Annotated in this window: 108 protein-coding genes (1 of these 108 only partly in view); 59 read left to right on the top strand and 49 right to left on the bottom strand. The window is 59.9% G+C overall.

What is annotated here, in order from left to right; genetic code table 11:
• The 7 genes from C4S63_RS06880 to gcvPB all read left to right on the top strand — a co-directional run.
• On the top strand, positions 1 to 2631 hold the 3' portion of the coding sequence (locus C4S63_RS06880; RefSeq protein WP_103917124.1) for an Ig-like domain-containing protein. Its footprint begins 588 nt before the window's first position; the window shows 2631 of its 3219 coding nt (coding positions 589-3219); its start codon lies off the left edge, out of view; it ends in the stop codon at positions 2629 to 2631.
• Positions 2632 to 2984: 353 nt separating this feature from the next.
• The gene (locus C4S63_RS06875; RefSeq protein WP_103917123.1) at positions 2985 to 4343 is read left to right on the top strand and encodes an OmpP1/FadL family transporter; all 1359 of its coding nucleotides are present in this window, start codon (positions 2985 to 2987) and stop codon (positions 4341 to 4343) included.
• Positions 4344 to 4357: 14 nt separating this feature from the next.
• Positions 4358 to 7309, top strand: a complete 2952-nt coding sequence (locus C4S63_RS06870) for an Ig-like domain-containing protein (protein ID WP_234999957.1) — start codon at positions 4358 to 4360, stop codon at positions 7307 to 7309.
• 211 nt (positions 7310 to 7520) lie between these two features.
• Complete coding sequence (gcvT, locus tag C4S63_RS06865; protein WP_103917122.1) at positions 7521 to 8600, top strand: glycine cleavage system aminomethyltransferase GcvT; 1080 nt, start codon at positions 7521 to 7523, stop codon at positions 8598 to 8600.
• Positions 8601 to 8850: 250 nt separating this feature from the next.
• Positions 8851 to 9237 (top strand): glycine cleavage system protein GcvH, encoded by a 387-nt coding sequence (gene gcvH, locus C4S63_RS06860; protein ID WP_062815340.1) that lies wholly within the window; start codon positions 8851 to 8853, stop codon positions 9235 to 9237.
• A gap of 165 nt (positions 9238 to 9402) precedes the next feature.
• Positions 9403 to 10761: an aminomethyl-transferring glycine dehydrogenase subunit GcvPA gene (gcvPA, locus tag C4S63_RS06855; RefSeq protein WP_103917121.1), complete on the top strand. Its 1359-nt coding sequence runs from the start codon at positions 9403 to 9405 to the stop codon at positions 10759 to 10761.
• Positions 10758 to 12224 carry an aminomethyl-transferring glycine dehydrogenase subunit GcvPB gene (gene gcvPB / locus C4S63_RS06850; RefSeq protein WP_062815342.1) on the top strand — a complete coding sequence of 489 codons (1467 nt, stop codon included), beginning with the start codon at positions 10758 to 10760 and terminating at the stop codon, positions 12222 to 12224. The genes gcvPA and gcvPB overlap by 4 nt, the downstream gene beginning before the upstream one ends.
• An 83-nt stretch (positions 12225 to 12307) precedes the next feature.
• On the opposite strand, the gene C4S63_RS06845 is transcribed toward gcvPB, so the two are convergent.
• Entirely contained in the window at positions 12308 to 13306 is a 999-nt protein-coding gene (locus tag C4S63_RS06845) for an integron integrase (RefSeq protein ID WP_103917120.1), read from the bottom strand.
• Positions 13307 to 13631: 325 nt separating this feature from the next.
• Here C4S63_RS06845 and C4S63_RS06840 point away from each other — a divergent pair, with 325 nt between their 5' ends.
• From C4S63_RS06840 to C4S63_RS06810, 8 genes are all read left to right on the top strand, one after another.
• A complete protein-coding gene (locus tag C4S63_RS06840; protein WP_103917119.1) occupies positions 13632 to 13823 on the top strand; it encodes a hypothetical protein in 192 nt (63 codons plus the stop codon).
• A 97-nt stretch (positions 13824 to 13920) separates the two neighbouring features.
• Complete coding sequence (locus tag C4S63_RS06835; RefSeq protein WP_103917118.1) at positions 13921 to 14574, top strand: hypothetical protein; 654 nt, start codon at positions 13921 to 13923, stop codon at positions 14572 to 14574.
• Between the two features lie 121 nt (positions 14575 to 14695).
• The gene (locus C4S63_RS06830; RefSeq protein ID WP_103917117.1) at positions 14696 to 14968 is read left to right on the top strand and encodes a transposase; all 273 of its coding nucleotides are present in this window, start codon (positions 14696 to 14698) and stop codon (positions 14966 to 14968) included.
• Entirely contained in the window at positions 14883 to 15065 is a 183-nt protein-coding gene (locus C4S63_RS17430; protein ID WP_146063362.1) for a hypothetical protein, read from the top strand. Before C4S63_RS06830 ends, C4S63_RS17430 begins: the two co-directional genes overlap by 86 nt.
• 11 nt (positions 15066 to 15076) lie before the next feature.
• Positions 15077 to 15655 (top strand): IS3 family transposase, encoded by a 579-nt coding sequence (locus C4S63_RS17630; protein WP_146063368.1) that lies wholly within the window; start codon positions 15077 to 15079, stop codon positions 15653 to 15655.
• On the top strand, positions 15606 to 15920 hold the full coding sequence (locus tag C4S63_RS06820; protein WP_160052730.1) for an integrase core domain-containing protein: 315 nt from the start codon (positions 15606 to 15608) through the stop codon (positions 15918 to 15920). The genes C4S63_RS17630 and C4S63_RS06820 overlap by 50 nt, the downstream gene beginning before the upstream one ends.
• 67 nt (positions 15921 to 15987) lie before the next feature.
• On the top strand, positions 15988 to 16425 hold the full coding sequence (locus C4S63_RS06815) for an HIT family protein (RefSeq protein WP_063508395.1): 438 nt from the start codon (positions 15988 to 15990) through the stop codon (positions 16423 to 16425).
• A gap of 440 nt (positions 16426 to 16865) precedes the next feature.
• Positions 16866 to 18920, top strand: coding sequence for a BCCT family transporter (locus C4S63_RS06810; RefSeq protein WP_062815352.1), 2055 nt, complete (start codon positions 16866 to 16868; stop codon positions 18918 to 18920).
• A 72-nt stretch (positions 18921 to 18992) separates the two neighbouring features.
• Here C4S63_RS06810 and C4S63_RS06805 read toward each other — a convergent pair whose 3' ends face one another.
• Genes C4S63_RS06805 through C4S63_RS06795 form a run of 3 tightly spaced genes read right to left on the bottom strand, consistent with a single transcriptional unit; the run spans position 18993 to position 23360 of the window.
• Positions 18993 to 19295 carry a hypothetical protein gene (locus tag C4S63_RS06805; protein ID WP_062815353.1) on the bottom strand — a complete coding sequence of 101 codons (303 nt, stop codon included), beginning with the start codon at positions 19293 to 19295 and terminating at the stop codon, positions 18993 to 18995.
• 58 nt (positions 19296 to 19353) lie between these two features.
• Complete coding sequence (locus tag C4S63_RS06800; protein WP_103917114.1) at positions 19354 to 21810, bottom strand: YbcC family protein; 2457 nt, start codon at positions 21808 to 21810, stop codon at positions 19354 to 19356.
• Positions 21807 to 23360, bottom strand: coding sequence for an NADH-quinone oxidoreductase subunit L (locus C4S63_RS06795; RefSeq protein WP_234999956.1), 1554 nt, complete (start codon positions 23358 to 23360; stop codon positions 21807 to 21809). Before C4S63_RS06795 ends, C4S63_RS06800 begins: the two co-directional genes overlap by 4 nt.
• Before the next feature lie 106 nt (positions 23361 to 23466).
• Between C4S63_RS06795 and C4S63_RS06790 the strand changes: the two genes are divergently transcribed.
• Positions 23467 to 24357 (top strand): LysR substrate-binding domain-containing protein, encoded by an 891-nt coding sequence (locus C4S63_RS06790; protein ID WP_103917113.1) that lies wholly within the window; start codon positions 23467 to 23469, stop codon positions 24355 to 24357.
• A 37-nt stretch (positions 24358 to 24394) separates the two neighbouring features.
• Here the strand turns inward: C4S63_RS06790 and C4S63_RS06785 are convergent, their stop codons facing one another.
• From C4S63_RS06785 to C4S63_RS06770, 4 genes are read right to left on the bottom strand one after another with little or no spacing between them, the layout of a single operon-like run.
• A complete protein-coding gene (locus C4S63_RS06785; protein ID WP_103917112.1) occupies positions 24395 to 25129 on the bottom strand; it encodes a DUF2894 domain-containing protein in 735 nt (244 codons plus the stop codon).
• Positions 25122 to 25787 carry an OmpA family protein gene (locus C4S63_RS06780; RefSeq protein WP_062815357.1) on the bottom strand — a complete coding sequence of 222 codons (666 nt, stop codon included), beginning with the start codon at positions 25785 to 25787 and terminating at the stop codon, positions 25122 to 25124. Before C4S63_RS06780 ends, C4S63_RS06785 begins: the two co-directional genes overlap by 8 nt.
• Positions 25787 to 28039, bottom strand: coding sequence for a DUF802 domain-containing protein (locus C4S63_RS06775; RefSeq protein WP_103917111.1), 2253 nt, complete (start codon positions 28037 to 28039; stop codon positions 25787 to 25789). The genes C4S63_RS06780 and C4S63_RS06775 overlap by 1 nt, the downstream gene beginning before the upstream one ends.
• A complete protein-coding gene (locus C4S63_RS06770) occupies positions 28036 to 28812 on the bottom strand; it encodes a DUF3348 family protein (protein ID WP_234999955.1) in 777 nt (258 codons plus the stop codon). The genes C4S63_RS06775 and C4S63_RS06770 overlap by 4 nt, the downstream gene beginning before the upstream one ends.
• A 231-nt stretch (positions 28813 to 29043) precedes the next feature.
• Here C4S63_RS06770 and C4S63_RS06765 point away from each other — a divergent pair, with 231 nt between their 5' ends.
• Genes C4S63_RS06765 through C4S63_RS06755 form a run of 3 tightly spaced genes read left to right on the top strand, consistent with a single transcriptional unit; the run spans position 29044 to position 30181 of the window.
• Positions 29044 to 29571: a DinB family protein gene (locus C4S63_RS06765; protein ID WP_200819528.1), complete on the top strand. Its 528-nt coding sequence runs from the start codon at positions 29044 to 29046 to the stop codon at positions 29569 to 29571.
• A gap of 2 nt (positions 29572 to 29573) precedes the next feature.
• Complete coding sequence (locus C4S63_RS06760; RefSeq protein WP_062815361.1) at positions 29574 to 29819, top strand: Rho-binding antiterminator; 246 nt, start codon at positions 29574 to 29576, stop codon at positions 29817 to 29819.
• A complete protein-coding gene (locus tag C4S63_RS06755) occupies positions 29816 to 30181 on the top strand; it encodes a DoxX-like family protein (RefSeq protein WP_103917108.1) in 366 nt (121 codons plus the stop codon). Before C4S63_RS06760 ends, C4S63_RS06755 begins: the two co-directional genes overlap by 4 nt.
• Positions 30182 to 30247: 66 nt before the next feature.
• Here the strand turns inward: C4S63_RS06755 and C4S63_RS06750 are convergent, their stop codons facing one another.
• A complete protein-coding gene (locus C4S63_RS06750; protein WP_103917107.1) occupies positions 30248 to 31810 on the bottom strand; it encodes a phospholipase D family protein in 1563 nt (520 codons plus the stop codon).
• A 20-nt stretch (positions 31811 to 31830) separates the two neighbouring features.
• On the bottom strand, positions 31831 to 32148 hold the full coding sequence (locus tag C4S63_RS06745) for a hypothetical protein (RefSeq protein ID WP_063508405.1): 318 nt from the start codon (positions 32146 to 32148) through the stop codon (positions 31831 to 31833).
• A 201-nt stretch (positions 32149 to 32349) separates the two neighbouring features.
• Here C4S63_RS06745 and C4S63_RS06740 point away from each other — a divergent pair, with 201 nt between their 5' ends.
• Both C4S63_RS06740 and C4S63_RS06735 read left to right on the top strand, forming a co-directional pair.
• Positions 32350 to 32631 carry a hypothetical protein gene (locus tag C4S63_RS06740; protein ID WP_103917106.1) on the top strand — a complete coding sequence of 94 codons (282 nt, stop codon included), beginning with the start codon at positions 32350 to 32352 and terminating at the stop codon, positions 32629 to 32631.
• An 80-nt stretch (positions 32632 to 32711) separates the two neighbouring features.
• A complete protein-coding gene (locus tag C4S63_RS06735; RefSeq protein WP_103917105.1) occupies positions 32712 to 33215 on the top strand; it encodes a GNAT family N-acetyltransferase in 504 nt (167 codons plus the stop codon).
• A 10-nt stretch (positions 33216 to 33225) separates the two neighbouring features.
• Here C4S63_RS06735 and nhaD read toward each other — a convergent pair whose 3' ends face one another.
• A complete protein-coding gene (gene nhaD, locus C4S63_RS06730) occupies positions 33226 to 34461 on the bottom strand; it encodes a sodium:proton antiporter NhaD (RefSeq protein ID WP_063508408.1) in 1236 nt (411 codons plus the stop codon).
• 255 nt (positions 34462 to 34716) lie between these two features.
• On the opposite strand from nhaD, the gene C4S63_RS06725 reads away from it, so the two are divergent.
• The 5 genes from C4S63_RS06725 to C4S63_RS06705 all read left to right on the top strand — a co-directional run bounded on the left by C4S63_RS06725 (position 34717) and on the right by C4S63_RS06705 (position 41324).
• Entirely contained in the window at positions 34717 to 35997 is a 1281-nt protein-coding gene (locus C4S63_RS06725; protein ID WP_103917104.1) for an imelysin family protein, read from the top strand.
• A gap of 120 nt (positions 35998 to 36117) precedes the next feature.
• Positions 36118 to 37518 (top strand): di-heme oxidoredictase family protein, encoded by a 1401-nt coding sequence (locus C4S63_RS06720; protein WP_103917103.1) that lies wholly within the window; start codon positions 36118 to 36120, stop codon positions 37516 to 37518.
• 28 nt (positions 37519 to 37546) lie between these two features.
• Positions 37547 to 38569 (top strand): imelysin family protein, encoded by a 1023-nt coding sequence (locus C4S63_RS06715; RefSeq protein WP_103917102.1) that lies wholly within the window; start codon positions 37547 to 37549, stop codon positions 38567 to 38569.
• A 147-nt stretch (positions 38570 to 38716) separates the two neighbouring features.
• Entirely contained in the window at positions 38717 to 39823 is a 1107-nt protein-coding gene (locus tag C4S63_RS06710) for a DUF1513 domain-containing protein (protein ID WP_103917101.1), read from the top strand.
• A gap of 151 nt (positions 39824 to 39974) precedes the next feature.
• Positions 39975 to 41324 carry an amidohydrolase family protein gene (locus C4S63_RS06705; protein ID WP_234999954.1) on the top strand — a complete coding sequence of 450 codons (1350 nt, stop codon included), beginning with the start codon at positions 39975 to 39977 and terminating at the stop codon, positions 41322 to 41324.
• 60 nt (positions 41325 to 41384) lie between these two features.
• On the opposite strand, the gene C4S63_RS06700 is transcribed toward C4S63_RS06705, so the two are convergent.
• On the bottom strand, positions 41385 to 41777 hold the full coding sequence (locus C4S63_RS06700; protein WP_062815372.1) for a hypothetical protein: 393 nt from the start codon (positions 41775 to 41777) through the stop codon (positions 41385 to 41387).
• Between the two features lie 125 nt (positions 41778 to 41902).
• Complete coding sequence (locus C4S63_RS06695) at positions 41903 to 42313, bottom strand: helix-turn-helix domain-containing protein (RefSeq protein WP_062815373.1); 411 nt, start codon at positions 42311 to 42313, stop codon at positions 41903 to 41905.
• Between the two features lie 187 nt (positions 42314 to 42500).
• Here C4S63_RS06695 and C4S63_RS06690 point away from each other — a divergent pair, with 187 nt between their 5' ends.
• The 9 genes from C4S63_RS06690 (at position 42501) to C4S63_RS06650 (ending at position 48262) form a co-directional block, all read left to right on the top strand.
• Positions 42501 to 43118: a cation transporter gene (locus C4S63_RS06690; RefSeq protein WP_103917100.1), complete on the top strand. Its 618-nt coding sequence runs from the start codon at positions 42501 to 42503 to the stop codon at positions 43116 to 43118.
• A gap of 4 nt (positions 43119 to 43122) precedes the next feature.
• Complete coding sequence (locus C4S63_RS06685; RefSeq protein ID WP_103917099.1) at positions 43123 to 43569, top strand: hypothetical protein; 447 nt, start codon at positions 43123 to 43125, stop codon at positions 43567 to 43569.
• A 6-nt stretch (positions 43570 to 43575) separates the two neighbouring features.
• Positions 43576 to 43800, top strand: coding sequence for a DUF3820 family protein (locus C4S63_RS06680; protein ID WP_062815376.1), 225 nt, complete (start codon positions 43576 to 43578; stop codon positions 43798 to 43800).
• Between the two features lie 53 nt (positions 43801 to 43853).
• Positions 43854 to 44534 (top strand): DUF4336 domain-containing protein, encoded by a 681-nt coding sequence (locus C4S63_RS06675; RefSeq protein ID WP_063508413.1) that lies wholly within the window; start codon positions 43854 to 43856, stop codon positions 44532 to 44534.
• Positions 44535 to 44594: 60 nt separating this feature from the next.
• Positions 44595 to 45506 carry a histone deacetylase gene (locus C4S63_RS06670; RefSeq protein WP_103917098.1) on the top strand — a complete coding sequence of 304 codons (912 nt, stop codon included), beginning with the start codon at positions 44595 to 44597 and terminating at the stop codon, positions 45504 to 45506.
• Between the two features lie 188 nt (positions 45507 to 45694).
• Positions 45695 to 46075: a sirohydrochlorin chelatase gene (locus C4S63_RS06665; protein WP_062815379.1), complete on the top strand. Its 381-nt coding sequence runs from the start codon at positions 45695 to 45697 to the stop codon at positions 46073 to 46075.
• Positions 46076 to 46078: 3 nt separating this feature from the next.
• Positions 46079 to 47329: an RNA polymerase sigma factor gene (locus C4S63_RS06660; protein WP_103917302.1), complete on the top strand. Its 1251-nt coding sequence runs from the start codon at positions 46079 to 46081 to the stop codon at positions 47327 to 47329.
• Between the two features lie 78 nt (positions 47330 to 47407).
• Positions 47408 to 47854 (top strand): nuclear transport factor 2 family protein, encoded by a 447-nt coding sequence (locus C4S63_RS06655; protein ID WP_103917097.1) that lies wholly within the window; start codon positions 47408 to 47410, stop codon positions 47852 to 47854.
• Positions 47855 to 47866: 12 nt separating this feature from the next.
• The gene (locus C4S63_RS06650; protein WP_062815381.1) at positions 47867 to 48262 is read left to right on the top strand and encodes a YciI family protein; all 396 of its coding nucleotides are present in this window, start codon (positions 47867 to 47869) and stop codon (positions 48260 to 48262) included.
• 108 nt (positions 48263 to 48370) lie between these two features.
• Here C4S63_RS06650 and C4S63_RS06645 read toward each other — a convergent pair whose 3' ends face one another.
• Positions 48371 to 49546 (bottom strand): lipid A deacylase LpxR family protein, encoded by a 1176-nt coding sequence (locus C4S63_RS06645; RefSeq protein ID WP_103917096.1) that lies wholly within the window; start codon positions 49544 to 49546, stop codon positions 48371 to 48373.
• A 402-nt stretch (positions 49547 to 49948) separates the two neighbouring features.
• Here C4S63_RS06645 and C4S63_RS06640 point away from each other — a divergent pair, with 402 nt between their 5' ends.
• Positions 49949 to 51115, top strand: a complete 1167-nt coding sequence (locus C4S63_RS06640; RefSeq protein ID WP_062815382.1) for an acetyl-CoA C-acetyltransferase — start codon at positions 49949 to 49951, stop codon at positions 51113 to 51115.
• A 282-nt stretch (positions 51116 to 51397) separates the two neighbouring features.
• Here C4S63_RS06640 and C4S63_RS06635 read toward each other — a convergent pair whose 3' ends face one another.
• The 4 genes from C4S63_RS06635 to C4S63_RS06620 form a co-directional block, all read right to left on the bottom strand.
• Positions 51398 to 52522 carry a HupE/UreJ family protein gene (locus tag C4S63_RS06635; protein ID WP_103917095.1) on the bottom strand — a complete coding sequence of 375 codons (1125 nt, stop codon included), beginning with the start codon at positions 52520 to 52522 and terminating at the stop codon, positions 51398 to 51400.
• Entirely contained in the window at positions 52519 to 53616 is a 1098-nt protein-coding gene (locus C4S63_RS06630) for a lipopolysaccharide assembly protein LapB (protein WP_160052728.1), read from the bottom strand. Before C4S63_RS06630 ends, C4S63_RS06635 begins: the two co-directional genes overlap by 4 nt.
• A 133-nt stretch (positions 53617 to 53749) precedes the next feature.
• Positions 53750 to 53995 carry a hypothetical protein gene (locus C4S63_RS06625; RefSeq protein WP_062815385.1) on the bottom strand — a complete coding sequence of 82 codons (246 nt, stop codon included), beginning with the start codon at positions 53993 to 53995 and terminating at the stop codon, positions 53750 to 53752.
• Positions 53996 to 54006: 11 nt separating this feature from the next.
• Positions 54007 to 55527 (bottom strand): DUF4331 domain-containing protein, encoded by a 1521-nt coding sequence (locus C4S63_RS06620; protein ID WP_234999952.1) that lies wholly within the window; start codon positions 55525 to 55527, stop codon positions 54007 to 54009.
• A gap of 172 nt (positions 55528 to 55699) precedes the next feature.
• On the opposite strand from C4S63_RS06620, the gene C4S63_RS06615 reads away from it, so the two are divergent.
• Positions 55700 to 56245 carry an RNA polymerase sigma factor gene (locus C4S63_RS06615; RefSeq protein WP_103917093.1) on the top strand — a complete coding sequence of 182 codons (546 nt, stop codon included), beginning with the start codon at positions 55700 to 55702 and terminating at the stop codon, positions 56243 to 56245.
• Positions 56242 to 56931, top strand: coding sequence for an anti-sigma factor domain-containing protein (locus C4S63_RS06610; protein ID WP_103917092.1), 690 nt, complete (start codon positions 56242 to 56244; stop codon positions 56929 to 56931). Before C4S63_RS06615 ends, C4S63_RS06610 begins: the two co-directional genes overlap by 4 nt.
• A gap of 22 nt (positions 56932 to 56953) precedes the next feature.
• Here the strand turns inward: C4S63_RS06610 and C4S63_RS06605 are convergent, their stop codons facing one another.
• The gene (locus tag C4S63_RS06605) at positions 56954 to 58870 is read right to left on the bottom strand and encodes an ATP-binding cassette domain-containing protein (protein ID WP_103917091.1); all 1917 of its coding nucleotides are present in this window, start codon (positions 58868 to 58870) and stop codon (positions 56954 to 56956) included.
• Positions 58871 to 58932: 62 nt separating this feature from the next.
• Here C4S63_RS06605 and C4S63_RS06600 point away from each other — a divergent pair, with 62 nt between their 5' ends.
• Positions 58933 to 59397, top strand: a complete 465-nt coding sequence (locus C4S63_RS06600; protein ID WP_103917090.1) for a TIGR02444 family protein — start codon at positions 58933 to 58935, stop codon at positions 59395 to 59397.
• A 330-nt stretch (positions 59398 to 59727) separates the two neighbouring features.
• Entirely contained in the window at positions 59728 to 61002 is a 1275-nt protein-coding gene (gene bioA / locus C4S63_RS06595) for an adenosylmethionine--8-amino-7-oxononanoate transaminase (RefSeq protein ID WP_103917089.1), read from the top strand.
• 250 nt (positions 61003 to 61252) lie between these two features.
• On the opposite strand, the gene C4S63_RS06590 is transcribed toward bioA, so the two are convergent.
• Positions 61253 to 61993, bottom strand: a complete 741-nt coding sequence (locus tag C4S63_RS06590; RefSeq protein ID WP_062815392.1) for a ParA family protein — start codon at positions 61991 to 61993, stop codon at positions 61253 to 61255.
• A 201-nt stretch (positions 61994 to 62194) separates the two neighbouring features.
• Between C4S63_RS06590 and C4S63_RS06585 the strand changes: the two genes are divergently transcribed.
• Both C4S63_RS06585 and C4S63_RS06580 read left to right on the top strand, forming a co-directional pair.
• Entirely contained in the window at positions 62195 to 62536 is a 342-nt protein-coding gene (locus C4S63_RS06585) for a DUF4124 domain-containing protein (RefSeq protein WP_103917088.1), read from the top strand.
• A gap of 16 nt (positions 62537 to 62552) precedes the next feature.
• Positions 62553 to 63275, top strand: coding sequence for an FKBP-type peptidyl-prolyl cis-trans isomerase (locus C4S63_RS06580; protein ID WP_063508422.1), 723 nt, complete (start codon positions 62553 to 62555; stop codon positions 63273 to 63275).
• A 307-nt stretch (positions 63276 to 63582) separates the two neighbouring features.
• Here C4S63_RS06580 and C4S63_RS06575 read toward each other — a convergent pair whose 3' ends face one another.
• The 10 genes from C4S63_RS06575 to C4S63_RS06530 all read right to left on the bottom strand — a co-directional run bounded on the left by C4S63_RS06575 (position 63583) and on the right by C4S63_RS06530 (position 76580).
• A complete protein-coding gene (locus tag C4S63_RS06575; RefSeq protein ID WP_063508423.1) occupies positions 63583 to 64068 on the bottom strand; it encodes an Rsd/AlgQ family anti-sigma factor in 486 nt (161 codons plus the stop codon).
• Between the two features lie 345 nt (positions 64069 to 64413).
• Entirely contained in the window at positions 64414 to 65139 is a 726-nt protein-coding gene (locus tag C4S63_RS06570) for an LrgB family protein (RefSeq protein WP_062815396.1), read from the bottom strand.
• On the bottom strand, positions 65129 to 65500 hold the full coding sequence (locus C4S63_RS06565; protein ID WP_062815397.1) for a CidA/LrgA family protein: 372 nt from the start codon (positions 65498 to 65500) through the stop codon (positions 65129 to 65131). Before C4S63_RS06565 ends, C4S63_RS06570 begins: the two co-directional genes overlap by 11 nt.
• Before the next feature lie 6 nt (positions 65501 to 65506).
• Positions 65507 to 66013: a disulfide bond formation protein B gene (locus tag C4S63_RS06560; RefSeq protein ID WP_062815398.1), complete on the bottom strand. Its 507-nt coding sequence runs from the start codon at positions 66011 to 66013 to the stop codon at positions 65507 to 65509.
• A 178-nt stretch (positions 66014 to 66191) separates the two neighbouring features.
• A complete protein-coding gene (rmf, locus tag C4S63_RS06555) occupies positions 66192 to 66383 on the bottom strand; it encodes a ribosome modulation factor (RefSeq protein ID WP_062815399.1) in 192 nt (63 codons plus the stop codon).
• 340 nt (positions 66384 to 66723) lie between these two features.
• Positions 66724 to 68280 (bottom strand): glutamate--cysteine ligase, encoded by a 1557-nt coding sequence (gshA, locus tag C4S63_RS06550; RefSeq protein ID WP_063508425.1) that lies wholly within the window; start codon positions 68278 to 68280, stop codon positions 66724 to 66726.
• A 97-nt stretch (positions 68281 to 68377) separates the two neighbouring features.
• Positions 68378 to 70723, bottom strand: coding sequence for a Tex family protein (locus C4S63_RS06545; RefSeq protein ID WP_062815401.1), 2346 nt, complete (start codon positions 70721 to 70723; stop codon positions 68378 to 68380).
• A 143-nt stretch (positions 70724 to 70866) separates the two neighbouring features.
• Positions 70867 to 71229: a PleD family two-component system response regulator gene (locus C4S63_RS06540; protein ID WP_035246181.1), complete on the bottom strand. Its 363-nt coding sequence runs from the start codon at positions 71227 to 71229 to the stop codon at positions 70867 to 70869.
• 400 nt (positions 71230 to 71629) lie between these two features.
• A complete protein-coding gene (locus C4S63_RS06535; RefSeq protein WP_103917087.1) occupies positions 71630 to 75241 on the bottom strand; it encodes an efflux RND transporter permease subunit in 3612 nt (1203 codons plus the stop codon).
• Entirely contained in the window at positions 75234 to 76580 is a 1347-nt protein-coding gene (locus C4S63_RS06530; protein WP_103917086.1) for an efflux RND transporter periplasmic adaptor subunit, read from the bottom strand. The genes C4S63_RS06535 and C4S63_RS06530 overlap by 8 nt, the downstream gene beginning before the upstream one ends.
• 218 nt (positions 76581 to 76798) lie before the next feature.
• Here C4S63_RS06530 and ompR point away from each other — a divergent pair, with 218 nt between their 5' ends.
• Both ompR and C4S63_RS06520 read left to right on the top strand, forming a co-directional pair.
• Complete coding sequence (gene ompR, locus C4S63_RS06525; RefSeq protein ID WP_103917085.1) at positions 76799 to 77512, top strand: two-component system response regulator OmpR; 714 nt, start codon at positions 76799 to 76801, stop codon at positions 77510 to 77512.
• Between the two features lie 157 nt (positions 77513 to 77669).
• Entirely contained in the window at positions 77670 to 78986 is a 1317-nt protein-coding gene (locus C4S63_RS06520) for an ATP-binding protein (protein WP_062815404.1), read from the top strand.
• A gap of 503 nt (positions 78987 to 79489) precedes the next feature.
• Here the strand turns inward: C4S63_RS06520 and C4S63_RS06515 are convergent.
• From C4S63_RS06515 to C4S63_RS06500, 4 genes are all read right to left on the bottom strand, one after another.
• Positions 79490 to 81454 carry a CocE/NonD family hydrolase gene (locus tag C4S63_RS06515; protein WP_103917084.1) on the bottom strand — a complete coding sequence of 655 codons (1965 nt, stop codon included), beginning with the start codon at positions 81452 to 81454 and terminating at the stop codon, positions 79490 to 79492.
• Positions 81455 to 81618: 164 nt separating this feature from the next.
• On the bottom strand, positions 81619 to 82734 hold the full coding sequence (locus tag C4S63_RS06510; RefSeq protein ID WP_103917083.1) for a PQQ-dependent sugar dehydrogenase: 1116 nt from the start codon (positions 82732 to 82734) through the stop codon (positions 81619 to 81621).
• 63 nt (positions 82735 to 82797) lie between these two features.
• On the bottom strand, positions 82798 to 83058 hold the full coding sequence (locus C4S63_RS06505; RefSeq protein WP_103917082.1) for a hypothetical protein: 261 nt from the start codon (positions 83056 to 83058) through the stop codon (positions 82798 to 82800).
• A 64-nt stretch (positions 83059 to 83122) separates the two neighbouring features.
• On the bottom strand, positions 83123 to 83878 hold the full coding sequence (locus C4S63_RS06500) for an SDR family oxidoreductase (protein ID WP_103917081.1): 756 nt from the start codon (positions 83876 to 83878) through the stop codon (positions 83123 to 83125).
• A 109-nt stretch (positions 83879 to 83987) separates the two neighbouring features.
• Here C4S63_RS06500 and C4S63_RS06495 point away from each other — a divergent pair, with 109 nt between their 5' ends.
• A complete protein-coding gene (locus C4S63_RS06495) occupies positions 83988 to 84896 on the top strand; it encodes a LysR family transcriptional regulator (protein ID WP_103917080.1) in 909 nt (302 codons plus the stop codon).
• Between the two features lie 21 nt (positions 84897 to 84917).
• Here C4S63_RS06495 and C4S63_RS06490 read toward each other — a convergent pair whose 3' ends face one another.
• From C4S63_RS06490 to yrfG, 8 genes are all read right to left on the bottom strand, one after another.
• Complete coding sequence (locus tag C4S63_RS06490; protein WP_103917079.1) at positions 84918 to 86123, bottom strand: lytic murein transglycosylase; 1206 nt, start codon at positions 86121 to 86123, stop codon at positions 84918 to 84920.
• Positions 86124 to 86219: 96 nt separating this feature from the next.
• Positions 86220 to 86618 carry a 3D domain-containing protein gene (locus tag C4S63_RS06485; RefSeq protein ID WP_103917078.1) on the bottom strand — a complete coding sequence of 133 codons (399 nt, stop codon included), beginning with the start codon at positions 86616 to 86618 and terminating at the stop codon, positions 86220 to 86222.
• A gap of 67 nt (positions 86619 to 86685) precedes the next feature.
• Positions 86686 to 87594 (bottom strand): YihY/virulence factor BrkB family protein, encoded by a 909-nt coding sequence (locus tag C4S63_RS06480; RefSeq protein ID WP_062815413.1) that lies wholly within the window; start codon positions 87592 to 87594, stop codon positions 86686 to 86688.
• Between the two features lie 244 nt (positions 87595 to 87838).
• Positions 87839 to 89131, bottom strand: coding sequence for an NAD(P)/FAD-dependent oxidoreductase (locus tag C4S63_RS06475; RefSeq protein ID WP_062815414.1), 1293 nt, complete (start codon positions 89129 to 89131; stop codon positions 87839 to 87841).
• Positions 89132 to 89438: 307 nt separating this feature from the next.
• On the bottom strand, positions 89439 to 90983 hold the full coding sequence (locus C4S63_RS06470) for a phosphoenolpyruvate carboxykinase (protein WP_062815415.1): 1545 nt from the start codon (positions 90981 to 90983) through the stop codon (positions 89439 to 89441).
• A gap of 374 nt (positions 90984 to 91357) precedes the next feature.
• On the bottom strand, positions 91358 to 92215 hold the full coding sequence (hslO, locus tag C4S63_RS06465) for an Hsp33 family molecular chaperone HslO (RefSeq protein ID WP_103917077.1): 858 nt from the start codon (positions 92213 to 92215) through the stop codon (positions 91358 to 91360).
• Positions 92216 to 92279: 64 nt separating this feature from the next.
• Complete coding sequence (locus tag C4S63_RS06460) at positions 92280 to 92669, bottom strand: RNA-binding S4 domain-containing protein (RefSeq protein WP_103917076.1); 390 nt, start codon at positions 92667 to 92669, stop codon at positions 92280 to 92282.
• 10 nt (positions 92670 to 92679) lie between these two features.
• Complete coding sequence (gene yrfG, locus C4S63_RS06455; protein ID WP_062815418.1) at positions 92680 to 93333, bottom strand: GMP/IMP nucleotidase; 654 nt, start codon at positions 93331 to 93333, stop codon at positions 92680 to 92682.
• A 72-nt stretch (positions 93334 to 93405) separates the two neighbouring features.
• On the opposite strand from yrfG, the gene nudE reads away from it, so the two are divergent.
• The 3 genes from nudE (at position 93406) to C4S63_RS06440 (ending at position 96097) form a co-directional block, all read left to right on the top strand.
• On the top strand, positions 93406 to 93951 hold the full coding sequence (nudE, locus tag C4S63_RS06450; protein WP_103917300.1) for an ADP compounds hydrolase NudE: 546 nt from the start codon (positions 93406 to 93408) through the stop codon (positions 93949 to 93951).
• Positions 93952 to 94154: 203 nt separating this feature from the next.
• Complete coding sequence (gene cysQ / locus C4S63_RS06445) at positions 94155 to 94970, top strand: 3'(2'),5'-bisphosphate nucleotidase CysQ (RefSeq protein ID WP_062815419.1); 816 nt, start codon at positions 94155 to 94157, stop codon at positions 94968 to 94970.
• Positions 94971 to 95212: 242 nt separating this feature from the next.
• A complete protein-coding gene (locus tag C4S63_RS06440) occupies positions 95213 to 96097 on the top strand; it encodes an alpha/beta hydrolase (RefSeq protein ID WP_103917074.1) in 885 nt (294 codons plus the stop codon).
• Between the two features lie 159 nt (positions 96098 to 96256).
• Here the strand turns inward: C4S63_RS06440 and C4S63_RS06435 are convergent, their stop codons facing one another.
• Positions 96257 to 96499, bottom strand: coding sequence for a hypothetical protein (locus tag C4S63_RS06435; RefSeq protein ID WP_146063361.1), 243 nt, complete (start codon positions 96497 to 96499; stop codon positions 96257 to 96259).
• A 437-nt stretch (positions 96500 to 96936) separates the two neighbouring features.
• Here C4S63_RS06435 and C4S63_RS06430 point away from each other — a divergent pair, with 437 nt between their 5' ends.
• Positions 96937 to 98436, top strand: a complete 1500-nt coding sequence (locus C4S63_RS06430) for an NAD(P)/FAD-dependent oxidoreductase (protein ID WP_103917072.1) — start codon at positions 96937 to 96939, stop codon at positions 98434 to 98436.
• Between the two features lie 145 nt (positions 98437 to 98581).
• Here C4S63_RS06430 and C4S63_RS06425 read toward each other — a convergent pair whose 3' ends face one another.
• The 3 genes from C4S63_RS06425 to C4S63_RS06415 form a co-directional block, all read right to left on the bottom strand.
• Positions 98582 to 99547, bottom strand: a complete 966-nt coding sequence (locus C4S63_RS06425; protein ID WP_062815423.1) for a nitronate monooxygenase family protein — start codon at positions 99545 to 99547, stop codon at positions 98582 to 98584.
• Positions 99548 to 99666: 119 nt separating this feature from the next.
• Positions 99667 to 100149, bottom strand: a complete 483-nt coding sequence (locus C4S63_RS06420) for a DUF4282 domain-containing protein (protein WP_062815424.1) — start codon at positions 100147 to 100149, stop codon at positions 99667 to 99669.
• A 102-nt stretch (positions 100150 to 100251) separates the two neighbouring features.
• Positions 100252 to 100719 carry a DUF4282 domain-containing protein gene (locus tag C4S63_RS06415; RefSeq protein ID WP_062815425.1) on the bottom strand — a complete coding sequence of 156 codons (468 nt, stop codon included), beginning with the start codon at positions 100717 to 100719 and terminating at the stop codon, positions 100252 to 100254.
• Between the two features lie 510 nt (positions 100720 to 101229).
• On the opposite strand from C4S63_RS06415, the gene C4S63_RS06410 reads away from it, so the two are divergent.
• Genes C4S63_RS06410 through C4S63_RS06400 form a run of 3 tightly spaced genes read left to right on the top strand, consistent with a single transcriptional unit; the run spans position 101230 to position 104564 of the window.
• Positions 101230 to 102159 (top strand): metal-dependent hydrolase, encoded by a 930-nt coding sequence (locus C4S63_RS06410; RefSeq protein WP_063509548.1) that lies wholly within the window; start codon positions 101230 to 101232, stop codon positions 102157 to 102159.
• 39 nt (positions 102160 to 102198) lie between these two features.
• On the top strand, positions 102199 to 103038 hold the full coding sequence (locus tag C4S63_RS06405; RefSeq protein WP_197461837.1) for an SDR family oxidoreductase: 840 nt from the start codon (positions 102199 to 102201) through the stop codon (positions 103036 to 103038).
• 14 nt (positions 103039 to 103052) lie between these two features.
• Positions 103053 to 104564: an NAD(P)/FAD-dependent oxidoreductase gene (locus C4S63_RS06400; protein ID WP_063509547.1), complete on the top strand. Its 1512-nt coding sequence runs from the start codon at positions 103053 to 103055 to the stop codon at positions 104562 to 104564.
• Between the two features lie 86 nt (positions 104565 to 104650).
• Here the strand turns inward: C4S63_RS06400 and C4S63_RS06395 are convergent, their stop codons facing one another.
• Positions 104651 to 105262, bottom strand: a complete 612-nt coding sequence (locus tag C4S63_RS06395) for a TetR/AcrR family transcriptional regulator (RefSeq protein ID WP_103917071.1) — start codon at positions 105260 to 105262, stop codon at positions 104651 to 104653.
• A gap of 147 nt (positions 105263 to 105409) precedes the next feature.
• On the opposite strand from C4S63_RS06395, the gene C4S63_RS06390 reads away from it, so the two are divergent.
• The 3 genes from C4S63_RS06390 (at position 105410) to C4S63_RS06380 (ending at position 110110) form a co-directional block, all read left to right on the top strand.
• On the top strand, positions 105410 to 106342 hold the full coding sequence (locus C4S63_RS06390; RefSeq protein WP_063509545.1) for a ferritin-like domain-containing protein: 933 nt from the start codon (positions 105410 to 105412) through the stop codon (positions 106340 to 106342).
• Positions 106343 to 106420: 78 nt separating this feature from the next.
• A complete protein-coding gene (locus C4S63_RS06385) occupies positions 106421 to 107989 on the top strand; it encodes an NAD(P)/FAD-dependent oxidoreductase (RefSeq protein ID WP_200819512.1) in 1569 nt (522 codons plus the stop codon).
• Positions 107990 to 108181: 192 nt separating this feature from the next.
• Positions 108182 to 110110 carry a choice-of-anchor I family protein gene (locus tag C4S63_RS06380; protein WP_103917070.1) on the top strand — a complete coding sequence of 643 codons (1929 nt, stop codon included), beginning with the start codon at positions 108182 to 108184 and terminating at the stop codon, positions 110108 to 110110.
• A 166-nt stretch (positions 110111 to 110276) separates the two neighbouring features.
• Here the strand turns inward: C4S63_RS06380 and C4S63_RS06375 are convergent, their stop codons facing one another.
• Entirely contained in the window at positions 110277 to 110576 is a 300-nt protein-coding gene (locus C4S63_RS06375) for a DUF1244 domain-containing protein (protein ID WP_062815432.1), read from the bottom strand.
• A gap of 118 nt (positions 110577 to 110694) precedes the next feature.
• On the opposite strand from C4S63_RS06375, the gene C4S63_RS06370 reads away from it, so the two are divergent.
• The 4 genes from C4S63_RS06370 (at position 110695) to C4S63_RS17270 (ending at position 113764) form a co-directional block, all read left to right on the top strand.
• Entirely contained in the window at positions 110695 to 111468 is a 774-nt protein-coding gene (locus C4S63_RS06370) for a hypothetical protein (RefSeq protein ID WP_103917069.1), read from the top strand.
• A gap of 81 nt (positions 111469 to 111549) precedes the next feature.
• Positions 111550 to 111957 carry a thioesterase family protein gene (locus tag C4S63_RS06365; RefSeq protein ID WP_103917068.1) on the top strand — a complete coding sequence of 136 codons (408 nt, stop codon included), beginning with the start codon at positions 111550 to 111552 and terminating at the stop codon, positions 111955 to 111957.
• Between the two features lie 108 nt (positions 111958 to 112065).
• The gene (gene hemH / locus C4S63_RS06360; protein ID WP_103917067.1) at positions 112066 to 113151 is read left to right on the top strand and encodes a ferrochelatase; all 1086 of its coding nucleotides are present in this window, start codon (positions 112066 to 112068) and stop codon (positions 113149 to 113151) included.
• Positions 113152 to 113404: 253 nt separating this feature from the next.
• Positions 113405 to 113764, top strand: a complete 360-nt coding sequence (locus C4S63_RS17270; RefSeq protein ID WP_146063360.1) for a hypothetical protein — start codon at positions 113405 to 113407, stop codon at positions 113762 to 113764.
• Positions 113765 to 113798: 34 nt separating this feature from the next.
• Here the strand turns inward: C4S63_RS17270 and C4S63_RS06355 are convergent.
• The coding region (locus C4S63_RS06355) for an integrase core domain-containing protein (protein WP_146063359.1) at positions 113799 to 114099 on the bottom strand (301 nt) is incomplete at its 5' end.

Here is a 114099-nt window from a genome sequence, read left to right as displayed (position 1 = left end):
CTGGTACCCGCGCAATTGCTGGTAGGGCGCACCGCCATTACCGTGGACCCCCAGGAAGACATGACCCCCGGTCAGACCTATGAGCTGGGCGTCAGTGGTGTGATGAGCCAGTCCGGTGAAACCATTGCGGCCTTTACCCATTCCACCGTGCCCCAGGACACCACCTCGCCGACTACCGGTGAGCGGGCAGTACTGGTCACCAATGCGCCCCCGGCGGATGATTCCCTGGGGTGTCTGGATGAAGGGGTGATCACCTCTGACCTGACCGGCCAGCCGATCAACTGCGTACCGGTGATCGGCACCCTGCTGCAGGACAAGACCGTGTCCAAGCAGTCCGGTGACGTGTATGCCGAGCTTGCCTTTGCACCCAATTTCCCGGAAGTGACCCCGCTGCGAGTGAAGAAGGGAGGCATTCTTACCGGTGATGCGCTGGAAGTGTTTATCGGTGGTGAAGTGCCGGTGGGCTTTGATTCCGGGGAAGTGACCGTACAGATCATTTCCGATGCTACCGGTTACCTGTTTCCCAACCCCAATGCCGAAAGCGATGATGCGCCCAAGCAGCTGCGGCTGATGATGGATGTGGCTACCTCCACCTCCGACGCCCGCGCCAATGGGGCGTTTACCCAGAACCTGATGCATCTGGAGCTGGTGGGCACCGGCCTGATTGAAGATGGCCAGCTCAATACCGATGCCATCACCGTGGTAGAGCCGCGCGTGTTGGGTGTGGAAAACAGCTACGGCGTGCTCAGCTTCCGTATGGAGTCTTATCTGGATCAGGAAAATGCGCCGGTCCAGCCGATCGATTCCGTGAATCCCATCGTTCCCGTTCTGAATGGGGATAACGGCCCGGAATTGTCCTGGCAGCCGGGTAATGTGGCAGACCGCATGGAACCGGGTGAGCCCATTGTTATTCACTTCAGCGAAGCTCTGGAGCCGCAAAGCATCAACGCGGGCACTTCGCTGATGCTCAGCAAAGGTGGCGTTGCCGAGCCCTTCAGTTGGGAACTCAGCGGTAATGCGCTGGTGATTACCCCGGATAGCCCGGTGGAATACGGCGTGGAATATGTGGTGACCACCACACCGGAAATCACCGACCTGGCCGGTAACCCGCTACAGATGCTCGACTCTCTGGAAGGCGACAACTCCCTGGACTTCACCCTGCCGGAATACGTGGTGGATGACGGTGGCGACGATGTTCGCCGTGGGCCGTTCGCGTCCACCGTTTACCCGGGCTTCCCTTGCGCCAGCAGCACTGCCAGCCAGGGCGAAATTGACGCCGGCACTCAAGGCGTGTGTGTGTCTTCCAGTCCGGAAGCGGATCAGGTTGTGATTGACCAGCTGCCCATCGTTGGGTTGCCGGCCAACCGCCCGGTCAAGGTGCGTTTCTCCCAGAACATGGACCCGAGCACCCTGGTGCTTGGCGATACCGTGTTGGTACAAGCGGACGACAACGGCACCTGGGTTGATGTGGAGGGTGAGCTCACAGTAGAAACCCGTGGCTTCACCTTTACACCCAATCAGCCCTGGGATGACACCGGTGACACCCTGTACCGTTATGTGATGGCCGGAAATGGTGGCGGTACCGGTTGTGCCGGCATCTGCTCCGCCGACGGGCTTCCCCTGCAAACGGCTCCGTTGCTCGGTGGCGGTTTGAAAGACGGTGGCCCTGACATGGAGATTCTGTTCCGGGGTGAAACCGCTGTAGATACCATCTTCCAGGAGCTGGGTAACCTGCCCAGTGCTGATGTGAACAACAACTTCCAGATCGACAGCAACGAACCGGTGTTGACCGGGGATACCATTGATCCGGCCAATACACCGGCCAATGCCACCATGATTGTGCCTCGCGGTACCGGTGGGGAAGGGTTGGTGGCTTACGCCAATACCGGTTGCGGTTTTGACAACGTAGCCAGTGGTGAGCCCACCCAGTGTGACGGTGACAAGATCATTTACATCACCGGGTTGCTGAATACGGAAATTCTGGATTTCGATGCCGAAAACCAGGGTGTCCCCGTGGTGATCTATCCTACTGCCGTGGCCTTGACCAACCTGGATGCGACGGCGGTTATTGGTCTGCGACTGACCTCGGATGATGAAACCGGTGGATTGCTCGGTATTATCCCGGTGGTCGGTGACCTGCTTCAGGGTGTTGTGGATGGGCTGCTGGGTGCCACTGGCATCGATAACCTCATTGAGGCGGTCGGGCTGGACAACATCGGCCTGGCACCTGTGCCCACCGCCACCGGCCCCAACATCTTGCGGGTGCGCTACGAGCCGGAAGATCCCAATGATCCGAACAGCCCGCGCACCGTGCCGCCGGTAGGCCTTATCGTGGATACCCCGGATGGCCTGGTGTTCCGTATCCAGTTCGACCTGCTGTTCGATGCCCCGGCACTGAGCCTGCCGCTGGGTCTGGAGCACAATGTGAAGAGCCTGCCCATCGACAATGTACAACTGGAAGGGCCGCTGGACTTCCTGCCCGATGGGCGCCTGTTCATCGGTCTGCAAAGCCAGGAAGCCCTGGATGTGGACCTGGAGATCACCCTGGCCGGTTTCGATGGTGGCAAGGTGTTGCTGCAGATTCCGCCGGGCGGCATCAACCTCAGCTACCAGAGCGCATCCATTCAGTGATTTCTCTCCAGTAGTTCCTTGAAATATGCCCCGGCTTGTCCGGGGCTTTTTTTGTTTTCCCTGAAGCAGATATCCTCGACCCGTTGGCGCCTTGCTGGCAAGGCGAAGCCCGGACGACCCCGATATCCTGATCTGTGCCCTGGCCGCTGCCGACTTTTTGGCACATTCGTGCCGGACGTGGCGCCCCTTTCTCCTGCCAAGTGCATCACTGTTTTCAACAATTTTACGTATATCTGTCGCGGATTACGCCGATTACCGCTTTCTTCCTATGTGAATGCCTGTGTACTCCTGACTAGGGTGTCATCCCCCTGTCGCCACCCCCGCGACACAGAAAAAGAAATCAGGAGTGCACAATGTCTGTTTCATTCAAGGGACGCGCTGCCGTCGTTGCCGGCGGTTTGCTGATGCAGTCTGTTGCCATGGGCAGCATGGGTAACATCGGTACCACCTACGGCGTGTTGCCTTTCGATCTGGCCACCGCTCAGGCCCTGAGCCTGTTCAACAGCCAGACCTCAGCCACCTATTACAACCCGGCCTATCTGGCCAAGGATTCGCGCGGCGAACTCACCGCCGGTTTCATGCACGCGGACCATGAGCTGCGCGCCAACAGCCTGGGCGGCGCGGATGCGCCGGTACGGAACGGTGATGTGATTCAGGACTCTCCCTCCCAGCATGTGCTGATCGGCATGAAGACCGATCTGACCTCGCTGACCCAATACGATCATCCGCTCTATCTGGGCCTGATGCTGGGCGTGGAAAAATACGGTGAGGAAATGCTCGCCTTCGAATCCCAGACCTCCCAGGAAGGGCAGTACTTCGAGTATGGCCGTCAGCCCCTGTTTCTGAATCTGGGCGGTGCCACCCAGCTGTGGCGGGGGATCGACGTGGGTGCCACCGCCCGGATTACCCTGCATGCCGAAGCCGACCTGGCCGCCACCACGGACCTGGCCGGTAACACCCGCTATGAAAAACTGGAAGTGTCCGCCAAGCCCGCTATCCGGCCGATCTTCGGCATCAACATGGATTGGGGCGAGACCTTCTGCGCCGAAGGCGACGACTGCTGGTTCAATGGTCTGGAAACCGCGCTGGCCTATCGCGGCTATTCCAATACCAAGACGGAAGTGAACGCCAATGCGGTGATCCCCGGGGTAATTTCCAGCCCGGGCCTGATGCTGGCCATCAACACCCTGGATTCCTACCAGCCCAATATCCTCAGCGGCGGCATGCACTACCAGGCCGGTCGCTGGCGCACCGGCGTCAGTGTGGAATGGCAGGAGTGGTCCGCCCTGGAAGAGGAGTTCGAGCGCGACACCATCAAGGACCAGACCGTTAACGGTGACGTGGGCCAGCTTCGCTTCAAGGATGTGGTGATCCCGCGAGTAGGCACGGAATACCGCCTCAACGATACCTTTACCCTGCGGGGCGGGCTGGCGTTCAGCGAGTCGCCGCTGGATTCCGATGCTTCCGTGGACGTGAACTATCTGGATACCGACAAGTGGATTGTGGGCCTGGGCGCCTCCGCTGAATTCAAGGAGCCGTGGTTGCTGGCTTACCCGGTGCGTCTGGATGTGGGCTACCAATACCAGAAGCTGGAAGCCCGGGAGTTCGATATCTATGACACCCAGTCCGCCGCCTTTCCGCAGCCCAGCGAACGGGTGGAAGCGGACGGTGACGTCCATGTCTTCAGTGGTTCCCTGACCCTGAAATTCTGAGTGCGGAGGCAAGCATGATGTTGCGCATATTTTCCCTGATTGCCGCCGCGTCCCTGTTGGCCGCCTGCGGCGGCGGTGGCAGTGAGCAAACGGTGGATTACAGTGCCCGCAAAAAAGGGCAGGTGTACTACAGCTATCCCGCAGACGCACAGACCGGCGTGTCGGTCCATGCGCCGGTGGTGGTGCAGTTTTCCGAGCCGCCGGCTCTGGACGATCAGGATGTGAGCCTGATCGGGCCGGACGGTCCGGTGGATGTGGTGCTGTCCCGGGCTGACCAGGAGCGGTCCCTGGTGATTACCCCCCAGGTGCCGTTGGCGTTCAACAGTGACTACCGGCTGGAACTGACAGGCATGACTCTGGCCGGCTTCAGTGACGGCGAGCTGGCCTTTACCACCGCCAGTGCCGGCAAGGGGCCGGCCAGCGAGCAGCAGCAGGCCCAGGCGTTTTCGGTCACGCGGGTTGCGCCATCCGGTGATCAGGCACAACCGCTGATGGATTTTTCCACCCTGCACCTGCAGTTTAGTCAGCCGCTGGATGCGGCCACCGTGGATTACGGCACCACCGTGAGACTGGAAGCAAGTGGTGGCGCCCTGGTTGAGGCCACGGCCCTGGTTGGCGGTAACCGTCTCAGCGTGGACCCGGCCGCCGACCTGCAACCGGGCCAGCCCTATACACTGGTGCTGGATGCTGCCCTGAGTAGCCGTTTTGGCACTGCCCTGAGCGGCGACACCGAGTTTGCCGTGAACCCGCAGGACTCCGAGCCCCGCGAAACCCTGGCCCTGGAAGCCATGGCGGCCGATCCGGTCAAAGGCTGCAACGAGGATGGTGTGACGCTGTCGCCGCTGTCCGGTGCGCCGATCAACTGTGTCCCGCTGATTGCCCGCCTGCTGGGTAACACCACGGTATCGAAACTGTCCGGTGATGTGTTTGCCGACCTGGCGTTTATCCCCAACTTTCCGGATGCCTCGCCGCTGCGAATTCGCAAGGGATCGCTGCTGTCCGGTGAGCCGCTGGAGGTATTGATCGGCGGCCAGCTGCCCGCCGGGTTTGATTCCGGCGAGGTGACCGTCAGCTTCCTGTCCGATGCCACCGGCTACCTGCTGCCGGCCCCTTACAGCGAACAGCCGGAAGCGCCACGCCGCATCATGCTGACTCTGGACCTGGCTTTTTCCACTGCCGACTCCCGGGCCAATGGCGCTTTTACCCAGAGTCTGGTGCAGGTGGAACTGGTGGGCCGCGCCATCGTGGAAGAAGGGCGCATGATCATCGACGCCCTGGGTGTGGTGGAGCCGGAAGTGCTCGGTATCGAAACCGCCTTTGGCGTGCTCAGCTTCCACATGGAGTCCTACCAGGATCAGGAAAACGCCCCCGAGCCACCGGTGGATATCACCGGCCCCAGTCTGCAAAGCTGGCAACCCGGTGATTATGCCGACCGTTTCCGTCCCGGCGATCCGATCGTGCTCAACCTGAGCGAGACCCCGGACCAGGACAGCATTGAAGCCGGCGTCAGCGTGACGCTCACCGACCAGGGTGCGCCGGTGCCGTTCCAGTGGGTCCTGGATGGGGCCTCGCTGATTCTCACCCCGGAACAGCCATTGGCATTCGGCACCGAGTATCAGGTAACGCTCACCGACGGCGTGGAAGACCTGTACGGTAACCCGGCCACACCGGAAACCCTGCTGTTCAGCATGCCCGACTACAGCCCGGATGCGCCGCGAACCCCTTATGCCGCCACCGTGTACCCGGGTTTTGCCTGCGCGGTGAACCCGCCGAGCCGGGATTTGGGCAACGGTATCCAGGGTCAGTGCGCCAGCGCTTTCCAGAATCAGGCCGGCGATCTGTTGCCAGTGGTCGAGATGCCCGCCAACCGCCCCATTGAGGTCCAGTTTTCCCAGGATATGGATACCACCAGCATGGTGCTCGGTGAGGCCTGCGGGGAGGGTAGTGTCCGGGTGGAGAAGATTGATGCCAGCGGCAATTGTCTGGAAGCGGTGCCGGCTTATCTGTCGCGCAATAGCCGCAGCCTGACGGTGATGCCCGCGCAGCCCTGGGAAAAGGGCGTCTTGTACCAGTACGTCCTCGGCTCCCACGCCAGCACCGGCTGCGGCCAGGGGGTGATCTGCTCATTGGCCGGTATGCCTTTGCAGACCGCCCAGTTGCTGGCCCCGGCCGCCAATGAGGGCGGTCCGGACATGGCCATCGCCTTCACCGGCGCCCCGGCCACGGGCAATGTGTTCCTGCCGCTGCGCAACCTGCCCAAGGCGGATGTGAATGCCAACTTCGAGTTGGACGCGGATGAACAGAAAGCGGTGGAAGACCCGCCGGGCAGCGGCGAGTACCCCACGCCCACCAATGCGGCCTCCCTGTTTGTCACCGACACTGGCGGCCTGGCCACCGGCGCCAACGTGGGCTGCCCACTGAACCAGAGCTGTCCCGAAGAAAAGTTCACCTACCTGAACGGTGGCATCAACGTGGATATCCTCGGCTGGAACGAGGACGAGCAGGCAGTGGAAGTGCTGCTCTACCCGCCGGTGCTGATGACCACCAACAGCAGTGTCTATGCGCAGATTCTCGGCCTGGTGGAGCCGGAAGTGCCCACCGAGCCGCTGGTGATGCGGGCCCGCTATGCGGATGACGGCAATGGTAATCGTACCGAGCCGGTGCGCGGCTATATCCGTCACGACGGCAATTCACTGACCTTCGAGACCACCCTGGACCTGTTTCTGGATGCCCCGGAAATGGAAGCGCCGCTGGGGCTGCCGCACAACCTGCACAGCCTGGAGCTCAACGATCTGCAGCTGAGAGGCCCGTTGACGTTCCTGCCCGACGGGCGCCTGGTGATCGGTCTGCTCAGCCTCAATGCCCAGAACATTGATGTCAGCATTGGCGGCGGCGCGGCCACCATCGACCTGCAGATTCCTGCTGGCGGTGTCAACCTGACCTACCAGAGCGGGTCCATCAAGTAACCGCCGTCCCCGCAGTCGAATGGCTGCTCCCACATTTCAGCCCGGTGCTGGACTGTGGGAGCGGTCGTCTGCTATGCCCTGCGGGTGCGGCCGCTTTTTCTCTCCGAATCAGATCAGACATCCGGCCAATCCGGCCCTGTCCATGCCGCCAGCCTATGCCCCCCGGCCTCGGGCCGATATAATTGCCCCTCATTTGAATAGTGGTGTTTATATGGGTCATCGCACAGCTCTGTACGACGCGCACCTGGCGGCCGGCGGCAAGATGGTCGACTTTGGCGGCTGGGACATGCCGATCAACTATGGCTCCCAGATCGAGGAGCACCACGCGGTGCGCCAGCACGCCGGCGTATTCGACGTTTCCCATATGACCGTGGTGGATATTGCCGGGGCCGGTGCGCGGGACTTTCTGCGCCACCTGCTGGCCAACGACGTGGACCGCGTCACCCCGGGCCGTGCCCTGTACAGTGCCATGCTCAATGACAGCGGCGGCGTCATCGATGACCTGATCGCCTACAAGCGGGACAATGACTACCGTCTGGTGGTAAATTGCGCCACCCGCGAGACCGACCTGGCGTGGATGGAAAAACACGCGGGCGGATTTGCCGTGGATATCCGCGAGCGGGCGGGCCTGGCCATGCTTGCCATCCAGGGCCCCCAGGCCCGCAGCCTGGTGGCCGGTCTGCTCAGCGGTGCCCGTGCCGAGGCCGTGAATACCCTGAAAGTCTTCGGGTTTGCCGAAGATGGCGAGTGGATGATCGCCCGCACCGGCTATACCGGGGAAGACGGCGTGGAAATCATGCTGCCCGGCAATGATGCCGTCACACTGTGGGGGCAGTTGCTGGACGCGGGTGTTGCACCCATCGGCCTGGGCGCCCGGGATACCCTGCGTCTGGAAGCCGGCATGAACCTGTACGGCAACGACATGGACGAGAGCATCACCCCGTGGGAAGCCAACATGGGGTGGACCCTGGTCCTCAATGACCGGGATTTCGTCGGTCGCCAGCCGCTGCTCAACCAGCAACAAAATGGCCACGGAGAGCTCGTTGGCCTGGTGCTGGAAGGCAAGGGCGTACTGCGTGCCCACCAGCAGGTGTTGTTGCCCAATGGCGAGCAAGGCGAAATTACCAGCGGTACGTTTTCACCCACCCTGGGCAAATCCATCGCCCTGGCCCGGCTGCCCGCTGGTGCCACCGGCAAGGTGGACGTGGAAATCCGTAACAAGCGCCAGCCTGCCCAGGTGGTCAAACCGCCTTTCGTGCGCAACGGCCAGGCGGTTTACAAAGCGCTTTAACGTGCACGCTATTCGCTGCCATGCATCACGCGTGCGGCGAAACCGTGTTGCAGCAGCGCGGAAATGCCGAAGGCAACAAGCGGCGGTGCCGCTCAAGATGAAAAGGTGACAAGACAGGCTGTAGGAGCGTCGCTGGCCGCGCGATTCAATGCGTTGACTATCGCGCCGCCAGCGACGCTCCTACGGAACAACTTTCAGCGTGCAGGCGTAAAGCGTGCCGCAAGCAAGCGACTCTCAACAGGAGACAACAATGAGCGAGATTCCAGCCGAGCTGCGTTATGCCGCCAGCCACGAATGGGCCAAGAACGACGACGGCGTGGTCACTGTCGGCATCACCGAGCACGCCCAGGACGCCATGGGCGACCTGGTGTATGTAGAGCTGCCGGAAGTGGGCCAGGTCGTGGCCGCCGGTGACGAAGCCGGTGTGGTGGAGTCCGTGAAGGCCGCCTCCGACATCTACGCGCCCGTGGCCGGTGAGGTCATCGAGATCAACGAGGCACTGGAAGACGAGCCGGAACTGGTCAACAACGCCCCCTATGAAGGCGGCTGGCTGTTCAAGATCCAGATGAGCGAAGAAACCGATCTGGACAACCTGCTCACCGCCGACCAGTACCAGGCGCAGATCGAGAGCGAATAATCGCGTAGCGATTATTCGCAGCGGCAAGCTACAAGCCACAAGCTGCAAGCTAAACCCCAAAACAGGTTTTCCTTGCAGCTTGAAGCTTGCAGCTTGTAGCTAGTCTTCACCGCCAGTTAAGCGCTGTGGACTCAAAGCCAACACCCAACCTATCCAGGTACCCCAATGCCGTATATCCCCCATACCCCCGATGACGTGCGCGCCATGCTCGACGCCATCGGCGCCGACAGCATCGAAGACCTGTTCGATGAAATCCCCGCGCACCTGAAAGCCGCCGGCAAGCTCGACGCTCTGCCCGACGGCCTCAGTGAAATGGAAGTGACCCGGCTGATGAGCGAGCGCGCGGCCATGGACGCCGGTGCGGTGAGTTTTATCGGTGCCGGTGCCTACCAGCACCACATCCCGGCGGCGGTATGGGAGATTGCTACTCGCGGTGAGTTCTACACCGCCTACACGCCTTACCAGGCGGAAGCGAGCCAGGGCACCCTGCAGGTGATCTATGAATTCCAGACCCTGATGACGCGGCTCACCGCCATGGACGTGAGCAACGCCTCCGTCTACGACGGCGCCTCCGGTCTGGCTGAAGCGGTGTTGATGAGCTTGCGCGCCAACCGCAAGAGCAAGTCCCGCAAGGTGCTGGTACCGGCGGCTCTGAATCCGCGCTACACCAGCGCCACCAAGGCCATCGTGGAAAACCAGGATGTGGCCCTGGAAACCGTGCCCTTCTGCCAGGAAAAAGGGCAGACCCTGATCGATGCCCTCAAGCCCCACGAAGGCGAAGACTTTGCCGCACTGGTGATCAGTCAGCCCAACTATTTCGGCAGCCTGGAAGAGGTGGATGCACTCACCGACTGGGCCCATGCCAACGGCATGCTGGTGATAGCGGTGGTGAATCCCACTGCCATGGCGTTGATTACGCCGCCCGGCGAATGGGGCGAGCAGGGTGCCGATATCGTGGTTGGCGAGGGCCAGCCCCTGGGCGTGCCGCTGTCCTCCGGTGGTCCCTACTTCGGCTTCATGTGCTGCAAACAGAAGCACGTGCGCCAGATGCCGGGCCGCATCATCGGCCGCACCGTGGACATGGAAGGCAAGCAGGGCTTTACCCTGACCCTGCAGGCCCGCGAACAGCACATCCGCCGTTCCAAGGCCACCAGTAACATCTGTACCAACCAGGGCCTGGCCATGACCGCCGCCACCATCTACACCTCCCTGTTGGGACCGGACGGCCTCACTAACGTGGCCGCCCACTGCCACGCCAATACCCAGGCGCTGGCCGACAAGCTCACCGCCATCGACGGTGTGGAACGCGCCTTTACCGCGCCCACCTTCCACGAAGTGGTGCTCACCCTGCCGAAACCGGCGGGCGAAGTGCTGGCGGCCCTGGCCGAGAAGGACGTGCTGGGTGGCGTCAGCCTGGCGAAAGACTATGGCATGAGCAACGCCATCCTGGTGAACGCCACCGAAGTCCATAGTGAAGGCGATCTTGATTTGTTTGCCGTTGCTCTTAAGGAGGTGCTGGCATGAGCGAGACACAACTGATTTTCCAACTGTCTCACCCGGGTCGTAGTGCCACCTCCCAGGCGCCCAAAGCCCTCAGCGACGATAAGCTGTCGGCGATTCCCGCGCACCTGCGTCGCAAGCAGAAGCCGGGCCTGCCGGAAGTGTCGGAAATGCAGGTGGTGCGTCACTACACCAACCTGTCCAGCAAGAACTTCGCCATCGACAAGCAGTTCTATCCGCTGGGCTCCTGCACCATGAAGTACAACCCCCGCGGTGCCAACCGGGCCGCCATGCTGCCGGGCTTCCTCAACCGTCACCCGCTGGCGCCGGAAAGCCACAGCCAGGGTTTCCTCAGCTGCATGTTCGAGCTGCAAAACTTCCTCAAGGAAGTGACCGGCATGAAGGGCGTGTCTCTCGCCCCCATGGCCGGCGCCCAGGGCGAATTCGCCGGCGTGGCCATGATCCGCGCCTACCACGATGCCCGCGGTGATGAAGGCCGTACCGAGATCCTGATCCCGGAAGCCGCCCACGGCACCAACCCGGCCACCGCGGTCATGTGTGGCTACAAGGTGCGCGAAGTGCCCGTCGGCAAAGATGGCGACGTGGACCTGGAAGCGTTGAAAGCCGCCTGCGGTCCGCAGACTGCCGGTCTGATGATGACCAACCCCAGCACCTGCGGCGTATTCGAGCGGCAGATCGAAGCCATCTCCAAAGCCGTCCACGAAGCCGGCGGCCTGCTCTACTACGATGGCGCCAACCTGAATGCCATCCTCGGCAAGGTGCGTCCCGGTGACATGGGTTTCGACGTGATCCACATGAACCTGCACAAGACCTTCGCCACTCCCCACGGTGGGGGCGGTCCCGGTGCCGGCCCGGTGGGTGTGTCCGAGCGCCTGCTGCCCTACCTGCCCACCCCCATGGCGGGCCAGCGCGATGACGGCAGCTACCACTGGATCGACACCGATACCCTGGATACCAGCATCGGCCACCTGAGTGCCTTCATGGGCAACGCCGGTGTGCTGCTGCGCGCCTACTTCTACGCCCGTTCCCTGGGCCGCGAAGGCATGATCCGCGTGGGTGAGTTTTCCACCCTGGCGGCCAACTACCTGCTCAAGCGACTGGAGGCCGTGGGCTGCACCGCCGCCTACCCGGATCGCCGCGCCAGCCACGAGTTCATTCTCACTTTTGCCAAAGAAGCGAAAGAGCTGGGTGTCACCGCCATGGATATCGCCAAGCGTCTGCTGGACTACAACCAGCACGCGCCGACCACCTACTTCCCGCTGCTGGTGCCGGAGTGCTTCCTGATCGAGCCCACCGAAACCGAAAGCAAGGAAGCCCTGGACGCGTTCGTGGATGCCATGGCCGCCATCCTGGAAGAAGCGCGCACCGAACCGGATAGGGTCAAGGAAGCGCCCTTCACCCAACCGGTGCGTCGCCTGGATGACGTAAAGGCAGCCAGAGAACTGGACCTGACCTGGACAGACTGATTTCGGGTCACAACAACCGTAGGAGCCATGCTCGCATGGCGAACAAGAGCCCGGCGAATGCCGGGTTCTTTTTTATTCCCCTCTCACCCCCGATCCAACGGACTGATCACCCCCAGCCCACCCCGATTCATCACATGCAGATAGCGCTCGGTAGTGGATACATCGCTGTGCCCCAGTAGCTCCTGCACTGTGCGGATGTCATAGCCGTTCTCCAGTAGCCTTGTTGCAAACGAATGTCTGAAAGTGTGTGGGCCGCAGAGTTTAACAATCCCGGCTTCCTGGGCGGCATTCTTTATCTGTCTGCGAATAGTGTCGGGGTGATGGTGGTGGCGGCGAATAATCCCAGTCTGTGGGTCTCGGGCAGGTTCGCGGGACGGGAAGATGAATTGCCAGCCCAATTGCGAGCCTTCACCGGAATACTTTCTCGCCAGCGCATAGGGCATCCAGGCAGGGCCAACCCCATTCTCCCTGTCCTGTTTGTAATAACTGGTGGCCAAGTCGATCTGGATCTTCAGGCGGTCATATAACTGGCTGAAAAGTACGGTGACGCGATCCTTGTTTCCCTTTCCTTCGCGCACAATGAGCTGGCCCTGGCCGAAATCAATATCCTTGATTCTCAGTCTCAAGGCTTCAGAAACCCGTAATCCGGAACCATACATAAGCTCTGCCATCAGCTTGAATGGATCGGTTAACTGCTCAATGATGGACCGTGCCTCCTCATCAGTAAAAACAACGGGAGGCCTGCGATACTTGCGTGATTGGCGAAAGTTCAAGGCCGGGAAATCAATTTTGAGGAATTTGCGATAGAAGCAGTTCAATGCATTCAGGGCAATCTTCTGCGTGGCCGGGCTGCAATGCCGCTGTGCAGCGAGATAAGTCAGGAGGGCTTGTATTTCCGGCGCGCTCATTTCGCGGGGGTGCCTGCGGCCATGGTAACGGATATAGGTAATGACCCAATGAACATAAGTCCGTTCAGTTTGATAACGATAATGGTTGGTGCGTAGCCAAGCGCGAAACTGGTCAAGCAGCCTTACCGGATTGTCTGGAATGGAAACTGGAATATCTCTGGTTCTGTTATTCATGACGCTCTCCTGTCTCGTAGCAGGCTGCGGTCAGACGAGGCCGTGCTCAACAGAAAGGGGCGTAAATGCCTGTAGGAGATGTCTTAAAGTTTGCTAAATCGTTGATATTTGGTTCGGCTTGCGACTTAAATATGCTTGGAATCTCCGGAAATAGGCCGCTTGTTCGAGTTTTGTCAAACAGGAAGGGTTCTCATTTTTTCATTAAGGCCCTGAGAGTTATGGATTTTTCGGCATTTTATCGCGTAGTCTGTCAAGAATTATGTCGAAAAAAGATATGTCGAACCGTTCGACTGAATACGCTGTTAGCTACTAAAAGGAGAGAAGAATGTCAGAAATGGAATTGAGCAAGGAAGAAAGCGTCTATCTCGCATACAGAGATGGCGGCGGCGAATCAATTCTTCCTGCGCACTGCGAAGAGCTTGGAATATCTGTTGAAGAAGGCAAGGAGATGATCCGTAGGCAGTATGCTCTCCGCCAAGAAAATGGAACACTCCAGCCATACGACAAAACAATATAAATTTAGGCTTTGAGCTAACAAAGCCAGGCAGGGCGACGCCAAAATGCGGCGCGCCTGCTGGCGGCGTTAGGCATCCGAGTTACCCACAAGGATAGTTATGAGTTTTAAATTTAATTTTTCTGGCCTAGAGGCTATATATAATGAGTCTCTTCGTCGCTCCGAGCCAACTCTAGCTTTTGAAATGGTTCATGGTCGCGGCCGATTTGTATTTATGATGTTCTTTTCAAAAGAAGATAAAGAGTCCAAAGACAGGCTGTTTGTGCAATTAAGGAACACCCAAGTTTTTCTTGAGCTGAAAGCTTATGGGAGCCATATAAATGGTGACTTCATTATCTATTTTAAAGAACAAGACAAAGAAGCAATCATCAACGAATTAATGCTGGTCGGAGGTGGCAGAGAATTCAGCTTTGAGAGATTTTTGGAAGAGTTAAATCGTCAAATACCAGTTAAACTTCCGCTTCAGAGTAAGCTAGATAAAATCAGAGAGGTTTGGCCTCAAGTAGCGCCGAATTTGGTTAATGTTGTGGATGAAGCAGATAAAACAAATCTTATTGGAATTAAGAAACTTCCTGAAGGCAAAAAGCCAAAAGATAAGACTCTCAGAAAGCTTTATATACATACAAACGGAAGTGCTGAGGTAATATCGAATCTGATAGATGCGCTGAAGGCTGCACGCGTCACCTTGGCTTGGACAAATAGAGATGTTGATGAAATATCTTTTGCAGAGCTCATGGCAAGAATCAATGCCTAACAAATCAATCAACTACGCGCCCATGGCGCCGGACAGCTTACACTGCGCTTCGCTCCGTTTCAGCTGCTGATCTGTAGCCACTTTTGTGGACAGAGTTTTCTGTTCATAAGAGAGGTGCAGTGTGGGGCAGACAAGAAAGAGAAATTACGACCGTTATAGCCTGGCTTATAAACTCCAAGCCGTTAAATTAGCGAATCACCCTGACGTTAGATCCAAGGATGTGGCAGAGTCTCTGGGTATCCACCCGGTCATGCTTTATCGCTGGCAGACTGGAGCACCGACGAGGGGAGCTCAGGGGGAACAAGCACATGAAATCGTCACCGCCATCCCCGGAACGTCGCGCCAAGAGAGCGGATCCTGCAAAAGAAGCAGAGGAGAAGCTGGCGGCGGCTGAAAAACGCATCAAAAAGCTTGAGCGCGAGCTTGAGAACCGTAACGACGAGATTGATTTACTAAAAAAGGCCGAGCGGTTCTTCCAGCGGAAAAAGTAAGGCTCTACGAGCTGGTTGAGAAGAACCGCCAAGGCCGGGATGTGCGTCGTTTATGTCAGCTTCTTGGCGTGTCGAGGAGTGGCTATTATGCCTGGCGTTCACGGTCTGAGAGTGAGCGAAGCCAGTATGATGGAAAGCTGAAAGAGGCCATGGTCGAGCTGCATCAGGGGTTTCGGCGAGCCTATGGCGCCAGACGACTTCATCAGCAACTCCGTAAAAACGGCTTCATCTGCAGTGTCCGTCGGGTATCCCGGTTGATGAAAGAGGCCGGGATCCATGCTTCCAGCAAAGGGTTGTACGTCTGGAATCCGGGAAGACATGAGTTCTACAGTTCAGCGGGGAATGTGCTGGGGGCGGAGGAATCCGCTGATTGTGAGGGCAAGCACTGGGCCGGAGACTTTACCTATATCCGAACGGGCTCTGGTTGGCTTTATCACGCGATAGTCGTGGATCTGTATAGCCGCAGAGTTGTGGGCTGGTCATTCAGCCGTAAGCGAAACAGTGAGCTGACCAAGAGTGCGCTACGAATGGCGCTGTCACGTGAGCAAGCCTCGCTTGGGTTGTGTGTTTCACTCGGATCAGGGCATTGAATACGCGGCTCATGAATATCGTGATCTGGTGGCTGCTGCAGGAATGCGCAGAAGCATGAGCCGAAAGGCAACGCCCTTGGATAATGCGATGGTGGAGTCGTTCTTCCATACGCTAAAGACGGAATTGGTTCATCTGCGTAAGTTTGACAATGATATTGAAGCGGTTGCCGGGATTGTTGAGTTTATCGAATTCTATAATCGGGAGCGGCTTCACTCTGGGATTGGGTACCAAAGTCCGGCAAGCTATGTGCGGGCGTGTGCCTAAAGTGTCCACGAAAGTGGTAGCAGATAACGCGCTTGCTGCAAGCGTTATATTTCTCTGAGGTAGTCAAATGAGCCACTGCCCATTTTGCCAAATAATCGAAGGTAATCTTGAGGCCAGCGTTATCTACGAAGATGATGTCTGTTTAGCGATAGTGCCTTTGCATGCACCCTATCCCGAATCGGCGGTTGTGTTTCCAAAGGAGCACATTGACCACTTCACCGACTTACCCAAAGATCTTGCAAATCACGTTATGGGTGTCGGCTTTGAGATCGGTCAAAAGATAATGAGTATGTACAGTCCTGGTCGTGTTGGCATGGGAGTTCACGGCTATGGGGTTGCGCACGCCCATTTCAATGTGTTCCCGCAAAACCACCCTTACGATGTCGTATTCAGAAAAATGGCTTACGTCAAAGAAGGCGAAGTAAGGTTTGGTTTCAAGAATCTGCCCGTTCCATCAAGAGAAAAAATGGACGAAATTGCGGCCACACTCAAGATCGAAAAATAACGGTTTTTGGGGCCCGTTACTGCCTGGGTGTCCACCTTTTTCCCCTGCCTTGGCCCTGATAAACAACAGCCTCGATGCTACTGAAAAATTCACTTCATACCGCGGTCATTTCCTGCGCTCACCTTTCCGGATCAGACTTCGTCTGTCCTGCGCTTCGCTTTTGACGCGGAAGTTTCTGTCTGGATGCCGCATGGCTTCTCCGGTGAAGATGCCGGATTGAGCTCGACTTGCTGTTGTCCTCCCTGCCTTTTCTGGTACGTTGTTATCAGTGCAACCGTCGGCAATGTGAAAATTTCATGAATGCCATTCCTGGTCCGGGGCAGTGCTAACAGGATTTAAAAATTACTGGCGTTCATTTTTGTTAGCATTGGGCGGTTACTTTTTTTGGAGGGGCCTTGCCGGTCTTTCTGTAGCTAACCCTGTCATCAAGGATGAGTATTATGACGGACAAAAGCACGCTACGTTCCTCTACCATTCTGTTTCCGGTTTTCATTCCCGCCGTTGTGGTGTCCTTTCTTCTCATTGTGGGAACCATCAGTGACCCGGAACGGGCAGGTGAGGCCTTTAGCGCGGCGCAAGCGTGGATTACGGCCAATTTCGGCTGGTTCTATATGTTGGCGGTGGCGCTGTTTCTGATTTTTATTGTCGGCGTGGCCATGACCCGCTGGGGCAATATCAAACTGGGACCAGATCACGGTGAAGCGGAATATTCGTTCCCGGAATGGTTCGCCATGTTGTTCTCGGCAGGCTATGGCATTGCGCTGCTGTTCTTCGGGGTGGCAGAGCCGGTGCTGCATTATGCGGAACCGCCGGCGGGTGCTGCGCAGACCGTGGATGCGGCCAAGCAGGCCATGCAGATTGCCTTCTTCCACTGGGGGTTTCATATCTGGGCGATTTACGGCCTGGTGGGCCTGGTGATGGCGTACTTCGCGTTTCGTCATGGTTTGCCCCTGTCCATGCGCTCGGCGTTCTACCCGCTCATTGGGGAGCGTATTTACGGACCTATCGGTCATGCCATCGATGTGTTCGCGATTCTCGGCACCATGTTCGGTATTGCGACTACCCTGGGTTTGTCCGCGGCGCAGATCAATGCGGGGCTGAATTATCTGTGGGGTGTGCCGGTGGCCACCTGGGTGCAGATCACGGCGATTGCCATTGTCACCGCCCTGGCCACTGTCTCTGTGGTAGCGGGCATGGACAAGGGCGTGAAGCGCCTGTCCATTCTGAATATGGTGCTGGCCGTGGCGTTGATGGCTTTTGTCTTCGTGGTGGGCCCGACGATTCATATTCTGGAAAGTTTCCTGCAGAACACCGGCAGCTACCTGAGTGGCATTGTCGAGCGGACCTTCAATCTGCAGGCCTACACCCACAGCGACTGGATCGGTAACTGGACCCTGTTTATCTTCGGCTGGACCATCGCCTGGGCGCCCTTTGTGGGGCTGTTTATTGCCAAGATCAGCCGTGGCCGCACCATCCGCGAGTTTGTGGTGGGGGTGATGCTGGTGCCGTCCCTGTTTACCTTCCTGTGGTTCTCCGTGTTCGGGGATACGGCGTTGAACATGATCATGAATGAAGGGGTGACTACCCTGGTCGGCGATGTGCAGACCGACAAGGCGGTGGCGCTGTTCAAGCTGTTTGATGAGTTGCCGCTGTCCACCTTGATTTCCTTCCTGGCGGTCCTGTTGATTGTCACCTTCTTCGTGACGTCATCCGACTCCGGTTCGCTGGTGGTGGATTCCCTGGCCTCCGGTGGCGTGCTCAATACCCCGGCCTGGCAGCGGGTCTTCTGGGCGGTGCTGGAAGGGACCATTGCGTCGGTGTTGTTGCTGGCTGGTGGTTTGCAGGCGTTGCAGACCATGACCATTGCCAGCGCCTTGCCCTTTGCCATCATCATTATCCTGGCTGCCGTGGGCATGTGGCGGGCGCTGGTGATTGAAGGGCATCGCGAAACCAGCTTGCAAATGCACATGGCCACGCGCCGTCACCTGACCGGTTCCCAGTGGCGCCATCGTCTGAAAGGCATGATGGACTTCCCTGGCCGCGACAATGTGGAAGGTTTCATTCGCGGTAAAGCCATGCAAAGCATGGAAAAGGTGGTCAAGGAAATGAAAGAAGCGGGTTGGGATGCCCGGGTGCTGTTTGATGACAACCTGATTCGCGCGGAACTGCAGGTAAACCGTGAAGGCCATGTGGGCTTTGTCTATGACATCCGCCTGGTCAGCCAGCCGGTGCCCGGCTTCGTGACCGCCGGTGGCGCGTCCACGGTGATGAAAGAGGAAAACTACTACCGGGCAGAGGTATTCCTGCGTCGAGGTGGTCGCTCCTATGATGTGTTCGGCTATGACGAGGATGACATCATTCGCGACATCCTGGACCAGTTCGAAAACTACCTGCACTTCCTGGATCTCACCCCCGGCAAGTTGCCCTGGGAAATGGGGGAGCACGATGACCTGCTCCATCCGCCGGAGGATGATGAGGGAAAAACGGAAAAGTAGGGCGGCTGGCCGGCTGTCTCACTTAACACGGTGCCCCGGTTGGGGCACCGTTCTTGCCTGACAAGGCAGGCATCATGAGGCTGCGGCATTCTCCAGCATTGTGATGTCGATGCTGCAATGGATGGCAAGCCGTGCGCCCTTGGCTTCGGATTCTTCGATCAGGGCGGCCAGCGCTTCCTTGGTCTGCATCAACTCCTCAATGCGCCTGGAAACCACGGGATTATCAGCGCCCAGGCGTTCGTTTCCGCTCCATCTCTCCAGTTGATGAAACTGGATTTTGTTGTTTATCAACGCCATCAGGATGGTCTTGGCATCATCGGCGGAGAACTCGCCGCTGATGAGTTTATGACTGGACTGTGGGGTGTGGCTCGACATGATTCTCTCTCCCGTTGGTCAAGGCATTGAATGATCGCGTTACGCTGGATAGCCGGGATTACCAGGCTATCCAGCGGTTCTGTTGGTACTGCTCTACCTGTTCACCCTGGACGCGGAACAGATAAAGCCATTGGTGGTTGACCAGCTGGCGCACGACTTCGTGTTTCTCGATCACCTGGGCAATCATTTCCCGGGGGGCCTCGATGAACACGCTCAGCCGCACAGGGGTGTGCTGCCAGTGTTCGCCGTCATGCACGGACTGGATTGGCAGGCCGATGCGCAGGTCACCGCCGTTGCCTTCAAAGACGCCCAGTTTCCCGCCCACCACGTTGTGCAGGGTCTTGTTGCCGCTGCCGAAGCGCAGGTTGTCGACGGTGGAGGCGAAGTACTGCATGTTGATCCAGTTCGCCACCACCATGGGGGCGGTCATGATCTGCTCAAGCCGTTCTCCGTCCGGGTCACTGCGGTAATCGTAGTCATGCAGAAAGCTGCGACCCTGCAGGTCCAGGCCCCGTGTCCGTGACCGTGGCGCGATCATCATGGCGGCGTTGTTGGCCAGGGCCCACTCCGGCCGGGTCTGTGACCAGTCATTGGCCCGGTGACGCAGTGCCCGGGACAGGGCATCGGGCTTGTCCTGCAGGTGGGCCAGGCCCAGTCTCGTGGCTTTTTCGGCACTGGCGCCGCTTTGTGCCCGGCGCAGGTGCTGCTGGATGGACGCCAGGGCGTCGCGGTGGCTTTCCGGTAGCCGGGCCAGATCAAACAGGGTGACTTCCTCGGTGAGGGTGTTGTGCAGGCCGGCCAGGAAATGGGTGCTGTCGGGAATCGCAATGCCCGCATCCTGCATCCGTTCCCGCACGGCCGGATCGTTGAGCAGGTTGGCCAATGTCCGCGCATTCACATCGCCGCTTTGCCCACAGCAGGCGCCGCAATCCAGTGCCGCCTGATGCGGGTTGTTACGGGTCTGGCTGCCATGGCCGAGCAGCAGCACCAGGGGGGCAAAGCCGGAGGTCAGCCCCATGCCGGTGAGGATCCGGCAGGCGAGTTCGGCCTGCTGCTGCGTATCGCCCGCGGTGGCGCTGTCCAGCCGGGGGCTGAGTGCATCAGCGTCCTTGCTGGACAGACCGTTCCGGGTCTCCGCCACCAAGGGGGCCTGGCTGGGCAGGGTCTGCTTGATCAGCTTGAACAGGTAGCCCAGCCCCAGCGATTCCACCAGCACAAAGCCGGACAGGGGCATGGCCTTGAAGCGGCTCCAGCTGTGGTGGTTGCGCAGGTGGGATTGCCGCTTGCGGGTGATGGCCTGGTCCCGGCTGTCGCTGCCGCTGGTGTCGGTGACGGTCATGGCCGGGCTCAGCAAGCCGGGTAACTGGGGCCGCTGCAGATCAGTACCCAGAGGCTCATAGCGGATGGGCAGGCCGAAAAAGCCGGCAAAACCCAGGGTGTGAATATGCGGGGACTGGGCCTCCAGGTGACGCCGGAACACTTCCGAGCGCACATCAATGCAGAACGCCGCCTGCACCTGGGGCAAGGCAGGGTCCGTGTTGCCATGATGCGCGGTCAGATTGCGAATCAGGGAGCGCTGGTAATGGATTTCCTGGGCCCGTTGCCAGATCAGTGTGGCGGGGACCGTGTCTACCTGGCGCAGATGGGCAGACCAGGCGCCTTGCCACTGTGTCCACGGGGCGTCCGGGGCGCGGCTGCCCCCATCGATCAGGCACTCCCAGCTGAGCCGGATGGCGAGGAGATGGACCAGGGTGTCGTCTTCCTCGCCGGCCAGTTGCGCCTCCCAATTCCGGTACGCGCACCAGGCGGCCCAACCGCTGATCCGCGCCAGCACGGCCTGCAGGTAGTGGCAGATATCCTCGCGGGGAATCCCCAGCTGCCGGATGGCCTGACGAATTTGCTCCCGGGGTTGTGTGGCCAGCTGGCTGGCCCTTGCCGACAGTTGCGGCGCCTTCATCAGCATGGCGATGCCGTGATCCGTGCCCACGGAGTTGCGCCATTGCGGGTAGAGCGGCGCCGACTGGCTGGGGCGCCACTGTGACTGATGGTGATCGAAGTAGGCGGCACAGAACTGGGAGATCTGGTGGGTGATGGTGTCACACCAGGCCGGTTCGGACTGCAGATCCCGGTGTTTGTCCAGGGTATCCGACAGCAAGGGGGCCGGCGTCAGCGGCGCGGCCGGGGTCTCCAGGGCGTCCAGCAGCGCCTCAACAGATTCGCCCGGCGCCAGTTCATCCCGGGCCTGCGCCAGGGCGTCAGCATCAATGTCACCGGCCTGCCAGGCGTCCCGGTAGTCGCTGGCATCCAGGGCCATGGGGCTGCCGGCCAGCCGGGCCAGTTGCGTGGCGGTTTGCATAAAGGACAGATCCCGGTGCCCCCAGTACGGATTCACGGCGATCATCCGGTCCAGCGGCCAGGTAGGAGCGATCCGCGATACGGTGGTCTGGATGGCGGCCTCGATTTCTGCCTCAAGGCCATCATCGTGAACCTGATCTGCCAGGGCCTGTGTGCTCATGCCGGTTCTCCGTTGTCTGAGGCAAAACGATGGACCCGGGTCTGGGCCTGGGCCGGTTTCAGCTTGACGGGCCAGACCTGAAAGGTGACCCGGGTGAAGAGTTCATCCAGATAAAAGCCGTGGTACGCCCAGGGATAGAGGGTAGTGGCGAGCTTGCCGTCGGGGTATTTCTGCAGCCAGAACTGCAGCCCGTAAAGGCCGGAGAAGCACAGGATAATGGCCACGGTTTGCAGCAGACCGACCGGACTGCTGTGAGGCGCAATGGCCGCAAACAGCACATGCCAGCCCAGGTAAAGCTGGGTGAGAAACAGCACCATGAAGGCGCCGCGGGCCATCAGGCCGGCACGCCACCCCTGCTCGCCGCTGAGCAGCGGGCCCAGCCCCAGGGCGACGATGACCAGCGCGGCAACCGGCACCGACAGCGCCGGGAAAACGCTCTGCCAGCCCCACAGCGATGCGCCAACCAGGGCACCACTGAGCAAGCCGGAGGTCAGGTAATGACCGGGCCAGCCACGGTCGGCCCCACCGGTGAAGTACGCCTGTTGCCGAACCATGGCCACGGTTTCGCCAGCGCTGAGGAAGGCATGGGCCTTGTACAGGGAGTGGGCCAGCAGATGCAGCAGGGCCAGCTCATACAGGCCCAAACCGATTTCCAGCAGCATGAAACCCATCTGGGCACAGGTCGACCAGGCCAGCCGTACCTTGATGCTGACACGGGTCATCATCACCAGGCTGGCCAGCACGGCGGTGGTAGTACCGGCCAGGACCAGAATCCCTTGTGCAATGACCGCCTGATTAAGCAGGTCGGCCAGGCGGATCAGGATGAAGCCGCCGATATTGACGATACCGGCATGCAACAGGGCAGAGACCGGTGTGGGCGCCTCCATGACCTGGATCAGCCAGCCGTGCAGCGGCAGCTGTGCGGTTTTCAGGATTACCGCCAGCACGATCATCACGGCAGCCAACTGCAGTGAAAGGGGCAGGGCAGCCTGTGTCGCCAGAAACTGGCGCAGTTCATCGAGCTGCAGTGTGCCGCTGGCGTGATAAATCAGCGCCAGAGCCGCGAACAGGCAGAGTTCGGCAAGACGGCTGACCAGGAATTTCTTGTGGGCCACGATCTGGGCCGTTTTGCGTTCGCGGTAGTGGGTCAGCAGGAAATGCATCCCGATACTGGTGCCGGACCAGGCCAGGGTGATCACCAGCAGGTGCTGGCTAGCCAACAGCACACCGACACAGGCGATGGTGAACAACATGGCGCGGATGAAACGCTGCTGCTGGCGTTCCCCTGTCAGGTAGCGGCACGAAAAATGGATGATGACCCAGCCCAGCAATGCCACCAGCGTGGCCGTGACCAGCCCGAGCGTATCGATGCCAGGGCTCCCCTCGAGACTCCCGAAAACGGCAATGATGGCGCCGCCAACACAGGCCAGCAGGCCCAGGCGTCCGGTGCTACGGGCGATGGCCCAATGGTGTCGGGATTGCGCCAATACCAGCAGCCAGCCGAGCGTATAAACGGCAGGAAGTAGCCATGCATTCATGTAAGCCAGCACGCTGGAACTCCTTTGCTAGATGGGCGACGGGCGAATCTTGTGCAAAGGCAGATGTTTTGTAAAATAGATAATTCATCTTGAATTGTTCACATTTAGAGAATGGTTAATGAGAGACCTGAACTTCCACCACCTCTACTACTTCTGGATGGTGGCCAAAGAGGGGCACCTGACGCGGGTGGCGAAGCAACTGCATGTCTCCCAGTCCGCCCTGTCCTCGCAGATTCGACAGTTGCAGGACCAGCTGGGCCATGAGCTGTTCACCCGGGAAGGCCGGGTACTCAAGCTCACCGAAATCGGCCATGTGGTGCTGGAATATGCGGAAAGTATCTTCAACCTGGGCAGTGAGCTGCTGTCGCTCACGGAAAGTGGCGATTTTCTGCAACTGCGCAGGCTCCGTGTGGGGTCCGTGGCGACCCTGTCGCGGAATTTCCAGGAAAACTTCCTGCGCCCCATCATCAGTGAGCCGGAAATCCGGCTGGAGATACGCTCTGCGACCCTGGAAGAACTGCTTGAGCTGCTCCGCATACACAAGCTTGATGTGATTCTCTCTAACCGCGCCGTGGTGTCGGATTCGTCGGCAACCCTGCAGTGTCAGAAAATCGCGGAACAACGGGTCTGTATTGTCGGCCCGCCCGGTGAGGCGGCAAGGAAGTTCCAGTTCCCGCAGGATCTGGCCTCAGCCAGATTGTTATTGCCGGGCCCGAGTAGCGAAATCAGAAGCCAGTTCGATCTGCTGATGGGGCAGCTGGGGGTCAAGGTGGATGTGGGGGCCGAGGTGGATGATATGGCGATGTTGCGGCTGCTGGCGCGGGATTCCGGGGCGCTTGCCCTGGTGCCGGAAGTGGTGGTGCAGGATGAGCTGCATAGCGGCACCCTGGAAACCTACTGGGTGCTGGAGGATATCGTGGAGCATTTCTATGCGATCACGGCCGAGCGCCATTTTGAGTTGCTGCCCTTGAAAGCCTTGCTGGAAAAATCCCGTGGCGATGTCGCCTGACCGTGTTCGCTGCAAGTGTCCCGTGGCCGGCGATAACTCAAGTCGAACGCCGCTGCTTGGCCAGTTTCTCCAGCCACATCAGCGTGTCCACCTGGGTGACCAGATGATCCAGGTAGGCCGGGGAAAGGTCGCGCAGGGTTTCCAGGGCGCGGCTGACCAGGCGATGGGAATTGAGCGGGCCGGCGTCGCTGGGGGTCTGGTGAATGGCCTGCTCGATGCGCTGACGCTTCCGCTGGCTGTGCTGTTTGGCGCGCACCTGGCGCAGGGCTTTCAGTTCCCGGGGGCGGCCGTCCGTCACCGGTGCGCTGGGCGTTTCCACCCCGTGGCTGGCCAGCACGCGCTGTTCCTGCTGTCGTAACAGGGCAATGACCGGGTCGCTATCCGGCTCTTCCTCTTGGGCGTCCTGGCTGCTTGTATAGCTTTCCTGCAGGGCAGTGAAAGCCGATGGGGCCTGTGAGGTTTGACGGCTGCGAAGATGCCGCAGCAGGGCTTTCAGATCGCCTTGTTCCCGCAGAGCCGCAAAGCTGTCGGTCAGCCCATGCTCTGCCAGCTGCGCATCAAGCTGTGCCCCTTCTCGCTGAAAGTCCGCCTGAAAACCTGTCAGTGACGCGCGCAACCGCGCAAGCGGCGAGGGGCTCACCCGTGCCAGTTTCGTCAGGCGTTCGCTCTGGGCTTCCAGGTAGCGGAAGCGGGCCGGGGCATAGCGGTGGGCGCCCTGTTCGCGCAGGGCCGCCAGCTGTTGGTGAATGGCACTGAGTGCGGTATCAGCCATTGCTGTCGGTTCCCTGTGCCTGTTGCTGGGCGGTCCGGGCCGCGGCGCCCTGGCGGGGCACGGTGGTCAACTCCACGCGACGGTTCTGGGCCCGGGTGGTATCGCTGTCGTTGGGCACCACCGGCTGGTGGGGGCCGAAGGCGGCGGCGAACACCTGATCGGCGGGCATACCCTGGTTGATCAGGGTGCGCGTGACCGTGAGTGCCCGCTGGGCGGACAGGCCCCAGTTATCCTGGTAACGGCGGTTGCCACGCTGGATCGGCAGGTCATCGGTGAAGCCGCTGACCATCAACAATTCATCGTGCTGATCCAGAAAGACCTGCAACGGTTTGGCCAGATCGCGCAGCAACTCCTCCCCCTCGGGTTGGAGCTGGTCCGAGTTGAGCTGGAACAGCACGCTGCCACTGATGCCGATACGGCCGTCGCGGAAGGTGACCCGGCCACTGGCCAGGGGATCGGCCAGGGCCTCTTCCAGGGCCTGGCGGCGCTGCTCCTCGGCCACCCGCCGGGCCTTTTCCTCTTCCAGGGACTGGCTCAGTTCCAGCTGGATACCGATGACCCACACCAGCACCAGCACCAGAATGCCCACCAGGGCGGCCATCAGATCGGAAAAGATGGCCCAGACTGGCGAGCTGTCGCTGTCGTGAAGATCGTCCATCAGTTGACCTCGCTGGCCGGGCGTTCTTCGCTCTGGGCCACATTCTTGCCGGCGCCGTTGAGTGTGCCCAGGGCATCAATCACTTCCTTCTGGGACGCCATGCTCAGCTCAATCACCTCACGGGCCTGCTCCACGTAGTAGTTGAGCTGTTCATCGGCGCGGGTGGAAGACTGCTCCAGGCGGCTTTCCACCTGTTGCAGGTTATCCAGCAGCTTGTCGTTGGCCTCGCTGAATACCTGCACGGCGGTGGCAAAGGCATCACTGAGGCTGGCCACCTCGGCGGCGCTGCCGGACACATCACCGGCCACCTGGTCGAGCTGTTCGCTCTGGGCGCTGACCTGCTGGGCGAAGGTGTCGCTGACCTGGGTGAGGGTGTCGCTGGCGGCGGTGATCAGGGTTTCGATGGCCTCGCGCTGGGCGCCGGCGGCATCGCGCTGGCTGCTGAGCAGGGTGTCCAGCTCGGCCATGATGCGGCGGCGCTCTTCCAGCAGCTCGTTGTCCCGTTCGCTACTGCGGGTCATCTCTTCGCGCAGGCGGCTGATCACTTCTGCGGCGGCCTTCGGGGTCTCCGAGGCGGTCTCGATCAGTCGGGTCATGGGCGCTTCCAGGGCGGTGCCCAGGCGACCCAGGTGTTCGCTGACGGTGCCTTCCAGTTGTGCCAGACGCTCGCTGGCGGCCTCACTACGGCCCGCTTCCGCATCCCGCAAGGCAACAAGCTCCTCGCGCACGGTGGCCACCAGGGTATCAATACCGGATTTCTGGCCGTCCAGCAGGCCGGCGGCGCTGGTCTGGAACTGCTGGTTGTGCTCGCTCAGGGCGTTGCGCAGTTCGCTGACCAGGGTGGCGCCGGATGCCTGCTGGGCGTCGATGCCGTCGCGCCACTGGGCGGCGGCTTGCTCGCTGACCGCCCGGAACTGGCCGGTGATGGCGGTGAGCTGTTCTTCGCTGGTGCGGGCCAGTTGCTGCTGGGTGTCGCGCACTTCCTGCAGCAGGCTGTGGCCGGTGTCTTTCTGCTCAGCCAGGCCTTGCTGCCATTGTTGCAGGGCTTGCTCACTGGCACTGCGGAACTGCTCGGCAATGGCCGCCAGTTGCTGCTCGCTGGCGTTACCCAGCTCTGACTGGGTGCTGCGAACCTGTTCCAGCAGCTGGCTGCTGTTGTCACGGAACTGATCGTGGTGGGCGGCCAGGGAGGTGCTGATGTCGCTGACCAGGCGGGCGCTGGTCTGCTGATGCTGATCGAGCCCCTGCTGCCAGTGTTGGGCAGCGGCTTCGGTGGTCTCGCGGAAGCGTTCGGTGAGGGTGGCGAGCTGCTTCTCGGTGATCGCGTTGAGCCGTTCGTGGGTGCCCTGTACCTGCTGGCTGAGGCCGGCCAGGGATTGCTCCATGATCGGCTGGATGTTTTCCACCGCCATGCGGCTGCTTTCCGCCAGGGTTTCCTTGAGGGACTGGCTGACCGACTCCGCCAGGGTGCGGTACTGGTCGGTGAGGGTGTGATGAAAATCCTGCTGGTTACGGGTCAGGGAGTCGCTGAGCTGTTCGCCCATCTGTTCCATGCGCCCGGTGAGCCCCTGCAGGGCGCTGACCAGTTCCGGGAATATGCGTGACTGGTCCTGCAGGGCGCTATAGGCGGACTGGCGCTGGTGATCCAGGGAGAAGGCATGCAGCTCCAGATCCACCCGGTCGTCCAGCTTGCGGGACACGGTCATGCGGTCGCGGCGGCACAGGGCGGCGCTGAGACCGAGCATGGCGGAGGCGGCCACACCGGCAATGGAGGTGCCGAAGGCCAGACTGAGCCCGGCGATGGGGGCGGCCAGGGCACTGCGGATGGCGGTCAGTTCGCTGCTGCCGTCCAGGGCGGTGGCGGCCCCTTGCAGGGTGACGATCATGCCCACGAAGGTACCCAGCAGCCCGAGCATGACCAGCAGGCCGGTCAGGTAGGGGGTGAGCTGGGGGCCGGGCAGTGGCGCCGGGTGGCCGTCGATGCGACGCTGCACCGCGTGGCGCAGGCTGCCGGGCAGGGCCTTTAGCCAATGGTTCAGGCCGTCGCGGCTGTCGGGCAGATCCTCCAGTTGCCGGTCCAGGGTGGCGGTGGTGCGGCGAAAGCGCAGCAGCTCGGCAAAGCCCAGGGTGTAGGCGGCGGCGATGATCAGGGTCACGGTCAGGGCCACCGGGTTACTCAGAAAGGTGGCGGCGATCCAGACCACGGCGATGGCGCCGAGCAGAAAGGGGACAGCAAAAAGAAAGCGTCTCATACGGTCTTGCTTACCTCGTTATTGATGGACTGGGTGTCCGTCGCGTCAGCGGCGAGGGCATCCAGCAGGCCGAGTACCGGTTCCTGGCGGGCATCCAGCTCGGCGAGTAACAACAGTTGCAGTTCGCGCCGGAACTGGCCCAGCCAGCCTTGCGGGCTGAGCCAGTCCTGGGCGGTGTGAAAGGGATCACGGGTATCCCACAGGGTGCGATAACGTTTTTCCAGGAAGCCGGGCAGGGCGCCAAAACAGTGACGGACATAGCCGGCCATACTTTGTTCAAACACCGCGTCCAGTTCCGCCAGCCGGGCCATGGCTTCACTGTGACTGCCAAGCAGCCGGCGGGCCCGCTGGCGCAGGTTGCTGAGCCCGGCGATCATCTGCCGTTGGTGGGCCTGGTAGAAGCGTTCGTAGGCGCCGAAGGTGGGGCGCTTGTCGGCCGGGGCATCGTCTCTGAGCGGTGGCAGCGGAATCACCGAGGCGGCCTTTTCCCCGGCGAAACTGCGGCTCAGATGGGCCAGCAGGGTGTCGCGGGTTTTCAGCAGGTCCGCCTGCAGTCGCTCGGTGGCGTCCGGTCTGGCGTCGAACGGGCCCTTGGGGCGGTACTGGTTGGCCCCGTCCAGGGCGATGGCATCGGACAGATCGAACAGTCGCCCCAGACGCTCGGCAAAATCCCCATGGCTGGCCCGGGCGGCCTTGCGGTCCAGCTGGGTCAGCAGCGCCACCAGGCGGCTGCCGGCGGGACCGGATTGGGAGGATGTGTGCGTCCTATGCATACTCTTGGTTATCCATGCTGCAGGGTATACGCGAGCGAGCCGGCCATTCTAATCGGGAAAGGGCGGGGATGATAATGCGTCTGTCGGTTGCGCGCTGCTGGCGACAGTGGGGGCAGGGTGGTGAAATGGGTTCAGAAGGCGTTGACGGTGTTTCTGGAAACCGGGTCCGGGATTGAGCGGACTCGGGCTGGTAGTGGGTGGCGTAATGGAGGGAGCGAGATTGTGAGCGAGATGGGGAATCTGACCTTGATGGCGGACTATAACCGCTGGATGAACGAGCAGCTCTATGCCCTGGCAGCGCCCTTGGGTGAGGTGGCATTACGTGAGGATCGCGGTGCCTTTTTCGGCTCCCTGTTCGCGACGTTCAGCCACATTCTGGTGGCGGATATCATCTGGCTGAAGCGGTTTGCCCGGCATCCGGGGTGTGGTGCTGGCCTGGCATCGCTGGATAGGGTTGCCTGGCCGGAGGCCCTGGACGCTCAGCCCTGTGCGGATTTTGCGGCGCTCCGGGAGCGACGCGCGGAACTGGATGCGCTGATTGCCGGCTGGGTGCCGGGGCTGACCCCGGCGGACCTGGATCAGGCGCTGGCCTACACGAATATGAAGGGGGAGCCGGGGCATCGCCGTTTTGGCAGCCTGCTGCTGCATTTTTTCAATCACCAGACGCATCACCGGGGGCAGATCACCACGCTGCTGAGCCAGGCCGGGGTAGCGGTCGGGGTGACGGATCTGCTGGTGCGGATCCCGGATCAGGATTAGCCATGCTGCATTGCGATGATCACGATTACCTGGAAATTGCCTGTACGTTTCGTCTGCCGGTCAGGCTGGTATTGAAGGAAGGTGGCAGCCTGGAGGGTGTTGCCCGGGATACCGGTTATACCCCTGACAGGCAGGAGTGTCTGTTGCTGGAGGTGGACGGTGAGCGTCAGCCTGTGATCATGGCGCAGATCAAAACGCTGATTGCCCTGCAGGATAATCCGCATTTTTCTGTGGTGGAGCTGGGATGACCCTGTCGCTTTGCCGGTTTGCCCTGGCATTCATCTGGATCTATCAGGGCATTGTTCCAAAATGGCTGGGGCCTCACGACGATGAGCTGGCCATTAACCAGGTGTTGGGTGCCAGCCACGAACAGGCGGTGTGGATTGCCTATGGCGGCGGGGCACTGGAGGTAGGGTTGGGTCTGGCAATACTGGTGTGGTGGCGCCGCCGCTGGCCGTATCAGTTGTCGGCACTGGGTATCGGCCTGTTGTCCGTGTTCGTATTGTGGCTGGCGCCGCAGTTTCTGTTGGCAGCGTTCAATGCGGCGACGGTGAATGCGGCGATTCTGGCGTTGTCGATGATCGCGCTGGTGGAACTAAGACGCTCTTGAAAAAGGCGTGTCTGGTTGTGGAAAGGAGGCAGAAGGCCGTCGCTGATTCTGCGGCCTTTCGCCCACCTAAATCTGCGACTCGATGGGTAGCAGTGACAGCAACCAGACGCGAAAGCGTTGCCAGCCGGAGGTTTCCGGATCGCGGTCCAGGGTGATGGGGGTGCCGTCATCGGTGGCCTGCCATTGCAGCTGCTGTTCTTCATCCAGCGACAGTTGCCAGGCGGAGTCGCTGGCCACCCAGCGATCAAACAGGTCGCTGAGTTGCTGATTGAGAGACGGGCTCTCAATCAGCAGACCCACCTCGGTATTCTGTATCAGCGAGCGGCCATCCAGATTCACCGAGCCAATGAAGCTGCGGTCATCATCAATCACCAGTGTCTTGGCATGAAGGCTGGCGCGGGACTCACCATGAAACCAGCGCATGCGCTGGGGCTGGCCGGCTTCCGCGCGCAATTCCCACAGTTTCACACCATGTTCCAGTAACGGCCGCCGATAGCGGGAATAGCCGCTGTGCACGATGGCCACATCCGTGGTGCTGAGGGAGTTGGTCAGGATGCGCACGTCCACCCCGTCCGCTTCCTTGTCGGCAAACAGGGCCACCCCCCGTTTGCCCGGCACAAAATAGGCCGAGCTGATCAGCAGGCGGTCACTGGCGCTGTTGAGGATTCGCTTGAGGTCGTTCAGCAGGTACTGGTCGCGGGGGATGTCGGCTTGCGGAAGCACTTTTTCCGGAGGATCGGCATACAAGGTCGCCAGCCCCCAATCCAGCGGGATCTGACCGGCAATCAGTTGCCGGCCCAGGCTGGAGCCGCGCAGGGCATCGACAAACTCGCTGTCCTGCTGCTCCGCCAGAAAACCGCGCAGAAATGCCCGCAGCGCCTCCAGTGACATGTCCGCGTCGTCCGCATCCAGCACCCGGTCCACGGTCAGGGTGGCCCGGCTGTTCCAGTAGTCATCGAAACTTTGGGTGCCATCGCGAACGATGGGGCCGGCGGCGAGGACATCCACGTCCTGAAAATCCACCAGGGTGTTGGAAAAATATTCATCGGCCAGGTTGCGCCCGCCGGCAATCATCACCAGCGAGTCGGCCAGCATCAGCTTGTTGTGCATGCGGTGATTGGAGCGGCTGAAGGTGGCGGCCATTTCCATCAACCGCAGTGGGCCCTGTCGTGTCTTGACCGGGTTGAACAGGCGGATCTCGATGTTGGGGTGGCTATGCAGTATCGCAACCAGGGGGTTGTCCACCCGCGTGCCCAGATCATCGACCAGTAATCGCACCCTCACTCCCCGGTCCGCCGCTTCCAGTAACCGGCTGATGATGATTTTCCCGGTGGTGTCGTTACTGAAAATGTAATACTGCAAATCCAGTGAGGTCTGGGCCTGCTCGATCATGGCGACGCGGGCCACAAAGGCAGAGAGGCCATCATCGAGCAGATAGAAACCGGATTGCGCATCGCTCTCCCGGTCTTTCAACGCTGCCTGTCCGGCGTCTGTCAGCGGGGTGTGGGCCGGTGGGGCCAGGGAATAGCTGGCCGTGCGCTCGCCGGGATCAAAACTGGCGCAGCCCTGGGCGAAGAGGACACTGACAATCAGGGCTGCCCAAAAGGGAACGGGGTTACCATGGAACATGCGCGTGGCCCTGTTGCTTGCTAGTCGTCTTGATCGTTCTTGTCATCCATGTTCCGGGATGCTGTGCGGGCATCTTCCAGGGCAGCAAACTGTTCCGAAATCAGTGAGCCTACTTCCTGATTGACCTTGCGGATGGTGTCGTACACCAGGCCGATGGTCTTGCGTTGTTTTTCTTTCAGGCTGCCGGCCTGTTCTTCAAACAGGCCCAGTTTTTCCAGCGCGTCAAAGGGGAGCCCGGCGATGTGTTGGTGCACCTCTTCCACGGTGGTAGCGCCGTCCTCGATGGCTTCCTGAATCATGTCCTTGAGCAGTTCTGCTCGTTCAACGGTTTTCTTCATTTCCTGAGTGACCTGTTGATGAAATCATTCATTGCAATGTAACGGAAACCCCCGGCTACAGCCACAATTGCGGGTTGTGACTGACCGATTGTCAGACGTAATAAACGGTTACAGGGCATTGCCTTGACCACCGTCGAGAAATGGGGCCAATCTGGACACGGATTCATCGCAATCATGCAGAGACTTCCAAGGAGCCACACCATGGAAAATGCCAAGCAGATGCTTGCCGACATCAAGGGCAAGCTGGATGAACTGGAAACGGAGCTGGAGCAATTGGAGGCTCGGGGCGTGGGCGCCAACGGCGATGCGGGTATCGAAGCGGAACGTCACCAGTTGGCGTTGCAGGATGTGCTCACGGATTTGCAGCAGCGCATTGATGAGTACCATGAGCTGGCGGACATGGATGCTGATGGCCAGGGCAACTGGCAGCAGCTGGACCGTGATCTGAAGGATCTGAATAACGATCTGTATGGCGCCAACTGACTGTCGACCAGGCGCATCCGCCATGTTGGCTCTGTCATGACCAGGGTGGCGCCACTTTTCTTACTTGCCCGGTGTTTGCCATGACCGGGCTGAGTCTCCGGGCGGAAACCCCGGCGGATATTCCTGCCATTACCGCGTTGATCAACGCGGCCTTTGCCAATGTGACCCACAGTGATCAGCGCGAAGCCCAGATCGTTGATCTGCTACGCCAAGAGGATGCCCTGGTGGTGTCGTTGGTCGCCGAGCGCGATGGCGACCTCCTGGGTCATGTGGCGGCATCCCCGGTGACACTGTCCGACGGTAGCCGTCGCTGGTTCGGCATTGGCCCGGTGTCGGTTCTGCCGGACTGTCAGGGAGAAGGAATCGGCTCGGCACTGATGCAGGCGGCCATCGCGGCGTTGCGAGAGCAGGAGGCCGCCGGTTGTGTGTTACTGGGGGACCCGTCCTGGTATCTGCGCTTCGGCTTTGTGGCCACACCGTTGCTGCGCCTGCCCGGGGTACCGGCGGAATATTTCCAGGCGTTGCTGCTGGACGGGGACTGGCCGGATGCCCGGGTGCATTACGATCCGGCGTTTGCCGGCTGATTTCACGGGGTTACCTGACCAGCAGTTGTCCCAGCCCCAGCACGGCAATGAAACCGATGCTGTAGGCCACCAGCAAATACAGGAAATAGCGCAGATAGCTGACAAAGGTCAGTGCTTCCACCTTGCTCATGGCGATCACCCCGGCGGCGGAGCCGATGATCAGCAGAGAGCCGCCCACGCCCACCGAGTAGGTCAGCGACAACCATTCCGGCAAGGTCATCTCGATACCGGAATTAAGCAGTGCTGCGGTGAGCGGCACGTTATCGAACAGGGCGGAGGCGATTCCCACCAGGAAGTTGGCGGCCACCGGCGGCATAAGATCATACAGGGCCGGGAAGTAGGCCAGCATGCCCAGTTCCTTGAGCATGCCCACCAGCAGCAAGACCCCGAGAAAGAACAGCAGGGTGTCAAATTCGATCTTGCGGATATATTCCAGTACCGGTTCATCCTTGTTCAGGAACTGCACCACCAGGAACATCAGCGACAGACCAAACAGGAAGCACAGTACCGGCGGAATGCCGAAGGCCACATTGGCGCCAATGGTGCCGAGGATGGTGGCAAAGAACAGCACGGCAATGACCTTGTCACCCCGGTCGATTGTGCTTTCCTGTTTCTGAATCACGACCTCACCGTTGAGCCCCAGTGACAGCATGCCGGCCAGCACGGCCACAGCGCCGGCCGCGGGCAGGCTGAGCAGTAGCAGATCGGGGATTTCCACCTTGTCGGCCAGGAAGATCATCAGTGTAGTGACATCCCCGGTGATCAGGGCGGTGCCCCCGGCATTCACGGAGAACACCACCAGCACCACATAGCGCAGCAGCTTTTCCGCCGGTAGCTTCAGGTTCATCAATACCGCAATACACACCAGGGTGGCGGTGATGTTGTCGGCCAGGGACGAAAACAGGAAAGCGAACAGGCCGGTGAGCAGCATCAACTTGCGTTCACTGATATGGGTAGGCAGCAGACGGTTGACGATACTGTCGATGATGCCCTTGCCGGACAGATAGGCCACAAAGGTCATGGCGGCCATCAGGAACAGCCACAGGGTGGCAATATCCAGCAGATTCTCGTCCAGCCTTTCCATCAGGGCTTCGTGGCTCAGGTGTGCTGGCGGAGCGATGAAAAACAGTAACCAGGCCAGGGAGCCGAAGAATAATGTGGTCTTGGCCTTGTCGATGTGGACCATGTCTTCGACGACAATGGACAGAAAACCCAGTGCAACCAAAATCAGTAAAACGGTGCTCATGACGGCTATCTCGCAGGACAGGAGGTGGCGGGCGGCGGTATTCTAGGTCTTTTGTGAACCGGGTTCATCATCCAATTCCGTGTTTATCCACTGTGAACGCATCCGGGATGCAAAAAAATCCCCATGAAATGGCAAATTTGCGCCTTGCCCCTTTAAATTAATGAGAATAGTTCGCATTATTGTGGGCTGATAGTTTCGGGCGCCCCTGTGACGGGTGTCTTTTCACTTGCCGTTTCACGATTTTAGAGGAATTCCATGCTGTCCCGTGTCTCTATCGGGGGCCTGTTGCTGGCCTCTCTGCTGCTCTCTGCCTGCAGTGATGAACCTGCTGCCACTTCGACACCGGCTTACGACGAGGCCCGTGCCCGGCTGGTGATCGACCACTACGCCGACATGGCGCTGGCGGCCTACAGCGATGCGCTGAGCGAGGCCCGCGAACTGCGCGAGCACATCGATACCCTGCTGGCGCAGCCCAGTGAAGAGACCCTGGCCGCTGCCCGTCAGGCCTGGCGTGATGCCCGGGTGCCCTATATGCAGACCGAGGTATTCCGGTTTGGCAATTCGGTGGTGGACGAATGGGAGGGCCAGGTAAACGCCTGGCCGCTGGATGAAGGCCTGATCGATTACGTGGCCGACGATTACCAGGCGGTGATGGGTAACCCGGGTGCCCGCGCCAATATCATTGCCAGCCAGTCGTTGAAAATCGGCGAACAGCAAATGGACCTGAGTGAACTGACCCCGGAGCTGCTCGCCAGTCTGAATGAGCTGGGTGGTTCGGAAGCCAACGTGGCCACCGGCTATCATGCCATCGAGTTTTTGCTCTGGGGGCAGGACTTGAATGGCACCGGCCCGGGTGCGGGTGAGCGTCCTGCCACGGATTTTGCCACCGGCGACAGTGCCACCGGCGGACACAACGCCCGTCGTCGTCAGTATCTTGAGGTGGTTACCGATCTGTTGATTGCGGATCTGGAAGCCATGGTGGCTGAGTGGCAACCGGAACAGGATAACTACCGGGCCGAATTGGCGGCGGGCAGTGTGGAAGACGGTCTGCGCAAGATGCTGTTCGGCATGGGCAGCCTGTCCCTGGGTGAGTTGGCCGGCGAACGCATGAAGGTGGCATTGGCCGCCCATTCGCCGGAAGACGAACATGATTGTTTCAGCGACAACACCCACTTCTCCCATTTTTACAACGGCAAGGGGATCGAGAATGTCTACCTGGGTGAGTATCAGCGGGTGAACGGCGAGACCCTCAGTGGCCCGTCGCTGAGTGAGCTGGTTGCCGCCAGTGAGCCCCAATTGGACCAGGCATTGAAGACGGACCTGGATGCCAGTGAAGCGGCCTTGCAGACGCTGGTGGACAGTGCCGCCAAGGGTGTCCACTTTGATCAGTTGATCGCCCCGGGCAATGCCGAAGGTGCCGCCACCGTTAACCATGCCATCGATGCCCTGGTGGTACAGACCGCCAGTATCGAGAAAGCGGCTCTGGTACTGGATATCCAGGCCCTGAACCCGGACACCGCAAACCACAGTTTCTGAAAACGATTCTTTTTCGGATCTGGTAACATAGCGCCGCCTCCGGGCGGCGCCGTGGAACCCAATGGGTCGTTGCGTCGTTACCGAAGTCCCGCACTATCCAGATAGAAGGATGCCTGTAACTTGCGATATCTCTTGCTGACCCTGGCCCTGGCCACCCTGCTGGCTGGCTGCGATCAGGGCCCGACGTTCACGGAAGCGGAGCCCGGTGAGCACCTGTCTGCCGGTGAAGGCACGGTGACCAAGACGGACCAGAATGCGTTTTCCCTGCCATTGGCCAACCTGCCGCCGTCCCGTCGGCTGGATTTCAGTGTCGGCAACAGTTTTTTCCGTAATCCCTGGGTGATCGCGCCGGCTTCCACGGATGCCCGGGATGGGCTGGGCCCCCTGTTCAATACCAATGCCTGCCAGAATTGCCACATCAAGGATGGCCGTGGTCACCCGCCGGCAGCCGACGCCAAACAGGCGGTATCCATGCTGGTCAGGCTGTCGGTGCCCGCCGCTGCTGATGACGATTTGACCCGCAGTGGTCTGGTACCTGAGCCCAACTATGGTGGCCAGTTCCAGGATGCGGCGATCCCCGGTGTGGAGCCGGAAGGACGGGTGCGGGTCACCTACGAATTCGAGACGGTCACCTTTGCCGATGGCCACCAGGTGGAACTGCGCAAGCCGCGTCTGAACTTTTCTAACCTGGCTTATGGCGACATGCATCCTGCTACTCTCTTTTCGGCACGGATTGCACCACCCGTGATCGGGCTCGGATTTCTGGAGGCGATACCGGAAGCGGATCTGTTGGCCTATGCCGATCCCGATGACGAGGATGGCGATGGCATCAGTGGTCGCGCCAATCGGGTGTGGGATCGCGCTGCGGGTGCCACGGCCATGGGCCGCTTCGGCTGGAAAGCCGGTCAGCCCAGCCTGCGTCAGCAGAATGCGGAAGCCTTTGCCAACGATATGGGGCTGAACAGCCATCTGGTGCCCACGGATTCCTGCGCTCCCAGCCAGGCCGACTGTCTGGCCATGCCTAACGGCGGAGAGGTAGAGGTCAGCGACAGCATCATGGACAGCGTGCTGTTCTATACCCGCAATCTGGCCGTACCGGCCCGCCGCAATGTGGATGACCCCCAGGTCCTCAAAGGCAAGTCGTTATTCCACCAGGCCAATTGCCAGGGCTGCCATGTGCCCAGCTTCACCACCGGCAACGATGCCGCGGAACCGGAGTTGGCCAACCAGACTGTCCGCCCCTATACCGATCTGTTGCTCCACGACATGGGGCCGGGTCTGGCGGATGGCCGTCCTGAGTTCCTGGCTAACGGTCAGGAGTGGCGCACACCGCCGCTGTGGGGCATTGGTCTCACTGAAGCGGTGAATGGCCATACCCAGTTCCTTCACGATGGTCGTGCCCGCAATCTGATGGAAGCGATTCTCTGGCACGATGGCGAGGCCGCCGCTTCCCGGGACAAGGTGCTTACCTTCAATGCCGAGCAGCGTGCGGCCCTGCTGGCCTTCCTGAATTCCCTGTAGCCCATTCGCTGTGATGCCGAGGTTTCCCATGCAACGCCTTATTCTGCTGATCACCACCCTGGCGCTGGCCGCCTGCAGCGATCCCCGTCAGGAGGTCACGGCGCAGCTGGCGGACCAGGTGTTGCTGCCGGCGCACCAGCAATGGCTCCGCAGCAATGAGGTGTTGCTGGAAACGACCCGGGCTGGCTGTGCCGGCGAACTGGCGCTGGCAGAGATCAAGCAAGCTTTCCACCAGACCCAGTCCGCCTGGTCCCATCTGCAACCGTTGATGGTGGGCCCGTTGTCCGAAGGCAATCGCAGCTGGCAAGTCCAGTTCTGGCCGGACAAGCGCAATATGGTGGCCCGCCAGACCGAGTCCCTGCTGGATGAAGCGCCAGAGCTGGATCAGCAACAGCTGGATGACGCCAGTGTGGTAGTGCAGGGGCTTACCGCTTTCGAATATGTGCTCTTCGATGAGCAGGTTGCTATCCGCGAGCGTCGGGATCGCTACTGCCCGTTGCTTGTGGGCATTGCTCGCCATCAGCAGGCCCTGTCTGCGGAAGTGGTTACCCTGTGGCAGCAGCCGGAGGGAATGCTTGAGCAGCTTACGACGTTCCCCAATGGGCGCTATGCCAATGCGGATGAGGCGCTGGGTGGCATCCTCCGTGTGCAGATTACGGCGGTGGATACCCTGAAGAAGAAGCTGGGGACACCGATGGGGCGGCTCAACCGCGGGGTGCCGCAGCCCTACCAGGCGGAAGCCTGGCGCAGCCGTCGTTCCACAGAGAACCTGATTGCCTCTCTGGAAGGGGCACAAGCGGTGTGGGAACGGGTCCGCTCCCTGGTCGGGGATGCGCAGCTGGTGGCTGACATTGATGAGGCCTACCAGCGGGTTCACGATCAACTGGATGCCCTGCCGGCGCCCCTGATGGAGATCGTGCAGGACCCGGACAGCCAGGCGCAGCTGCAGTCGCTGTATCAGGATCTGGATACGCTGGAAACGCTGCAGCAAAGTGACCTGGCCCGGGACTTGGGTATTCAGCTCGGTTTCAATGCCAACGACGGCGATTGAAAGCAGGAGCGAGTTGAAAGTTCAACGTTAAAAGGCGCGGGATAGCCGTTTTGACCATTAAAGGTCGTGCCCGCGATTCACTGCGTGCGTGACTTCGCTGCGCCGGATTCCTTCAGCGGGGTTTGGCTAGCTTTGTGGAGAGACGTTATGCCACTGACACGACGACAGTTGCTGGGCTCCGGTGCGGCAGTGGCTGCTGTGGCCGCCCTCGGTGGCTGGACGCTCTGGTCCGGACGCGGTCAATCACCGCTGCTGTTGTCTGCCCGTAATGATGCGGCCGGAAAACATTACGCGGTGGGTTACTTTCTCGATGGCCAGCGGGCCTTCGCCACGCCTGTCGCAGAGCGCTGCCACGACATCTGTCGGCACCCCTTGCTGCCCCTTGCCCTGTTTGTTGGCCGCCGCCCGTCTCGGGAAAGTTATCTGGTGGACCTGCGTGACGGTACTCTGCTACAGACCCTTCGCAGTCAGCCGGACCGCCACTTCTACGGCCATGGAGTGTTCCACCACAGGGGGCAGTGGCTCTACACCACGGAGAACGATACGGCCGAGCCGGGGCGGGGAGTGCTGGGGCGTTATCGTCTGGAAAACGGCAAGCAGCTGATCCATGACGGCGAGGTCTCCACCCATGGCGTTGGCCCGCATCAGCTGGCCTGGCTGCCGGACGGTGAATCCCTGGTCATCGGCAATGGCGGTATACGGACGGAAGGGGGCAGCCGTGAGGAAATGAACCTGGACGCCATGGCGCCGAGTCTGGTGATCATGGACCGCCACGGTGAAAGGCTCAGCAAGGAAACCCTGCCGCAACAGCAGAACAGTATTCGCCATCTGGCCGTGGCCAGTGACGGCACCGTGATTACCGGTCAGCAGTACCATGGCCCGGCCTGGGACAGTGTGCCGCTGTTGGCCATCAAGCGTCCCGGTCAGCCCTACCAGCCGTTTCCGGTCAGCAACCGCCAATTGGCAATGATGAAACAGTATACCGCCAGCATTGCCATCCATAGCGAGAAGCGACTGGTTGCCATGACGGCGCCGCGGGGCAATCGTTTCTTTATCTGGGATCTGGATTCCGCCGCCACCGTGGTGGATGTCCCCATGGCTGACTGCGCAGGCGTGGGTGCGGTTCCTGAGGGGTTTGCGGTCACATCAGGACAAGGAAAATGCCGTTTCTTCAAATGCCAGGCCGGGGGAACGGATAGTGAATGGTTGGATTTGCCTGCAGCATGGTGGGATAACCATATGGTTATTGGGTAGTGTTTGAGCGAGGTGTCTATTGCCGAAGCAGGGCAATCGCTGTGCCACTGCTGTCTTTAAAATCTTTGGGATCTTTTGTAATTATGATAGACGCGTCTTGTCGCGCCATGCTTTAGTTTCAGCTCTAATCACATTTTCTGGGAATGGCATCGTGATACAAAAGATTTTTTTGATTGCCTGCATCGGGTGCGTAGTGCTGATCGCTTCTGTCACCTCTGCAGAGACCTCTGTTGAGGAGCGCTCATTAGTATTCCGGAACGTCAAGATTTTCAATGGTGAAGATCTTTCGCTTTCAGAGCTTTCAGATGTGCTGATCACCGGCAATCAGATAAGCCGGATATCGTCATCAACCATAGATGTTGATGATGATATCCGAGTCATTGACGGTAAAGGCAACACCCTGATGCCCGGGCTGATAGATGCTCACTTCCACATGATGCTTGCTGCTGCCCCCTTGAGTGTCGCACTTGCTGGCCCGGAAGGTTATCTAAACCTGCTTGCCGCTCAGGAGGCAGAAAAGACACTGATGAGAGGCTTCACCAGTGTGCGTGATCTTGCTGGTCCGGTTTTCAGTATCAAGCGTGCTATTGATGAAGAGCTTATTGTCGGGCCAAGAATCTGGCCATCCGGCGCGATGATTTCCCAGACGGGAGGCCATGGTGATTACCGTCATACCAATGAATTGCCTCGGTCATCCGATGGCCATTTGCATTATTCTGAACAGGTTGGCGGAGCTGCTATTGCGGATGGCCCTGATGAGGTGATTCGTCGTGTCCGGGAGCAGCTGATGCTCGGGGCTTCACAAATCAAGCTGGCCGCCGGTGGTGGGGTGTCTTCCAATTACGATCCCATTGATGTTTCTCAGTATACAGAGGAAGAGTTCAGCGCAGCGGTGGCTGCCGCTGAAAACTGGGGCACCTACGTGACCGTTCATGCCTACACGCCAAGAGCGGTTCAAACAGCGATCCGTGCTGGCGTGAAGGTGATTGACCACGGTCAGCTGATTGATGAAGAAACCGCAAAGTTGATGGCAAAAAAAGATATTTGGTTGAGTCTCCAGCCCTTTCTGGATGATGAGGATATCACCGCATTTCCTGATGGTTCTGAGAACCGTGAAAAGCAATTGTTGATGACTCGTGGAACGGACACGGCCTATGCCCTGGCAAAAAAATATAAAATCAAAACAGCTTGGGGGACGGATACTCTTTTTGATGCCAAGCTTAATGAGCGGCAGGGGGCTCAGCTTGCCAAAATGGTTCGTTGGTACAAGCCAGGAGAAGTGCTGAAAATGGCTACCAGCACCAATGCAGACCTGCTTGCGCTATCGGGAAAAAGAGCTCCGTATCAGGGTAGGTTGGGCGTGGTCAAGGAAGGCGCATTGGCAGATTTGATTCTGGTCGATGGAAACCCTCTTGAAAATATTGATTTGGTTGCTGATCCCGAGAAAAATTTTCTGGTGATAATGAAGGACGGGAAAATCTACAAAAACATTGCCCAGTAATTTTCTGTGCTGATAGAGAGCAGGGAGCATGCTGCCCGAACGGCATGCTCCCTGAGCGTATCAGTCGTGCCAGTTGGATACCTTGCCGGAGCAGACCCAGTCCTTGGAGCCTTTTTCCACCCCGATCCAGTTATAGCTGTAGCGGCCATTGGCGTTACTGGTGGACCAGCTCTTGGTGTTACCCGCTGAAATACCGGACGCGCCGCAGTCTTCCGAGCCGTTATTGCGCTCATTGCAGAAGCGGGCATAAATCCGGTTGTTGCAGGTATTGCGGAAGGTAACGGTGAAGCGGCCTTCGGTGTACTGGCTCCATTTGGTGTCATGCACCACCATGCAGGGGCCGCCCCGGCTGTTACGGCCATCCCAGCAGGTGTCTTCATCCAGGCTGGAGTAGTAGTCCGCAATGGCAAACTGTGAGGCGAGCAGTGTGGCAATGCCAAGAGTCCATTTCATGATCTTCCCCTTTTCTGTCCATCATTTGATCCCGGCGTGTCGTTACCGGGCGTCATCGTTCCCCCTTCATTGTAGAAACTGGCCAGAAATGGGCTTCCCCCATATGGGGTAAACGTGAAAAAACGTCAGTGGTCGCCCCGGCATTCCTGGTGATCGCTGAGCACCTCGATGACCCGGCATTCCCCTGCATGCCCCTGCTCGCACTCGTCAATCATTCGATCCAGTTCGTTACGTAATGCGGTGAGAGAGAGGATGCGGGCCTGCACGGCGGCCCGGTGACGGCGGGCGATGCTGTCCGCGTGGCCATGCTGCTCGCTCATGGCCAGCAGTTCGCGAATATCATCCAGGGTAAAACCCAGTTCCCGGCTGTGGCGGATGAATTGCAGTCGTTCCCGGTGTTTGCGGTGATAGCGGCGCTGTCCACCTTCGCTGCGGGCAGGTTCAGGCATCAGGCCGATCTTTTCGTAATAGCGGATGGTTTCCACCTTGCAGCCAGTGGCCTGGCTCAGGGTGCCGATGGAAAAAAGCGTACTCATTCTGCCTCCGGGGCTTGAACCTGTAGTCACTACAGCTTTTTTAATGATGGCATGACCGACGGGATTCAAGGAAATCCCGGTGAGGAAAAGGCAATACAGGCGCTTGCGGGTCTGCGATGGGTTTTCTGGAGGCCTGGTCCAGGCCATGCCGATTGTGAATTTGCGTGAACTGATGGAGACATGAGTCATGGGTTGTTGTGATACCGATATCCGTTCCACCCCGGCACCGGCCTATCGCCGGGTGTTATGGGTGGTGCTGCTGATCAATGCGGTGATGTTTGTGGTGGAGGCGACCTCCGGGGTGCTGGCGGATTCCCGTGCCCTGCAGGCGGATGCCCTGGATTTTCTGGGAGATACGGCCACCTACGGGCTGACCCTGTGGGCGCTGGGACAGTCCCTGGCCTGGCGGCTGCGGGCAGCCCGTATCAAGGGCGTTTCCCTGCTGATCATGGGGCTGGTGGTACTGGCGAACAGTGTCTGGGCCTTGCTCCAGGGGAATGCGCCCCAGGGCCAGATGATGATGGGGGTCGCCGGGTTGGCACTGACCGCCAACGTGGTCAGCGCCTTGCTGCTGATGCGTTACCGGCAGGGGGATGCCAATATTCGCTCGGTTTGGCTGTGCTCTCGTAACGATGCCATCGCCAACCTGGCGGTACTGCTCTCCGGGGCGTGGGTAGTTTGGCAGGGCAGTCGCTGGCCGGACCTGCTGGTGGCATTGGCCATTGCCGGACTGTTTACCCACAGTGCCGTCTCCATTTTGCGTCAGGCGAACCAGGAGCGGGAACCGGATCACTGCGGGAGTTGATGCCATGATTCAACTGACATTTACCAGTGATCTACCCGTGGACCGAAGCCGCCTGTGGCAGGCAGTCACCGCCATGGACGGTATCAACGATGAAATGCGCCCCTGGTTGAGCATGGGCGCGCCGCCGGGGGTTCGGGATCTTCAAGCGGTGGCGCTGACACCGGGCAAGCCCCTGTTCCGCAGCCCGTTGAAGCTGTTCGGTCTGTTGCCGGTGGGCCACTCCGAGTTGACCCTGTTGTCGCTGACACCGCAGGAAGGCTTCGTGGAAGCGTCCCCCATGACCGGTATGCGCAGCTGGCGCCACCATCGCCGCTTGGCGGACAGTGACACGGGCTGTACGCTGCAGGACATTCTGGAATTTGAACCGCGGATGTTCCCGCGTATCACGGGCGCGCTGGTGGCATTTTTCTTTCGCCACCGTCACCGCCGCCTGCGTCGTCGTTATCGCTGAGTCGCTATGGATTTCAAACAGGAAGACCTGAAAGCCCTGATCGAACGCACCATGCCGTTCGGAAAATACCAGGGCCGGGTGCTGATCGATCTGCCCGAACCCTATCTGCTGTGGTTCGCCGACAAGGGATTTCCCAATGGCGAGCTGGGCCGGCTGATGGCACTGGCGCTGATGCTGAAGATGGATGGCACCGAGAAGTTGCTGGAGCCGTTACGACAAAGCCATGGATAGCGCCGCCTTTCGTCATTAGTCTTGGTACTTCAGAGAGACGCAAGGAACCTATCATGAGCCAGCTGCAACCGCTTTCCGATACCCTCTGGCACGTCGCCATCCCCCATGCCTTCATGGGCCTCCATGTGGGGACTCGCATGACCGTCGTGAAGCTGTCCAGCGGCGGGTTGCTGTTGCACTCGCCGGTGCCGGTGGACGAGGATCTGGCGGCAGAGCTGGCGGCGTTGGGGGAGGTGACACATATCGTTTGCCCCAATCTGTTCCATCATGTGTTTGCCGCTGAGGTAAAGCAGCGTTACCCGAAAGCGCTTCTGCATGGCCCGGCCAAACTGGCCGGCAAGCGCAAGGATCTGAAGCTGGACGCGGTGCTCTCGGAAACCCCGCACCCGGATTGGGGAGAGGATTTCGAGCTGGTCTTTATTGAAGGCTCCATGCTGCAGGAGACGGTGTTTTACCATTCCGCCAGCCGTACCCTGATCGCCGCCGACCTGATCGAAAACTTCCGCCAGTGTGACCATGGCTTCACCCGCTGGTATCTGAAACTGGGCGGCCTGTGGCAAAAGCCGGGTTGGCATCCGGTCCTGCGGTTGGTCTACCTGAACCGTCGCAAGGCCCGCGCCAGTATCACCCGTATCCTGGAATGGCCCTTTGAAAAGCTCAGCCTGGCCCATGGCGAGGTGATTACCGAAAATGCCCGCAACCAGGCCCGCCATGGGCTGGAGTGGTTGTTCTAGGGGTCGGAGTCAGTCCGGCCCGCCACCATTCCTGTCCTCCTGTTTAACCTGGGATTGTCTGTGCTGCCCCTCGTTTATCACCCCAACTACAGCTTTCCCTTTCCCGGCGAACACCGTTTCCCCATGGAAAAATTCGGTCTGCTGCACGGGCATTTGCGGGCGGCGGGAATTGCCCGTGGCGACAATGAATATCGCCCGGGAAGAGCCAAGGAGGCCCTGCTTGGCCAGGCCCATTGTCCCCGATATGTGTCGGATATCGTTGCCGGTACCCTGGACCCGAAAGCCCAGCGACGCCTGGGGCTGCCGTGGAGTGAGGGGCTGGTAAAACGCACCTGCATTGCCCCCATGGGCACCCTGCTTACCGCCCAGCTGGCCCTGAAACAGGGATTGGCCTGTCATCTGGCGGGGGGTACCCATCATGCCCATTACGATTTCGGTTCCGGTTTCTGCATCTTCAATGACTTGGCTTTTGCGGCGAAGCAACTCCTGGCCAGTGGGGCAGTGGAGCGACTGCTGATTTTCGATTGCGATGTCCATCAGGGTGATGGCACCGCCGCCATGCTTGCCGATGAGCCACGAGCGTTTACCTGTTCCATCCATTGCGAAAAAAACTTTCCGGTGCGCAAGCAGAAAAGCGATCTGGATGTGGGATTGCCGTTGGGCATGAGTGACCGGGATTATCTGGACACGGTGTTCGAAACGCTGGAATCCCTGCTGGACACGGTGCGTCCGCAACTGGTGCTGTATGATGCCGGGGTGGATATTTTCGAGCATGACCCGCTGGGACGACTGTGTATTTCCGAGCAGGGTATCGCCGACCGTGATCGCGGTGTGATCGAGCGCTGCCGCCGCCGGGAAATCCCGGTGGCCACGGTGATCGGTGGCGGCTACGATGATGACCGGGTCGCGCTGGCACGGCGGCACGCCATCGTCGTCGAAGCCAGCTACGAGTTCGCGACAAGGTCGTTGTAGAAGCGTCGCTGGCGGTACGATAAAACACGTAAATCAAAGGCGATTTCACCACCGAGCGCACAGAGATCACTGAGGAAAAGAATCGGTATTCTCGGTGTGCTCTGTGCCCCCTGAGGTGACAACGTTTTTATCCAGGTCAGGAATCGCGCCGCCAGCGACGCTCCTACGCAAGCGTTCGGAGAGTATCAATGTCCAAAGCCCTATTGATCATGGCCCATGGCAGCCGCAGCGACACGGCCAACGACGAATTCCGTGCCCTGGTGGAAGCCGTGGCGGAATCCGCCCCTGGGGCGGGCGAGGAATATGTGGCGGTGCTGCCCTGTTTTCTCGAGCTGGCCCAGCCCTCGCTGGTGGAGGCGATTCAGCAGCTGGAGCATCAGCCAGTGACCCATGTGCAGCTGTATCCCTTGTTCTTCAACAAGGGCAAACACGTGGGCAAGGATATTCCGGCCCAGGTTGAAGATGCCCGCGAGCGTTTTCCGGCTCTCACCATTGAGTTGCTGGACTACTTCGGCAACGCCGATGGGCTGGCGTCGCTGGTGTTGGAGCACATTGCCTCACAGGACTGAATGATGACGGTCAGGGATGACACCGAACAACGCATTCAACATATTTTCACCACAGAGTCCCGGCGGGTGCTGGCCACCCTGATTCGTCTTCTGGGGGACTTTGATCTGGCCGAAGATGCCTTGCAGGAGGCCTTTATCGCCGCCCTGCGGCAATGGCCCGGTGAAGGGGTGCCGGACAATCCCCGCGCCTGGCTGGTCTCTGCCGGTCGTTTCAAGGCCATCGATCAGCTACGTCGCCGGGCCCGCCATGACCAGATTCTCCACGAACAGGCCGAGCAGCTGGCCGCCCGGGCCGTGGTGGAGCTGGAGGTGGAAAATCTGGCCATCGACGATGACCGGCTTCGCCTGATTTTTACCTGCTGCCACCCGGGGCTCGCCCGGGACGCCCAGGTGGCGCTGACCCTGCGCGAAGTCTGTGGCCTGACCACGGAAGAAATTGCCCGCGCTTTTCTGAAAAAAGCCCCCACCGTGGCCCAGCGTATCGTGCGCGCCAAGGCCAAGATTCGCGATGCCAGGATCCCCTATGAAGTGCCCGAAGGCGACGAACTTTATGAGCGTCTGCAATCGGTGTTGCAGGTGATCTATCTGGTTTTCAACGAGGGATATCTGGCTTCGTCAGGGGATCAGGTGTTGCGCCACGACCTCAGTGAAGAGGCGATTCGTCTGGCTGAACTGGTGCTGTCCCTGCTACCCAGCCCGGAACCGGAATGCCAGGGCTTGCTGGCATTGATGCTGTTGCATCACGCTCGCCGTGCCACGCGTACCACGGCACAGGGAGAGCTGGTATTGCTGGAGCATCAGGATCGCAGCCTGTGGGACCGGGCAGAAATTGCCCGGGCGGATGAATTGGTTCGCCATGCCCTGCAGTCGCAACGTTTTGGCCCCTACACCCTGCAGGCGGCCATTGCCGCTGTTCATGCCCATGCGCCCAGTAGTGAGGCCACCGATTGGGCCGAGATCGTGGGGCTGTATGACCTGTTACTGACCATGATGCCGAGCCCCATCGTGGCACTGAATCGGGCGGTGGCGGTGGCCATGCGTGATGGCCCCGAGATCGGGTTGCAGGCGCTGGCCCCGTTGATGGAGGACGCCACCCTGCACGATTACCACCTGGCCCACGCCGCCCGGGCGGACATGCACCGTCGACTGGGCCAGCGGGAGTTGGCCCGTAGCGCCTACCAGGCAGCCCTGGAACGGGCCTCGCAGCCCGCGGAACAACGCTTTCTGCGCCAGCGGTTGGTCGAGCTGGGATGAAAAAAATCCACAGCCCTGTCGAAACCGTGTCATCCCTTTCGATTCCTTGATAAGACAACCGTAATCAAGGAGAAAACCATGAGCACTGAACGCACTATTAAAGAGCTGACCCGCCGTTGGCTGAAGGCGGCGGCCAGCAATGATGTGGAGGCCGTGATGGCCCTTTACCACCCTGCTATCCGCTCCTTCGACGCCATTCTGGCGCTGCAGGTAGAAGGGGCACCTGCCTATCGGGAGCACTGGAAAAAATGCATGGCATCCTGCCCTGCCGACCCTTTTTTCGAGATGTATGACTACAAAGTGGAAACGGCCGATTCCCTGGCGGTCAGTCACAGCCTGACCCATTGCGGCGCTACGGTGGAAGGAGAGCAGCAAGGAGGCTGGATGCGTGTGACTCAGGTCTGGGAACGGGACGGGGATCAGTGGCAGATTTTGCATGAGCATTTTTCCTGCCCTTTCAACCCGGAAGATATGTCCCTGATTATGGACTGGCAGCCAGAGCACACGCCGGTACGCTTCAGCTAGGGAGAGAACACGATGAAATATCTATGTCTGGTGTATTACAACGAAGCGGCCATGCAGGAGCGTGGTGATGATCACTGGCGGGCGCTGAACAAGGAGTGCCAGGCCTACAGTGGCGGGCTCACGGAGTCCGGTGTAATGTTGGACGGTTCCGCCCTGCAACCGGTCTCCACGGCCACCACGGTGAGATTGCGGGACGGCCAGGTCAGTGTTACCGACGGCCCCTTTGCGGAAACCAAGGAACAGCTTGCCGGCTTCTATCTGATCGAGGCCAATGATCTCAATGATGCCATTCGTGTGGCCAGCCGTATTCCGCCGGCCCGCTATGGCAGCATCGAAGTGCGACCGGTGCGGGATATTTACGGGGAATCCTCCGATCAGGTCCCCTACGCGGAAGCATTGAAATCCTAGCCCCTCGTGGGAGCTTTGCCTGCAAAGCGACGCGATGGTATTACCTCCATAGCGGCTTTTCGCTTTGCCAGCAAAGCTCCAACAGTGGGAGGGTGCGCTGAACCGGGCCTAGAACGTTTTGGCAAACACCAGTCCGCCCCACAGCACATTCCGGTCGCCCACGCCCTCCTTCAATTCAGAGGTGTGGCCCCGCAGTACATAGCTGAGCCGGTAGCCATCATTGAAGGCCCAGGTGTAGCCCAGCCAGGCTTCGGCCACGCCATGGTTGACCTCGTCACTGTCGTAGCTCACTTCGCTGTCGCGGAACTGGCCCTGCAGAAAGGCGTTATAGGCCCGGCCCACCAGGGCGATGCCGCCCCACAGATAATGTTCATGATTCTGGCTCATGGCGGTGGCGTTGTTGCGCTCCCCGTAATGGGCCAGTTCCGGACTGGTCTGCCACCAGGGAGAATGCAGGCGTCCGGCGCGGAAGCTCAGGCTCCAGCGTGCTTCGGTGAGGTAGCCCACCGAGCCTTCTACGGTGCTCTTCACTTCCAGCCGGTCGGATGACACGGGCAGGATCTTCTGTCGGGCCACCGCATAGCGGAAGGTGGGTTCGCCGCCATCACTGACCTGATGCTCCCAGCCTTCCGCCCGGTCGCTGCCAATCACCTTGTGTACCCCATTCTGGATGTCGCCGGCCAGATCCAGCCCCATGGCACCCACTGTCAGGGTACTGTGCCAGGCCACTTGCCTGGCCGGGTTCACCTGTACCCGGCTGCTGGAAAGATACATCAGGCTGGCGTAGGGGCGGTCGTCATACAACGGGCGCTTGGCCTCCTTGTCTTCCGGGGTGAAACCAAAGATGCCGGCTTCAAAGCTGTGTCCCCGGATCTGGCCCCCGGCGATACCGTCCACGCCGGTGAGTCTGTCGATCCAGGTCAGCGGCGTATTCAGGGACAGGGCGAAATCACGGGCCTGGCGACCGGTAGCGGCCACACTGATCCCGTAGGTGTAGTCCTGATCGCGACTGCCGGGGACCAGCAAGTCGTTGTCCAGGGTCAGGGACCAGCTGTCGATGGTCCGCTCCTGTTGCGGATCGGGACGAGGCCGACGTGGGCGCTGTTCCTCGAACGCAGGGTCACCGGCCCGGGCCAGTTGCACGCTGTCAGTGCTGGCAGCCATGCCGGTACCCGGTGTCGCCACGCCGCCCAGCAGGGCAACCAGCAGCGCTGTGATCGCTGATTTGCCCCGTTGGCGCAGCCGCGGCGTGGCAAAACCTGTCAGTCTCTCTGCATCGTTCATGGCGTCATGTCCACCTGGGGGCGTGCCGTGCACACCCGGTTTAGGTTTGCTGCGCGTACAGTAGGCCCGGCACGCGCAATAGCGGTATTGCGTTGCTGGGCAGTTGTTGCCTGTTTCTACAGAGAGTTGTTGTTATGCCAGCGATGACGGCGCAGCGAATGTGGCCGTCTGAATCATGGTGACAAGGATGGGCTGGAACAGTTTGATGAAACAGTGGGACTGGCTGGGCGATTTAATCGATTTTTTCGAACTTTACAGTGGTTATGGCGACCCCGCCTTGAGGCGGCGGTGACCGAATGCCTGACCGGCACGTTGTTTTTCGTCATTGAGCCTGTCGTATTCCCGCGAGTAGCCTCGGTAATATAAGGCTTGATCCGTTAACGACATGCGAGGAGTGACAAGGTGGCAGAGGCATATATCGTAGCGGCGGTGCGTACCGCCGGTGGCAAGAAAAATGGTCGGCTGAGCAAGGTGCACCCGGCGGATATGGGTGGCCGGGTCATTGATGCGGTGGTGAATCGTATCGGTGTGGCACCTGAGAAGGTGGACGACGTGATCTTCGGTTGCGTGAGCCAGATCGGTCCGCAGACCTTCAATGTGGCGCGGACTTCCATCCTCAGTTCCTGCCTGCCGGAATCCGTCCCCGGTGTCACCATCGACCGCCAGTGCGGTTCCTCACAACAGGCGATTCACTTCGCCGCCCAGGCGGTCATGAGTGGCACCCAGGATCTGGTGATTGCCGGTGGTGTGGAATCCATGAGTCAGGTGCCCATCGGTGCGCCGGTCACTGCGGTCAAGGAAATGGGCAACCCGTTCACCGGTGAAATCAGCAAGCGTTATCCCGGTGAGACGTTCAGCCAGTTCATCGGCGCCGAGCGCATGGCGGAGAAATACGGGGTAAGCAAGGCCGAGCTGGACCAGTTCGCCTACGATTCGCACAAGCGCGGTGCCGCGGCCACGGAAGCGGGCCGGTTCAATGACGAAATCATTCCGGTGCCGATTACCCTGGAAGATGGCAGTAGTGATGAGCACATCGTGGACGAAGGGATCCGCTGGGAAGCGGAACTGGATGCCATCAAGGCGCTGCAGCCGCTGCAGGAAGGGGGCCATATCAGCGCCGCCAATGCCAGCCAGATTACCGATGGCGCGTCGGCGGTGATGATTGCCAGCGAAAAGGCGGTGAAGGAATACGGCCTGACGCCTCTCGCGCGTATCCATGCCATGGCGGTGGTGGGCTCCGATCCGACCATGGTGCTGGAAGGCCCGATTCCGGCCACCGAGAAAGTGCTCAAGCAGGCCGGCATGACCATTGGCGACATCGATCTGTATGAAGTGAACGAGGCCTTCGGTTCCGTGCCCCTGGCCTGGATGAAGGCGGTAGGCGCCGACTACGACAAGCTCAACGTCAACGGTGGCGCCCAGGCCCTGGGCCATCCGCTGGGTGCCACCGGCACCAAGTTGATGGGGACCCTGGTCTACGAACTCAAGCGTCGCGGTGGCAAGTACGGTCTGTTGGCTATCTGCGAAGGCCTGGGTACAGCTAATGCCACCATCATCGAAGTGCTGTAAGAGCAGTTTCAAGTTGAAAGTGGAAACGCGAGGTTAGTGCTCGCCAGCGATGAAAGGTTGGGTGCCGCGCGGCGGCGTTGTTCGACCTGAAAAAAGCCGCCCCGGGAAACCGGGGCGGCTTTTTTATGGCCGCAAACAACCACTGTTTGCAAGGAAGTAGGGTGCACTGAGCCTAAGGCGAACTGCACCATCAAACGCCGGGCCGGTGCAGTTCGCCTTAGGCTCAGTGCACCCTACGCAATCTGTGGCAACGGTCAGAGGGCGCCCGGCATGTCTGTCATGTCAGGCGCCGCTGAGCCTTTCCGCCAGCCACACTCCGGCCAGGATTATGATGGCCACCGATCCCACCGGTACAAAGACCCGTCGATAGGCCACTGTTTCCCGGACCAGATAGGCCGCTGGCACAAACAGCAGCACGATGGCTACCTGGCCCAGTTCCACGCCGAGATTGAAGCCCAATAACGGCAGGAAAATCCCGCTGTCAGTGAGGCCCAGATCAGCCAGTACCGAGGCAAAGCCCAGACCATGAATCAGCCCGAACACGAAAGCCATCACCCAGCGTTTGGGAAACAACTGGGGTACCAGATTCGCCGCTGCACCCAGCGCTACGGTGATGGCGATGGCGGACTCCACCAGCCAGGTGGGCAGCGTGATTATGCCCAGTGTTGCCAGAGCCAGGGTCAGCGAGTGGGTCACGGTAAAGGCGGTAACAATCGCCAGCGTCTGTGTGAGCGCGCCGGTGATAGTGGGTGCCGGCTGCCAGCCGCCCCGCTGCCATAGCAGCACCGCCGGGAACAACAGCGTCAGCAGGAACAGGATATGGTCATAGCCGATCAGGATATGGTGCACACCCTGGCGGATGAACCCCTGGAACGCCTGCCATTGTGCCCCGGCATCCGTGGACATCAGCTGGTTGCGGTGCTGGTTGCTGAACACGGCGGTGAGCGTGGTATCTCCCTGTTCCAGCCGTAACAGGCCATGGTGGCTGGGGTCTCGATCAAACAGGAACTGATAGCCCACGGCCAATTGCTCCGGCGGCCCCTGGCAATCGCCGCGCCAGTGCAGGGCGGCGTAGGTGCCATCCACGTGGTCGATGGCCTGCAGCCGGGTCAGGTTGAGGGCACAGGCGTGTCGCTGCTCGCCATGCAGTGCCTCGATGGTAAGGGTGGGGAGCACGGTAGCGTCCAGGTTGCGCTGCTGGCGGCGCAGTTCCCCCCAGGTGATGGTGCCATCACCGTTTTGATCCAGGGGCAGCACCAGCTGCAGGTCGCGCAGGGCGATATCCCAGCGCCCCTCTATCAGGGCGTTGCCGGCATTGCTGTTGATCACCAGATAGCTGTCGCTGGGTTTGTGGGCGAATGCCTGCCCGGCCAGCAAGAGCAGGAAAAGCAAAGACAGGGATTTCATTCACTGGCTCCCTTGGCAGGTTGAGTGAGTTGGGCATCGTCAACCTGGTATCGGTCTACAAAGGCCTGTAACTGGCTCAAGGTTGCCTGATCGTCGGCGGCCATGGCGCTGGCGTGCAGCAGTCGCAGGTCAGCCAGTTCCCGTTGCTGCTGCCAGTTTTCCCGGGCCAGGGTGAGGGCGCCTTGCGGATCGGACTCTACTTCAAGCAGGAAGCGGGCGTGCTCGCGCAGGTGGCGCTGGCGACCGGTGTCCTGGTCGGCGGCCATGTGTGCCCGGTAGTCCTGCCGCCAGGCCTGGGCCTGAGGGTGCTCAAGGCGTTGCCCGGCAATGGCCAGCCTCAGCAAGGCGCCTTCCCTGTCCTGCCAGTTGGTGAGATCGCGGATGACCGCCTGTGCCTGGTTGCTGGCCAGCCACAGGTCACTTTGCAGGTAGCGTAGATAGGGATCATCCGGGGCCTGTTGCAAGGCGTCACGCAGGTGCTCGGTGGCCAGTTCGAGACGGCCCTGTTGCAGCGCTATTTCCGCGCTCAGGGTGTTCAGCCATTGGGCGGATTTTCCCTGTGGCGCGGCCGGGCTGGATGCCAGGGCCTGCAGGGTGCGATAGGCTTGCTCCCGCTGGCCCGTGATGGCCTGGACGCTGGCCTGACAGAGCAAAACGGTGGTGGGCGGCAGCGTACGGGATGCTGCCTGGCAAGCCTGCCGGGCCTCATCGAGCCGGCCTTGTACCCGGTCAATATTGGCCAGCATCAGCCACGCTTGTCCCTGGTTGGGTGACTGCTCCAGCAGTCGTGTCAGGCGATGACGGGCGCGGGCAAATTGATGACGTTGCTGTTCGATACGGGCCATCAGCAGGTTGGCTGCCGGTGACGACATGTCCTGACTGAATGGAGCCAGCGTGGCCTCGGCGTAACCGAGAAAGCGGGGATCGCCTTGGGCACTGGCATAGTCAATCTGTGAGCGGGCCAGTGCCAGCGCTGCTGACAGGTCGCTGGGTGGAGAAGGCGCCTGCAGCGTTGCCGGAACCTGGGGAAGGCGGGCGAGAACCACATGGTCCCCGCCCGGTGTGTAGGGGGCGGCGCTTGCGAGGGCCGCCATGCAAAACAAAAAGAGAGTCACCGCAACCGACAAAAGACGCCATATTTTGGCGCCTTTGTCAGTCCCGGAGAAGCTCTCTGAAACGTGCGGGTGAAAAGCCTCCACTACCGCATCGCGGTAGTGGAGGCTGGTCTCATTTCTCCGCTGCCAATACATCGTCATAGGCGTTCGGGTTATTCAGATCACGAAAAATGAAGCGGGTATCATTGATGGGAACCGGATCCCGGGTATCCCCGCTAGTGGCTAGCTGAGCTTTCACAAAGGCGGTGTAGTTGATCGCCACCGGCGCCTGCTGGCGGGGACGGTCATTGTCACTGCCAAAGCACCCGCTCAGCACCAATGCACTCAGGCTGATGATGGTAGCCAGTAGATATCGCATGATGTCCTCCTTCACTCTGCTGCGGCAACGTTATCGGCGCCGGGCAGTGGGGTGTTCAGGTAGGGGAAACGGGTCAGGTAGTCCGCCGCGTTGGGCAGGGCACCGTCGTTGACGATAGCGCCACCGTTGACCTGCATTTCCTGAGTACCACAGGAGCCTATTTCGCCACCCGCAGCTTCACCGTTCACGTCGGCGCCACACAGGAAGCCTTCAGCCGCGGTGAGGGCGATATCTACCACATCATCAATCGGGCGTCGGCCATTGGGGAAGCCGGCAAAGTCGCCACCTGCAACACCCAGATCATTCTGGCCACCTGCTGCCGTTGCCGGGATCCCGGTGTTCAGGCGCAGCATTTCGCTGGCGGTAACGGTGGGCAATTGAGTGACGCCGGGCACACCGGTAAGGAAGACAGTGACCAGGTCATTACGGGGCGTTTCCGGCGCCGGTACACCGAACAGGATTTCTACCAGCGCAGGCAGGCTGGGGTTGGTGACATAGGTAGCAAACTGACCATCATCCTTGGGTTCACTGCTGTTGAAACGGTCCTTGTCGGGCAGGCCGATGACCACTTCATTGACCAGCGGAGAGCCAAGACGGGACACCTGGGTAAAGGCGCCGCCTTTCACTGCCGGGCCTTTGGCGTTACTGCTGCCGGTGGTCTCGGAACCCTGCGGTGCCGGGTTGATGACCGTTGCCTGGCGGACGCTGGCGGTGGTCCAGCCGCCGATGACAGTATTCTCACCAGTGAGGCAGTCAGCCGGAACTTCCAGTGCCAGGCTGGTGATGTTCTTGTCGGCAATGATGTTTCTGCGCGAGTCCCGTGCACCCAGCGGATTCAACGCCACCAGGTCGAAGACCTCACCCAGATTGACGACAAAACCTTCCTGGCGCTGTCCGGCAAATACGCGGCCGGGCATGGGGCAGTCAGGGATAGTCACGTCGTAGATAAAGTTATCTGCGTAGGCTTCGTAGTCATCAATGGATTTGGTGCCGATGTTGTCCAGCGGTTTGGCAAAGCTGCTGTCACCACTGCCGGCCTTGGTCAGGTTTTGTACGTTGCCGGTACGACGGTCGCCGGTCACCATTTCTACGGTGAAGCTTTCCAGGACATTCTGGGCATCGTTGTTTTGGCCGGTTACGGCACCGATATTAATCAATGGTACCGGGACAGAGGTACCGCCTACATCGACCGCCAGGTCGCGGCGTTCGGTGTTGAACTGGAAACGGAAGGTAATGTTTTCTTCCGCGTTGCCATCGTTGTCGATGTGAATTTCATAGATGGCATCATCGTCCAGAGAAAAATAATTGGGGCCACCGTAGGCATCCTGCAGGGGTAGGTAGTTGGCGATCAGAGTGACATAACCCTCTCGGCCGGATTCATAACTGTTGAACATGTAGAAATCCGTACCGTCGACTTTGGGCATACCGGTGATAAATGGCGCTTCTCGGTGGCTGGATGCCATCGTGCCGGCACTGGCCAGCAGAGTGGCGGCAGCACAGGCCGCAGGAAGCAGGGTAAGGCGGGATAGCATGACGAATCTCCTTTCTTGTCGGTGTGAGAGTAGTACGCGTCAGGAAAGGAACTGGATGCAGAATTTCTTTTTCTTTTTTTTGTGCATCCAAATCGGTTTTTTTCACGTATTAACGACAACGCATCTGTCATTAGTGAGGAACGACTTATGGTAATACAGGGGGTGCCTAGTCATGGCGAAAGCAGACGACGGACTAGTACGCGCACTGGCTCGCATCGCTCAGGGCGACCGTCAGGCTTTTGCTGGTTTTTATCAGAAAACTCATCGCGCCGTATTTGGCATGTGTTTGCACTTGCTGCGTGATCGTGATGAGGCCTGTGACGTGCTCCAGGAAACCTATATCCAGGTCTGGCACCACGCCGGCGAATACCATTGTGATCGCGGCAGCGTGCAGACCTGGATGATGTCCATAGGCCGTTATCGCTGTCTTGATGCCTTGCGTCGTCGTCGCCACGAAGCGGATTACGATAGCGTAAGTGACCGTCAGGAAAGCAACACCCTGGGCCCGATGGATAATGTTGGCAATCTGCTTGATCGTCAACGACTCAATCACTGCCTGAAAGATCTGGATGAACGGTATCGTTCCAGTATCGAGATGGCCTACTTTCGTGGTTTCACTCATCAGGAGCTGGCGGTCGCCATGGGTGAGCCGCTGGGAACCACAAAAAGCTGGATTCGTCGCGGGCTGGATGTATTGCGCCGGTGTCTGGACACATGAAGCCGGATAATTACGAACGGAATCATGCGCTGGCCGCAGAATATGTGGTTGGTACGCTGCAGGGTGCCGCCAGGCGACGTTTCGAGCGCTGGATGATGGTCTCTGCCCGGGTGCGCCGTCAGGTGTGGTACTGGGAGCGACGGCTGCAACCTTTCAATGAATCCTTGCCGGAAGAGGTTGCTCCGAGGGCCGTGTGGAACAGCATCGAGCAACGACTCTTTCCAGCCACGGCACCGGTGGCTGCGCGGTGGTGGCAGACCCTGACCGCCTGGCGCTGGAGCACGGGTATCGCCGTTCTGGGCGTTTTTGCCTTGCTGCTGTGGACGCCATCACCGCCAGTAGTGACGCATTATGTGGGTGTGGTGCAGAGTCAGCAGGCCGAGCCCCTGTGGCTGGTGAACGCCTCTGGGGATCAGCGCTTGAGCGTGAAGGCCATGCCGCCGGTTCAGCCGGCGGACGATGGCAGGGATTACCAGTTGTGGTTGCTTCCGGAATCCGGTGCGCCGATATCACTGGCATTGCTGCCCACGGGTGGTGCCCGGTTGCAGATGAATCTCAGCGATCAGCAGGTGCGCCAGTTGTTACAATCTCGCTCTCTGGCGATCAGCCTGGAACCGGCGGGTGGTTCACCGACCGGCCAGCCCACCGGTCCGGTGGTGTATCAGACTCGTCTGGTGCAGCTGTAACGCGCAAACGGAAGTGGGCGCATCAGACGGTGAGTTCACTTTCGGCTTGCTCCAGCGACTCCATCGCTTCCAGTAACTGTTCTTCCAGCTCGTCGTGCTGTTTTTTCAGGCGTGCCTGATCGCCAAGCAATGCATTCATTTCGTTTTTACGGCTGTCGTCAGTGTACAGGCTGTCGTCGCCCAGGGCGGTTTCGATCTTGGCCAGCTCCTGGTCACATTGGCTGAGCTGTTTCTCCAGTTTTTCCACTTGCCGCTTGAGGGGGCGTAACTGTTCCCGTTGCTGGGCGGCCTGCTGGCGGCGGGCTTTTGCATCCAGGCCATCGCCGGCTTTTTCTTCCTTGACGGGTTTGCCGTCACGGCGGTTCTGCTGCAGCCAGCGGCCGTAGTCATCCAGGTCACCCTCGAATCGGGTCACCGAGCCATTGGCCACCAGCCAGAACTCATCCACGGTGGTTTCCAGCAGGTGCCGGTCGTGGGATACCATCACCACTGCCCCTTCAAAGGCCTGCAGGGCCATATTCAGGGCCTCTCGCATGTCCAGGTCCAGGTGGTTGGCGGGTTCATCCAGAATCAGCAGCGCCGGTTTTTCCTGCACGATCATGGCCAGTGCCAGGCGCGATTTCTCCCCCCCGGAAAAACGTCCCACCGGGGCAAACACATCATCACCGTGAAAGCCGAACCGGCCCAGCTCGCTGCGCAAGGCGGATTCACTCCATTTGGGATGGAAACGTGACAGCATCTGGTAGGGCGTATCGCTGTGATCCAGCCGGTCCACCTGTTGCTGGTGGAAGTAGCCAACCGCCAGGTCGTTGTCCTTGTCGAATCGGCCCGCCAGGGGCGCCAGCTCGCCTACCAGGGTGCGGATCAGGGTGGATTTACCGGCGCCGTTGGGCCCCAGCAAACCCAGTCGCGATTCCGGTCGCAAGCTCAGGCAGACATTGTCGAGAATGGCCACTTCTCCCTGCTCGCTACGGTAACCGCAGCGCACCGCATCCAGATTTTCCATGGGGTTGGGCAGTTTGTCGGGCTTGTGGAAATCGAAACTGAACCCGGAATCCACATGGGCCGGGCCGATCAGTTCCAGTCGTTCCAGTGCCTTGACCCGGCTTTGCGCCTGCTTGGCCTTGGACGCCTTGGCTTTGAAGCGGGCGATGAACTTCTGCATGTGGGCCACCTGGGCCTGCTGCTTTTCATGCATCTTCTGTTGCAGGGACAGCTGTTCGGCGCGCTGACGTTCAAAATCCGAATAGCCGCCGCTGTAGTGCTTCAGCTGTTTGTGTTCGATATGCAGGACCTGGTTGACGGTGGCATCCAGGAAGGCGCGGTCGTGGGAGATCACCAGCAGCGCCCCGGGTTGCTGCACCAGGTAGCTTTGCAACCAGAGGATGGCATCCAGATCCAGGTGGTTGGTGGGCTCATCGAGCAGCAGCAGGTCCGCATCGCTCATCAATACCTGGGCCAGGTTCAGGCGCATGCGCCAGCCCCCGGAAAAACTGGCCACTGGCTGCTGTTGCTGCGCTTCGCTGAAACCGAGCCCGGCCAGCAGGGTGGCGGCCCGGGCCGGCTGTTGCCAGGCGTGCAAGGCTTCCAGTTCGCCATGGGCATGGGCGATGGCGTGGTTGTCACCGGCGGCTTCCGCGTCTGCCAGTGCTTTCTCTGCCCGGCGCAGGGCGCGATGGCCGTCGAGCACATAGTCGATGGCCGGCTGTTCCAGTGCGGGTACTTCCTGGGCCATCATGGCCAGGCGCCAGTCTGCGGGCAGGCTCAGGTTGCCGCCGTCGCTCTCCAGTTCGCCCATGATAAGCTTGAACAGCGAACTCTTGCCGGTGCCGTTGCGGCCCACCAGCCCGACGCGCCAGCCCTTGTGCAGGACCACGCTGGCGTCTTCCAGCAACAGGTCGGGGCCGCGGCGAAGGTTGATGTGTTCCAGAGAGAGCATGGATAGATCCGGGATTGATGAGAACCGGCGCAGTGTAAGCCAGCAAAGGTAACGGGGGAACCGTGGACGACTTCATAAAGCAGGATCTGTGGCGCTATGCCCTGGGGCGATGGCAGGACAAGGATTTTGAGCGTGTCTGCCTGCACCTGCAGGACGAATATCAGGTGCCGGTGGCCCTGTTGCTGTCCGGCCTGTGGCTGGCAGAATCAGGCAAGCAGCCGGATGCAGGAGTAGGGCGCCGAATGGCGGAGCTGGCCGGGCAATTCGAAGCCGATTATCTGCGCCCACTGCGGGCCGTTCGCCGCAAGGCTGGCGACGATGCGCGGCTGCCAGAATTCAAGCGGCAGCTGCAGCAGGTGGAGCTGGAAGGGGAGCGCTGGCTGCTGACAACCCTGCCGACCCTCTGCGACAACCTGTTGCCCGCCGGCAAGCCGGTGGATGCCATGGCCTGGTTGTTGGTGCTGGTGCCGGAAACGGCGCAGTGTGAGGGGGTGCAGGGCGCTCTCAACGATCTGGTAGCGCTCTAGGCATTGCGACGAAGCCGCTGTAGGAACGGAGCGTAGCGGAGTAACGCACGTTGTGCAGTGCGGCCCGCAGGGTGAGCGTAGCGAATACACCTCTTGAGGTGCGAATCCGAGCCTTGGCGAGGAAACGGTATCGCAGCTACTCCCATCCCTTTCCAGAAAAGCCTGTTGAGCCCTGACATTCCTGATCGGCCTCCGGCCGATTCCGCGTTGACACGCGGTTCGCCCCTCAAGAGGAGCTCCTACGGTGCCACCACCTCGCGCTCTCGCGCTTTGAACTTTTAACGTCCTCCTGCCATCCTTCATTCCCCTTGTGTTTCACCGGACTGTCCCATGACCACCGACCTGGCCTTCGACCGCGACCATCTCTGGCACCCCTATACGTCCACCTCAAAACCCTTGCCCACCTTTGCGGTGGCCAGTGCCAAAGGGGTGCGCTTGACGCTGGAAGACGGGCGCGAGCTGGTGGATGGCATGTCGTCCTGGTGGGCGGCGGTGCATGGCTATAACCATCCGGTGCTCAACCGGGCTGCCAAGGAGCAGATCGACCGCATGGCCCATGTGATGTTCGGTGGGCTGACCCATGAACCGGCGGTGGAGCTGGGCAAGAAACTGGTTGCATTGACGCCGGACCCGTTGGAGAAGGTGTTTCTGGCTGACAGCGGCTCAGTCTCCGTGGAGGTGGCCATCAAGATGGCCCTGCAGTACTGGCTCAGCCAGGGACACAGCGGCAAGGATAAATTACTGGCCCTGCGCAATGGCTATCACGGCGATACCTTCGGGGCCATGGCCGCCTGTGACCCGGTCAACGGCATGCATTCGCTGTTCAGCGGGGTGCTCGCCAAACATTATTTTGCCGAGGCGCCGCAATGCCCCTACGACAGTGATTTTGATACCGATGATCTCAATTCCATCCAGCAGATGCTGGCGGATCATCATCAGGAGATCGCCGCCGTGATTCTGGAGCCGGTGGTACAGGGGGCCGGTGGCATGCGCATGTATCACCCCACCTACCTGAAGGCGGTGCGCGCCCTCTGTGATCAGTATGGGGTGCTGCTGATCTTTGATGAAATTGCCACCGGCTTTGGTCGCACCGGCAAGCTGTTTGCGCTGGAGCATGCGGATGTGTGCCCGGACATTCTCTGCCTGGGCAAGGCTATCACCGGTGGCTACATGACCCTGGCGGCGACCCTGTGTACCGATCAGGTGGCGGCCGGTATTTGCGATGGCGAGGCCGGTGTCTTGATGCACGGGCCCACCTTCATGGGCAATCCGCTGGCCTGTGCGGTGGCCAATGCCAGCATTCAGCTGCTGCTGGATTCCGGCTGGCAGGAAAAAGTGGTGGCCATCGAAGCGCAGCTAAAGGCGGAGTTGCTGCCACTCAAGGACCTGCCTGCGGTGGAGGATACCCGGGTGTTGGGCGCCATCGGCGTGATGGAAATGAAGGAACCGGTGGCCATGGAACAGGTGCAGGCCCGCTTTGTGGAGCAGGGCGTATGGATCCGTCCGTTCGGCAAACTGGTCTACATCATGCCGCCGTTCGTGATCGAGCCGGCGGACCTGAGCAAGCTCACCGCGGCGATGCTGGACCTGGCCGAAGCTACGTAGCCACTGTAGGAGCTATGCTTGCATGGCGAACCTCGCGCAGCGAGGCGACAGAGCGTAACATTTTTCGACATTCTTGCTGGAGGCTGCCGATCTGCGCCGTCCTGACCGCCCCGGATCAAGCACAGTGAGCGATTTCCGCGCTACCGCGCGGTTCGCCATGCAAGCATAGCTCCTACAGTCTGCATTGTTGCGTTCGTGGCTGGCAGGGGGCTTTGCTTTGCAGCTCGAAGCGGATCGCTCGCCGCTGCTTTTACCGAAACCCCGGCATGGTCTGTATCAGGTGGCGTTGTACTTCCAGCCATTCGCCAATGCGGCGCCAATGCTGCTGGTCGTCCAGGTGGCGGGAAACAGCAGCGTCGAGGACGCCCTCGCCATTGCTCATGGCCTGAACATAAAGCTGGGTGTCACGCAGGGTCACCAGATAAGGAATCTTCAGGCTGGCGAGAAACTGGCGCAGGGATTCGTACATGCGGGTACGGGTGCGTGAGCGATTGGCAATCACGGCCAGTCGACGCGGCCGCCGCCGGTAGCTGGGAGCAAGCATCACGGTTTGCAGAAAACGGGTGGTGGCGCGAATATCGATGGGGCTGGGCAGCACGGGAACCAATACCACCTGGGACAGGCGCAGCAGGTGATCAAGATGATGAGGGTCCAGGCCAGCGGGTGAGTCAATGATGGTCACCGGCGCCGCCTGGTCCAGCTTCTGCTGCAGTCGCCCCAAGGAAACCGGCTCGCCGGCGGGCCAGGATAAACCGTGAATCGTGGTGTTCTGGCGTAATTTCAGCCATTGCAGCGATGATTGCTGTGGGTCCATATCCAGCAGGGAGACACGTCTCCCGAGAGCCTCATAATAGCAGGCCAGGTTGGTGGCGATGGTGGTCTTGCCGCATCCGCCTTTGCTGTTCGCAATCAGAATGACCATGCGGGACGGGGCGGACGAACGCGGTTGGGAGCCGATCCCCTTGGCAGGGCTGTTCTGTGCGCTATTCATGCCGTGTCTTATTCGTTTTTTTGCGGGGAAGTATGCCCGGCGTTTGGGGTGGCGCGATCACTGAGTGAATGAAAAGTGATACAGCTCACAAAACCAACAGTACCGCAAAATAAGGCGTATGGATGTAATTTGTGGTGTTATTTTGCTCTTGCAGGGAACTGAATCCTGTGAAGAAGGCTCACTAAAGGGGGAGAACGGATCATGCGTTATCTGCTGATTATCATCGTATTGCTGGTGGTTGTGCTGGCCGCCCTGTTTACTGTGCCACTGGGCAGCGGCAAACCGTTGCTGGATTGGCAGTATGTGGAACAGAACTGGCAGCAGCCGGAACGGTTGCTGGACCGGAAGATTTCTCCCTGGATGGAGGAAAGCGGGGAAAGCGCGGAGATGTATCGCTGGCGTGACCCCCAGGGAAACTGGCAGTATGGCCAGATTCCGCCGCCCGGTGTGCAGGCGGAACCCTTTACCGTAAAAAATCCGACCACCATCACCGCTGAGAAAATGCGCGGTGGCGGCGGTCTGGAACAGCAACAACAACAGTAGGCCAATTGGAGGCAGAATGAAGAAATTGGGAATCGTGCTGGCGGGAACCGTCCTGCTGGCAGCATGTGGTCAGGAAAGTGCAGAGCTGAAAAGCGACGACCAGAAAGCGTCCTATGCGCTGGGCTTCCGCAGTGCGGAGCAAATGCGCAGCCTGGAGAATCTGGATCTGGAGGCCATGGTAGCGGGTCTGCGTGATGGTTTTGCCGAAGACGGCAAATCACAGCTGGGTGATGAAGATCTGGATCAGCTGATTCGTGATTTCCAGGGCCGCATGATTGAAGCCCAGCAGAAGAAGATGGAAGAGCAGGCGGGTAACAACCTGGAAGCCAGCGAGAAATTCCTGGCCGAGAACGCCGAGCGCGATGGCGTTACCGTGACCGATAGCGGCCTGCAGTACGAAGTGCTGGAATCCGGTGAGGAAGGCGCTGCCTCCCCCACTCTGGAAGACACCGTGGAAGTGCATTACCACGGCACCCTGCCGGATGGCACCGTGTTCGACAGCTCCGTAGAGCGTGGTCAGCCGGCCAGCTTCGGCCTGCAGCACATCATTCCGGCCTGGCAGGAAGCGCTGCCGATGATGAAGGAAGGCGACAAGTGGAAAGTCTTTGTCCCGCCGTCTCTGGGCTATGGTGAGCAGGGCGCCGGTGGCGATATCGGCCCCAACCAGGCGCTGATCTTCGAGATCGAACTGCTGGACGTAAAAGGCAGCGGTAACGAAGCGAGTGCTGACGAGGAATAAATCCCGTCGTGACATGCTTCAAAAAAAGGGCGCCCTCGGGCGCCCTTTTTTGTTGATTCGGACGCCATTATTTCTGTAGGAGCTATGCTTGCATGGCGAACCACGCGTGGCGGGGAATCGCCCGCAGGGCGATCAGGAATATCCGCACTCGACGGGTTTCATTTAACCGGTTAGGTGGTCGTCACCTTCATTCGCGCCTCCAGAGGCGCTCCTACATTTAACCTTGAAGCGCGGAGCACGGCGGGTGCTGTTGCACGCTATGCATTTCTTCGAGTTGCAGCTTGAAGCTCGTGGCTTGCCGCTGCTTTCAATGCATCGCCTGCTGCTGCGGCGGTTCCTGCTGGTGAATGCTCAGAATCAACTGGTCTTCCAGTGCAAAGCGTTCTTCCAGGGTCTGCATCAGCAGGGCAATCCGTTCCGGGAGCTGATTCCGCTGAACCAGCCATTGCTCCGGGTGCTGGAAATCCTCGTTGAAAGCCAGCGCTTCGTCGGTGGAGCTGTCCAGCTGCTTGAGAATCTGGCGGGTCAGTGTGGGATTGTCGCGGTGGAAGTGGCGAGCCTCGTTGACCAGTTCCCGGTACACCTCGAAGTAACCGGCACTGATGTAGTCCATCAGCAACTGACAAAATTGCTGGACCTGCTTCTGCAGTGGCTGACGGTGATCGGACAGCCCTTTCAGGCCCTGCAGGGTGCAAAGCAGCACGATCAGTTGCTGGCGTTCATCCAGCCAGGCCTGGACCAGTGCTTCAATGCGCCGCCACTGTGCCAGTGCGGCGGAATGGGAGCTCGCCATGGTTCCTCCTCGGCGTCGCCATTGACGATTGTCGGGTTGGGCTATCGAGCCTAGAACCGGCGGTACCGTGCTGGCAATGGGGCAAAACCGGCACGAATCCGGGTCAGGAAGAAAACTCACGATATCTCAGCCACTTGTGGCTAAAGACAAATTTCTTCTAAACAGCGGGTTTTTAGAGCGCCGGGAAGAGAGGGCGACGCTTACCCGTGGTAGCAGGAGTGTCGGTGCTGGGCGTGGAGCGTTGAGTAGCGAGTGACGAGTGACGAGGCGCGAAAGACCAAACCGGTTTTGCTTTTCGTTACTCGCCACTGAGATCGGTCGACGCGCCATAGGGCGCCGTCGGGTCTAGAGGTACTGCGCCACCCAGGGCCATAGCCAGGGCAGGGCCATTGCCGTGACCAGCCCGCAGAGACCCAATGCCAGACCGGCAAAAGCGCCGGCCTTTTCGCCGTATTCGAAGGCACGGGCGGTGCCGATGGCATGGGCCACCAGACCCAGGGCAAAGCCCTTGATGCGATGGTCGGTGACCTTGAGCAGCCGGAAGATGGGGCCGGCGGCCAGGGCGCCGACGATGCCGGTGATGGCCACCGCGCCGGCGGCGAGGGAGACAAAGCCGCCGGTGGATTGCACCACCTCCACGGCAATCGGGGTGGTGATGGATTTCGGAGCCAGCGAGCCCACCACCTCCGCCGGGGCGCCCAGCCACCAGGCCAGCCCCACGGCGATGGCGGCGGAGATAAAGGCGCCCAGAACGGTGGCGATCAGGATTGGCGTGAGTACGCTGCGTACGGTGTGTAGCTGCCGGTACAGGGGCCAGGCCAGGGCCACGGTGGCGGGGCCCAGCAGGAAAGAGATCAGCGTGGTCTGGTCCCGGTATTCTTCATAATCCACCCCCACCAGGGGTAATACGATAATCACCGGGATCGAGGCCACCAGGAAGGGGTGGAACAGGGGCAGGCTGTTGCTGCGCCCGTATACCCACAGGGCAAAACGGTAGCTGGCCAGGGTCAGCAGGATACCGAACAGGGGGGTGTGTACCAGGCCGGCCAGGCTATCCAGTTTATCCATCATGGCGGCCTCCCGCTGATTCGCCATGCTTGCCGCCCAGCAGTTTCTTCAGCATTAGCGTCACCAGCACCAGGCTGAGCAGGGTGCCCAGTACTACAGCGACGCCCAGCGCTAGCGCATAGTCTTCATAGCGGTGCCATTGCAGCACGATGCCCACCCCCAGCGGAAAAATCAGCAGGCTGATGTGTTTGATCAGGGCGCCGGCGGCGGGAGCCACCCGCTGGCTGAAGGGCACATTGAGCAACAATGCCAGTAACAACAGCACCATGCCGACCACCGAGGCGGGCAGGGGGATGCCGGTGAGACGGATGACCACCTCACCGAGGAACTGGAAAAACAGCAGGATCAGCAGGCCGTCGATCATGGCGGATCAGGATCTGGACAGGGGGCGGAACAGTTGCACCAGGGCGACCAGTAGCAGACCGGAAAATACCACCAGAGACCAGGCCGGCAGACTCAGCCCCAGGAAAGACCAGTCCATCTCCGCGCATTCCCCGGAACCGGCCAGCACTTCCTGAATGACGCTTTGCAGGGGAAAGACGTCCAGCATGTAGTTGAGGCCGGGACCACAGGCGGGAACCTGGTCCGCCGGCAGACTCTGCAGCCAGATATGACGGACGGAGACGGCGCCGCCAGCGATGGCTGCCAGCCCGGTAAGCGCGCCGTAAATGCGCACTCCGATCCCCTTGGGCCCATGCAGGGCAGCAATCAGCAGAACCACAGCGGCGGCGATCACGCCGATGCGTTGGAAGATACACAGCGGGCAGGGCTCAAGGCCGTCCACGTGTTGCAGATAAAGGGCACCGGCCATGGCGGCAATACAGGCCAGCAGGGCAAGCAGGTTGAGCTGACGGGGTGCGGGGATCAGGGACAGCATGGGCCACTCTTTTCGTCGGGGACCGGCGAAGGGTAGGCAAAAGCGGGGTTGGCGGCAAGGGTGGGATGGAACCGTGGGGGCGGCCGTTCCATCGCGACCTTCATGGGGCAGGGCATTCGCGAGGAACGACCGCTGCCACAGGATGGAGGTAGAGGGTGGGGCTGATGTCCGAATGGTGTCAGGCCTGACGCGCTTCCTGCTCGCGCAGGTTGCGGTCATGCCAGGCATCCATACCGGCTTCCCACCCCTGAAACCACCATTCTGCCAAGGCATCGTCGGCAGGGTAGGGACAACGATTACTGTCACCCCCGCCCATGCCCCACATGCATCCCTGGTTGTAGGCTTTTTCGCACTGATCACGATCCGGCATCGCGACACTCCCTTGCTGGTTAGTCCGAGACTACCACCGCAAGCCCGGTTGAATAGGGAAGAAGCACGTATTTTTGTTGTGAAATTGCACAAAAACCAGATCGGGGCATGGTGTTGGGACATGGCGCACAGCGGGTGTGTGACAACTGCACCGGGCATAACGGCAACCCGTTTCATTCCAGAGCACACCGGGAACCCTGAGATAGGATTTTCCCGGTGTGCGCTGTGGCTTCATCAGCACGCGGGGCGGTTGCGCAAGAGCTACGAGAAACGGGTTACGAGTTGCGAGAAGCGAAAGGCAAAACAGTCCGTATTCTGAAACGCGCTCTTCGCTTCTCGCTTCAGTCGCGGAAGTAATCCGCCAGATAATCCTCGAAACTCTGGGTTTCCGCATCTTCCCAGTGGCGCTGCTCGGTCAGGCTGTGAGCGGCCAGTTGTTCCAGGCGCTGGTTGGTGTCGTCGCAGCGCTGCCGGGAGAGGAAGTGGTCCCGATGGGCCAGGGCCTGGTTCATGGCGAACTGGAAGAAACTTTGCTGGCGGCTTTCCAGTTTGTCGAGAATCCGGGCCGATGGGGTAGTGTCCGGGTTGTCCACCTTTTCCTGCTGGCGGGCCAGGGCGTCGCTGTAGTTGTTGCCGCCATGGGTGCGGTCGAACAGTTCGGCGATGGGCTGCATCTGCTGCAGTTTTTCTGTCGCCCAGTCTTTCAGTGATACGGCCTTGCCCCAGTTGCACAATTCGATGGCGGTGTTGCGGCCGTCGTAGACCACCTTGCGCAGGTTTTCCTTGCTGGCATGCAGGTCGCACTTTTCCAGTTGCGGGGATTCGCGCAGTAGGCAGTAGGTGGCAAACAGGTCCAGGAAACGGATTTCCTGCTGGTTGATGCCCACCGGTTCGAACGGGTTCAGATCCAGGGCGCGGATCTCGATATATTCCACGCCGCGCTTCTGCAGGGCGGTGGTGGGGCGCTCGCCCTTGTTGATGGTGCGCTTGGGGCGGATCGAGGAGTAGTACTCGTTTTCGATCTGCAGGATGTTGGCATTCAGCTGGCGATAGTCGTTGCCCACCTTTACGCCGATCTTTTCGTAGGCCGGTTCCGGCGTCTTGATGGCGTGGGTCAGGGTGGCCACATACTCGTCCAGATTGTTGTAGCTGATTGCCAGGGACGACTGGGCATTGTTCTGGTAGCCCAGATCGCTCATGCGCAGGCTGGTGGCGTTGGGTTTGAACAGGGTGTGGTCAAAGGTATCCAGCTGGTGCTCACGACCGGCCAGGAAGGATTTGCACAGGGCCGGTGAGGCGCCGAACAGGTACACCAGCAGCCAGGAATAACGCTGGAAGTTGCGGGTCAGATCGAAATAGCGCTTGGAGATATAGTCCTGCAGCGGGCCTCTTTCCCCTTCCAGTACCTGGTTCAGTTTCCAGAATTCTTCCGGGTAGGAAAAGTTGTAATGGATGCCGGCAATGGTCTGCATCTTGCGGCCATAGCGGTGACCCAGCCCTTCCCGGTAGACGCTCTTCATGCGACCCACATTGGAGCTGCCGTACTGTGCCACCGGCACGTCAGCATCGTTGCTGATCATGCACGGCATGGAGTTGACCCACAGCACCTCGTCACCGATATGGCTGTAAACGTAGCGGTGCAGCTGCTCGAGAAATTCCAGCGGCTTGTGCAGCTCGGTGCTGGGCGGGGTGATGAATTCCAGCAGGGCTTCGGAATAGTCCGTGGTGATATAGGGGTGAGTGAGCGCAGAGCCCAGCGCGGTGGGATGGGGCGTCTGGGCCAGGGTGCCATCGGTGGTAATGCGCAGGCTTTCTTTTTCGATGCCGCGGCGGATACCCGCCAGGGTGGCGGCGGCGTCTGAGTCCAGCAGGGCGTGAATACGCTGTTCAAGTTTCATGGTTTGGCCCTGTCGTCCCGCCGGGCGAGCCCGGCGGCGGGTGTGACGGAAATCCGACAATCATGGGGCAGTAGAATGACAGAGAGAAGTCACCGGGTCACAGGCGCTTCTTGCCTTTCTTCTGCTCGTCCTTGGCCTTGGCGAACAGGTCCGCGAAGGTGCCGCCACCGGTGTTCTGGGGCTGGCCTCCGCCACGCTTGTTGCCGCCCTGGCGCTGGCCGCCACCATTGCCCTTGCGGGCGCTGGCAGGGCGCTGCCCGGCCGCTTTCTCGGCGGGCTGATCGTCCATGCGCATGGTCAGGCTGATGCGTTTGCGGTCCAGGTCCACTTCCAGCACTTTCACCTTGACGATATCCCCGGGCTTGACCACATCGTGGGGGTCTTCCACGAACTTGTCGGCCAAGGCGGAGACGTGAACCAGACCATCCTGGTGAACGCCGATATCCACGAAGGCGCCGAAGTTGGTCACGTTGGTCACCGTACCTTCCAGAATCATGGAAGGCTTCAGGTCCTTGAGGGTTTCCACCCCTTCCTTGAAGACGGCAGCCTTGAATTCCGGACGCGGATCGCGACCGGGTTTTTCCAGTTCGCTGAGGATATCGGTGACCGTGGGCAGGCCGAACGTGTCGTCGGTAAAGTCGGCGGCGTTGACCTTCTTCAGGAAGGGCACGTCACCGATCAGCTCCTTGAGCGGCCGGCCATGTTTCTCGGCGATCTTTTCCACCAGGGGGTAGGCTTCCGGGTGGACCGAGGAACTGTCCAGCGGATTAGCGGCGTCCATGATGCGCAGGAAGCCGGCGGCCTGTTCGAAGGTCTTGTCGCCCAGGCGCGGTACCAGCTTCAGGTCAGCGCGGCTGGCAAAGGCGCCGTGGCTTTCCCGGTAGGTAACGATGTTGCCGGCGATGGTGCTGTTGAGGCCGGCGATACGCGCCAGCAGCGGGGCGCTGGCGGTATTCACGTCTACCCCCACGGAGTTCACACAGTCTTCCACCACCGCATCCAGGGAGCGGGACAGCTTCAGCTGGCTCACGTCGTGCTGGTACTGGCCCACGCCGATGGCTTTCGGATCGATCTTCACCAGCTCGGCCAGCGGGTCCTGCAGACGGCGTGCAATGGACACGGCGCCACGGAAGGACACGTCCAGATCCGGGAATTCCCGGGCGGCGGTTTCCGAAGCGGAGTACACCGAGGCGCCGGCTTCGGACACCATGATCTTCTGGATGTTGCCCTTGCTGGCCTTGACCACTTCGCCGGCCAGCTTGTCGGTTTCCCGGCTGGCGGTGCCGTTACCAATGGCGATCAGTTCCACCTTGTGCTTCAGGCACAGGGCGGCCAGTGCGGACAATGACTGATCCCACTGGTTCTTGGGCTGGTGCGGGAAAATGGTGGTGTGTTCCAGCAGCTTGCCGGTGGCATCCACCACCACCACTTTCACCCCGGTGCGCAGGCCCGGGTCCAGGCCCATGGTGCACTTGGGGCCGGCCGGGGAGGCCATCAGCAGACTCTTCAGGTTGCGGGCAAATACCTGAATGGCTTCTTCCTCGCCCAGTTCGCGCACCCGGCCCAGCAGTTCGGTTTCCAGGTGGGTGTTGAGCTTGATCTTCCAGGTCCAGCGCATCACTTCCTTGAGCCAGTCATCGGCGGCGCGGCCCTGATGCTGCCAGCCGGTTTCCGCGGTGACCATGGCTTCGCAGGGATGCGGCTGGGCGCTTTCCAGCTCTTCCGGCAGTACCATGGAGACATGCAGGATGCCTTCGTTACGACCCCGGAACAGGGCCAGGGCCCGGTGACTGGGGATGCCCTTGATGGCTTCGCTGTGATCGAAATAGTCGCTGAACTTGGCGCCTTCCTTTTCCTTGCCGTCCGCCACTTTTGACTGGATATGGGCCTTGTCCCAGAGGAAGGTGCGCAGGCGGGTAAGCAGATCGGCGTTCTCGGCGAAGCGCTCCATCAGGATCTGTTTGGCGCCGTCCAGGGCATCTTTGACGCTGGCAATCTTGTGTTCTTCGTTCAGGTAGCCGGCGGCCAGTTCTTCCGGGTTCTGGGTCGGATCGTCCAGCAGACCGTCGGCCAGCGGTTCCAGGCCGGCTTCCCGGGCGATCTGGGCGCGGGTGCGGCGCTTGGGTTTATAGGGCAGGTAGAGATCTTCCAGCCGGGTCTTGGTGTCGGCGGCCTTGATGGCCTTTTCCAGTTCCGGGGTGAGCTTGTCCTGCTCGGCGATGCTTTTCAGGATGGCCTCGCGGCGCTCTTCCATCTCGCGCAGGTAACGCAGCCGATCTTCCAGGTTCCGCAGCTGGGTGTCGTCCAGACCGTCGGTGACTTCTTTACGGTAACGGGCGATAAAGGGGACGGTGGCTCCGTCGTCGAGCAGGGCGACGGCAGCGTGCACCTGACGTTCCTGACAGCCGATTTCCTCGGCGATAATCTGTTCAATACTGCGCATGACTTTTCCTGGCTGCGTGCGGCCTGCAGGCATGTCGCGTGCAGGCGTAAAACAAAACGACCGAAATCATAGGCAATGATCCCGGTCGTTAACAGATTGACTTGTGGAAGCGGCTATGTTGCAGATGCCAGCCTAGCGGGGCACTAGCCCAGCACTTCGTTGATCTTGGCGATCAGCTCGGCTTCCTTGGGCGGTTTGATGATGTAGCCGGCCGCCCCCTGACGCTGCCCCCAGACCTTGTCGGTCTCCTGATCCTTGGTGGTGACCAGGATCACCGGAATCTGTTCGGTGGCCGGGTCACGGGTGATTTTGCGGGTGGCCTGGAAGCCGTTCAGTTCCGGCATCACCACGTCCATGAGAATCAGGTCGGGTTTTTCCTCACGGGCTTTCTCGATGCCTTCCATGCCATTGGTGGCGGTAATGACCTCATGGCCTTCGCCCTGGACGATCTTGACCAGGTTGGTCAATTGGGTCGGCGAGTCATCCACCACAAGAATTTTGGCCATGTTGCTCTCCTCGCGCCGATACTGCTTGTGTCGGCGGTACTTTGTTTTTGTCTGTTGGGAGCCTCTGTATAACTCCTTGCGTACTCAGCGTGGCCTGAAGGGTGCAGCTGTTGTGTTTTGTTGCGACGGACAGGGTGGTCCCCTTTCCTAGCGACAAAGCGCAGCAGATGTTCCCTTCAGGCCGCGCCCTCCGGGTCTTCCAGGCTGGCCCGCACTCGTTGTTGCGCTTTTTCGACAGGCAACCAGCATGCCATCAAAAGCGCGCCTAGATTGCGAACCAGCCTGAAAGACTGAGCATGCAAGGAGTTATTCAGAGGCTCCCTATCTTCAGACGCGAATAATACCAGTCACTGGTCAAAAGGTAAGCTGTCGAATTATGGCACTATGATGCCGTTTTCGGTCAGCGTGTCAGGGTCTGTGCACTGCGCCGACTCCACAACAGCAAGGGCAATACGATTAGCGCAGTGACAAGCGCCCAGCGCGCCTGGGACCAGAACGCAGTGGCCAGTTCACTGCCCTGCGGACCGGCCAGTGGTGCCAGTGCCGCGATCAGCAGACTGCCCAAACCTGTCACCAATAACCAGTATACGGCCAGCCTGGCGGCTCGCTGGCGACGGCGGAACAGGTGCCACAGGAAGGTGGCCCCCAGCCCGGCCATGACCAGCCACAGCAGCCCGGTGGGTGCGATCAGCAAGGGCCCGGCATCGGCCTCCAGGGCGTGCTGCAGCAGCGGTAGTTTGCCCACTATGGTCAGTAACAGCCAGGGGCCGAGAATCATTACCCACCACAGATGGCCGCCCAGCCCCTGCGGGCCCGGCTGCTGCCGGTGATAGGCAGGATCAAAACGCCATGCCCGGCGTGCCAGTTCCCCCCAATTGCCCGGTGCCAGTCGTGGGCCCATCCCCCGGAAGCGGTCCCGCTGCTCCTCGATCAGCATCAGCATGGCCGGCACCACCAACAGGATCAGTACGGTACCGAACAGCAGCCCAAAGACGATACTTACGGCCATGGGCTTGAGGAACTGGGCCTGCAGGGAGCTTTCGAACAGGATGGGAGTGAGCCCGGCGATGGTGGTGATGGAGGTCAGCAGGACGGCCCGCAGACGTCGCACACAGGCTTCCACGATGGCCTGGAACCGTTCCATGCCTTCGGCCACCAGTTGCTGGTAGAAGCTCACCAGCACGATGGAATCGTTGACGATGATGCCGGACAGACCGAACAGCCCCATGGCGGAAAACATGGAAAACTTGATGCCGAAGGGGGCGGTGAAGATATGCCCGATCACCGCGCCGGTGAGGCCAAAGAAAATCGCGGTCATGATCGCCAAGGGCCAGGAGTAGGAGCTGAACACCCAGGCCAGTACCACATAGATGATTGCCAGCCCCAGCAGGGCACCGGTGGCCATGTCCTTCATGTTGTCAGCCTGTTCCTGCAGCTTGCCCTCATAGCCGACGCCAATGCCATATTTGGCTTTCAGGTCGGGCAGGGTGCTGTCGTTGAGGCTGGCAATAATCTCGTTGGCGTTGCCCTGCTCCGGGTCCAGGTCCGCGTAGACGGTGACGGCCAGTTCGCCGTTGACGCGGCGCAGTAAGTCCACGCCCTTGCGGGCATCAAAGTTCACCACGTCCCGCAGGGCGATGGCCTCACCCTGGGCGGTGATGATGGGCAGACGCTCCAGGGCGGTGAACTGACGACGTTCACTGTCCGGCAGCATCACCCGCACTTCGATTTCCTCGTCTTCCTCGTTATAGAGCTGGGCCAGGTTGCCGTCGAAGGCGGCGCGTAACTGGCTGGCCACCTCGTTGAGAGTCAGCCCCAGAGCGCGGCCCCGGGCGGTCAGTTCAAAGGTCAGCTGCTCCTTGCCGTAGGGCAGGTCGTCGTCCACGTTGCTGACCCCGGCAAAATCGTTGAGCCGTTCCTGCAGGGCCAGGGATGCCTGTTTCAGGGTCGGCGCATCGCTGCCGGTGAGCTTCACCTCGATGGGTTTGCCCGGTGGGCCCGCTTCCGGCTGGGAAATGGTGAGCTGGTCCAGGCCGGCAGGCAGGGTCAGTTTCTCTCGCCAGTTCTGGATCAGTTCGTCATTGCTGATCTGTCTGTCCGAGCCCACATAGACTTCCACCACCAGGGTGCCGTATTCATCGCCGTATTTTTCCATGCGCCCGCCAGGGTTGGGGAAGCCGGCGGCGGCGCCATGGTGACTGATGACGGTCTTGACCAGATGGCCGCCCAGTTCCTCGTTGGTCTCGTTCAGGGCGTCTTCCAGATGGGACAGGAAGCGATCCACCTGGCGCCGGTCAGTGCCGGAGGAAAACTCCACCACGGCGCGCAGCTGGTCACCATCCACCGGTGGGAAAAAGGTGAACTTGAGCCAGCCGGTGGCGATCAGGCTCAGTGCCAGGATGAACGCCGCCACGGCGGAGACGCTGACCAGGTGCCGATGGCGAATGGCCCAGGCCACCAACGGCCGGAATCGCTCCTCACGGAACCGGTGGAAGCCGGCGTCGATACGTTCCCGCACCCCGGAGGCTTTGACCTGGATACCCCGGAAGCTGTGATGCAAATGGCCGGGCAATACCAGAAAGCATTCCAGCAGGGAGGCCAGGATCACACAGATCATCACGAAGGGAATGTCGAAGGCGATCTTGCCCATGGCGCCGCTCATCATGCCCAGGGGCAGGAAGGCGGCAATGGTGGTGGTACTGGAGGCCACCACCGGCCAGAACATCCGGCGTGCGCCCCCCAGGGCGGCACGCTGGGCGGATTCCCCCTGCTGCAAGTGGGTCAGCGTGTCCTCGCCCACCACAATGGCATCGTCGACAATGATCCCCAGGGCCAGAATCAGGCCGAACAGACTGATCATGTTGATGGTGCCGCCGAACAGCCAGACCAGCCCCAGGGTGGCCATGAAGGACACCGGGATGCCCACGGTGACCCACCAGGCCACCCGGGCATTGAGGAAGAAATAGAGGGTGGCGATCACCAGCAGCAGACCGCTGATGCCGTTCCATAGAAGGGTGGAAATGCGCTCCTGTACCAGCTTCCAGGCCTCGAAATAGAAGGTCATCTGTACGCCTTCCGGGAGGGTGGTGCGGTACTCCGCGCCCCAGCTGCGCACCTTGTCGGCCAGCTCCAGCATGTCCCCGTCTTCGCCGCGCATCACCTGCAGTTCGATGGCCGGGTTGCCCTGATAGGTGAGGGAAGGCTGGTCATCCCGGGGGCGTCGCTCGATGGTGGCCACGTCGCCCAGACTCAGCTGCTGGCCGTCGGCGGTGGTAATCAGGGGCAGGTCGGCGAAGGCCCGTTCGTCACGTCGCTGGCCCAGGGCTCGCAGCTGTTTGGCAGCGTCATCCCGGCCCGCGGTGCCGGCGGGTATGTCCTGGCTGAAACTGCGCACCCGGTTGCTGATCTCGCCCAGACTCATGCGCAGATCATGGAGGGCCGCGGCGGGCACCTGGATGGCCATTTCCTCTTCCGGCAGACCCAGGAAGTCCACCTTGCCGGCCCCCAGGGCGAGGATCTGGTCTTCCATGTTGCGCACCAGCGGGCGCAGTTCTTCCAGGGAGCCGTTTTCCGTGGACACCATGATGGAGGTGACCAGGGAGTAGTTGGTGATCTTCTGGATTACCGGTCGCTCCGCGTCCTGGGGCAGATTGCGGATGGAGTCGATGCGCTGGCGGACCTCGTCCAGGGCCAGGCCCAGGTCGGTGCCGTCTTCCAGCTCGATAAAGATAGCCGAGGCGCCCTGCTGGGAGCGGGCGATCAGTTTCTTGGTGTTGGGCAGGGTCTTGATGGCCTGCTCCACGGGGATGGTAATGGAGCGCTGTACATCCTCCGGGCTGGCGCCTCGCCAGGGGATGGTGACGGTGATGTAGTCGAAATCAAAATTCGGAAACAGCTGGGTATTGAGCCGGTTGAGGCCGAGAAACCCGAGCATCACCATCAACAGCATCAACAGATTCGATGCGACCTTGTGCTCGGTAAAGCTGGCGATCAGGCCCCGCGATTCACTCACCCTGACGGCCCTCGTTGTGGTTGTCGTCGCCACTGACGGTGGCAGGGGTTGCGGGCGGCTCTGTCACATCACCTTCCCCGCCATCGGCGTTGCTGCCCGGCACAGGTTGCGGGTCCACCGGCAGGCCGACAATGGCCTGGGGCAGCTGGGTGGTCATGATCCGTTCGCCCCCTTCAAGGGTGGGCGCATGGAGAAGCAGCTGCGCGTTTTCCCGATCCATGGCTTCGCCGACGATATCGGCCTGGACGCGCCGCAGGCGGTTGTCGTCATCAATGACATAGAGGCGATTGAGGCCGTGCAGGGCGGTGGCCGGCAGGGCAATCAGGTTATCCCGGGCCGGCAGGGTCAGGGTAATGGTCAGCGGGCGGCCCAGGGCAGCGGCGGGCACGCCATCGACAAACTCGAACAGACCGTCGATGCCACCGCGGGCATCGCTGGCATCCCCGGCCAGACGTTTGAGATTCAGCGCCAGGGTGCGGCCTTCCAGTTCGGTGCTGGCGGCCAGTTCGCCCTGGCCCAGACCGTCGCGCACGGCGGCCAGATACCGTTCGGGAATCTGTGCACGCACTTCCAGCTCGGCGTCCGCAAACAGACTGAGCAAGGGTTCGCCGGGGCGCACCCGTTCCCCCGGTGCCACCGGGATATCCGTCACTGTGCCATCGAACGGCGCTTCTACCCGGGTGCGGGTCAGATCCAGTTCGGCCTGCTGGAGCTGGGCTTCGGCACTGGCCAGGCGAGCCTCCATGCGGGCCAGTTCGTTCTCGAAATCGCTGACGCTGAGCTGACGCTGGCTCAATGACAGTTCAGCGCGGGCCTTGGCTTCTTCCGCCTGGTCCAGCTGGGTCTGGGAGACCAGATTCTTCCCGCGCAGGGACTGCAGCCGTTGCAGGTTGTCCTCGGACAGTTTTGCCAGCTTCTTTTCCAGCGCCAGGCTCTTCCTGTCGCTCTGATAGCGCAGGCGGGTGGTCTGCAATTGGGCGGCGGCCTCGTCGCGGCTGGCCTTGGCCCGATCCCGGGCCAGTGACGCCTCGGTGTCGTCCAGCTGGATCAGTAACTGGCCGGCACTGACCTTGCTGCCGGCCCGCACCGGAATGCTTGTCACATTGGCGGTCACCACCGCCGTCAGGTCGGCGGCGCGGGGCGACTGTACCCGCCCGAACAACTGGATGCTGGGGGAGTGTGCGCCCGGCTCAGCCAGCACATAACGCACCCGGTCATGGCGCTCGCTCACATCACGGGTGGGCGCCGAGGGTTTGAAAATGGCCAGCAACACGATGGCGAGCATCGTGCCCAGGATCACCAGGGCCACGGGGGGAATCTGTTTCAGGCGGTCTCGCAAGGGAGGAATCCTTTGTTGATAGCCATTCTCATTTGTCGCGTACTGTAGCGATTTCTTTTTCTCATGCCTACTTTGGCGGCGGTGCTGCAGGGATCACAATCCCTTGAGGAGCGGTTAGATTCGCAGACTGCAATGTTTTTATACAATCTCTCCGGGCCATTATCTTGCACGTTCAGTCCACAACGCGTAAATCAGAGTCTGCGATACGTGGAGGCACCGTGACAGAACAGCAACTGGATAAAATTCTCGTCGTCGATGATGACGCCCGTCTGCGCAGTCTGCTGCAGCGTTTTCTGGAAGAAGCAGGCTATGCGGTGAAGGCGGTGGGTGATGCGGAGCAGATGGATCGGGCCCTGTCCCGGGAGATCTATTCGCTGATGGTGCTGGACCTGATGCTGCCGGGTGAAGACGGCCTGTCCATCTGCCGGCGTTTGCGTGAGGCGGAAAACCGGATGCCGATTATCATGCTGACCGCCAAGGGCGATGATGCGGAGCGTATCGAAGGGCTGGATGCCGGTGCCGATGATTATCTCCCCAAACCGTTCAATCCCCGGGAACTGGATGCGCGCATACGGGCAGTGCTGCGCCGCCATGTGCGTGAATTGCCCGGCGCGCCCAGCAAGGAAGAAGGTGAGGTGCGTTTTGGCCCCTGGGAGCTGGATCTGGGCAATCGCACGCTGCTGCGGGATGGTGATCCCCAGAACCTGACCACCGGGGAATTCGCCGTGCTCAAGGCCCTGGTGCAAAACCCCCGCGAGCCGCTCACCCGTGACAAGCTGATGAGCCTGGCCCGGGGGCGCGAATGGTCCGCCATGGAGCGCTCCATCGATGTGCAGGTGTCGCGCCTGCGCCGCCTGCTGGAAGACGATCCCTCCAAGCCCCGCTATATCCAGACCGTGTGGGGTGTGGGTTATGTGTTTGTGCCGGATTGAGTGGTGGTCTGACGTCGGATGTCTGACGCTGTACCTACGGGCTGAATCCCGGCTGAATTCTTCTTGCGCTTCCGGGTATTCATGGTTGGGGCTTTGACGTCCGACCTCCGACGCCTGACCTGTTATTCTCTGCTCAAACAGTCATGGAATCTCGCCAGTGAAGTTTTATCCCCGCACGGCCTTTGTCCGTTCTGCCATCGTGGTCGGGCTGGTCATCGGTATCAGCCAGGCGCTGACCCTGTGGTTCTTTGCCCGTAACGCCTATCTGCCCGGTATCCGCGAGTATGCCCGTCTGACGGTTCTGCAGGCGGAGCTGGCGTTTTCCTCGTCCGGTGAGGAGGATGCCCGGCTCGCCCAGCGGCTGGCCGGGGCCACCAGTATCGAGGTGGCCACCCCGGACAATCTGCATCAGGGGACGGTGCTGTTGTCCCAGCCCGTGGTCAGTCGCTTTCGGGAAGAAGTGCAGGAGCGCTTGCGCGAACCGGTTACGGTGAAGCTGGAGGATAGTCGTCAACCGGTGCTGTGGGTCAATGCCCCCTCTTTCCAGGGACAGTGGCTGCGGGTGCCCATGGAATTCTTCCGCGATTATGACCGTTACCTGCTGCTGGGCTGGGGTGTCACGGTACCGTTGCTGGCCATCATCGGTGGCCTGCTGATTGCCCGGGGGTTGAACCTGCCGTTACGACGGTTGGCCCGGGTGGCATTGAAAGTGGGCCGGGGAGAAGCGGTGCCGGTACTGGACACCAGCATCGGGCCGGAGGAAATACAGGCGGTGAACGCGGCCTTCAACCGCATGACCAGCGACCTGCAGCAGGCCCAGCGGGACCGGGCCCTGTTGCTGGCGGGGGTCTCCCATGACCTGCGTACGCCGCTGACCCGCTTGCGATTGTCGGCGGAGTTCATGCAGGACGAGGAACTGGCACGGGGCATTATCGAAGATATCGAGGACATGGACGCCATCCTCGACCAGTTCATTTCCTTTATTCGCGATGGTGCTGACGAGCAGCCGGATCTGGAAAATCTCAACGAACTGATACAGGAAGTGGCCGGCAAGTATCCCGCCGAACAGATCCGTTTTGAACTGCAGGATCTACCCCGCCTGATGCTCAAGCGACTTACCGTGAAACGGATGCTGGCCAACCTGATCGGCAATGCACTCAAGTACGGGGCCCCACCGGTGGAGGTACGTACTGCCGTTACCGACAACGTGGTACGCCTGACCGTAAGGGATCACGGCAAGGGTGTTCGCGAAGAGGATATTCCCCTGTTGCTGCAACCGTTTTCCCGCGGCGAAAAAGCGCGCACTCTCAGTGGTAGCGGTCTGGGGCTGGCCATCGTCAAGCGCATCGCCGACATGCACCACGGCGAGATCCGCCTGGCCAACCATGAGCACGGGGGGCTGCTGGTGGAGGTGCGCTTCCCGGTTACCGGCAAGTTTGTTCAACCGGAATCCCTGTCCGCCGGTGTACGTTAAGGAACCGACGGATAACAAAAAGCCACATTTGCGGGCCGGGAATGTGCGCTGGCGCAAAGTCTGTTTTTGCCGGGCAGCGCATGCTACTGAACACATCACCGGAATTGCCGAACGGACTTGGGAGAGCCCGCCATGATGTGTTTCTGCTGTGAGCCCTATGGGGATTCACTGGCACGATTTTCTTTCATCTGATTGCTGATTCCTGACCGGGAAACCCCGTGTTTTGAATGCCGATAACCTGTCGCTGCAGTTGCAGAAACAGGTCGTTAGGCCGCACCCGTGTGCGGCCTTTTTTTTGGGGTCTCGGCTTTGAGAGCGTGTGACTTTCAAGGGTCAGGTTAAAACGGCATTTATGATCGGGGCATTGCCCGAGGGAGTCCCAGGCAGTTGGCGTTACCGAACGGGATGTCGGTCCCGGGAGCCAGGTTGATACGGATGCCGTTGGCGCCTTGCAGGCAAAGCGCCAACGGTTTTGATGATGTCTTCTGCAGTGACGATGCGGATCAGAGAGCGTCGACCGGCACCAGCGGAATATTCACCCGCGACGGCATGGCCGGGGTGCTGTAGAGGGTCAGGGCGCCCAGCAGGCTGGTGAGCAGATCACGGACCGGGCTCAAGCCATGGGGCAGATCGCTGGCGCCCACACTGATGCGCAGCCTTTCACCGGCTTTGATCACGGCACTGGTGGGGAACACCTCCACGTCCGCCCGGAAGGGTTCCAGCGGTGTGATGGTGCGCTTGGACTCCGCACTGAAGGGGTGCCAGGGTTGAACCAGTTTGCCGTTCATAAAGCGGGATTGGCTGGCATCAAACGCACTCATGGACGCCATCTGAATGCCGTGGGTCAATGGCCGGGCAATGCCGTTGTTGCCGACCACGCTGACACGCACGGTGACGTTGGTATCCAGGGCGGTGGTAGAGGCCCAGATCTGTCCGGTGATGGGCCCATTGATAGCCATGTCCGCTTCCAGGGGCTCGCTGGTATAGACCGCTTCCAGCAGATTGACCACATTGTCCTGGGCGGCACAGGGCGGCAGGATCATGCCCAGAATGCCGGCGGTCCACTGGCTGGCACTGGCAGAGCAGAGACCGTTGACCGGTGTTTGCAGCAGGCTGGTCTGCTTGTTGCTGGTGGGAGCGTCCCCGCTGATCTTTCCAAACAACGGCAGACCGAACTGGCCGTGCAGGTAAAAGGTTTCCGCTTTGGCCTGGGGGTGTGGCCAGTCGGCGGCGGTGACATAGCGTTCGGCACCGGTGTAGTACTGGGTGACCGGCGGGTAGGACGGGGCGCCGGTGTCGATATCTTTCAGGTAATGGTCAAACCAGGCCAGGCGCAGGCTGTCCAGGTCCGGCACACCATCCGCGGGCAGGCCGGCACCGGATGAGCCGTCCAGGTGCTGCCAGGGACCGATCAGCAGTTTGGCGGTGGTGTGGTCCTTGAGCCCTTCATAAATCAGCGGCTCGCCGCGCTGGAAAATATCGTTTAGCCCGCCGACCACAAAGGTGGGCGCACTGATCTTGTCGATTTGCTCCAGGGGGGAGCGGATACGCCAGAACCCGGTGTCGAAGCGGTTCTCATCACCAATCAGGGCTCCGGCAATCACCGGCACCTGGAAATCCACCAGAGCACCTTCCAGGTGCTGAAGCAGGGTGGTGAGGCTGTAGGCAGGATCGCCATTCTCGAAGCCCACGGAGGTGGGGATAACGCCCAGCCCGGTGACCAGCGCCATCCACAGGGGAATAAAGCCGGCGTTGACCTGGCCCCCGGAGAACACGATGTCCCGGTAGGCGTCGCCCATGGGCACCACGGCAAAAATCGCCTGCACGGCCGGGTCTTCCTGGGCGCCGGTGAGCAGCCCGGTGATGCCCATGTAGGAGGGGCCGTTCATGCCGATCCGGCCGTTACTCCAGGGCTGTGTCTTGATGTACTCCACCAGCTCGGCCATATCGTCCTGATCCACCTGGCTGAAGGCCTGCCAGCTGCCCTCCGAGGCACCGGTGCCGCGCATATCCACATTGATATAGGCATAGCCGTGTTTCACCAGGTCCAGGTCGGCAATCAGGCTGCTGGACAGGAACTGGTTGTAGCCGGTGAAGGTGGCGATCACCGGGAAGGGGCCGTCGATGGCGTTGCCGCTGGCATCTGCCGGCAGGGTCACCGTGGCCGCCAGGCGAATGCCATCGCGCATGGTGATCAGCTGCTGGGGAAGGTTGACGGTGTTCGGGTATTCCTCATCGCGCTGGTAGGCTTCGCCCCAACTCAGATTGACGGGCGTGCCGGCATCATCGTCATTACTGTCCCCGTCACCGCCAGTGTTGCCAGTGGGGGTGTCGTCATTGGCAGGGGTGGAGGGGGTGCCGGGTGAGGCGCTGTTACCCCCGCCGCCGCCACAGCCGGTGAGTTGCAGAGAGGCGCACAACAATATTGCCAGCAGGCCCAAGGCCGGGCGTGAAGTGAAAGCAAGCATGGTTTTATCCTGATTTGTTATACATCTTTTCGCTTATCAGGATAGGAGGGGGCGGATAGCGGGTCTGTTGGCACAGCGGTGCAACTTGGTGAGACAAATCACGGGTTTTGTATCTGAGTGTAAGACGCGACTGTCGCGCCCCGGCGATGCCGGGGCGCAACCGATCAGGGTTCCAGGCGCAGCAGGGCACCATTGTTGCTGTCGGTGAGGAGATACAGGTAGCCGTCGGGTCCCTGCCGTACATCGCGGATCCGGTTGCCGGCGTCTTCCAGCAGGCGAACTTCCGAGACCGGCTTGCGGCCGTCGAAGGCCACCTTGTTCAGGTGGGTCAGCTTCAGGGCGCCATGCACGGTGTCACCCTGCCAGTCCGGGTAACGATCGCCGGTCACGAAGGCCATGCCGGAGGGGGCGATGGACGGAGTCCAGTGCAGCAGGGGCTGAGCCAGGCCATCCTGTCGGGTGTCACCGATGCTGGGTCCGTAATACTCCCGGCCATAGGTGATTTCCGGCCAGCCGTAGTTGACGCCCGCTGCCACCGCGTTGATCTCGTCCCCGCCCCGGGGGCCGTGCTCGTTGAGCCAGGGCTTGCCACTCTGCGGATGCAGGGCCAGCCCCTGGGGATTACGATGGCCCCAGCTCCAGATGGCGGCAGCCTTGCCAGGCTGGTCGGCCAACGGGTTGTCATCGGGGATGCGGCCATCGTCGTGCAGACGCAGTACGCTGCCGGCCGGGTCCGTGGTGTCCTGGGCCCGGTCCCGTTCCCCCCGGTCGCCCACGGTGACAAACAGGTAGCCGTCGTTATCAAACAGAATGCGCCCGCCAAAATGTTTGGCGGTATTGGTGCAGGCTTTTTCGGCCACGTAGATATCGCGGAAGTCTTTGAGGGTGCCCTCCCGGAAAGTGCCATAGCCCACCGCTGTGGTGCCGCCATCGTCACCGCAGGGTTTGGCATAACTCAGGTACAGGCGTTGGTTGTCGGCAAAATCCGGATGCGGCATCACATCGAACAGCCCGCCCTGGCCTTTGGCGACCACCTGCGGTACTCCGCTGACCGGATCGTCCTCCAGGGTGCCGTCCACCAGCCGGCGCAGGGTGCCGCGCCGTTCCGTGATCAGCCATTCTTTGTCTGAAACAAACGCCAATGACCAGGGGTGGTGCAGGCCATCGGTGAGTGTTGTGGTGGTAACGCTGTCATTGCTTTGCGGGGACAGGGTGGCGGCGTTGTCGGCACAGGCACTCAGGCTCAGAGCGGTGAGGGTAACGGTGATCAGTGATCGCATGACGGACTCCCTTGTTCGGACTGGCTTGAGCATGCCACGCCCGGCGTGAAGGGTGAAACATCGTCACTGGCGCTGGCGTTTATGGCTCACCATCCAGGCCAGCGCAACAGGCAGCAGAAAGACCACAAAGAAAATCGGTAACTCAGCCATAAAGGAATACCCGGCATGGACAATGCCGACGGTTATATTGATGGCCGAAGCGATAAACCAGAGCAGGGCGAAGACGGCGAGCAGGTGGTGTTGCAACCAGGGGATCAGGCGGGCGGTCAGCGCCAGTACGGCGAACAACAACAGCCCTCCGAGAATGACAGTCAGCGTATGCATGGGCGGCTCCCAGTCAAAAGAGCGGCAGGCACGTTATGTGCCCGCCTTGAGTGTGTCGCTGGCACTAGCGGGTAGTGTAGCCGCCATTGGGGAAAATTGTCTGGCCGGTGATCCACCAACCTTCCGTGGCCAGGAATTTGATGATGGGGGCGATGTCCTCGATTTTGGTCAGGTCTCCGTTCATGGCCTGTGACTTGTGGTAGGCCACCCGTTCCGGGGTTTCCTGGCCGTAAAAGAAGGGGGTGTCCATGGGGCCGGGGGCCACCGCGGAGACCGAGATACCACGCCCACCGAATTCCTTGGCGGCGGCACGGGTGAAGTGCTCTACCGGTGACTTGCCGCCGGCATAGGTGGAGTAGCCATCGGTAAAGGCGGCCAGCAGAGAGGTGAGTACAGTGACGATCTTGCCATTATCGTTCAGGTGTTTGCCCGCTTCCTTGATGAAGAAATAGGCGGACTTGGCATTGATGTCGAACATGGAGTCGTATTCTTCTTCACTGGTTTCCACGATCGGTTTGCGCAACACCTTGCCCACGGTATTGATGGCCACATCGATGCCGCCGAACTTGTCCTTGGCTTCCAGAAACAGTGCTTCCACGTTGGCCGGCCGGGTCAGATCGCCCTGGGTCATGTAGGCCTCGCCACCCAGGTCTTTCACCGCCTTGACCGTGTCTTCTGCATCGGCGCGGCTGGCATCGCTGTTGTAATGCACCACGATCTTGGCGCCTTCGCGACCGATTTGCCGGCTCAACAGGCCGCCCAGGTTCTTGGCGCCGCCAGCAATCAACACTACCTTGTCCTTGAATCCGTAATCCGTCATCAGTCTTGCTCCTGCTCGTTAAGGTGTCGACATTGTCGGCAGGCTTGGCGTGGGCATAAACCGGTGTAAGCTGACAGCATATGTCGAAAATAACGAACAATGGAAAAGCATGGACCGTCTCGAAAGAATGCATATCTTTGTCCGGGTGGTGGATTGCCTGAGTTTTACCCGGGCGGCTGAGAGCCTGGAAATACCGCGTTCCACCGTGTCCACGGCCATCAAGGAACTGGAGGCCGAGATGGGCGCGCGTCTGCTGAACCGCACCACCCGGGCCATCAAGGTTACCGAGGAGGGCCATTTTCTCTATCAGAAGGGCGTGACACTGTTGCAGGATTATGAACAGTTGCAGGGGGCATTTGTGGCCAATGATCGCCGCCCCCAAGGCAAGCTGCGCATCAATGTGCCCGGGCGTCTGGGACGACGGATTCTGGCGCCGGCGTTGCCAGCTTTCCTGGATCGTTACCCGGATATCGATATCCAGATGGGAGTCACCGACCGGGCTGTGGATCTGGTGAGCGAGGGCGTGGATTGCGTGATTCGGGTGGGGGAGCTGACGGACAGCAATCTGATTGCCCGGCCGCTGGGAAGCTTGCCGCTTTGCAATTGCGCCAGCCCGGCCTATCTGGCCCGGTATGGCCGACCGGCCACCCCAAAGGATCTGTCATCCCACCCCATTGTGGCGTTTGTGTCGTCGATGACCGGCAGGGTGGAGAGCTGGGAATATCGTCAGGGCGAGCGGCTGGAGAGTGTGCCGCTGCCGTCCCGTGTCACGGTGAATACCGCAGAAGCGCTGATCGCCTGTGCCCTGGCAGGGCTGGGGATGATACAGGTGCCGCACTATGATGTGCGCCATCATCTGGACTCTGGCCGCCTGGTCAGCGTGCTGCCGGACGCCGTGCCGCCACCCATGCCCATCACCCTGTTGTATCCGCACCGGGAACATATGACCCGACGCCTTGAAGCCTTTATTGACTGGGTCGTGCCGGTGCTCAAAGACAAGGTGCTGGGGATGGCGTAGTCAGGCTTGGCGAACTCCGGCTTATTCCCCTGAGGGTCCAGGGTAGACGCCGATGCGAGTCAGCACCTCTTCCCCCGGGAAACCATCGGCCACCAGATCATTGGCCTGTTGGTAGCGGGCGATGGCCTTGCGGGTGCCGGGGCCCATCAGGCCATCTTCTTCGCCGGCGTCAAAGCCCTGTTCGTTGAGGATGCGCTGCAGGCGGGTGACCTGCTCCCGGTCGAGGCGTGGCGCCTGCGGGGGTGCCTGTGACAGGGGGCCGGCGCCGGCGATGCGGTCCGCCAGGCGGCCAACGGCGATGGCGTAGGACTCGGAGCGGTTCCAGCCCATGATCACCCGGAAGTTGTGGTAGGCCAGAAAGGCCGGCCCATGGTGGCCCGCGGGTACGATCACCGCCGCTTCCATTTCTGCAGACGGCAGGGGCTGGCCATTGGGCAGGGTCAGGCCCAGCTCTGCCCAGTCGGCGAGGGGGCGTTTGTTGCCGAAGCCGGTGAGCTGGTAGTCGAAGCCTTTGGGCAGCCGGACTTCCCGGCCCCAGCGTGCTTCCCGTTCCCAGCCCAGTGCCTGCAGGAAATGCGCGCCGGAGGCGAGGGCGTCCTCGGTGCTGCCCCACAGATCCCGGCGACCATCGCCATCGTGATCCTGGGCGTGCTTGAGAAACACGGCCGGCATGAATTGTGTCTGGCCCATGGCGCCGGCCCAGGAGCCTTTCATCTGCGAAGCATCCACATCTCCGGCCTGCAGAATGCGCAGGGCATTGAACAGCTCGCCCTGAAAATAGTCTCCGCGACGGCCTTCGCAGGTCAGTGTCGCCAGGGCATCAAGGGTGGGGATATTGCCCAGGTAGCCGCCATAGTTGGTTTCCAGCCCCCAGAAGGCCACCAGGTAATGGCCGGGGATGCCATATTCCCGGGTCAGGGTGTCGAGCAATGGACGATGGCGGCGGTATTTCTCGCGACCTTTTTCGATCCGTTGCTCGCTGACGCGACGGGTAAAGTAGTCGGCAAAACTGCTGGTGAATTCCGGCTGGCTGCGATCCAGTTCCACCACTTTTTCATTCAGCTTCACATCATCCAGATGCTGGCTGATCACCTGGGCCGGTAGCCCGGCTTCCAGTCCGGCCTGGCGCAGTTTGCTGATACACATGGCGAAACTTTCCTGATCCAGTGCCAGGGCGGGATGGCTGAAAAACAGGAACAGGGAGATCAGGAAAAAACGGGTGGCCATGGAAACTCCGAAACCGAGGCAGGGACATCAATATCAGGCAGTTTACGACGGCCCTGCCGGGGTTTCATCGGGAGAATTGCAAAATTGCCGCCGGGTTCAGGGGGTTTCCTCCGGGGCCTCCCAGTGAATGGTCACGGTCTGTTTGCCCCACTCCCGGGCGTCGGCCCGATCGGCCATGAGAATGTCGATTTTGTCGGTCCAGCGTTTGTTCATCTTGTCGAGCACCACATAGGTGCCCAGGCCTTCCACTTCCACCTCGGTGCGATGGGTAAGGCCCTTGGGAATAAGATCACGGGATACGGCGATGGCTTTCATGCCGGGTTCCAGTTGATCGCCCCAGGCCGCAAGCCCCACATTGCCCTTCTTGGTTTCCGCTTCCGACAGGGTGTACGCAGTGGCCGTGACTTCCTGGCTTATGGTGTTGTCGCTGCAGCCGCCCGCCAGGAAACCGAGCAGACTGATGCCGAGTACGGGAAAAAAGCGTGTTTTTATCATGGGATCCCCTTTCCAGATTGACACCTTACCGTGTCAATCCGGCTGTGAAGGGGGCATGAAAATGATGTTAGGCGGGCGTTTCGTGTATTTCCCGGCGAACCCGTACGGCGGTGGAGCGGGCACGGATAATCCGCCCCCGGGCTTCACTGTGGGCGCGACTGAAGGCGGCGCCGAGCAGCAGGATCATGGAGGAGTAGTACACCCACATGAGCAGGATCACCAGCGAACCGGCGGCCCCATAGGTGGAGGCGGTGGCGGTGTGGGAAAGATAAAAGCCGATCAGGGCACGGCCAATGGCAAACAGCACGGCGGTCATCAACGCGGCAGGGGCCACGTCTTTCCAGCTCAGTACCACATCCGGTAGCAGGCGAAAGATCATCCCGAACAACAGGGCAATAACGGTAATGGAGACCATGACCTCCAGTCCCAGGGCCACGCTGGCATGGAAGGGAATCCAGTTTTCCGCGTAGACCATCAGGGTCTGTACGGCCACGTTGAGAAGCAGGGATACCAGCAACACAAAGCCCAGTGATACCACCACGGTCAGTGACAGCAAGCGGCTCTTTATCAGGGCCACCACGGTATTGCGCGAGGGCCGTGGCACCACTTCCCAGATGGCATTCATGGAGCGTTGCATCTGGGCGAACACGGTGGTGGCACCGATAATCATCACCGTCAGGCTGAGCAGCCCGGCCAGAATCCCCTGGCTGGGGGCCCGGGTATTCATGATGGCATTGCGGATTTCTTCGGTGGCGGCGGGGCCGACGGTGGCTTCCAGCTGGCCGAGAATTTCCGCCATGGCGGCTTCGCTGCTCATTACCAGGGAAATCACTTTCACCGCCAGGATGATGACAGGGGCAATGGAGAACAGGGTAAAGAACGCCAACGACCCGGCATAGCTGGCGGCGTTGGCTTCCAGCCACAGGCGCAGGGTGTTTTTGAGAATGCCGAACCAGTAGAGAAAGGTGTCTTTCATCGTTGCCACCGTCGTCCATGGGGTAGCAGGGAGTGTATCGGTTGCGGTGGTCGCTAACTACCGGTGTCTCTACGCCGCACCTGTAGGAGCGCCTCTTGAGGCGCGAATCCGAGCCTAAGCGAAGGAGCACTTCCAGAAAGCAACAATCCCTTCTGGAGCGATTGGCCGCTATGCTGACTCTTCCGCGTTCACACGCGGGTTCGCGCCTCAAGAGGCGCTCCTACAGGTGCTACGTAGTGTTGCCTTAATGCAGCTTCAACCTCGGCCGTACCAGCTTGTTGAAGCGCCCGGCGATCAGCAGCATGATCGTTCGCGGCCAGCCGTACAGGGCGGCCTGGTGCATGCGATACAGGCTGATGTACATCATCCGCGCCAGCCAGCCTTCCACAAAGAAGTTGCCGCCTTTCAGGTTGCCCATCAGCATGCCCACGGAGCTGTAATTGGACAGCGATACCAGCGAGCCATGGTCCTTGTACTGGAACGGTCGGGGTTCGCGTTTCATGATCAGCTGCTGAAGACTGCGGGCGGTGTGCTGGGCCATCTGCTGGGCGGATTGGGCCCGTGGCGGGATGGGCCGCTCTTCCCCTTCCGGGATCAGGAACGCCGCATCGCCGATGATGAAGATATTCTTGTGGCCCTTGGCCTGCAGGGTTGGCTCCACTTCCACCTGATTGATGCGATTGGTGGTCAGGCCTTCAATCTGGCCCAGCCAGTCCGGGCATTTCACCCCGGCCGCCCATACCAGCAGGTCCGCCTTGATGGGATCGCCTTCCTTGGGCACCAGGGCGTCGGGGGTGGCTTCGGCCACCATGACGCCGGTGCGTACCTTGACACCCAGGGACTCCAGACGCTGGGTGGCGGTGGCGGACACCCGCTCGCTGAGCACCGGCAGAATCCGCGGTGCGGCTTCGATCACGTCCACCTGCAGGTGTTTGCGATCCAGTTTTTCGTGGCCGTAGAAGTTGAGCATGGATACCGCATGGTGCAGTTCTGCGGCCAGCTCCACGCCGGTGGCACCGCCACCCACAATGGCCACGGAGACCGGCTTGCCTTCGTAGTTGGCGTGCAGGCAGGCGTTCAGGAAGCGCTCGCGAAAGCGTTCCGCCTGGGCGCGGCTGTCCATGAACAGGCAGTTTTCGCGCACCCCGGGGGTGCCGAAATCGTTGCTCTGACTGCCAGTGGCCAGCACCAGATAATCGTAGGGCAGTTGCCGTTCCGGCAGGACTTCCGAGCCGTGGTTGTCATGGAGGGGGGCCAGCGTCAGGGTCTGGGCCTGCACGTCCACCCGGGTCATGGTGCCCGGCTCGAAGCGATAATGGTTCAGCTGGGCGTGGGCGCGGTAGTCCACCGCATCCAGGTCCGCATCGATGGCGCCGGTGGCGACTTCGTGAAAACGCGGTTTCCAGACATGGATGCTGGAGGAATCCACCAGGGTCACGTCCGCGTGGCCGTATTTGCCGAGCTTGCGGCCCAGGCGGGTCACCAGGGGCAGGCCGCCGGCGCCACCGCCGACGACAACAATTCTGGGTTTGCTCATTGGGGCTCCTGTTGGGCTAACCCATTGGGGTTGCCAGTCAATCATATCCACCTTGGCGGTGAACAGGTCCGGGTTAAAGGAGTCACGGAGTGCCGCTTGCGGACTCAGTGGCTCATCAATGAGGCAGAGCCCTTGTGGGGCAGGGAACGATGACGGCTGTCATGGTTCCGGAGGTGCAGTCTAGCCTTTGTGGTAAACAAGTCCAGACCAGGTGTTTCCTTTTTGCCTTCCCGGGTGGGCGGGTCTGCCCACCGGGCGGCAATGAAAAAGCCCGCCGGTGGCGGGCTTTTTCAGTGATCCTTGCGGATCAGGCCTTGGGGCCAGCGGCGCGGATCTCGTCGGACACGTCCGCGTACTTCTCGGCAAAGTTCTTCTCGAACTGTTCCGCCAGATCGCGGGCGCGGGCCTCGTAGTTTTCCGGGTTGGCCCAGGTGTTCTTGGGCTGCAGCAGCTTGTTGTCCACCCCGGGAACGTTCTTTGGCACGTCCAGGTTGATGATATCCAGGTGCTCGGTTTCCGCATTGTCCAGCTCACCGGACAGGATCGCGTTCACGACGCCACGGGTGGTGGGGATGCTGAAACGCTCACCTTCGCCGTAGGGGCCACCGGTCCAGCCGGTGTTCACCAGGTAGACGGTAGAGCCGAATTCTTCCATGCGCTTGATCAGCAGCTCGGCGTACTCGCCGGCACGACGGGGGAAGAAGGGGGCGCCGAAGCAGGTGGAGAAGGTGCTCTTGATGCCGCCACCGGAACCCATTTCGGTGGAGCCCACCAGGGCGGTGTAGCCGCTCAGGAAGTGGTAGGCCGCCGCTTCCTTGGACAGCTTGGACACCGGAGGCAGAACACCGGTCAGGTCGCAGGTCAGGAAGATGATGTGCTTGGGCTCGCCAGCGCGGTTGGCTTCCACTTTTTTGTCGATGTTTTCCAGCGGGTAGGCGGCACGGGTGTTCTGGGTCAGGGACACGTCGGTGTAGTCGGCGGTGCGGGTCTCGTCATTGATGATGACGTTTTCCAGGACCGCGCCGAACTTGATGGCGTCCCAGATCACCGGCTCGTTCTTCTGGCTCAGGTCGATGCACTTGGCGTAGCAGCCGCCTTCGATGTTGAAGACCACGTCCTTGCCCCAGCCGTGCTCGTCGTCACCGATCAGGTAACGGGCCGGGTCGGCGGACAGGGTGGTTTTGCCGGTGCCGGACAGGCCGAAGAACAGGGCCACGTCGCCGTCTTCGCCCACGTTGGCGGAGCAGTGCATGGGCAGCACGTCTTTTTCCGGCAGCAGGAAGTTCTGCACGGAGAACATGGCTTTCTTCATTTCACCGGCGTAACGCATGCCGGCGATAAGGATCTTGCGCTGGGCGAAGTTGAGGATCACGCAGCCATCGGAGTTGGTGCCGTCACGCTCCGGCTCGCACTGGAAGTGCGGGGCATGCAGGATCTGCCACTCTTCCTTGCTGCGCGGGTTGTACTTCTCCGGGCGGATGAACATGGTGTTGGCGAACAGGTTGTGCCACGCGGTCTGCGCGGTCACTTTTACGGCCAGGTAATGATCGGTATCTGCGCCCACATGCAGGTGGGAAACAAAGGCATCGGCGTCGGCCACGGCAACGCTGACACGATCCCACAGGGCATCGAACTTGTCGGCGGGGAAGGCGCGGTTGATGGCACCCCAGTGGATGTGCTCGCTGGTGCTGGGCTCGTCAACGATGTAGCGGTCCATGGGGGAGCGGCCGGTGCGATGACCGGTTTCCACTACCAGGGCGCCGGTGTCGGACAGGCGGCCTTCGTTGCGCTGAACTGCCAGCTCTACCAGCTGGGCCGGGCTGAGGTCGTTATAAACAATCGGGTCGGTCATGGTCATTCCTGGGCTTGTGGCCGTGCCGTTTCAGCGTGTATGGGCGCCGAAACTCTGGTTCGCATTGCGGATAACAGTGCCGGTCTCGTGCCCGTTACTGCCACCGGGCAAGACCAAAAGGGACCGGGGGATGGAACCTCCAGTCAGCACAGGCGCGCGATTATGCCAGAAAAGGAAATCAGTGGCGATTCCCCCTTGGACCGGGTGGTCACGGCAACACGGCCAAGTTGGCAGTTGATAGTGGACAGTTGACAGCGTCGCTGTCCGGCGCATCAGGTTTTGAAGTGCAAGAGGCCGCGCCCAAACCTTGAGCGCGGCCTCTTGCGGTGAAATGTGTGCCACGGCTAGCCCGCGTAGCTGTCAACTGTCCACTTTCAACTGACAACTTCTTTAATCATCTCCGCCAGATCCACCGCATCGAAGCGCTCCTGGTTGCGGCAGAAATCGCAGGTCAGGGTCACTTCCCCGTCCTCGTCGAGCAGCATCTGCAACTCGTTGCTGCCCAGGGAGATCAGTGCATTCCGGTTGCGGTCCCGGGAGCAGGTGCAGCCGAATTGCAGGGCCTGGGCCTCGGGGAGTTGCGGCGGGGTGTCGTGGAACAGGCGGTGAAGGATGGTCTGGTCGTCCAGGTTGAGCAGCTCTTCCATTTTCAGGGTGCCAGCGAGGGCTTCCAGGTGCTCCCACATCTGCGCGTTGGCGTCGCTGCTGGCCAGCTGGTTGGGCAGTCGCTGCAGCAGCAGGCCGGCGGCCCGGTTGTTGCCGCTGGCCAGCCAAAGACGGGTGGGGAGCTGCTCTGACTGGCGGAAGTAGGCTTCCAGGCACTGGGCCAGGGAGTCACCGGCCAGCGGAACAATGCCCTGGTACTGTTTGCCCTGGTCCGGGGTGATGGTGATCACCATGTTGCCGTCACCGATCAGGGTCTGGATGTCACCCTGGCTCCAGTCCTGGCCGTCACTGTGACGGGCCAGGGCGCGCAGCTCACCCTCATTGGTGCATTCGGCCAGCAGCAGGGATACCGGGCCCTTGCCCTGGGCCTGCAATGCCAGACGTCCCTTGAATTTCAGGGTGCTGGCCAGCAGGGCCACGGCGGCCACGGCTTCGCCGATCAGCCCCTGTACCGCCAGGGGGTAGTTATGCCCTTCAATAATACGGGTGATACTGCTTTCTACCTGCACCAGTTCGCCGCGGATATCGGAGTCGGGAAAGAGAAAGCGTTGTTTGTGGTCTTGCATGGTTAAGTCCTGACAGCTGTCGGTGCCTTTAATAGTCGCTCTATTAATGGGGGCGCCCTGGCGGTTATTCCAGGTTGTCTCTCTTGAAACGCTGGATATCCCGGCGCTCCTTCTTGCTGGGCTTGTGGTCCGGTGCGGCGGTGGCGGCCCGAGCCAGTTTGCGCTGTTCGCTGCTCTGTTCCCGCCGCTGGCGGCTTTGTTCGGTTTCCTGATAAAGGGTCTGGGCCACGCTGGCGGGGCCGCGTTTGCTGCTCAAGCCTTCGACGACGACCTCGAAATGTTCCGTGCCCTTGGTAATGGCAATGGTCTGTCCGGGCTGCACATTCTTGCTGGGTTTGGCCTTGCTGCCATCGATCTGGATCTTGCCGCCTTCGATAGCGGCCTTGGCCAGGCTGCGGGTCTTGAAGAAACGGGCCGCCCACAGCCAGGAGTCGATGCGAACGCTCTCGCTCATGGCATTCCTCTCAAGGTAAAACCTGCAGAAAATCATCGATGGCCGGGAAGGGGTCGGTGTGATCCCGCTTTGGCAGGCTGGAATCCGGGTGCAGGATACTCACCGGCTGACCGATGCCATAGAGCTGGGCGCTATGCAGTACCGGCAGGGAGTCATCCACCAGCAAGGCACGGGCCGGGTCGAAGGGCAGGTGGCGCTGCAAATGTTGCCAGAACGCCTGGGCTTCCTTGGCATGGCCATAGTCGTGGCTGGAGACGATCTCATCGAAATAGCGGTCGATGCCGGTACGCTCCACCTTTAAATCCAGGGCATCGCGATGGGCATTGGTGACCATGATGACCTGTTTGTCGGACTCCTTCAGGGCCTGCAGAAAGGTGTCTGCGCCGGGGCGGATGGCGATACGATCGCCGGCTTGCCGTTTCAACCGGGCGATTTCCAGGCCCAGTTCCGCGGTCCAGAAGTCCAGGCAGTACCAGTTCAGGGTGCCCAGATGGCTGGTGATCCAGTCGTGGATAATGCGGTCGGCCTCGGCCCGGTCCAGCCCCTGTTGCCGGGCGTAGCACTCGGGCACATGTTTTTGCCAGAACCAGTTGTCGAACTCCAGGTCCAGCAGGGTGCCGTCCATATCCAGTAACACGGTGTCGACAGAATGCCAGTCAATCATGAATTTCCTGCGTATTCGGGTTAGTCTTCGGCCTCTACATGAACCTGCATGCCGCGAGAGCTGTTACCAATTATGGATGAGAAACCGGAGATTCTCGACACCCGACTGGTGGCGAAAAGCCGGCTGTTCGGAATTGAAGAGCTGCACCTGCGTTTTCGCAACGGGGTAGAGCGCACCTATGAACGCCTGCGTACCCCGCCCATTGCCGCCGTGATGATGGTGCCGTTACTGGACGACGACACGGTAGTGATGATCCGTGAATATGGCGCCGGCACGGAAAGTTACGAGCTGACCCTGCCCAAGGGGGCCTACGAACATGGCGAAGACTGGCGGGATGCCGCCAACCGGGAATTAAAGGAAGAAGCCGGTTATGGTGCTCGTCGACTCACCCTGATGAAGGACATGACATTGTCGCCCGGCTATATGGGGCACCGTATCAAGGTGGTGCTGGCCGAAGACCTGTACGAAGAATCCCTGCCGGGGGACGAACCGGAAGAGCTGGAAGTGCTCACCTGGAAACTGTCGGATCTGGACCGCTTGATCGAGCGGGACGATGTGACAGAAGCTCGGGTGATTGCAGCGCTGCTGATGGCCAAGCGGCTGCTGGAGAAAAGATAGTTGCAAGTTGAAAGTTTAAAGTTGAAAAGCGCGGGTGAGGGCTGGGCCATCCGATATATGCCTCGTCCGCGTTTCACATTCCTGGTTCAGCAGCGCGAAGCACCAACCCCGCCATCAATGATGGGCTGTCTTCGCGCTTTTGAACTTTAAACTTTGAACTTTCAACTCCACCCAGAATTCAACATAGAGAAATGGAAGAACCGATGACCGACCTTAATACCCTGCTGGACCCGCTCGCCGAGATTGCCCGTGAAGCGGGTGATGCCATTCTGACGGTGTACGAGCGTGACGACCTGGGGGTGGAAACCAAGGATGACAAGTCGCCGATTACGGAAGCGGATATGGCGGCGCACAAGATCATTGAAGCGCGCCTGCAGGCGCTGACGCCGGAGATTCCGGTGTTCTCTGAAGAATCCGGCGGTATTGCCTATGCCGAGCGCAAGGACTGGCCCCGTTTCTGGCTGGTGGACCCGCTGGATGGCACCAAGGAGTTCATCAAGCGCAACGGCGAGTTCACCGTGAACATTGCCCTGGTGGAGGGGGATACCCCGGTACTGGGTGTGGTTCATGTGCCGGTAACGGCGGTGACCTATCTGGGTGGCCGCGGTGTCGGTGCCTTTAAAGAGGAAAAGGGCGAGCGCAAGCCGATCCAGTGCCGGGCCCGCACCACGCCGGTGGTGATGGTGGCCAGCCGCAGTCACGGCGGGGAAGCGGTGGAAAAACTGGAAGCCTTTATCCGCCAGGAAGTGGGCGAGGTGGAGCGGGCCTCCATGGGGTCGTCACTGAAGCTGTGTCTGGTGGCGGAAGGCAGTGCGGACATTTATCCGCGCCTGGCGCCCACCAGCGAATGGGATACGGCCGCCGCCCACGCAGTGGTGACCGCTGCCGGTGGCGTTGTGGTCAATACCGTCTTTGAGCCATTGCAGTACAACAAGGAAGACATTCTCAATCCGCACTTCCTGGTGTTGGGACAGAGCATCGAGGAGTGGCGCTTTATCGCCCCGGCGATCGCCGGGTAAGGGCTGGGATCATTATCGAAATTGCCGGAAACGTCGGGCTCTGTACCGTGCGGGTGGGTGGTGCGATAACCGGAGTATCGAGTGGCGAGAAACGAGTTTCGAAGATCAAATTGCTTAAACTCGGAAAGGCAGGTTTTCGCTTCTCGTTCCTCGTATCGCGCAACGGCTTTTCGCGCCGCGAGCGACGCTCCCAAAGTGGGTGTGGACAGGTTGGCGATACGGCAAACCAATAAGGAGTTTCCATGAGCACAATGCGTGAACTGCGATTTGTCAGCGATGGCCAGTCCTGCCGCGGGGATCTTTATCTGCCTGAAGGCGACGGTCCCTTCCTGACTGTGGTCATGGGCCACGGTTTTGGTCTTACCAAGGACTGTGGACTGGCGCCATTCCGGGATGCTTTTTTGAGCGCCGGCCATGCGGTGTTTCTGTTCGACTACCGGCACTTCGGTGAGAGTGAGGGCATGCCCCGCCAAGTGTTGTTGCCCAACCGGGAAGTGGCGGACTGGCAGGCAGCGCTGGCCTGTGTGCGTAAGCAAGAGGACGTGGACAACCAGCGTATCGTGTTGTGGGGAACGTCTTTTGCCGGTGGTTTGGTTACGGCCGTGGCGGCCCGGGAGCCGGATGTGGCCGGTATCATTGCCCAGTGTCCGATGATGGATGGTCTGGCCTCGGTGATGGAGGTAATGCGTTATGCGGGGGCAGGGCAGGCCATGAAAATGACGGGCCTGGGCCTCTGGGATGTGGCCAGCAGCATGCTGGGTCTCGGACCGCGCATGTTGCCGTCTGCCGGCAAGCCCGGTGAGTTGGCCGCCATGTCCAGTCATGATGCCTACGACGGCTATACCGCGCTGATGCCGGCGGGGGTTCCCAATGAAGTGGCTGCCCGCATTGGACTGGTTCTGCCCATGTTCCGGCCAGTGACCCAGGCGGCAAAGGTGACTTGCCCGGCGTTGGTGCTGATCTGTGAGACGGACACCGTGGCGCCGGCGTCCGCCGCCGAAAAGGCTGCTGCCGCCATGGCGAACGCGACAGTGAAGCGTTACCCGGTGGGCCATTTCGATATCTATCAGGGTGAGGCCCGGGATATCAGCCTGGCGGATCAGTTGGAATTTCTTCAGGGCCTGTAGGGCAGGCAAGTTGCAAGTTTCAAGTTGCAACGCGAATTAGTGCCGCGGCTCACCGTAACGCATGAGGCCGCGCCCATTGATTGGAGCGCGGCCTCGTGTTTTTAAAATCAAGGATAAGTTTATGGCGCGTTGCAGCTTGAAGCTTGCAACTTGCCACTCTTAAAACGGCAGCAAGGCCATCAGATCCAGCGTCAGTTGATCGGCGGCCACCATGGCGCCGGTGGCAATCATGCTCAGGTTGATACAGGGCAGGATCAGACCAATGGCGAAAAGGTTGACCATGCCGGGCTGGCGGATGCGGCCGCTCCATAGCAGCAGGCTGATAATCACGGCGCAGGAAATCGGTATCCACAGCCAGGAGTGTGAGGCGAACATGTCCCCGAAGGCAGTCAGATCAATCATGCCGGTACCCTTATAATTATAGTGTTTCATCCATCCCCATGTGCGCCGTTCCCCTATGGCGCGCAGGCAGTATGCAGAAGTGAGCAGCGCAGCAATGTGTATGACATCACAAATTGGTGATGGCACGATGATATTGGGTCTTCCGTACCACTTTATTATGAAAATCGGAGAGTAGAGGCGCTCCCGTCATCGGCATTGCGGTTCTGCCAGCAAACCGGTGTCATGGAAAGTAAACCCGCTGTTTATGCTGCCTGAGCCAGCCCGCCCGTCTCTAGCGGCACTTTTCCCCGTCTCCAGGGCCAATTAACGGCCTGTTTTGGCCTTTTCTCATACCCGCCAGTACGGCTATTCTGTCCGCCAGTTAACCGTGCCATTGATGGATGTCAATGTTTTGCACTGCCGAGACCAGGCAGCCGAAGGGCTGGAGGTAAAAGAAAATGTCTAATAACCACGTTGATGTACTGATTATCGGTGCCGGCCTTTCCGGTATCGGGGCAGCTTGCCATCTGACCCGCAAGAGCCCGAATCGCAGCTATGCCATTCTGGAACGTCGCGAACGCATTGGTGGCACCTGGGACCTGTTCAAGTACCCGGGCATCCGTTCTGATTCCGACATGTTCACCCTGGGCTACAGCTTCCGTCCCTGGACCGATCCCAAGGTGCTGGCGGATGGCCCTTCCATTCGTCAGTACGTGGAAGACACGGCGGACGAATATGACGTCAAGAAGCACATCCGCTTCGGTCGCAAGGTGGTCAAGGCGAACTGGTCCAGTGATGACAATCAATGGGTCGTGGAAACCACCAATGAGAAAACCGGTGAGCAGGAAACCTTTACCGCGAACTTCCTGTTCTCCTGCAGTGGTTATTACAACTACGACGAAGGCTACAAACCGGATTTCCCCGGCGAAAAAGACTTCAAGGGCCAGATTGTTCATCCGCAGCACTGGCCGGAAAATCTGCAGTACAAGGGCAAGAAGGTGGTCGTTATTGGTTCCGGTGCCACCGCCGTAACGCTGGTGCCTGCCATGGCCAAAGAAGGGGCAGAGGTGACCATGCTGCAGCGGTCGCCCACCTATATTGCCACCGTGCCGGAAGTGGACCCGATTTCCGTGGGTATGCGCCGTTTCTTGCCGGATATGCTGGTCTACAAACTGTCCCGTGCCCGGAATATCGGTCTGCAGCGCCTGGTGTACAAGCTGTCCAAGCAGCGTCCCAAACTGGTCCGTCGCGCCTTGCTGGCGGCGGCCAAACGCCAGCTTGGCGATGATGTGGATATGACACATTTCCGCCCCAACTATAACCCCTGGGATCAGCGTCTGTGTGCGGTGCCCAATGGCGACTTGTTCAAGACCGTGCGTCGGGGTGAGGCCGATATCGTTACCGATCATATCGAGCGTTTCACCGAGAACGGTATTCTGCTCAAGTCCGGTCAGGAGCTGGAGGCGGACATCATCATCACCGCCACCGGGCTGAATGTTCAGATGCTGGGTGGCGTGGAAGGTACCATCGATGGCAAGGCCGTAGAGCCTCGCGAATCACTGGTCTACAAGGGCATGATGCTGCGTGATGTGCCGAACATGGCGCTGGTATTCGGCTATACCAATTCCTCCTGGACCCTGAAAGCGGATCTGGTTTGCGAGTATGTGTGTCGCCTGCTGAACCACATGGAAAAAACCGGCGCCACAACGGTGATCCCGCGAGACAAGGATAATTGCATTACTGAAGAGAACTTCCTGGGTCTGGAGTCCGGCTATGTCATGCGTGCCGATGATCGTCTGCCACGGCAGGGTTCCAAGCAGCCCTGGATGGTAGTGCAAAACTATCTGGTGGACCTGCCCAAGCTGCGCTATGGCGCCATTGACGACGGTGTGCTGGAGTTCAGCAACTACCAGCCGGTGAAGAAGAAGGGCTTGGTGGCATCCCTGCTGGGGGCGTGATTGACCTTTGCCATTTTCATGCTGAAAGTGGCAAAAGGGTTCCTCCCTTCATAACCTAAAACACAAGAGGCCGCGCCCGGAACACGGGCGCGGCCTCTTGCGTTTTACCCAACAGCAATACTCATTGCTCAGTGCAACGAACCGGTTATTTCCAGGGTAGCTGATCCATCCGTTGGCGAGCGCTGCTGTACTCCTTTTTGAGTCGTTCAATCAGGTCGCTGGCCGGACCGATCTTCTTGATGGCGCCGATGCCCTGACCACTGCCCCAGATGTCTTTCCAGGCTTTGGAGCTGCCATCGCCGAAATCCATCTTGGACGGGTCGCTTTCCGGCAGGTCGTCCGGGTCCAGGCCTGCCGCTTCGATAGAGCTGCGCAGGTAGTTGCCGTGCACCCCGGTGAAGAGGTTGGAATAGATGATGTCACTGGCACTGCTGTCGACGATGGACTGCTTGTAACGCTCATCTGCGTTGGCTTCATCGGTGGCGATAAAGGCGGAACCGATATAGGCCAGGTCGGCCCCCATGGCCTGGGCCGCCAGAATGGCATCGCCCTTGGCGATGGAACCGGAGAGCAGCAGTGGGCCGTCAAACCATTCGCGGATTTCCTGTACCAGGGCAAAGGGGGATTGCGTTCCCGCATGACCACCGGCCCCGGCGGCCACGGCGATCAGGCCATCCGCCCCTTTCTCGATGGCTTTTTTGGCGAAGAAATTATTGATGATGTCGTGGAATACCAGGCCGCCATAGCTGTGGATGGCCTCGTTCACGTCCACCCGCGCGCCCAGGGAGGTGATCACGATAGGCACCTTGTACTTCACGCACATTTCCAGATCGTGTTCCAGGCGGTTGTTGGACTTGTGCACGATCTGGTTCACCGCAAACGGTGCCGCCGGTTGATCCGGGTTGGCCTGGTTCCAGGCGTCCAGCTCTTCGGTGATGCGCTTTAGCCAGACTTCCAGCTCTTCCGCCGGCCGGGCGTTCAGTGCCGGAAACGAGCCGACGATACCGGCCTTGCACTGGGCAATGACCAGGTCCGGGTTGGAGACAATAAACATGGGTGAGGCAACGGCCGGCAGGCGTAGCCGCTCTTGCAGGGACGCGGGTAGCGACATGGTAACTCCTTGTTCAGGGTGAGGGCGCCATGGCGGGCGCCTGCAGGGAAGAAATTACACATGAAAAGACCGGCAATTGCGATGGTTGGTTGCGACGTTGATGGTGATCTGGAAGTCGTCTAGCGATCGCCCGGTGTTTTCAGAAAAGCCAGCAGCCGCGCGGGAAGGCCTGCGGAACGGAGCAGGGGTCGCACATGCATCAGGTCCTGGTGAATGTCCTGGACATTATCCGTCAGGCGATCCACTTGCCGGGTGATACCGTCCACCCGGTATGACAGATCCCGGACCTGCTCGGGCAGGGCGTCCATGCGCTCAATAATTCGCATAATGCGATGCGCCATGATCAGGTATTCCAGTGCGGCACGCACCACCGCAACAATCACCAGCAGTAGCAGCGGTGAAACCGCCAGGGCGATCAGGCCGATGGGGGTGGATATCCAGAAACAGGCGGCAGCGATTCCGAACACGGCCACGGCCGCCCCTGCCACCAGAAGCAGGTAGAAAAGTGGCAGCAAGCGCATGGTCAGGTAGTGTTCGAAACGCCAATCCGCCAGATTGGGAACGAGTGAGGGTGGCCGTTGTAAGCGCTGGTCAGGTTCCATGATGAATTCCTTTTTTTTGTCATGGAATTCAGTCTAGAACCGATAACGGTTGACGCAATTACCGCAGCGCCGTTGCGCCAGGCTGTACAGAGAGTGCCGTGTTTACTTGTCCCCGTCCTTGCTTTCCCCCTTGCGCAGGGAATCCAGCAGTCGGGCGGGCAAGCCCGCGGATCGCAGCAGGGGACGAAGCTGGATCACGGTGCCATGGATGTCTTCCACCTGGCTGGTAAGCGCCTCTACCCGGCCCTCGACTTTGGCGACCTGGTCGGGAAGCGCTCTCATACTTTCCACGATACTCATGGTGCGATGGGCCATCACCAGATATTCCAGTGCGGCACGGACGATGGCGACAAACACAACAAACAGCAAAGGGGATAGCACGGTGGCGGCAAGCCCAAACCACAAGGAGCTGGAGTAGCTGGCGGCCACCAAAAAACCCACCAGCAGCAGTGCGCCGATAATCATCAGCAGATACAACAGAGGCAGCAGCTGCATGGACAGATAACGATTGAACTGCCAGTCCACCATTTGCAGGATTTTGGATTGGTTCAGTTTTTCCTGGTTGAGCATGGACACCCCCGACGGCCATCAATTTACTTTATTGTTGCCGGCCTCCCAGGCTATTCCTACCCATAGATTGTAATGCTCTGTTATAGATTCCGGCATGGCAGACCAGAGATCCGGGGGAAATGCCAGGCAAATCGTGTCCTATCTGCTGGCCTAAATCCGAACATGTTTCCCGGTTTTGGCGAGGGAAGACAAATTGTCTCTTCGCAGGGGTGATCAGAGGCTGGCGCCGGCATCGGTGAATGGCAGGTTTGAATGGCGCCGTTTCGATGCCTTTTCTCATTAAAATCAACTTGTTGCTGATTATTTCTTGGCGCCATTCCGTCCTGTCTTTTATGCCTTAGATGTCTGGATTCAGCAAGCAGAAGAGGCCGTAGGAGGCAGGGCGAACCGAATTGAACCCGAACAAGCATTCGCTTTATTGTGTCACCCGTCAATGTAACAGTAGTGCGCGCCGATCTGTTTCCCCGGTGCGCAAGATTATCGGCTTTGCCCCATTGGACAGGTGACCAAATGACCACTGCAACGATTCATTCATATGTGCCGAAAAACGCCAAGCAACGGCCCGAGATGCCGATCCGCCATATGGATTTTCAGTTCGATGGCAAGCAGCTTGACGATACCTTCTTCAGAAACACGGAGCTGGCGTCGGCATACTTCGAAGCCTTGTCCATCTTTCTGACCTTTGGCGAAGATCTGGTGATTGATACCGCCCGCCATCATCGTCAGTTTGTGAAAGATCCGGAGCTCAAGCGTCTGGTAACCGCCCTGATCGGCCAGGAAGCGATTCATTCCAAGATGCACAATGAGTTCAATGATGTGCTGGCCCAACATCGTTTCCCCGTGGGGCTGTATCGTTTTCTTGCCGACAAGGTGTTTGAGCACGGCTTCAAGAAACTGCCCAACCGCATGCAGCTGTCCTTGATGGCGGGCATTGAGCATTTCACCGCTGTGCTGGCGGAATACATGATGAAGCACGAAGACATCTTCTATGAGTCCTTCGACGAGAAGCAGCGTGCCCTGTGGATGTGGCACATGCTGGAAGAGTCAGAGCATAAAGATGTGGCCTACGACGTGTTCCAGGAATTGTCCGGCGACTATGCCCTGCGTATGCAAGGCTTTGCCCTGGCGGCCTTCACCATCGTTTTCCTGATTCCGGTTGCGGCATCCTTGATTCCAATCATGCGCAAGCCGCGCAATCTGTTGAGCCCGCGTTACTGGAAGGATGTGCAGCGCAGTCTGGCAGTCATGGTCGGGCCCAAAGATGGGGTGTATGGCAGCACCATCAAGCATATTCTCGATTACACCCGCCGCGATTTTCATCCCAGTGACCACGACACCAGTGCGTACCTGGAGTACTACAAGGAAAAACTGCTTAACCCGAAAACCGGGCTGTTGGCGCCTTACCTGACAAAGGAATTCGTGCCGGGCAAGCGTGCCTGAACGAACACTGAATACTCGACCTGTGAAAGGGATAACAAAATGATGAATATTCTCAAGTTTCGTTCCAGCAAGCCCAGCTATAACGGTTATGCCGTTGTCACCGGTGCCGGTAGTGGTATCGGGCGAAGTTTTGCCCTGGAACTGGCCAAACGAAACACCGCGGTGGTTTGCGCAGATCTGAAGCTGGAAAGTGCCGAAGAAACGGTAGCACTGATTGAAAAAGCCGGTGGCAAGGCCTATGCAGTGGCCTGCGATGTGGGCAAGGCGGCCCAGGTGAAGAAGCTCTCCGAGCAGGCGGAGAAGCTGCTCGGCAACCCGGTCACCATGGTCATCAACAATGCCGGCGTAGGTATCGGTGGCAAGTTCGAAGAGCTCAGCCTGCAGGACTGGAAATGGGTGATGGATGTGAACCTCTGGGGGGTAGTGCACGGCTGTCACTACTTCGTGCCCGGGTTCAAGAAGCAGGGCCGCGGTGCCATTATCAATGTGGCCTCTGCTGCGTCCTATACCGCTGCGCCGGAAATGAGTGCCTACAACGTGACCAAGGCCGGTGTGCGGGCCCTGTCCGAAACCCTCTACGCGGAACTCAAGCGCGATAATATCAAGGTCAATGTCCTGTGCCCGACCCTGGTGCCGACCAACATCATCAAGGATGGCCGCATTCCGGATCGTTACTCCAAACTGGCCGACCATGCGCTGATGAACTATGCCATGACCACCAGTGACTCCGTGGCCAAGCTGACCCTGAATCGTCTCGACAAGGGTGAGCTTTACACCACCCCGCAGGTGGACGCCAAGCTGTTCTGGATGATGAAGCGCGCCACCCCCAACCTGTATGCGAACCTGCTGGGCTTCTCCTACCGGTTTGTTAAGAATTAAACGAGGTATTTCCCATGCCAGCGACTCAGAAAAAAACCGCCCCTGAGGCCAGGATTTACGACACCTTTATTGTTGGTGCCGGCATCTCCGGTCTGTGTGCCGCCATCAAGATGAAGAAAGAGGGCTATCACGATTTCAAGATCATCGAGAAAGCCAACCGTGTCGGCGGGACCTGGCGGGAAAATACCTATCCGGGCTGTGGTTGTGATGTCCCTTCCTCCCTGTATTCGTTTTCCTTTGCCCTGAGCAGCAAGTGGAGCCATCTGTTTGCTCGCCAGCCGGAAATCCTCAGTTACCTGGAAGAGGTCAGTGAGGACTTCGGCATCAACGATCTGATCGAATTCGGCACGGAGCTGGAACACGCCGAGTGGGATGAAAGCCGCCATCTGTGGGTCTTGGATACCAATAAAGGCCAGACTCTGGCGCGCACCGTGGTCTTTGCCACCGGGCCGATTACCGAAGCGCAGATTCCCTCCCTGCCGGGACTGGATAGCTTCAAGGGCGAAATGTTCCATTCCGCCAAATGGAACCATGATTATGATCTGACCGGTAAACGTGTGGCGGTGATTGGCACTGGTGCTTCGGCCATCCAGTTCGTACCGCAGATCCAGCCCAAGGTGAAAGAGCTGCATGTGTTCCAGCGCACGGCTCCCTGGGTGCTGCCCAAGCCGGATATGGATCTGGGCGACACCAGCAAGCAGCTGATCGACAAGCTGCCGATTATCCAGAAGAGCTGGCGCAAGGCGGTAGCGACATCGTTGAATGTGATCAACTTCGGCCTGCGTAATCCGGCGGCCCTGAAGCCGGTGAGCACGGCAGCCAAACAGTTGTTGCGCGTGCAGGTGAAAGACAAGGCGCTGCGCAAAGCGGTGACCCCGGACTTTACGCTGGGCTGCAAGCGTATCCTGTTTGCCAACAACTATTACCCGGCCCTGCAGGCAGACAATGCCAACCTGATTCCCCATGGCCTGGTGGAAGTGGAGGGCAATACCGTGATTGCCGCCAATGGTGAGCGTCACGAAGTGGACGTGATCATCTGGGGGACTGGTTTCGAGGTGTCTCACCCGCCCATTGGTCGCAAGGTGATTGATGCCAACGGTGATCGCCTCTCCGACCTGTGGAAGGACAGCTCTCCGGAAGCCTATCTGGGCGCCACCATGAAAGACGTGCCCAATGCTTTCCTGGTACTGGGGCCGAACGTGCTGGTGTACGACTCTTTCATCGGACTGGCGGAAGCCCAGCTGGACTACATCATTGATGGTTTGAAAAAGGTGAAGCAGAAAGGTATCACCCGTTTTGCGATCAAGCCTCAGGTATTGAAAGCCCACAACGATAAAGTCCAGAAGCATCTGAAGACCACGGTGTTCAACAGTGGTGGCTGCAAGAGTTATTACCTGGATCAGAATGGCCGCAACTTTGCTGCCTGGCCCTGGTCGCTGAAAGAGCTGAAGAAGCGCCTGAGCCGTTTCAAGGTCAGTGACTACGAAGTGGCCTATCAAAGCGCGGAGAAAAAGAAAGCCGCCTGACGACGATTAGATGACGGGTCTATTGAATGAGGGGAAGCGAAATGCTTCCCCTCATGCTTTCTACGCCACCGCGGGCGTGAAGGCGGTCAGCCGGCCAATTCCACCTTCTTATCCACATAGCTGGCCAGGATATCCCCGAACACGGTTGTCAGCTCCTCGAAGCTTTGTATCGGGTTGTCCTCGGACAGATGCCTGACCACGGTGAAAATGCCGCCATTGATATAGAAATAGGCCACGGTGGGAATGTTGGGCAGTTTCAGCAGCTGCGGGTGGTGCATCAGGTACTGGGTGAACAGTTCCATGAGGGCGCTGTTGATCGGTGATTGGTAGATCACCATGTCCATGCTGAAAGCGTGGCGGGCACAGCGAAGATAGAGCTGGTTGTTCTCTTCCAGGAAGTCCCGAAAGCTGAACAACAATTTCTCGATGGCCTCACGGATGTCCAGGCGCACCAGTTCCGGGATCAAGGGTTTGATCAGATCCACGGTGTCACTGACAAAGCGTTTGCTTGCCGCATCAATGATGGCGTCCTTGTCCTCAAAATATTCATACAGCGAACCCACGCCAATACCGGCCTTTTCCGCGATCTGCCTGGCAGTGATAGCACTGGGGCCGTGGCTGGCAATGGAGATCAGGGCGGCCTGGACAATGGCATCCACGGTGGCCTTGGAGCGTTGTTGTTTGGGTTTGCGAGCCATCTGATTATCCGAGTTGAATCCGAACGAGCATTCGCTTTATTGTTACATCAACTACTGTGACAGTAAATGTCTTTGTCACCATCAACGGTGCGCCGGGCCCTGCGGCCTTTCGTCACCACAGGCAGAATAATCCGTAAGGAGTGCATCATGGCTTCCATCGATCTGGACAAAATGCTGACCAAAATCAAAAGCACCCAGTGGGCCCTGTCGGACATCGATTGGGATGCTCCCGGTGCCGAACTGATCACGGATGAGCAGTGGCCCAAGCTGAAAGAGTTCATGGCCGATCTGATGTGGATCGAGCACGTGGGAGCCCGCGCCTTTGCGGCACTGGCAAAAAAGGCACCGGACGATACCCTGCGTCAGATTTACACCTACTTCCATGCGGAAGAGCAGCGTCACGCCAATGCGGAAATGGCGCTGATGAAGCGCTGGGGCATGCTGGAAGGGGATGAGATCCCCGAGCCCAACATCAACCTGCGTATCGTCATCGAGTGGCTGGATCGCTTTGCCGATGAGATGCCGCTGTATGTGCTGGGTACCGTGGTGCCCATGCTGGAAATTGCCCTGGACGGCGCCCTCTGTACCTTCCTGCTGGATACCGTGAAAGATCCGGTTTGTCATCAGGCATTCGAACGAATCAACGACGATGAATCCCGCCACCTGGGCGTGGGCTTTACCGTGATGGAAATGCAGGGTCGCGGAAAAACCTTCATCGGCGCCACCAAAATGCTGGCCCCGTTGATGGACCCGCGGTTGATTCTGGGTATCGCCTCCTATGCGCCTCTGCTGAACAAAATGCGCGACAACGTAATTGCCATGGGCTTGCCGGAAGAAAAACTCTACAAGGCCATGAAGAAGTTTGAGCGTATCGGTGGCCGTACCGAGGACGGCCGTCGCAACCCCTGGTTCCAGATCATCAAATACCATGGCCGCTTTGTGACCAACCGCAGCCAGAAGGTGTATCACGTCCCCGTCGACGGGCTGGTGAAACTCACCAATATGGTGCCCCGTCGGGCCCTGCCGGCAGTGCCCTCCTGGGTGAAGGAACTGACCTGGCAGCCCACAGCGACCCACTGATTCCCCGTAGATATGTCATCACCATGGGCCGTTTTGGCCCATGGTGGTGTCCTCCGATTTCGTAAGAGCTAGACCGTTATGACTGAACCCACTGCCAAGAAAAAACCGGCACCGCGCAAGGCAGCGACGCGCAAGCGTGCCCCCGCGGCAAAGAAAGCCACGGCGGCCCGCAAACCCGCCCGTAAGACTCCATCGGTAAAGCCCGTGTCAGTGTTGATTGTCGGTGCCGGCTTCGCGGGTCTGGGCATGGCCATTCGTCTCAAGCAGGCCGGCATCAATGATTTCGTGATTCTGGAACGAGGCAACGCCGTGGGTGGCACCTGGCGGGATAACCAGTATCCCGGGGCCGCCTGTGACATTCCCTCCAACCTGTATTCCTATTCCTTCGCGCCGAACCCGGACTGGTCGCGGAGTTTCTCCGGCAGTCAGGAAATTCTTGGCTATATCCATCATCTGGTGGCCGAGTTCGACCTGGAAAAGCATATTCGCTTCGAGCAAAACGTGGCGGAGCTGAGCTTCGATGACAAAACCGGCGTGTGGACTGCCACCACGGACAAGAAGGCTGTCTTCGCCGGACGTGCCGCGGTCATGGCTCAGGGGCCGTTATCCAACTGCAGTTTCCCTGCCATCACCGGCATTGATGATTTCCAGGGTCACAAGATTCACAGCGCCCGCTGGGACCATGATTATGACTTCAGCGGCAAGCGTGTGGCTGTAATTGGCACTGGTGCCAGCGGCATTCAGATCATTCCTGAACTGGTGAAAACCGCGGCCCACGTCAAGGTCTTCCAGCGCACCCCGGGCTGGGTGCTGCCGCGACCGGATTTTGCCACTCCGGCCTGGAACAAGGCCCTGTTTCGCAAGCTGCCGGCCAGCCAGCAGGCCATGCGCAATCTGCTCTACTGGACCCATGAAAGCATGGCGCTGGCGGTGATCTGGAATTCGCCGCTGACGCGGATTGCTGAGCGAGTGGCGCGCCTGCACCTTCGCCGCCAGGTGAAAGACCGCTGGCTGCGCCGCCAGCTGACGCCGGATTTCACCATCGGCTGCAAGCGGGTGCTGGTCTCCAACGACTACTACCCGGCTTTGCAGAAAGACAATGCCAAACTGATTACCTGGCCCATTGCCCGTATCAGCGAAAAGGGTGTGCGGACGGTGGAAGGCATTGAGCATCAGGTGGATTGCATTGTCTTTGCCACCGGTTTCGATGTGAGCCACTCCGGCACGCCGTTCCCGGTGAAGGGCCGAGGCGGCCGGGTGCTCGGTGACGAGTGGCAGGGCGGAGCCCAGGCGTACAAGAGCATCAATGTGTCGGGGTATCCGAACTTGTTCATGACGTTTGGTCCCAACTCGGGACCTGGCCATAATTCGGCGCTGGTCTACATGGAATCCCAGCTCGACTATGCGGTGAAAGGCATCAACAAAATTCTTCAAGACAATCTGAAAATGCTGGACGTGAAAGAATACGTCCAGCGTCGCCACAACAAGGAAATGCAAAAGCGCCTGGCCCGGACGAACTGGAATTCCGGCTGCAAAAGCTGGTATCTGACCGAAGATGGTTTCAATGCCACCATGTACCCGGGTTTCGCCACCCAGTACGCGGCTCAGATGGCAGAATTTGAAGAGCGTGATTACGAAACCGTCTGACCCCTTGGTCTGGTTTCTTCCGGTGAACGCGGCCTCTGGCCGCGTTTTTTTTGCGGTGCGTTTCATATTCTTGGGCCGCGTCCCGCGTTTGCCATAAAAGCATCACGCTTTTGTCGCAGTGGCTTCATCCCGCCCATTTATAAACCCAGGTTCACTGATCATTAAATAACACGAACCGTTGGGGAGTTCACCATGACATCTTGGTATAGCCTGGGGGCCGGCGTACTGCTGGCTGCTGCCTTGACTGCCTGTGGCGGTGACAGCAGCGATGACAATCCTGCTGCTGGTGGCGAGCAAGTGAAAACGCCGGATGGCCTGCGTTTGTCCTTTTTGAGTCGCTACGAATCTGGCAGCTTTGACGCCTCTGCGGCGGAAATTCCTGCGTTTGACAGCGCAAGCCAGCGCCTGTTTGTGGTCAATGCAGAACAGGGCGTACTGGATGTGCTGGATTTCAGTGACCCACAACACCCGGAAAAAATAGGGTCCCTGAGTGTCGGGGAAGTGGCGCCGGGTGCGGAAGTGAACAGCGTCGCCGTAAAAAATGGACTGGTGGCTATCGCCATTGAAGCGGATCCGAAAACCGACAACGGTTTCGCTGCCCTGTACCGGGCTGAAGACCTGAGTTTGCTCGGTAGTGTGGAAGTCGGTGCCCAGCCGGACATGATTATCTTTACCCCGGATGGCAGCAAGGTGCTCACCGCCAATGAGGGTGAGCCCAGCGATGATTACCAGATTGATCCTCCGGGCTCCATCAGCATTATCGATATCAGTAATCCGCAGGATCCACAGGTCGATACTGCGGATTTCACAGCCTTCGATGCGAATACATTACGCAGTATGGGGGTGCGCATCTATGGTCCCGGCGCGGATGTGGCCATGGATCTGGAGCCGGAATACATTGCCGTGTCCGCCGATGGCAAAACCGCCTGGGTGACTCTGCAGGAGAATAACGCCCTGGCCAAGGTCAGCATTGATACCGCCACTGTTACCGACATCCTGCCGTTGGGAGAAATTGATCGTAGCGCGGAAGGTTTCGGGCTGGATGTCAGTGATGATGACCAGGAAATTCATATCAAAACCTGGGACGGTGTGGTGGGGCTGTACCTGCCTGACGCCATCCAGGCCTACAGCGCCGGTGGCAGCACCTATCTGGTGACGGCCAACGAAGGCGATGCCCGTGCCTGGGGGGAAGATAACGATGCTTACTGGGGCACCGAAGGCGAGGAATGCATGGGGGATGCCAGCCAGGGTTTCGTGGAAGAATTCCGCGTCAAGCATCTGGTACATGCCAGTGGCTTTGATCGCCGCTGTGGCGACGATCTGCCTCCCCAGTTGCGTGAGCTGGGTGCCGGGGCGCTGCTGGATCCCGCCGTGTTCGGTTATTGCGGTGCCAGCGCCGGTGATCCCGGTGACTGCCGTGAAGATGATGTGTTGGGCCGTCTCAACATTACCTGGGTCATGGGCTACAAAACCGATGAGGCGGGCAGTCCGCTGATGTACAACGACGCGGGTGAGCTGGATGAGGCTGGCACCCGCATCATGTATGACACCCTGTACAGCTATGGCGGGCGCTCTTTCTCCATCCGGGATGAAAACGGCAACCTGGTATTCGACAGCGGTGATCAAATCGAACAGTTCCTGGCCAGCGAGGAATGTCGGTTGGGTACCAACCGCAGCATCGCGTGCCAGGATTACTTCAACAGTGGCCATGATGAAATCAACGCCATGGACAGCCGCAGCGATGCCAAAGGTCCGGAGCCGGAGGGGCTGACCATCGGTACCATCGGTGACAAGACGTTCCTGTTCATGGCTCTGGAGCGGATGGGCGGCATTCTGGTCTATGACATTACCGACCCCCAGCAGCCCCAGCGACTGGACTACCTGAACAGCCGCAATTTCTGGGGTGGCGGTGGTGACGGCGCGGACATCGAAGACCTGATCGATGACGGCCTGCTGGCAGAAAGTGATGTGGGGGCCGTGGTCGGTGACCTGGGTCCGGAAGGGCTGGTATTCATCCCCGCTTCCGACTCTCCCAGTGGGATGCCGTTACTGGTCGTCGGTAATGAAGTCAGCGGCACCACCTCGGTCTATGAAGTGGAAACCCTTTTTGACGAAGAGTAAATGTCGCTTACCCGATCAAGGCGGCCTTCGGGCCGCCTTTTTTATGGCATATCGCGGGCGCGGAGGTTGAGCCAGGCCAGTCCCGGCAAGGCGTCAGGGGCAAGATAGCGCTTGCGCCCGTTGCTACTCGCTTCCCGGGGCGCAGCGCCGACGATGCCAGAGTCACCTACGTCTTCTTCGCATCAAGCGCTGCCAGCTGTTCCGGCGTGGCCGGTTGCTGGTGTTTTTCCTTCCATTCGGCATAGGGCATGCCGTAGACCCATTCCCGGGCCGCCTCGTAGTCCAGCGTCAGCTCCCGGTCTTCGGCGGCGGCCACCAGCCATTTGGACAGACAGTTACGGCAAAAGTCCGCCAGGATCATCAGGTCGATATTCTGCACGTCCTTGTTTTCGTCCAGGTGCCGCAGCAAGCGGCGAAAGGCGGCGGCTTCCAGTTCGGTGCGTGTTGCCGTATCCAGCGAGCTCATGGGGCTTCTCCAGCAAAAGGGGGGGAGGGCCATGATACGGGCGGAAAATGGCAGCCGTCGACGCCGGGCGCGTAGCATGCATACTATGGGGCACAGTAACCCGTATGGAGGAAGGGCGATGACATTGAAACGAGGTGTAGTAATTGTCGGTCTGTTTTTGGCGGCAGGGTGGCTGCTGGTCAGCTGCGGCATGAACAGCGAGGAAAAACGACTGGCGGCGGCCATCGACCAGGCCTTGCAGACCCGGGATCTGGGCTACTGGCAGGTGGAAGATCTGGATATCGAAGACCAGCGCATGGACCAGACCGGGCCCGAGGAAATCATCACCTACAAGGTGGAAGCGGTGCTGGCCCTGGACAAGTCGTTGCGTGAGGTGCGCTATGTGGATGACATCGGCAAGCGGGTGGTCACCCGTACCGCGCTGGCGGAAGGTGAAGAGCGGGATCTCACCGCGTCAGTCCAGATCATTCGCGGCAACGATGAAGAAAACGTGGTGACCACCCTGGATGAACAGGCCCTGCCCCGCGGCATGGTGGCGGAAGATTTCGAGCGCCGTTTTGACGGTTGGCAGGTGATTGCCGAAGACAGCGACGAATTTGCCGATCTGGAAAAGGAACTGCAGGGCAAGCTGGATGATAGCCTGTCCGCCCTGGCCGAGGCAGATCACACCCTGCGTCAGGTACAGGTGCAGTTGATGGCGTCCCGGGCGGAACTGGCGGTGCTGGAAGAGAACGCGGAAGCGGTGGGTGGTCTCGGCGAGCCCATGGAAAAAGCCAGCCAGGATGTGGAAGCCCTGATCGAACGGCTGGAAGAGCAGGAAGCGACCCGCGACAGCCTCAGCGAAGACGTGGATCGTAACAAAAAGGCCCTGGCCAGCCTGCGCGGGGAATGATGCTGGCCTGAGAGTCAATATTCAGGCCCGGGGGCGTCTCGGGTATCATGACGCCCCCGCAATCCCCATGAGAGCGCATCCATGTTTGAACTTACCGTCACGCCCCGCTTTTACGAAACCGATGCTTTCGGCCATGTGAACAACACCGTGGTCACCGGCTGGTTCGAAACCGGGCGTGCGCCCCTGTTCCAATTATTTGGTGGCGGCAGCAATCCGGCCTCCCTGCCACTGATTCTGGCCCGGGTGGAAGTGGATTTTGTCGGCCAGATTTACTATGGCAGCGATGTGCTGTTGCGTACTGGCATCGAGAAGATCGGCAACAGTTCCTTCGTGGTGGCCCAGCAAGCCTGGCAGAACGGAAAATTGGTGGCCCGTGGCAAGGCCGTGCAGGTCTACTTCGAGCATGACAAGCAGGCCTCGGCGCCGATCCCCGATAGATTCCGTCAGGTGCTGGCCGAGCATCAGGGCACCCTGCCGGAAGACCAGTAATCTCACGATTTGATCAGACCGATAGGCAAGGCAGGCATGTCACCTTGACGCCGCGACGTTACACTATCGGCCATACTGATTGCTCAACGTAACGGCAGCGAGGAACGGATGGCTTATCAGGGACAACAGAACTTTGATCACCGCCAGGCGCAGAAGCTGGGAGTGCTGATCACCAACCTGGGCACCCCGGATGCACCGGAGACCGGTGCACTGCGCCGTTATCTGCGCGAATTCCTCTCCGACCCGCGGGTGGTGGAAGTGCCCCGGCTGATCTGGTTTTTCATCCTGCACATGGTGATTCTGGTAATCCGTCCGCCGCGTTCCGCCCATGCCTATAAAAGCGTCTGGACCGATGCCGGATCACCGCTGATGGTGCACACCGAAGCCCAGTGCGCCGGCGTGCGCGAGCGTTTGCAGAACAAGTTCGGCGGCGACATCGAGGTGCGCTTTGCCATGCGCTACGGCAATCCCTCCATTGCCAGCCAGTTGCAGGCCATGGAAGAAGCGGGTGTTCGCAAGCTGGTAGTGCTGCCCCTGTATCCGCAGTACTCCGCGTCCACCAATGCCTCCACCTTCGACGCCATTGCCAAGGACTTTATGCAACGGCGCTGGTTGCCGGACCTGCGCTTTATCAGCCATTACCCGGATTACCCGCCCTACATTGAGGCCATGGCCAAACACATCGAGGCATTCCGCGCCGAACACGGCACGGCGGACAAGCTGATCTTCAGCTACCACGGGGTACCGAAAAAATACCTGCTCAATGGCGACCCCTACTTCTGCGAATGCCACAAGACCTCGCGCCTGCTGGCGGAGCGGCTGGGCCTGGGCGACGATGACTGGCTCACCACTTTCCAGTCCCGCTTCGGCCGTGAGGAATGGCTCAAACCTTACACCGACCACACCCTGATGGCGCTGCCGGAACAGGGCGTGAAATCCGTGCAGGTGTTCTGTCCGGGCTTCTCCTCCGACTGCCTGGAAACCCTGGAAGAAATCGGCGTGGAAAACCGCGGCTACTTCGAAGAAGCTGGTGGCGAAGCCTTCGGCTACATCCCGGCACTGAATGCAGAGCCCGGCCACCTGGATGCTCTCACCCAGCTGATCGAAGAGAACCTGCAGGGTTGGAGTGCCCCGGATAATAGCGATAGCACACGTGAAACCCGCTCGACACGTGCAGAGCATCTGAGCAAGTAACCCAGAGCGACGAATTTTCAGCACACCTCGCAGATAACCAATGTCATCCCGGGCTCGCCCCGGGACCTCCCTCCTCTTGCAGAGCACATGAACAGACCGACATGGTGATGCAGCGACCAAAGTTAGTGGTCGCACATCCCCAATATTGGGGATGTGCGCCTGCCTGACAGTGGTTAGTGTTACCGCATCAAGGAACAAGCCTGCCAATGCGGGCTTGTTGGGGATGGTTGAGTTGGTGAGAAGCGAGGGTGTCATGCTGATTCAGTGGAAGCGTTTGTATGGTGGGCTAATTCTTTTTCTTGCTGCAATGCTTGTAGCTTGTGGTGGGGGAGGTGGTGGAAGTTCTTCTGGAGGGGTATCTGGGGGAGCTGGATCGAACAATGACAACGATCAAAATGGTTCCGGAACTAAACAAATCAAAACGAAAATTAGTGAGCGTCTTTATCCCTACGGTGAGGATTGGGATCAACCAGTAAGCACCTATCCTGATTATATCCGCACGACCGCATATTGCGACGCATTGGCGACGGGTGAGTACCTTGGTGTCACCTTAATGGGTAGTAAAAGTTTCTATCCTGGGCACCCGGATTATCACGAAAGGATAGAACGGTAATCACCCCATTTTTAGCATCGCCCAAAAGTAGAGCTTACGCAGCCATCAGTGGCGGCTTGCCGCCATTGGCTTTGTGGGGTCGACGGTGATTGTAAAACCATAACCACTTGGTCGCATAATCCTGAACTTCCTCCAGGCTGTCGAACAGGTGTTTGCTAAGCCAGCTGTAACGGATTGTCCGGTTTGCACGCTCGATATAGGCATTCTGCTGCGGCTTTCCGGGCTGAATATACTCTATGCGAATCTCCCGCTTCTGAGCCCAACCGACGAAATCGTGGCTGATGAACTCGGGCCCGTTATCGCAGCGAATGGCTGTCGGTTTGCCTCGCCACTCG

The organism is Alcanivorax sp. DSM 26293 (assembly GCF_900107995.1).
Lineage (GTDB): Bacteria > Pseudomonadota > Gammaproteobacteria > Pseudomonadales > Alcanivoracaceae > Alcanivorax.
Note: the sequence above shows the minus strand (reverse complement) of the source record. Positions and strands in the feature narration are given on the sequence as shown.

Coding starts and splice junctions, on each gene's coding strand:
- C4S63_RS06840 (WP_103917119.1), top strand. CDS start 13,632: ATGTCAGAAATGGAATTGAGCAAGGAAGAAAGCGTCTATCTCGCATAC.
- C4S63_RS06415 (WP_062815425.1), bottom strand. CDS start 100,719: ATGCTCAACCAGGAAAAACTGAACCAATCCAAAATCCTGCAAATGGTG.
- C4S63_RS06480 (WP_062815413.1), bottom strand. CDS start 87,594: ATGAAAGACACCTTTCTCTACTGGTTCGGCATTCTCAAAAACACCCTG.
- C4S63_RS06460 (WP_103917076.1), bottom strand. CDS start 92,669: ATGAGCGAGAGCGTTCGCATCGACTCCTGGCTGTGGGCGGCCCGTTTC.
- C4S63_RS06805 (WP_062815353.1), bottom strand. CDS start 19,295: ATGTCGAGCCACACCCCACAGTCCAGTCATAAACTCATCAGCGGCGAG.
- C4S63_RS06365 (WP_103917068.1), top strand. CDS start 111,550: ATGTTTGAACTTACCGTCACGCCCCGCTTTTACGAAACCGATGCTTTC.
- C4S63_RS06765 (WP_200819528.1), top strand. CDS start 29,044: ATGGGGAATCTGACCTTGATGGCGGACTATAACCGCTGGATGAACGAG.
- C4S63_RS06430 (WP_103917072.1), top strand. CDS start 96,937: ATGTCTAATAACCACGTTGATGTACTGATTATCGGTGCCGGCCTTTCC.
- C4S63_RS06810 (WP_062815352.1), top strand. CDS start 16,866: ATGACGGACAAAAGCACGCTACGTTCCTCTACCATTCTGTTTCCGGTT.
- C4S63_RS17270 (WP_146063360.1), top strand. CDS start 113,405: ATGCTGATTCAGTGGAAGCGTTTGTATGGTGGGCTAATTCTTTTTCTT.
- yrfG (WP_062815418.1), bottom strand. CDS start 93,333: ATGATTGACTGGCATTCTGTCGACACCGTGTTACTGGATATGGACGGC.
- C4S63_RS06495 (WP_103917080.1), top strand. CDS start 83,988: ATGGACCGTCTCGAAAGAATGCATATCTTTGTCCGGGTGGTGGATTGC.
- C4S63_RS06710 (WP_103917101.1), top strand. CDS start 38,717: ATGCCACTGACACGACGACAGTTGCTGGGCTCCGGTGCGGCAGTGGCT.
- C4S63_RS06760 (WP_062815361.1), top strand. CDS start 29,574: ATGCTGCATTGCGATGATCACGATTACCTGGAAATTGCCTGTACGTTT.
- C4S63_RS06870 (WP_234999957.1), top strand. CDS start 4,358: ATGATGTTGCGCATATTTTCCCTGATTGCCGCCGCGTCCCTGTTGGCC.
- hemH (WP_103917067.1), top strand. CDS start 112,066: ATGGCTTATCAGGGACAACAGAACTTTGATCACCGCCAGGCGCAGAAG.
- C4S63_RS06660 (WP_103917302.1), top strand. CDS start 46,079: ATGACGGTCAGGGATGACACCGAACAACGCATTCAACATATTTTCACC.
- C4S63_RS06380 (WP_103917070.1), top strand. CDS start 108,182: ATGACATCTTGGTATAGCCTGGGGGCCGGCGTACTGCTGGCTGCTGCC.
- C4S63_RS06800 (WP_103917114.1), bottom strand. CDS start 21,810: ATGAGCACACAGGCCCTGGCAGATCAGGTTCACGATGATGGCCTTGAG.
- C4S63_RS06615 (WP_103917093.1), top strand. CDS start 55,700: ATGGCGAAAGCAGACGACGGACTAGTACGCGCACTGGCTCGCATCGCT.
- C4S63_RS06580 (WP_063508422.1), top strand. CDS start 62,553: ATGAAGAAATTGGGAATCGTGCTGGCGGGAACCGTCCTGCTGGCAGCA.
- C4S63_RS06545 (WP_062815401.1), bottom strand. CDS start 70,723: ATGCGCAGTATTGAACAGATTATCGCCGAGGAAATCGGCTGTCAGGAA.
- C4S63_RS06490 (WP_103917079.1), bottom strand. CDS start 86,123: ATGGCCACCCGTTTTTTCCTGATCTCCCTGTTCCTGTTTTTCAGCCAT.
- C4S63_RS06715 (WP_103917102.1), top strand. CDS start 37,547: ATGCAACGCCTTATTCTGCTGATCACCACCCTGGCGCTGGCCGCCTGC.
- C4S63_RS06420 (WP_062815424.1), bottom strand. CDS start 100,149: ATGGAACCTGACCAGCGCTTACAACGGCCACCCTCACTCGTTCCCAAT.
- gcvH (WP_062815340.1), top strand. CDS start 8,851: ATGAGCGAGATTCCAGCCGAGCTGCGTTATGCCGCCAGCCACGAATGG.
- C4S63_RS06585 (WP_103917088.1), top strand. CDS start 62,195: ATGCGTTATCTGCTGATTATCATCGTATTGCTGGTGGTTGTGCTGGCC.
- C4S63_RS06835 (WP_103917118.1), top strand. CDS start 13,921: ATGAGTTTTAAATTTAATTTTTCTGGCCTAGAGGCTATATATAATGAG.
- C4S63_RS06690 (WP_103917100.1), top strand. CDS start 42,501: ATGGGTTGTTGTGATACCGATATCCGTTCCACCCCGGCACCGGCCTAT.
- C4S63_RS06610 (WP_103917092.1), top strand. CDS start 56,242: ATGAAGCCGGATAATTACGAACGGAATCATGCGCTGGCCGCAGAATAT.
- hslO (WP_103917077.1), bottom strand. CDS start 92,215: ATGCAAGACCACAAACAACGCTTTCTCTTTCCCGACTCCGATATCCGC.
- C4S63_RS06435 (WP_146063361.1), bottom strand. CDS start 96,499: ATGATTGATCTGACTGCCTTCGGGGACATGTTCGCCTCACACTCCTGG.
- C4S63_RS06655 (WP_103917097.1), top strand. CDS start 47,408: ATGAGCACTGAACGCACTATTAAAGAGCTGACCCGCCGTTGGCTGAAG.
- C4S63_RS06485 (WP_103917078.1), bottom strand. CDS start 86,618: ATGATAAAAACACGCTTTTTTCCCGTACTCGGCATCAGTCTGCTCGGT.
- nudE (WP_103917300.1), top strand. CDS start 93,406: ATGGATGAGAAACCGGAGATTCTCGACACCCGACTGGTGGCGAAAAGC.
- C4S63_RS06685 (WP_103917099.1), top strand. CDS start 43,123: ATGATTCAACTGACATTTACCAGTGATCTACCCGTGGACCGAAGCCGC.
- C4S63_RS06630 (WP_160052728.1), bottom strand. CDS start 53,616: ATGGCGGCCCTCGCAAGCGCCGCCCCCTACACACCGGGCGGGGACCAT.
- C4S63_RS06575 (WP_063508423.1), bottom strand. CDS start 64,068: ATGGCGAGCTCCCATTCCGCCGCACTGGCACAGTGGCGGCGCATTGAA.
- C4S63_RS06395 (WP_103917071.1), bottom strand. CDS start 105,262: ATGGCTCGCAAACCCAAACAACAACGCTCCAAGGCCACCGTGGATGCC.
- C4S63_RS06755 (WP_103917108.1), top strand. CDS start 29,816: ATGACCCTGTCGCTTTGCCGGTTTGCCCTGGCATTCATCTGGATCTAT.
- C4S63_RS06790 (WP_103917113.1), top strand. CDS start 23,467: ATGAGAGACCTGAACTTCCACCACCTCTACTACTTCTGGATGGTGGCC.
- C4S63_RS06470 (WP_062815415.1), bottom strand. CDS start 90,983: ATGACCGACCCGATTGTTTATAACGACCTCAGCCCGGCCCAGCTGGTA.
- C4S63_RS06500 (WP_103917081.1), bottom strand. CDS start 83,878: ATGACGGATTACGGATTCAAGGACAAGGTAGTGTTGATTGCTGGCGGC.
- C4S63_RS06570 (WP_062815396.1), bottom strand. CDS start 65,139: ATGATGGATAAACTGGATAGCCTGGCCGGCCTGGTACACACCCCCCTG.
- C4S63_RS06405 (WP_197461837.1), top strand. CDS start 102,199: ATGATGAATATTCTCAAGTTTCGTTCCAGCAAGCCCAGCTATAACGGT.
- gcvT (WP_103917122.1), top strand. CDS start 7,521: ATGGGTCATCGCACAGCTCTGTACGACGCGCACCTGGCGGCCGGCGGC.
- C4S63_RS06590 (WP_062815392.1), bottom strand. CDS start 61,993: ATGAATAGCGCACAGAACAGCCCTGCCAAGGGGATCGGCTCCCAACCG.
- C4S63_RS06625 (WP_062815385.1), bottom strand. CDS start 53,995: ATGCGATATCTACTGGCTACCATCATCAGCCTGAGTGCATTGGTGCTG.
- C4S63_RS06725 (WP_103917104.1), top strand. CDS start 34,717: ATGCTGTCCCGTGTCTCTATCGGGGGCCTGTTGCTGGCCTCTCTGCTG.
- C4S63_RS06645 (WP_103917096.1), bottom strand. CDS start 49,546: ATGAACGATGCAGAGAGACTGACAGGTTTTGCCACGCCGCGGCTGCGC.
- C4S63_RS06775 (WP_103917111.1), bottom strand. CDS start 28,039: ATGAGACGCTTTCTTTTTGCTGTCCCCTTTCTGCTCGGCGCCATCGCC.
- C4S63_RS06510 (WP_103917083.1), bottom strand. CDS start 82,734: ATGCGATCACTGATCACCGTTACCCTCACCGCTCTGAGCCTGAGTGCC.
- C4S63_RS06515 (WP_103917084.1), bottom strand. CDS start 81,454: ATGCTTGCTTTCACTTCACGCCCGGCCTTGGGCCTGCTGGCAATATTG.
- C4S63_RS06750 (WP_103917107.1), bottom strand. CDS start 31,810: ATGTTCCATGGTAACCCCGTTCCCTTTTGGGCAGCCCTGATTGTCAGT.
- gcvPB (WP_062815342.1), top strand. CDS start 10,758: ATGAGCGAGACACAACTGATTTTCCAACTGTCTCACCCGGGTCGTAGT.
- C4S63_RS06605 (WP_103917091.1), bottom strand. CDS start 58,870: ATGCTCTCTCTGGAACACATCAACCTTCGCCGCGGCCCCGACCTGTTG.
- C4S63_RS06425 (WP_062815423.1), bottom strand. CDS start 99,547: ATGTCGCTACCCGCGTCCCTGCAAGAGCGGCTACGCCTGCCGGCCGTT.
- C4S63_RS06440 (WP_103917074.1), top strand. CDS start 95,213: ATGAGCACAATGCGTGAACTGCGATTTGTCAGCGATGGCCAGTCCTGC.
- bioA (WP_103917089.1), top strand. CDS start 59,728: ATGACCACCGACCTGGCCTTCGACCGCGACCATCTCTGGCACCCCTAT.
- C4S63_RS06400 (WP_063509547.1), top strand. CDS start 103,053: ATGCCAGCGACTCAGAAAAAAACCGCCCCTGAGGCCAGGATTTACGAC.
- C4S63_RS06735 (WP_103917105.1), top strand. CDS start 32,712: ATGACCGGGCTGAGTCTCCGGGCGGAAACCCCGGCGGATATTCCTGCC.
- C4S63_RS17430 (WP_146063362.1), top strand. CDS start 14,883: ATGAAATCGTCACCGCCATCCCCGGAACGTCGCGCCAAGAGAGCGGAT.
- rmf (WP_062815399.1), bottom strand. CDS start 66,383: ATGCCGGATCGTGATCAGTGCGAAAAAGCCTACAACCAGGGATGCATG.
- C4S63_RS06410 (WP_063509548.1), top strand. CDS start 101,230: ATGACCACTGCAACGATTCATTCATATGTGCCGAAAAACGCCAAGCAA.
- C4S63_RS06780 (WP_062815357.1), bottom strand. CDS start 25,787: ATGGACGATCTTCACGACAGCGACAGCTCGCCAGTCTGGGCCATCTTT.
- C4S63_RS06815 (WP_063508395.1), top strand. CDS start 15,988: ATGAGCCACTGCCCATTTTGCCAAATAATCGAAGGTAATCTTGAGGCC.
- gcvPA (WP_103917121.1), top strand. CDS start 9,403: ATGCCGTATATCCCCCATACCCCCGATGACGTGCGCGCCATGCTCGAC.
- C4S63_RS06370 (WP_103917069.1), top strand. CDS start 110,695: ATGACATTGAAACGAGGTGTAGTAATTGTCGGTCTGTTTTTGGCGGCA.
- cysQ (WP_062815419.1), top strand. CDS start 94,155: ATGACCGACCTTAATACCCTGCTGGACCCGCTCGCCGAGATTGCCCGT.
- C4S63_RS06375 (WP_062815432.1), bottom strand. CDS start 110,576: ATGAGCTCGCTGGATACGGCAACACGCACCGAACTGGAAGCCGCCGCC.
- C4S63_RS06875 (WP_103917123.1), top strand. CDS start 2,985: ATGTCTGTTTCATTCAAGGGACGCGCTGCCGTCGTTGCCGGCGGTTTG.
- C4S63_RS06745 (WP_063508405.1), bottom strand. CDS start 32,148: ATGAAGAAAACCGTTGAACGAGCAGAACTGCTCAAGGACATGATTCAG.
- C4S63_RS06385 (WP_200819512.1), top strand. CDS start 106,421: ATGACTGAACCCACTGCCAAGAAAAAACCGGCACCGCGCAAGGCAGCG.
- C4S63_RS06620 (WP_234999952.1), bottom strand. CDS start 55,527: ATGCTATCCCGCCTTACCCTGCTTCCTGCGGCCTGTGCTGCCGCCACT.
- C4S63_RS06695 (WP_062815373.1), bottom strand. CDS start 42,313: ATGAGTACGCTTTTTTCCATCGGCACCCTGAGCCAGGCCACTGGCTGC.
- C4S63_RS06845 (WP_103917120.1), bottom strand. CDS start 13,306: ATGAATAACAGAACCAGAGATATTCCAGTTTCCATTCCAGACAATCCG.
- C4S63_RS06390 (WP_063509545.1), top strand. CDS start 105,410: ATGGCTTCCATCGATCTGGACAAAATGCTGACCAAAATCAAAAGCACC.
- C4S63_RS06680 (WP_062815376.1), top strand. CDS start 43,576: ATGGATTTCAAACAGGAAGACCTGAAAGCCCTGATCGAACGCACCATG.
- C4S63_RS06650 (WP_062815381.1), top strand. CDS start 47,867: ATGAAATATCTATGTCTGGTGTATTACAACGAAGCGGCCATGCAGGAG.
- C4S63_RS06505 (WP_103917082.1), bottom strand. CDS start 83,058: ATGCATACGCTGACTGTCATTCTCGGAGGGCTGTTGTTGTTCGCCGTA.
- C4S63_RS06700 (WP_062815372.1), bottom strand. CDS start 41,777: ATGAAATGGACTCTTGGCATTGCCACACTGCTCGCCTCACAGTTTGCC.
- nhaD (WP_063508408.1), bottom strand. CDS start 34,461: ATGAGCACCGTTTTACTGATTTTGGTTGCACTGGGTTTTCTGTCCATT.
- C4S63_RS06565 (WP_062815397.1), bottom strand. CDS start 65,500: ATGATCGACGGCCTGCTGATCCTGCTGTTTTTCCAGTTCCTCGGTGAG.
- C4S63_RS06770 (WP_234999955.1), bottom strand. CDS start 28,812: ATGCATAGGACGCACACATCCTCCCAATCCGGTCCCGCCGGCAGCCGC.
- C4S63_RS06740 (WP_103917106.1), top strand. CDS start 32,350: ATGGAAAATGCCAAGCAGATGCTTGCCGACATCAAGGGCAAGCTGGAT.
- C4S63_RS06475 (WP_062815414.1), bottom strand. CDS start 89,131: ATGAGCAAACCCAGAATTGTTGTCGTCGGCGGTGGCGCCGGCGGCCTG.
- gshA (WP_063508425.1), bottom strand. CDS start 68,280: ATGAAACTTGAACAGCGTATTCACGCCCTGCTGGACTCAGACGCCGCC.
- C4S63_RS06785 (WP_103917112.1), bottom strand. CDS start 25,129: ATGGCTGATACCGCACTCAGTGCCATTCACCAACAGCTGGCGGCCCTG.
- C4S63_RS06675 (WP_063508413.1), top strand. CDS start 43,854: ATGAGCCAGCTGCAACCGCTTTCCGATACCCTCTGGCACGTCGCCATC.
- C4S63_RS06560 (WP_062815398.1), bottom strand. CDS start 66,013: ATGCTGTCCCTGATCCCCGCACCCCGTCAGCTCAACCTGCTTGCCCTG.
- C4S63_RS06635 (WP_103917095.1), bottom strand. CDS start 52,522: ATGAAATCCCTGTCTTTGCTTTTCCTGCTCTTGCTGGCCGGGCAGGCA.
- C4S63_RS06665 (WP_062815379.1), top strand. CDS start 45,695: ATGTCCAAAGCCCTATTGATCATGGCCCATGGCAGCCGCAGCGACACG.
- C4S63_RS06540 (WP_035246181.1), bottom strand. CDS start 71,229: ATGGCCAAAATTCTTGTGGTGGATGACTCGCCGACCCAATTGACCAAC.